The sequence below is a fragment of the Streptomyces sp. F001 genome (genome assembly GCF_004187715.1).
In the GTDB taxonomy this organism is placed as follows: domain Bacteria; phylum Actinomycetota; class Actinomycetes; order Streptomycetales; family Streptomycetaceae; genus Streptomyces; species Streptomyces flavusporus.
Map to the genome: position 1 here is coordinate 1 of NZ_QZWF01000014.1, position 111,077 is coordinate 111,077.

Annotated in this window: 105 protein-coding genes, 11 pseudogenes and 1 riboswitch (1 of these 117 running past the window's edge); of the genes and pseudogenes, 63 read left to right on the top strand and 53 right to left on the bottom strand. The window is 70.3% G+C overall.

All coding sequences use genetic code 11. The annotated features are described in order from the left end of the window. Positions 1-10: 10 nt before the first annotated feature. Both hemW and StrepF001_RS32805 read left to right on the top strand, forming a co-directional pair. Positions 11-1,242, top strand: a pseudogene (gene hemW / locus StrepF001_RS32800) (radical SAM family heme chaperone HemW). A gap of 100 nt (positions 1,243-1,342) precedes the next feature. Next, entirely contained in the window at positions 1,343-1,921 is a 579-nt protein-coding gene (locus StrepF001_RS32805) for a Uma2 family endonuclease (protein ID WP_240797787.1), read from the top strand. Here the strand turns inward: StrepF001_RS32805 and StrepF001_RS32810 are convergent. Further along, entirely contained in the window at positions 1,899-2,708 is an 810-nt protein-coding gene (locus StrepF001_RS32810) for a DUF3097 domain-containing protein (protein WP_129801824.1), read from the bottom strand. The two genes, StrepF001_RS32805 and StrepF001_RS32810, sit on opposite strands and share 23 nt — an antisense overlap. 34 nt (positions 2,709-2,742) lie before the next feature. Then, a complete protein-coding gene (locus StrepF001_RS32815) occupies positions 2,743-3,471 on the bottom strand; it encodes an MBL fold metallo-hydrolase (protein ID WP_129801825.1) in 729 nt (242 codons plus the stop codon). Between the two features lie 161 nt (positions 3,472-3,632). Here StrepF001_RS32815 and hrcA point away from each other — a divergent pair, with 161 nt between their 5' ends. The 10 genes from hrcA (at position 3,633) to StrepF001_RS32865 (ending at position 14,679) form a co-directional block, all read left to right on the top strand. Next, positions 3,633-4,649 (top strand): heat-inducible transcriptional repressor HrcA, encoded by a 1,017-nt coding sequence (hrcA, locus tag StrepF001_RS32820; protein WP_129801826.1) that lies wholly within the window; start codon positions 3,633-3,635, stop codon positions 4,647-4,649. Continuing rightward, complete coding sequence (dnaJ, locus tag StrepF001_RS32825; RefSeq protein ID WP_129801827.1) at positions 4,650-5,786, top strand: molecular chaperone DnaJ; 1,137 nt, start codon at positions 4,650-4,652, stop codon at positions 5,784-5,786. It abuts the gene before it with no gap. Positions 5,787-5,998: 212 nt separating this feature from the next. Further along, the gene (locus StrepF001_RS32830) at positions 5,999-7,120 is read left to right on the top strand and encodes a nitronate monooxygenase (RefSeq protein ID WP_129801828.1); all 1,122 of its coding nucleotides are present in this window, start codon (positions 5,999-6,001) and stop codon (positions 7,118-7,120) included. Beyond that, the gene (locus StrepF001_RS32835; protein ID WP_129801829.1) at positions 7,117-7,854 is read left to right on the top strand and encodes a 16S rRNA (uracil(1498)-N(3))-methyltransferase; all 738 of its coding nucleotides are present in this window, start codon (positions 7,117-7,119) and stop codon (positions 7,852-7,854) included. Before StrepF001_RS32830 ends, StrepF001_RS32835 begins: the two co-directional genes overlap by 4 nt. 20 nt (positions 7,855-7,874) lie before the next feature. Next, entirely contained in the window at positions 7,875-8,267 is a 393-nt protein-coding gene (locus tag StrepF001_RS32840; RefSeq protein WP_129801830.1) for a VOC family protein, read from the top strand. A gap of 68 nt (positions 8,268-8,335) precedes the next feature. After that, positions 8,336-8,869 carry a hypothetical protein gene (locus StrepF001_RS32845; RefSeq protein ID WP_165396436.1) on the top strand — a complete coding sequence of 178 codons (534 nt, stop codon included), beginning with the start codon at positions 8,336-8,338 and terminating at the stop codon, positions 8,867-8,869. A gap of 63 nt (positions 8,870-8,932) precedes the next feature. Further along, positions 8,933-12,139, top strand: a complete 3,207-nt coding sequence (locus StrepF001_RS32850; protein ID WP_129801831.1) for a S41 family peptidase — start codon at positions 8,933-8,935, stop codon at positions 12,137-12,139. 262 nt (positions 12,140-12,401) lie between these two features. After that, positions 12,402-12,755 carry a histidine triad nucleotide-binding protein gene (locus StrepF001_RS32855; protein ID WP_129801832.1) on the top strand — a complete coding sequence of 118 codons (354 nt, stop codon included), beginning with the start codon at positions 12,402-12,404 and terminating at the stop codon, positions 12,753-12,755. A 5-nt stretch (positions 12,756-12,760) separates the two neighbouring features. Next, complete coding sequence (locus StrepF001_RS32860; RefSeq protein ID WP_129801833.1) at positions 12,761-13,666, top strand: ribonuclease Z; 906 nt, start codon at positions 12,761-12,763, stop codon at positions 13,664-13,666. Between the two features lie 20 nt (positions 13,667-13,686). Continuing rightward, positions 13,687-14,679, top strand: coding sequence for an adenosine deaminase (locus StrepF001_RS32865; protein WP_165396429.1), 993 nt, complete (start codon positions 13,687-13,689; stop codon positions 14,677-14,679). A gap of 3 nt (positions 14,680-14,682) precedes the next feature. Here the strand turns inward: StrepF001_RS32865 and StrepF001_RS32870 are convergent. After that, positions 14,683-15,935, bottom strand: a pseudogene (locus tag StrepF001_RS32870) (MFS transporter). 288 nt (positions 15,936-16,223) lie between these two features. On the opposite strand from StrepF001_RS32870, the gene StrepF001_RS32875 reads away from it, so the two are divergent. The 9 genes and pseudogenes from StrepF001_RS32875 (at position 16,224) to era (ending at position 24,361) form a co-directional block, all read left to right on the top strand. Beyond that, entirely contained in the window at positions 16,224-17,513 is a 1,290-nt protein-coding gene (locus StrepF001_RS32875; protein WP_165396430.1) for a glucarate dehydratase family protein, read from the top strand. 101 nt (positions 17,514-17,614) lie between these two features. Next, complete coding sequence (locus StrepF001_RS32880; RefSeq protein ID WP_129801836.1) at positions 17,615-18,796, top strand: PfkB family carbohydrate kinase; 1,182 nt, start codon at positions 17,615-17,617, stop codon at positions 18,794-18,796. Between the two features lie 180 nt (positions 18,797-18,976). Continuing rightward, complete coding sequence (locus StrepF001_RS32885; protein ID WP_129801837.1) at positions 18,977-20,050, top strand: PhoH family protein; 1,074 nt, start codon at positions 18,977-18,979, stop codon at positions 20,048-20,050. Positions 20,051-20,062: 12 nt separating this feature from the next. Beyond that, the gene (ybeY, locus tag StrepF001_RS32890) at positions 20,063-20,560 is read left to right on the top strand and encodes an rRNA maturation RNase YbeY (RefSeq protein WP_129801838.1); all 498 of its coding nucleotides are present in this window, start codon (positions 20,063-20,065) and stop codon (positions 20,558-20,560) included. Further along, positions 20,557-21,861, top strand: a complete 1,305-nt coding sequence (locus StrepF001_RS32895) for a hemolysin family protein (protein WP_129801839.1) — start codon at positions 20,557-20,559, stop codon at positions 21,859-21,861. The genes ybeY and StrepF001_RS32895 overlap by 4 nt, the downstream gene beginning before the upstream one ends. Further along, on the top strand, positions 21,858-22,217 hold the full coding sequence (locus tag StrepF001_RS32900; protein ID WP_129801840.1) for an MmcQ/YjbR family DNA-binding protein: 360 nt from the start codon (positions 21,858-21,860) through the stop codon (positions 22,215-22,217). The genes StrepF001_RS32895 and StrepF001_RS32900 overlap by 4 nt, the downstream gene beginning before the upstream one ends. A gap of 35 nt (positions 22,218-22,252) precedes the next feature. Beyond that, positions 22,253-22,606 carry a cytidine deaminase gene (locus StrepF001_RS32905; RefSeq protein WP_129801841.1) on the top strand — a complete coding sequence of 118 codons (354 nt, stop codon included), beginning with the start codon at positions 22,253-22,255 and terminating at the stop codon, positions 22,604-22,606. 196 nt (positions 22,607-22,802) lie between these two features. Next, positions 22,803-23,251, top strand: a pseudogene (locus tag StrepF001_RS32910) (hypothetical protein). A gap of 156 nt (positions 23,252-23,407) precedes the next feature. Then, positions 23,408-24,361 carry a GTPase Era gene (era, locus tag StrepF001_RS32915; protein ID WP_165396431.1) on the top strand — a complete coding sequence of 318 codons (954 nt, stop codon included), beginning with the start codon at positions 23,408-23,410 and terminating at the stop codon, positions 24,359-24,361. Between the two features lie 3 nt (positions 24,362-24,364). Here era and StrepF001_RS32920 read toward each other — a convergent pair whose 3' ends face one another. Genes StrepF001_RS32920 through StrepF001_RS32930 form a run of 3 tightly spaced genes read right to left on the bottom strand, consistent with a single transcriptional unit; the run spans position 24,365 to position 27,122 of the window. Then, complete coding sequence (locus StrepF001_RS32920; protein WP_129801843.1) at positions 24,365-25,714, bottom strand: GH1 family beta-glucosidase; 1,350 nt, start codon at positions 25,712-25,714, stop codon at positions 24,365-24,367. Positions 25,715-25,760: 46 nt separating this feature from the next. Further along, positions 25,761-26,027 carry a protealysin inhibitor emfourin gene (locus StrepF001_RS32925; protein ID WP_129801844.1) on the bottom strand — a complete coding sequence of 89 codons (267 nt, stop codon included), beginning with the start codon at positions 26,025-26,027 and terminating at the stop codon, positions 25,761-25,763. 21 nt (positions 26,028-26,048) lie between these two features. Then, positions 26,049-27,122: a M4 family metallopeptidase gene (locus StrepF001_RS32930; RefSeq protein WP_129801845.1), complete on the bottom strand. Its 1,074-nt coding sequence runs from the start codon at positions 27,120-27,122 to the stop codon at positions 26,049-26,051. Between the two features lie 319 nt (positions 27,123-27,441). Here StrepF001_RS32930 and leuA point away from each other — a divergent pair, with 319 nt between their 5' ends. The 3 genes from leuA to StrepF001_RS32950 all read left to right on the top strand — a co-directional run bounded on the left by leuA (position 27,442) and on the right by StrepF001_RS32950 (position 31,485). After that, a complete protein-coding gene (gene leuA, locus StrepF001_RS32940; protein WP_129801846.1) occupies positions 27,442-29,163 on the top strand; it encodes a 2-isopropylmalate synthase in 1,722 nt (573 codons plus the stop codon). Positions 29,164-29,479: 316 nt separating this feature from the next. Next, a complete protein-coding gene (locus tag StrepF001_RS32945; RefSeq protein WP_129801847.1) occupies positions 29,480-30,175 on the top strand; it encodes a TerB family tellurite resistance protein in 696 nt (231 codons plus the stop codon). A 113-nt stretch (positions 30,176-30,288) separates the two neighbouring features. Beyond that, positions 30,289-31,485 carry a sialidase family protein gene (locus tag StrepF001_RS32950; protein ID WP_129801848.1) on the top strand — a complete coding sequence of 399 codons (1,197 nt, stop codon included), beginning with the start codon at positions 30,289-30,291 and terminating at the stop codon, positions 31,483-31,485. A 120-nt stretch (positions 31,486-31,605) separates the two neighbouring features. On the opposite strand, the gene StrepF001_RS32955 is transcribed toward StrepF001_RS32950, so the two are convergent. From StrepF001_RS32955 to StrepF001_RS32980, 6 genes and pseudogenes are all read right to left on the bottom strand, one after another. Beyond that, positions 31,606-33,009 (bottom strand): FG-GAP-like repeat-containing protein, encoded by a 1,404-nt coding sequence (locus StrepF001_RS32955; RefSeq protein WP_129801849.1) that lies wholly within the window; start codon positions 33,007-33,009, stop codon positions 31,606-31,608. Between the two features lie 115 nt (positions 33,010-33,124). Further along, a pseudogene (locus StrepF001_RS32960) lies at positions 33,125-34,059 on the bottom strand (dihydrodipicolinate synthase family protein). Beyond that, the gene (locus StrepF001_RS32965) at positions 34,056-35,078 is read right to left on the bottom strand and encodes an ABC transporter ATP-binding protein (RefSeq protein ID WP_129801850.1); all 1,023 of its coding nucleotides are present in this window, start codon (positions 35,076-35,078) and stop codon (positions 34,056-34,058) included. Before StrepF001_RS32965 ends, StrepF001_RS32960 begins: the two are co-directional and overlap by 4 nt. Further along, positions 35,075-37,057: a dipeptide/oligopeptide/nickel ABC transporter permease/ATP-binding protein gene (locus StrepF001_RS32970; RefSeq protein ID WP_129801851.1), complete on the bottom strand. Its 1,983-nt coding sequence runs from the start codon at positions 37,055-37,057 to the stop codon at positions 35,075-35,077. Before StrepF001_RS32970 ends, StrepF001_RS32965 begins: the two co-directional genes overlap by 4 nt. Continuing rightward, positions 37,057-38,016 (bottom strand): ABC transporter permease, encoded by a 960-nt coding sequence (locus StrepF001_RS32975; RefSeq protein ID WP_129801852.1) that lies wholly within the window; start codon positions 38,014-38,016, stop codon positions 37,057-37,059. The genes StrepF001_RS32970 and StrepF001_RS32975 overlap by 1 nt, the downstream gene beginning before the upstream one ends. Before the next feature lie 18 nt (positions 38,017-38,034). After that, positions 38,035-39,666 carry an ABC transporter substrate-binding protein gene (locus StrepF001_RS32980; RefSeq protein ID WP_129801853.1) on the bottom strand — a complete coding sequence of 544 codons (1,632 nt, stop codon included), beginning with the start codon at positions 39,664-39,666 and terminating at the stop codon, positions 38,035-38,037. Between the two features lie 258 nt (positions 39,667-39,924). On the opposite strand from StrepF001_RS32980, the gene StrepF001_RS32985 reads away from it, so the two are divergent. Next, positions 39,925-40,383 (top strand): protein phosphatase, encoded by a 459-nt coding sequence (locus StrepF001_RS32985; RefSeq protein WP_240797788.1) that lies wholly within the window; start codon positions 39,925-39,927, stop codon positions 40,381-40,383. Positions 40,384-40,553: 170 nt separating this feature from the next. Here the strand turns inward: StrepF001_RS32985 and StrepF001_RS32990 are convergent, their stop codons facing one another. Then, positions 40,554-41,522, bottom strand: coding sequence for a LysR family transcriptional regulator (locus tag StrepF001_RS32990; RefSeq protein WP_129801854.1), 969 nt, complete (start codon positions 41,520-41,522; stop codon positions 40,554-40,556). A gap of 170 nt (positions 41,523-41,692) precedes the next feature. On the opposite strand from StrepF001_RS32990, the gene StrepF001_RS32995 reads away from it, so the two are divergent. Together StrepF001_RS32995 and StrepF001_RS33000 are read left to right on the top strand one after the other, a co-directional pair. Then, the gene (locus StrepF001_RS32995; RefSeq protein ID WP_129801855.1) at positions 41,693-42,814 is read left to right on the top strand and encodes a PrpF domain-containing protein; all 1,122 of its coding nucleotides are present in this window, start codon (positions 41,693-41,695) and stop codon (positions 42,812-42,814) included. Positions 42,815-42,921: 107 nt separating this feature from the next. Continuing rightward, positions 42,922-44,175: an SLC13 family permease gene (locus StrepF001_RS33000; RefSeq protein WP_240797789.1), complete on the top strand. Its 1,254-nt coding sequence runs from the start codon at positions 42,922-42,924 to the stop codon at positions 44,173-44,175. A gap of 220 nt (positions 44,176-44,395) precedes the next feature. Here StrepF001_RS33000 and StrepF001_RS33005 read toward each other — a convergent pair whose 3' ends face one another. The 5 genes from StrepF001_RS33005 to StrepF001_RS33025 form a co-directional block, all read right to left on the bottom strand. Further along, positions 44,396-45,394, bottom strand: coding sequence for an ABC transporter substrate-binding protein (locus tag StrepF001_RS33005; RefSeq protein ID WP_129801856.1), 999 nt, complete (start codon positions 45,392-45,394; stop codon positions 44,396-44,398). Between the two features lie 25 nt (positions 45,395-45,419). After that, the gene (locus StrepF001_RS33010) at positions 45,420-46,175 is read right to left on the bottom strand and encodes an ABC transporter ATP-binding protein (protein ID WP_129801857.1); all 756 of its coding nucleotides are present in this window, start codon (positions 46,173-46,175) and stop codon (positions 45,420-45,422) included. Then, positions 46,175-47,224, bottom strand: coding sequence for an iron ABC transporter permease (locus StrepF001_RS33015; RefSeq protein WP_129801858.1), 1,050 nt, complete (start codon positions 47,222-47,224; stop codon positions 46,175-46,177). The genes StrepF001_RS33010 and StrepF001_RS33015 overlap by 1 nt, the downstream gene beginning before the upstream one ends. A 44-nt stretch (positions 47,225-47,268) precedes the next feature. Further along, positions 47,269-47,405: riboswitch (cobalamin riboswitch) on the bottom strand. Positions 47,406-48,411: 1,006 nt separating this feature from the next. Next, positions 48,412-48,645, bottom strand: coding sequence for a DUF397 domain-containing protein (locus tag StrepF001_RS33020; protein WP_129801859.1), 234 nt, complete (start codon positions 48,643-48,645; stop codon positions 48,412-48,414). Continuing rightward, the gene (locus StrepF001_RS33025; protein WP_129801860.1) at positions 48,627-49,460 is read right to left on the bottom strand and encodes a helix-turn-helix transcriptional regulator; all 834 of its coding nucleotides are present in this window, start codon (positions 49,458-49,460) and stop codon (positions 48,627-48,629) included. Before StrepF001_RS33025 ends, StrepF001_RS33020 begins: the two co-directional genes overlap by 19 nt. A gap of 115 nt (positions 49,461-49,575) precedes the next feature. Here StrepF001_RS33025 and StrepF001_RS33030 point away from each other — a divergent pair, with 115 nt between their 5' ends. The 5 genes from StrepF001_RS33030 to StrepF001_RS33050 are packed head-to-tail and all read left to right on the top strand — an operon-like array spanning position 49,576 to position 52,240. Next, complete coding sequence (locus tag StrepF001_RS33030) at positions 49,576-49,782, top strand: hypothetical protein (RefSeq protein WP_129801952.1); 207 nt, start codon at positions 49,576-49,578, stop codon at positions 49,780-49,782. Then, positions 49,779-49,994, top strand: a complete 216-nt coding sequence (locus tag StrepF001_RS33035) for a hypothetical protein (protein WP_129801861.1) — start codon at positions 49,779-49,781, stop codon at positions 49,992-49,994. The genes StrepF001_RS33030 and StrepF001_RS33035 overlap by 4 nt, the downstream gene beginning before the upstream one ends. A 43-nt stretch (positions 49,995-50,037) precedes the next feature. Then, positions 50,038-50,784, top strand: a complete 747-nt coding sequence (recO, locus tag StrepF001_RS33040; protein WP_129801862.1) for a DNA repair protein RecO — start codon at positions 50,038-50,040, stop codon at positions 50,782-50,784. A 55-nt stretch (positions 50,785-50,839) separates the two neighbouring features. Further along, on the top strand, positions 50,840-51,679 hold the full coding sequence (locus StrepF001_RS33045; protein ID WP_129801863.1) for an isoprenyl transferase: 840 nt from the start codon (positions 50,840-50,842) through the stop codon (positions 51,677-51,679). A gap of 30 nt (positions 51,680-51,709) precedes the next feature. After that, entirely contained in the window at positions 51,710-52,240 is a 531-nt protein-coding gene (locus tag StrepF001_RS33050) for a YcxB family protein (protein ID WP_129801864.1), read from the top strand. Between the two features lie 77 nt (positions 52,241-52,317). Here StrepF001_RS33050 and StrepF001_RS33055 read toward each other — a convergent pair whose 3' ends face one another. From StrepF001_RS33055 to StrepF001_RS33070, 4 genes are read right to left on the bottom strand one after another with little or no spacing between them, the layout of a single operon-like run. Beyond that, a complete protein-coding gene (locus tag StrepF001_RS33055) occupies positions 52,318-52,737 on the bottom strand; it encodes a transcriptional repressor (RefSeq protein WP_129801865.1) in 420 nt (139 codons plus the stop codon). 58 nt (positions 52,738-52,795) lie between these two features. After that, positions 52,796-53,698: a metal ABC transporter permease gene (locus StrepF001_RS33060; protein WP_129801866.1), complete on the bottom strand. Its 903-nt coding sequence runs from the start codon at positions 53,696-53,698 to the stop codon at positions 52,796-52,798. 12 nt (positions 53,699-53,710) lie between these two features. After that, the gene (locus StrepF001_RS33065; RefSeq protein WP_129801867.1) at positions 53,711-54,487 is read right to left on the bottom strand and encodes a metal ABC transporter ATP-binding protein; all 777 of its coding nucleotides are present in this window, start codon (positions 54,485-54,487) and stop codon (positions 53,711-53,713) included. Positions 54,488-54,504: 17 nt separating this feature from the next. Then, positions 54,505-55,476 (bottom strand): zinc ABC transporter substrate-binding protein, encoded by a 972-nt coding sequence (locus StrepF001_RS33070; RefSeq protein ID WP_129801868.1) that lies wholly within the window; start codon positions 55,474-55,476, stop codon positions 54,505-54,507. 194 nt (positions 55,477-55,670) lie between these two features. Between StrepF001_RS33070 and StrepF001_RS33075 the strand changes: the two genes are divergently transcribed. From StrepF001_RS33075 to StrepF001_RS33085, 4 genes are all read left to right on the top strand, one after another. After that, a complete protein-coding gene (locus tag StrepF001_RS33075; protein WP_129801869.1) occupies positions 55,671-57,053 on the top strand; it encodes a glycine--tRNA ligase in 1,383 nt (460 codons plus the stop codon). A gap of 159 nt (positions 57,054-57,212) precedes the next feature. Continuing rightward, the gene (locus StrepF001_RS33080; RefSeq protein ID WP_129801870.1) at positions 57,213-58,133 is read left to right on the top strand and encodes a DUF4394 domain-containing protein; all 921 of its coding nucleotides are present in this window, start codon (positions 57,213-57,215) and stop codon (positions 58,131-58,133) included. 67 nt (positions 58,134-58,200) lie between these two features. Next, on the top strand, positions 58,201-58,338 hold the full coding sequence (locus StrepF001_RS45845) for a hypothetical protein (RefSeq protein WP_165396432.1): 138 nt from the start codon (positions 58,201-58,203) through the stop codon (positions 58,336-58,338). A 32-nt stretch (positions 58,339-58,370) separates the two neighbouring features. After that, positions 58,371-59,021, top strand: coding sequence for a 1,4-alpha-glucan branching protein (locus tag StrepF001_RS33085; protein WP_129801871.1), 651 nt, complete (start codon positions 58,371-58,373; stop codon positions 59,019-59,021). A 13-nt stretch (positions 59,022-59,034) separates the two neighbouring features. On the opposite strand, the gene StrepF001_RS33090 is transcribed toward StrepF001_RS33085, so the two are convergent. Next, on the bottom strand, positions 59,035-60,081 hold the full coding sequence (locus StrepF001_RS33090; RefSeq protein ID WP_129801872.1) for a chitinase: 1,047 nt from the start codon (positions 60,079-60,081) through the stop codon (positions 59,035-59,037). Between the two features lie 164 nt (positions 60,082-60,245). Here StrepF001_RS33090 and StrepF001_RS33095 point away from each other — a divergent pair, with 164 nt between their 5' ends. Both StrepF001_RS33095 and StrepF001_RS33100 read left to right on the top strand, forming a co-directional pair. Then, positions 60,246-61,253 (top strand): aldo/keto reductase, encoded by a 1,008-nt coding sequence (locus StrepF001_RS33095; RefSeq protein ID WP_129801873.1) that lies wholly within the window; start codon positions 60,246-60,248, stop codon positions 61,251-61,253. A gap of 41 nt (positions 61,254-61,294) precedes the next feature. Next, the gene (locus tag StrepF001_RS33100; RefSeq protein ID WP_129801874.1) at positions 61,295-61,888 is read left to right on the top strand and encodes a TetR family transcriptional regulator; all 594 of its coding nucleotides are present in this window, start codon (positions 61,295-61,297) and stop codon (positions 61,886-61,888) included. Here StrepF001_RS33100 and StrepF001_RS48595 read toward each other — a convergent pair. Together StrepF001_RS48595 and StrepF001_RS33110 are read right to left on the bottom strand one after the other, a co-directional pair. After that, a complete protein-coding gene (locus StrepF001_RS48595; protein ID WP_129801953.1) occupies positions 61,877-62,083 on the bottom strand; it encodes a hypothetical protein in 207 nt (68 codons plus the stop codon). The two genes, StrepF001_RS33100 and StrepF001_RS48595, sit on opposite strands and share 12 nt — an antisense overlap. A 241-nt stretch (positions 62,084-62,324) precedes the next feature. Then, positions 62,325-63,761, bottom strand: a pseudogene (locus tag StrepF001_RS33110) (MFS transporter); the annotation flags it as partial. A 69-nt stretch (positions 63,762-63,830) separates the two neighbouring features. Here StrepF001_RS33110 and dusB point away from each other — a divergent pair. Beyond that, positions 63,831-64,961, top strand: coding sequence for a tRNA dihydrouridine synthase DusB (gene dusB, locus StrepF001_RS33115; protein ID WP_129801875.1), 1,131 nt, complete (start codon positions 63,831-63,833; stop codon positions 64,959-64,961). Here dusB and StrepF001_RS33120 read toward each other — a convergent pair whose 3' ends face one another. From StrepF001_RS33120 to StrepF001_RS33130, 3 genes are all read right to left on the bottom strand, one after another. Beyond that, a complete protein-coding gene (locus StrepF001_RS33120) occupies positions 64,962-66,704 on the bottom strand; it encodes a CDP-alcohol phosphatidyltransferase (protein WP_129801876.1) in 1,743 nt (580 codons plus the stop codon). Positions 66,705-66,861: 157 nt separating this feature from the next. Next, complete coding sequence (locus tag StrepF001_RS33125; protein WP_129801877.1) at positions 66,862-68,799, bottom strand: glycogen debranching N-terminal domain-containing protein; 1,938 nt, start codon at positions 68,797-68,799, stop codon at positions 66,862-66,864. After that, positions 68,796-70,247 (bottom strand): hypothetical protein, encoded by a 1,452-nt coding sequence (locus tag StrepF001_RS33130; RefSeq protein WP_129801878.1) that lies wholly within the window; start codon positions 70,245-70,247, stop codon positions 68,796-68,798. The genes StrepF001_RS33125 and StrepF001_RS33130 overlap by 4 nt, the downstream gene beginning before the upstream one ends. 124 nt (positions 70,248-70,371) lie before the next feature. On the opposite strand from StrepF001_RS33130, the gene StrepF001_RS33135 reads away from it, so the two are divergent. The 3 genes and pseudogenes from StrepF001_RS33135 (at position 70,372) to StrepF001_RS33145 (ending at position 75,765) form a co-directional block, all read left to right on the top strand. After that, complete coding sequence (locus StrepF001_RS33135) at positions 70,372-71,580, top strand: ROK family protein (RefSeq protein ID WP_129801879.1); 1,209 nt, start codon at positions 70,372-70,374, stop codon at positions 71,578-71,580. 414 nt (positions 71,581-71,994) lie between these two features. Then, positions 71,995-74,745 carry a pyruvate, phosphate dikinase gene (gene ppdK, locus StrepF001_RS33140; protein ID WP_129801880.1) on the top strand — a complete coding sequence of 917 codons (2,751 nt, stop codon included), beginning with the start codon at positions 71,995-71,997 and terminating at the stop codon, positions 74,743-74,745. Positions 74,746-75,109: 364 nt separating this feature from the next. Continuing rightward, positions 75,110-75,765, top strand: a pseudogene (locus StrepF001_RS33145) (HAD family hydrolase). Here StrepF001_RS33145 and StrepF001_RS33150 read toward each other — a convergent pair. Continuing rightward, positions 75,746-76,330: pseudogene (locus StrepF001_RS33150) on the bottom strand (transcriptional regulator); the annotation flags it as partial. The pseudogenes StrepF001_RS33145 and StrepF001_RS33150 sit on opposite strands and share 20 nt — an antisense overlap. On the opposite strand from StrepF001_RS33150, the gene StrepF001_RS45850 reads away from it, so the two are divergent. The 4 genes from StrepF001_RS45850 (at position 76,305) to StrepF001_RS33165 (ending at position 79,233) form a co-directional block, all read left to right on the top strand. Further along, positions 76,305-76,442 (top strand): hypothetical protein, encoded by a 138-nt coding sequence (locus StrepF001_RS45850; protein ID WP_165396433.1) that lies wholly within the window; start codon positions 76,305-76,307, stop codon positions 76,440-76,442. The pseudogene StrepF001_RS33150 and the gene StrepF001_RS45850 overlap by 26 nt on opposite strands. 585 nt (positions 76,443-77,027) lie before the next feature. After that, entirely contained in the window at positions 77,028-77,903 is an 876-nt protein-coding gene (locus StrepF001_RS33155; RefSeq protein WP_129801881.1) for a universal stress protein, read from the top strand. A 204-nt stretch (positions 77,904-78,107) separates the two neighbouring features. Further along, positions 78,108-78,269, top strand: a complete 162-nt coding sequence (locus StrepF001_RS45855; RefSeq protein ID WP_240797790.1) for a hypothetical protein — start codon at positions 78,108-78,110, stop codon at positions 78,267-78,269. 61 nt (positions 78,270-78,330) lie between these two features. After that, positions 78,331-79,233 (top strand): universal stress protein, encoded by a 903-nt coding sequence (locus tag StrepF001_RS33165; RefSeq protein ID WP_129801883.1) that lies wholly within the window; start codon positions 78,331-78,333, stop codon positions 79,231-79,233. Between the two features lie 269 nt (positions 79,234-79,502). Here the strand turns inward: StrepF001_RS33165 and StrepF001_RS33170 are convergent, their stop codons facing one another. From StrepF001_RS33170 to StrepF001_RS48600, 3 genes and pseudogenes are all read right to left on the bottom strand, one after another. After that, positions 79,503-80,381 carry a potassium channel family protein gene (locus StrepF001_RS33170; protein ID WP_129801884.1) on the bottom strand — a complete coding sequence of 293 codons (879 nt, stop codon included), beginning with the start codon at positions 80,379-80,381 and terminating at the stop codon, positions 79,503-79,505. Positions 80,382-80,799: 418 nt separating this feature from the next. Then, positions 80,800-81,018, bottom strand: a pseudogene (locus StrepF001_RS33175) (hypothetical protein); the annotation flags it as partial. A 64-nt stretch (positions 81,019-81,082) separates the two neighbouring features. Further along, positions 81,083-81,265: pseudogene (locus tag StrepF001_RS48600) on the bottom strand (universal stress protein); the annotation flags it as partial. Between the two features lie 398 nt (positions 81,266-81,663). On the opposite strand from StrepF001_RS48600, the gene StrepF001_RS33190 reads away from it, so the two are divergent. Next, complete coding sequence (locus tag StrepF001_RS33190) at positions 81,664-82,347, top strand: CBS domain-containing protein (protein WP_129801885.1); 684 nt, start codon at positions 81,664-81,666, stop codon at positions 82,345-82,347. Positions 82,348-82,446: 99 nt separating this feature from the next. Here StrepF001_RS33190 and StrepF001_RS33195 read toward each other — a convergent pair whose 3' ends face one another. Both StrepF001_RS33195 and StrepF001_RS33200 read right to left on the bottom strand, forming a co-directional pair. Continuing rightward, positions 82,447-83,409: a nitroreductase family protein gene (locus StrepF001_RS33195; protein WP_240797791.1), complete on the bottom strand. Its 963-nt coding sequence runs from the start codon at positions 83,407-83,409 to the stop codon at positions 82,447-82,449. 140 nt (positions 83,410-83,549) lie between these two features. Continuing rightward, on the bottom strand, positions 83,550-84,467 hold the full coding sequence (locus tag StrepF001_RS33200; RefSeq protein WP_129801955.1) for a pyridoxamine 5'-phosphate oxidase family protein: 918 nt from the start codon (positions 84,465-84,467) through the stop codon (positions 83,550-83,552). A 221-nt stretch (positions 84,468-84,688) separates the two neighbouring features. Between StrepF001_RS33200 and StrepF001_RS33205 the strand changes: the two genes are divergently transcribed. Beyond that, the gene (locus tag StrepF001_RS33205; RefSeq protein WP_129801886.1) at positions 84,689-85,339 is read left to right on the top strand and encodes a CBS domain-containing protein; all 651 of its coding nucleotides are present in this window, start codon (positions 84,689-84,691) and stop codon (positions 85,337-85,339) included. A gap of 125 nt (positions 85,340-85,464) precedes the next feature. Here the strand turns inward: StrepF001_RS33205 and StrepF001_RS50195 are convergent, their stop codons facing one another. The 5 genes from StrepF001_RS50195 to StrepF001_RS33220 form a co-directional block, all read right to left on the bottom strand. Next, positions 85,465-85,716, bottom strand: a complete 252-nt coding sequence (locus StrepF001_RS50195; protein ID WP_346656974.1) for an Hsp20/alpha crystallin family protein — start codon at positions 85,714-85,716, stop codon at positions 85,465-85,467. Next, positions 85,713-85,922 (bottom strand): hypothetical protein, encoded by a 210-nt coding sequence (locus tag StrepF001_RS50200; protein ID WP_346656975.1) that lies wholly within the window; start codon positions 85,920-85,922, stop codon positions 85,713-85,715. The genes StrepF001_RS50195 and StrepF001_RS50200 overlap by 4 nt, the downstream gene beginning before the upstream one ends. A gap of 105 nt (positions 85,923-86,027) precedes the next feature. Next, entirely contained in the window at positions 86,028-86,318 is a 291-nt protein-coding gene (locus tag StrepF001_RS33215) for a DUF1876 domain-containing protein (RefSeq protein ID WP_129801887.1), read from the bottom strand. 11 nt (positions 86,319-86,329) lie between these two features. Continuing rightward, on the bottom strand, positions 86,330-86,464 hold the full coding sequence (locus tag StrepF001_RS49700) for a hypothetical protein (protein ID WP_276322860.1): 135 nt from the start codon (positions 86,462-86,464) through the stop codon (positions 86,330-86,332). Positions 86,465-86,504: 40 nt separating this feature from the next. Next, entirely contained in the window at positions 86,505-87,119 is a 615-nt protein-coding gene (locus StrepF001_RS33220; protein WP_129801888.1) for a hypothetical protein, read from the bottom strand. A gap of 270 nt (positions 87,120-87,389) precedes the next feature. Between StrepF001_RS33220 and StrepF001_RS33225 the strand changes: the two genes are divergently transcribed. From StrepF001_RS33225 to StrepF001_RS45860, 3 genes are all read left to right on the top strand, one after another. Beyond that, a complete protein-coding gene (locus tag StrepF001_RS33225) occupies positions 87,390-88,265 on the top strand; it encodes a universal stress protein (RefSeq protein WP_129801889.1) in 876 nt (291 codons plus the stop codon). A gap of 256 nt (positions 88,266-88,521) precedes the next feature. Further along, positions 88,522-89,550 carry an alcohol dehydrogenase catalytic domain-containing protein gene (locus StrepF001_RS33230; protein ID WP_129801890.1) on the top strand — a complete coding sequence of 343 codons (1,029 nt, stop codon included), beginning with the start codon at positions 88,522-88,524 and terminating at the stop codon, positions 89,548-89,550. 184 nt (positions 89,551-89,734) lie between these two features. Next, positions 89,735-89,887, top strand: coding sequence for a hypothetical protein (locus StrepF001_RS45860; protein ID WP_165396434.1), 153 nt, complete (start codon positions 89,735-89,737; stop codon positions 89,885-89,887). Between the two features lies 1 nt (position 89,888). Here the strand turns inward: StrepF001_RS45860 and StrepF001_RS33235 are convergent, their stop codons facing one another. The 4 genes and pseudogenes from StrepF001_RS33235 to StrepF001_RS33250 all read right to left on the bottom strand — a co-directional run bounded on the left by StrepF001_RS33235 (position 89,889) and on the right by StrepF001_RS33250 (position 93,786). After that, entirely contained in the window at positions 89,889-90,305 is a 417-nt protein-coding gene (locus StrepF001_RS33235; protein ID WP_129801891.1) for a TIGR03668 family PPOX class F420-dependent oxidoreductase, read from the bottom strand. Positions 90,306-90,364: 59 nt separating this feature from the next. Further along, positions 90,365-91,309 (bottom strand): superoxide dismutase, encoded by a 945-nt coding sequence (locus tag StrepF001_RS33240; RefSeq protein ID WP_129801892.1) that lies wholly within the window; start codon positions 91,307-91,309, stop codon positions 90,365-90,367. Positions 91,310-91,502: 193 nt separating this feature from the next. After that, positions 91,503-93,010, bottom strand: a pseudogene (locus StrepF001_RS33245) (HAMP domain-containing sensor histidine kinase). Beyond that, positions 93,007-93,786, bottom strand: coding sequence for a response regulator transcription factor (locus tag StrepF001_RS33250; protein ID WP_129801893.1), 780 nt, complete (start codon positions 93,784-93,786; stop codon positions 93,007-93,009). The pseudogene StrepF001_RS33245 and the gene StrepF001_RS33250 overlap by 4 nt, the downstream one beginning before the upstream one ends. A gap of 222 nt (positions 93,787-94,008) precedes the next feature. Here StrepF001_RS33250 and StrepF001_RS33255 point away from each other — a divergent pair, with 222 nt between their 5' ends. The 3 genes from StrepF001_RS33255 to StrepF001_RS33265 are packed head-to-tail and all read left to right on the top strand — an operon-like array spanning position 94,009 to position 96,568. Continuing rightward, positions 94,009-94,626: a carbonic anhydrase gene (locus tag StrepF001_RS33255; RefSeq protein ID WP_129801894.1), complete on the top strand. Its 618-nt coding sequence runs from the start codon at positions 94,009-94,011 to the stop codon at positions 94,624-94,626. Beyond that, entirely contained in the window at positions 94,623-96,194 is a 1,572-nt protein-coding gene (locus StrepF001_RS33260) for a SulP family inorganic anion transporter (RefSeq protein ID WP_240797792.1), read from the top strand. Before StrepF001_RS33255 ends, StrepF001_RS33260 begins: the two co-directional genes overlap by 4 nt. Beyond that, positions 96,191-96,568: a hypothetical protein gene (locus StrepF001_RS33265; RefSeq protein ID WP_129801895.1), complete on the top strand. Its 378-nt coding sequence runs from the start codon at positions 96,191-96,193 to the stop codon at positions 96,566-96,568. Before StrepF001_RS33260 ends, StrepF001_RS33265 begins: the two co-directional genes overlap by 4 nt. 83 nt (positions 96,569-96,651) lie before the next feature. On the opposite strand, the gene nirD is transcribed toward StrepF001_RS33265, so the two are convergent. From nirD to StrepF001_RS33280, 3 genes are read right to left on the bottom strand one after another with little or no spacing between them, the layout of a single operon-like run. Next, entirely contained in the window at positions 96,652-97,002 is a 351-nt protein-coding gene (nirD, locus tag StrepF001_RS33270) for a nitrite reductase small subunit NirD (RefSeq protein ID WP_129801896.1), read from the bottom strand. Next, complete coding sequence (nirB, locus tag StrepF001_RS33275) at positions 96,999-99,605, bottom strand: nitrite reductase large subunit NirB (RefSeq protein ID WP_129801897.1); 2,607 nt, start codon at positions 99,603-99,605, stop codon at positions 96,999-97,001. Before nirB ends, nirD begins: the two co-directional genes overlap by 4 nt. Continuing rightward, positions 99,605-100,816, bottom strand: coding sequence for an FAD-dependent oxidoreductase (locus tag StrepF001_RS33280; RefSeq protein WP_129801898.1), 1,212 nt, complete (start codon positions 100,814-100,816; stop codon positions 99,605-99,607). Before StrepF001_RS33280 ends, nirB begins: the two co-directional genes overlap by 1 nt. Positions 100,817-101,120: 304 nt before the next feature. On the opposite strand from StrepF001_RS33280, the gene StrepF001_RS33285 reads away from it, so the two are divergent. Together StrepF001_RS33285 and StrepF001_RS33290 are read left to right on the top strand one after the other, a co-directional pair. Beyond that, positions 101,121-101,903 carry a TSUP family transporter gene (locus StrepF001_RS33285; RefSeq protein ID WP_129801899.1) on the top strand — a complete coding sequence of 261 codons (783 nt, stop codon included), beginning with the start codon at positions 101,121-101,123 and terminating at the stop codon, positions 101,901-101,903. An 11-nt stretch (positions 101,904-101,914) separates the two neighbouring features. Continuing rightward, on the top strand, positions 101,915-102,421 hold the full coding sequence (locus StrepF001_RS33290; RefSeq protein ID WP_129801900.1) for a DUF1579 family protein: 507 nt from the start codon (positions 101,915-101,917) through the stop codon (positions 102,419-102,421). Between the two features lie 14 nt (positions 102,422-102,435). Here StrepF001_RS33290 and StrepF001_RS33295 read toward each other — a convergent pair whose 3' ends face one another. Then, complete coding sequence (locus StrepF001_RS33295) at positions 102,436-103,320, bottom strand: NAD(P)-binding domain-containing protein (protein WP_129801901.1); 885 nt, start codon at positions 103,318-103,320, stop codon at positions 102,436-102,438. 107 nt (positions 103,321-103,427) lie between these two features. On the opposite strand from StrepF001_RS33295, the gene StrepF001_RS33300 reads away from it, so the two are divergent. Next, a complete protein-coding gene (locus StrepF001_RS33300; RefSeq protein WP_129801902.1) occupies positions 103,428-103,793 on the top strand; it encodes a helix-turn-helix domain-containing protein in 366 nt (121 codons plus the stop codon). A 6-nt stretch (positions 103,794-103,799) separates the two neighbouring features. On the opposite strand, the gene StrepF001_RS33305 is transcribed toward StrepF001_RS33300, so the two are convergent. After that, positions 103,800-104,429, bottom strand: a complete 630-nt coding sequence (locus StrepF001_RS33305; RefSeq protein ID WP_129801903.1) for a class F sortase — start codon at positions 104,427-104,429, stop codon at positions 103,800-103,802. A 105-nt stretch (positions 104,430-104,534) separates the two neighbouring features. Beyond that, complete coding sequence (locus StrepF001_RS33310) at positions 104,535-105,059, bottom strand: hypothetical protein (RefSeq protein ID WP_129801904.1); 525 nt, start codon at positions 105,057-105,059, stop codon at positions 104,535-104,537. A gap of 336 nt (positions 105,060-105,395) precedes the next feature. Here StrepF001_RS33310 and StrepF001_RS33315 point away from each other — a divergent pair, with 336 nt between their 5' ends. Together StrepF001_RS33315 and StrepF001_RS33320 are read left to right on the top strand one after the other, a co-directional pair. Next, positions 105,396-105,674 carry a type II toxin-antitoxin system VapB family antitoxin gene (locus StrepF001_RS33315; protein ID WP_240797794.1) on the top strand — a complete coding sequence of 93 codons (279 nt, stop codon included), beginning with the start codon at positions 105,396-105,398 and terminating at the stop codon, positions 105,672-105,674. Continuing rightward, positions 105,671-106,075 (top strand): PIN domain nuclease, encoded by a 405-nt coding sequence (locus StrepF001_RS33320; RefSeq protein ID WP_129801905.1) that lies wholly within the window; start codon positions 105,671-105,673, stop codon positions 106,073-106,075. Before StrepF001_RS33315 ends, StrepF001_RS33320 begins: the two co-directional genes overlap by 4 nt. Positions 106,076-106,147: 72 nt before the next feature. Here StrepF001_RS33320 and StrepF001_RS33325 read toward each other — a convergent pair whose 3' ends face one another. The 3 genes from StrepF001_RS33325 to StrepF001_RS33340 form a co-directional block, all read right to left on the bottom strand. Continuing rightward, a complete protein-coding gene (locus tag StrepF001_RS33325) occupies positions 106,148-106,654 on the bottom strand; it encodes a hypothetical protein (protein WP_129801906.1) in 507 nt (168 codons plus the stop codon). Between the two features lie 896 nt (positions 106,655-107,550). Further along, entirely contained in the window at positions 107,551-107,748 is a 198-nt protein-coding gene (locus StrepF001_RS33335; RefSeq protein ID WP_129801908.1) for a DUF397 domain-containing protein, read from the bottom strand. Positions 107,749-107,751: 3 nt separating this feature from the next. After that, positions 107,752-108,645, bottom strand: coding sequence for a helix-turn-helix transcriptional regulator (locus StrepF001_RS33340; protein WP_129801909.1), 894 nt, complete (start codon positions 108,643-108,645; stop codon positions 107,752-107,754). Positions 108,646-108,839: 194 nt separating this feature from the next. Here StrepF001_RS33340 and StrepF001_RS33345 point away from each other — a divergent pair, with 194 nt between their 5' ends. The 4 genes from StrepF001_RS33345 to StrepF001_RS33355 are packed head-to-tail and all read left to right on the top strand — an operon-like array spanning position 108,840 to position 109,807. After that, complete coding sequence (locus StrepF001_RS33345) at positions 108,840-109,154, top strand: hypothetical protein (RefSeq protein WP_346656976.1); 315 nt, start codon at positions 108,840-108,842, stop codon at positions 109,152-109,154. A gap of 34 nt (positions 109,155-109,188) precedes the next feature. Beyond that, the gene (locus StrepF001_RS50205) at positions 109,189-109,317 is read left to right on the top strand and encodes a hypothetical protein (protein ID WP_346656977.1); all 129 of its coding nucleotides are present in this window, start codon (positions 109,189-109,191) and stop codon (positions 109,315-109,317) included. A gap of 2 nt (positions 109,318-109,319) precedes the next feature. Then, complete coding sequence (locus StrepF001_RS33350; RefSeq protein WP_129801910.1) at positions 109,320-109,568, top strand: hypothetical protein; 249 nt, start codon at positions 109,320-109,322, stop codon at positions 109,566-109,568. Continuing rightward, complete coding sequence (locus StrepF001_RS33355) at positions 109,565-109,807, top strand: hypothetical protein (protein ID WP_129801911.1); 243 nt, start codon at positions 109,565-109,567, stop codon at positions 109,805-109,807. The genes StrepF001_RS33350 and StrepF001_RS33355 overlap by 4 nt, the downstream gene beginning before the upstream one ends. 72 nt (positions 109,808-109,879) lie before the next feature. On the opposite strand, the pseudogene StrepF001_RS33360 reads toward StrepF001_RS33355, so the two are convergent. Continuing rightward, positions 109,880-111,077 (bottom strand): annotated as a pseudogene (locus StrepF001_RS33360) (M4 family metallopeptidase) (it continues 447 nt past the right edge of the window).

Here is a 111,077-nt window from a genome sequence, read left to right on the forward strand (position 1 = left end):
AATGGAGGACATGCCTTCCGCACTTCCCGACGGCGAGCCCGTCCCCGACGACGGCGCGCTGCCCGCGCCCGCGCTCGCCGGGGCCGCGGACCGCCCCCTCGGGTTCTACCTGCACGTCCCGTACTGCGCGACCCGCTGCGGCTACTGCGACTTCAACACCTACACGGCGACCGAGCTACGCGGCACGGGCGGTGTCCTGGCCTCCCGCGACAACTACGCCGACACCCTGATCGACGAGATCCGTCTGGCCCGCAAGGTCCTCGGCGACGACCCGCGCGAGGTCCGCACGGTCTTCGTGGGCGGTGGTACGCCCACGCTGCTGGCCGCGGACGATCTCGTACGGATGCTGGGGGCGATCCGGGACGAGTTCGGGCTGGCGGCGGACGCGGAGGTCACGACGGAGGCGAACCCGGAGTCGGTGGACCCGGCCTATCTGGCCACGCTCCGGGACGGCGGCTTCAACCGCATTTCCTTCGGCATGCAGAGCGCGAAGCAGCATGTGCTGCGCGTGCTGGACCGTACGCACACGCCGGGCCGCCCGGAGGCGTGCGTCGCGGAGGCACGGGCGGCGGGCTTCGAGCACGTCAACCTCGACCTGATCTACGGCACGCCGGGCGAGTCGGACGACGACTGGCGGGCGTCCCTGGAGGCTGCGCTGGGCGCCGGGCCCGACCACATCTCGGCGTACGCGCTGATCGTCGAGGAGGGCACGCAGCTGGCCCGCCGTATCCGCCGGGGCGAGATCCCGATGACGGATGACGACGTCCACGCGGACCGGTACCTGATCGCCGAGGAGACACTCACGGCGGCCGGTTTCGACTGGTACGAGGTCTCGAACTGGGCGACGTCGGAGGCCGCCCGCTGCCTGCACAACGAGCTGTACTGGCGGGGCGCGGACTGGTGGGGAGCCGGTCCTGGCGCTCACAGTCACGTGGGCGGGGTGCGCTGGTGGAACGTCAAGCACCCGGGGGCGTACGCGGCGGCGCTGGCAGCGGGGCGGTCGCCGGGGCGGGGCGCGAGCTCCTGTCGGAGGAGGACAGGAGGGTCGAGCGGATCCTGCTGGAGCTGCGGCTTCGGGAGGGGGTGCCGCTGGAACTGCTGCGGGAGGAGGGGCTGGCGGCTGCGCGGCGGGCGCTGGGGGAAGGGTTGCTTCAGGAGGGGTCGTACGCGCAGGGGCGTGCCGTGCTGACGTTGCGGGGGCGGTTGCTGGCGGATGCGGTGGTGCGGGACCTGGTGGACTGATCACTCGGGCGAGTGAATCGGTACGGAACGCCGGTTCGGTCCCTAACCTGGTTCGTAGGCTGCCGCTAAAAGTACGCGGCGGATGTGGAGGGCCACGGAGATGACCGCTGTGGACGAGCGCGGGATGACCAAGTACTTCGAGGAGCTCGAGCCTCCCGAGGGCGTCAAGATGGAGCTTCTCCGGGGGGTAATCGTGATGATGGCCAGCCCTGACATCGTGCACAACATGATCGTCGCCGATGTGCAGGACCAGATCCCACGGCAGCACTGGGGTCGCCTCCAGACTCAGGATGTCGACATCGTCGACGAGGCCAGCGAGCCGGTACCGGACTTGGTGGTCCTGGAGCGTGACGTCATGCCCGCCTCGGGGCGCTTGTTGCCGTGTCAGCTGATCACGATGGTTGTCGAGGTCGTCTCCAAGTCCAGTGTCCATCAGGACTACGTGATCAAACGGTCGATTTACGCTGCAGGAAAGGTACCTGCCTACCTCATCGTCGACCCGATCATGGCGCACTGCGTCCTGCTGACGAAGCCCGCAGGGCAAGGCGAGGACGCCGACTACCGGACCCAGGAGATCACCAAGTTCAGTGATCCACTGCCGTTGGAGATCCTGGGGCTCGAACTGGACACAAGTGAGTTCGGCGTGTTCCCCAACGTCAGGCCCCACCGGTACCCGTGACGAAGTCGATCAGCTCCTCTACCCGCCCCAACAGCTCCGGCTCCAGGTCCCTGTAAGACCGCACCCGGCTCAAAATCCCCTGCCAAGCCGACCCGGTGTTTTCCGGCCATCCCAGCGCCCGGCACACTCCCGTCTTCCAGTCCTGCCCGTGCGGCACGCGCGGCCACGCCTCGATCCCCAGCGACGACGGCTTCACCGCCTGCCAGATGTCGATGTACGGGTGGCCGACGACGAGGGCGTGATCGCTGGTCACCGCCTCCGCGATGCGCCACTCCTTCGTGCCCGGCATCAGGTGGTCCACCAGGACGCCGAGCCGGGCGTCGGGGCCAGGGGCGAAGGCGTCGACGATCGACGGCAGGTCGTCGACGCCCTCCAGGTACTCCACGACGACGCCCTCGATGCGCAGGTCGTCGCCCCAGACCTTCTCGACCAGCTCGGCGTCGTGCCGGCCCTCGACGTAGATGCGGCCGGCGCGGGCCACGCGCGCGCGTGCGCCGGGGACGGCGACCGAACCGGATGCCGTACGGGTGGGACGTACCGGACCGGAAGCAGGTCTCACCAACGTCACCACCCGGCCCTCCAGCAGGAACCCGCGTGGCTCCAGCGGAAACACCCGGTGTTTGCCGAAGCGGTCCTCCAGGGTGACCGTGCCCGCCTCGCAGCGGATCACCGCGCCGCAGAAACCGGTGCCGGGCTCCTCGACCACCAGGCCGGGTTCGGCCGGGACCTCCGGGGCGAGCTGGGGCTTCTTCCACGGCGGGGTCAGGTCCGGAGAGTACTGGCGCATTCGGATGACGATAGGAGAAGCCGGCCGGTGGTGCCTATGACACGCCGAAACGCGTCGCCAGGACGTCGCGCTGCCGTCGTACGAACGCCGCGTCCACCACCGCTCCGTGTCCGGGCACGTACAGCGCGTCCGTGCCGCCGAGATCGAGCAGGTGGTCCAGGGCGGCGGGCCAGTGGGACGGTACGGCGTCGGGGCCCGCCTGCGGTTCGCCGGACTCCTCGACCAGGTCGCCGCAGAACACCACCTCGGGGTCGCCGGGGACCAGCACGGCGAGGTCGTGGGCGGTGTGGGCGGGGCCCACGTTGGCCAGCAGGACCTGGCGGTCGGGGCCCAGGTCGAGCGTCCACTCGCCGCTGACACGATGCCGCGGCGGCACCAGGGTGTCGGCCGCCTCCTGCGCCGTATCCGCGTCGAGGCCGCCCCGGACGGCGTCCGCGCGCAGTTCCTCGCGGCCGCGCCGCCCGCCGAGCACGGCGTCCACACCGACCGCGCCGAACACCTCCGCACCCGCGAACGCGGCCGCCCCGAAGACATGGTCGAAGTGGGGATGGGTGAGCGCGAGATGGGTCACACGGTGCCCGGCGAGCTCCTCCGCCTCCGCCCGCAGCCGGGCCCCCTCCGCAAGGCTCGACCCGGCGTCGATCAGCAGCGCCGCGCCCCGGCCGACCACCAGCCCCACCGTGCAGTCCCAGCCAGGCAGACGGCACCGGCCGACACTGGCCGCCAGCCGCTCCCATCCGAGCTCTTCCCAAGTCACCGTCATACGGCGACGCTAGCTGTAGGCGCCCACATGCCACGACCTCGCAGGACCGGCCTTGCCCGGGCCGTACCCGACGGCCGTACACTGGGCCGGGTAAGGCTGGCACTCGCATGCGCCGAGTGCCAGGGGGAGCGCCAAGGGACGACGTGACGGAGGTGTGCGCCATGCTCAGTGAGCGACGGCTGCAGGTGCTGCGCGCCATCGTCCAGGACTACGTCGGTACCGAGGAGCCGGTCGGCTCCAAGGCCCTCACCGAGCGGCACAGCCTCGGTGTCTCCCCGGCGACCGTCCGCAACGACATGGCGGCCCTGGAGGACGAGGGGTACATCGCCCAGCCGCACACCAGCGCCGGGCGCATCCCGACGGACAAGGGCTACCGGCTCTTCGTCGACAAGCTGGCCGAGGTCAAGCCGCTGACCGCGCCGGAGCGGCGCGCGATCCAGAACTTCCTCGACGGTGCCGTCGATCTCGACGATGTGGTGGCCCGGACCGTGCGGCTGCTCGCGCAGCTCACGCGGCAGGTCGCGGTGGTGCAGTATCCGTCGCTGACCCGGTCCACGGTGCGGCACGTGGAGCTGCTGTCGCTGGCTCCCGCGCGCGTGATGCTGGTCCTGATCACGGACACGGGCCGGGTGGAGCAGCGTATGGTCGACTGCCCGGCACCGTTCGGCGAGTCGTCCCTGGCGGATCTGCGGGCACGGCTCAACAGCAGGGTCGCGGGCCGGCGTTTCACGGATGTGCCGCAGTTGGTGCAGGATCTGCCGGAGGCCTTCGAAGCCGAGGACCGCGGCACGGTCCAGACGGTACTCTCCACCCTCCTGGAGACGCTCGTCGAACAGACCGAGGAGCGGCTGATGATCGGCGGCACCGCCAATCTGACCCGCTTCGGACATGACTTCCCCCTCACCATCCGGCCGGTGCTGGAGGCGCTGGAGGAGCAGGTCGTGCTCCTCAAGTTGCTTGGTGAGGCGAAGGATTCGGGCATGACCGTGCGCATCGGGCACGAGATCGCCCATGAGGGACTCAACTCCACGTCGGTGGTGTCGGTCGGCTACGGTTCGGGCGGCGAGGCAGTCGCCAAGCTCGGCGTGGTCGGACCGACCCGCATGGATTACCCGGGAACGATGGGAGCGGTACGCGCAGTGGCACGGTACGTCGGACAGATCCTGGCGGAGTCGTAAGTGGCCACGGATTACTACGCCGTTCTCGGCGTGCGCCGCGACGCGTCGCAGGAAGAGATCAAGAAGGCCTTCCGGCGGCTCGCTCGCGAGCTGCACCCGGACGTCAATCCGGATCCGAAGACCCAGGAGCGGTTCAAGGAGATCAACGCCGCTTACGAGGTGCTGTCGGACCCGCAGAAGAAGCAGGTCTACGACCTCGGCGGCGACCCGCTGTCCCAGGCGGGTGGCGCGGGCGCCGGCGGCTTCGGCGCGGGCGGCTTCGGGAACTTCTCGGACATCATGGACGCGTTCTTCGGTACGGCGTCGCAGCGCGGGCCGCGCTCGCGTACGCGCCGGGGCCAGGACGCGATGATCCGTATCGAGGTCGAGCTGGACGAGGCGGCCTTCGGTACGACGAAGGACATCCAGGTCGACACGGCCATCGTGTGCGCCACCTGCAGTGGTGAGGGCGCGGCGCCGGGGACCTCCGCCCAGACGTGTGACATGTGCCGCGGTCGCGGTGAGGTGTCGCAGGTCACGCGGTCGTTCCTGGGGCAGGTCATGACCTCCCGGCCGTGTCCGCAGTGCCAGGGCTTCGGCACCGTGGTGCCCAACCCGTGCCCGGAGTGCGCGGGCGACGGCCGGGTGCGGTCGCGTCGGACGCTGACGGTGAAGATCCCGGCCGGTGTCGACAACGGCACGCGGATCCAGCTCGCCGGCGAGGGCGAGGTCGGCCCCGGTGGCGGTCCGGCCGGTGACCTGTACGTCGAGATCCACGAGCTGCCGCACCCGACCTTCCAGCGCCGCGGCGACGACCTGCACTGCACGGTCACGATCCCGATGACGGCGGCGGCCCTCGGCACGAAGGTGCCGCTGGAGACCCTCGACGGCATGGAGGAGGTCGACATCCGCCCCGGCACCCAGTCCGGCCAGTCGATCCCTCTGCACGGGCGGGGCATCACGCACCTGCGCGGCGGCGGGCGCGGCGACCTGGTCGTCCACGTCGAGGTCCAGACCCCGACGAAGCTCGACCCCGAGCAGGAGCGCCTCCTGCGGGAGCTGGCCAAGCTACGCGGCGAGGAACGGCCTCAGGGGCAGTTCCAGCCGGGGCAGCAAGGGCTGTTCTCGCGGCTGAAGGATGCGTTCAACGGGCGCTGAGGGTGTTGACTCCCGGCGTTGGTGAGGCACCGCTTCCTGGTGCCGGCCTCGCTGGGGGCTGCCGCCCCAGACCCCCGTTTCGGCCTGAACGGCCTCGTCCTCAAACGCCGGACGGGCTGTTCTTGCCGACCGCCCTTCACCGGTTGCCCCTGGTCTATGCCAGACGGACGGCCGGATTCGGACTTGTTCGGAGGACGTGACAACATGCCGTCATGTCCTCCGCACTGACCGATCTCTTCCCGCTTCCGATCGTGCAGGCCCCCATGGCGGGCGGCGTCTCCGTGCCGCAGCTTGCGGCTGCCGTGTCCGAGGCGGGCGGGCTCGGGTTTCTGGCCGCCGGGTACAAGACGGCCGACGGCATGTACCAGGAGATCAAGCAGCTGCGGGGACTCACCGGCCGTCCCTTCGGCGTGAACCTGTTCATGCCGCAGCCCGAGTACCCCGGTGCAAGCACCGGCTCCACTGGAGCGGCTGGCGCCGCGCCCCCTTCCGCCGCCGCCGTGGACGTCTACGCCCACCAGCTGGCCGGCGAGGCCGCCTGGTACGAGGCCGAGCTGGGCGATCCGGACTGCGGGCGGGACGACGGTTACGACGTCAAGCTCGCGGTGCTGCTCGACAGCCCGGTGCCGGTGGTCTCCTTCCACTTCGGCTGCCCCCGCCGCGAGGTCCTGGACGCCCTGCGCCGCGCCGGAACCCTCACCCTGGTCACCGCCACGACGCCCGACGAGGCCCGCGCCGTCGAGCGGGCCGGCGCCGACGCCGTGATCGTCCAGGGCGTCGAGGCCGGCGGCCACCAGGGCACCCACCGGGACATCCCCGAGAACGACGGCTCCGCCCTCGGGCTGCTCTCCCTGATCGCCCAGGTCCGCGAGGCCGTCGGACTTCCCCTCGTCGCCGCCGGCGGCATCATGCGCGGCAGCCAGATCGCCGCCGCCCTCGCCGCGGGCGCGAGCGCCGCCCAGCTGGGCACCGCCTTCCTCGCCACACCCGAGTCCGGCGCCAACGCCGTGCACAAGCAGGCGCTGACCAACCCCCTCTTCGTCCGTACGGCACTCACCCGCGCCTTCTCCGGGCGGCCCGCCCGCGGGCTCGTCAACCGCTTCATGCGGGAACACGGGCCGTACGCCCCCGCCGCCTACCCGGAGATCCACCACCTCACCTCCCCCTTGCGCAAGGCGGCCGCCAAGGCGGGCGACGCGCAGGGCATGGCGCTGTGGGCGGGGCAGGGCCACCGGATGGCACGCGAGCTGCCGGCCGGGCAGCTGGTCGAGGTGCTGGCCGCCGAGCTCGAGGCCGCCAGGACAGCGTTGTCCTCCAGGGGCGGTGCCGGATGACCGCGCCCGTCTTCGTGGTGGAGCGCCTCGACGACAACGGGCCGGAGTTCGTGCTCGACGGCCCCGAGGGGCGGCACGCCGTCTCCGTCAAGAGACTGCGGCCCGGTGAGGACGTCGTCCTCACCGACGGACGCGGCCGCTGGGCGGAAGGGGTCGTCAAGGCCGCCGAGGGCAAGGACCGGCTGGTCGTGCAGCTGCACGGGGTGCGCGAGGAACCGGAGGAGTCCCCCCGTATCACTGTCGTCCAGGCCCTCCCCAAGGGCGACCGCGGCGAGCTGGCCGTGGAGACGATGACCGAGGTCGGCGTCGACGCGATCGTGCCGTGGACGGCCGCCCGCTGCATCACCCAGTGGAAGGGCGAGCGCGGAGCCAAGGCGCTGTCGAAGTGGCGGGCCACGGCTCGCGAGGCCGGCAAGCAGTCCCGCAGGGTGCGCTTTCCGGAGGTCGGGGAGGCGGCGACGAGCAAGCAGGTCGCCGCGCTGCTGGCCGGCGCCGACTTCGCCGCCGTACTGCACGAGAGCGGCGACGAACCGCTCGCCGCCGCCGAACTGCCCGCCGACGGCGCGATCGTGCTGGTCGTCGGACCCGAAGGCGGCGTCTCCGACGAGGAGTTGGCGCTCTTCGAGGAGGCGGGCGCGAAGGCCTACCGCCTCGGGCCGACCGTGCTGCGCACCTCGACCGCCGGTACGGCCGCGGCCGCGCTGCTCCTCGGCCGCACCGGACGCTGGTCCTGACCCAGCTGAGGGAGGACGTCATGGAACTCGCCCAAGTAAGGCTGCTGGTCGGCGACTTCGCCGCCTGCTACCGCTTCTACGCCGACGTCCTCGGCCTCAAACCGCAGTCGGGCGCGACCGAGGGGCCGTACGAGAAGTTCAGTCCCGCCACCGGATCGGCGGGCATCGCTCTCCAGGACCGGGCGATGATGGCCGGCGTCCTGGGGGAGCTGGGCGACACGGCGACCGGGCACCGCTCGCTGGTCGTGCTGCGCGTCGACGACCTGGACGGCTACTGCGAGCGCATCACCGCACGCGGCGCGACCCTCCTGCACGGCCCGGCGTCCATGACGGACCGCATGCGGGCCGCCCACCTCAAGGACCCGGAGGGGAACCTGGTGGAACTGCAGGAGTGGCTGCTGCTGCGCGGCTGACCACCGAGAGCACCGAGTGGCCGTATGTGCCCTACCGCGACGGCCGGGGCAGTGGCAGGCTGCCGTCCATGGGGGCACTGCGGTGGATTCGGGGTCGGCCGCGCGGGACGCGGGTGATGGCTGTGGCGGGAGCCGTGGTGGTCGGCGTGGGCGGGATCGTGGCCTGTGAACCGGGTGCCATGAGCTCGGCGACGGTGGCCTACACGACCGACGAACTGGTGACGCGGGAACTGCAGCGGCAGAAGGCCGACGTCCAATGGCTCAGCTGCACCGCCGACTTCGGCAACCGGACCGGGTCGACCCCGTCCGCGAGCGTCGACACCGTCGCGGACGTCGACTGCCAGGGCCGGACCACCGACGGCAAGGACATCACCGTCACCGGCAAGGTGACCCGCGCGGTCGACGGCGCCTGTGTACGCGGTGACCTCACCGCCGAGGTGGACGGCAAGGAGTGGTTCCACGTCACCGGACTCGGCGACTGCAACGCCACCAGCGCCCCGCCGGCCGGCAACCGGCCCGGCGGCGGGCCCACCACCACCGTGACCGTCACCAAGACCGTCTGGTGCCACGGCGATCCGAACTGCTGGCCGGAGGGCAAGTGAGGGGAGCACGGCAAGTGATCCAAACCCCTGTGCGCGGGGCCCGCCCCTGCATAGGGTGATCGGGTGACAGAGTCCGCAGCGCCCGCCCCGTCGGCGTATCTCCGGTTTCCGCACCTGCACCGCGATGTGGTCGCCTTCACCGCCGAGGACGACGTCTGGATCGCCCCCCTCGACGGCGGCCGGGCCTGGCGGGTGAGCGCCGACAACGTCCCGGTGACCATGCCGCGCCTCTCGCCCGACGGCACCACCGTCGCCTGGACCTCGACCCGCGACGGCGCCCCCGAGGTGCACATCGCCCCCGTCGACGGCGGCCCGGCGAGGCGGCTCACCCACTGGGGCAGCGTGAAGACCGAGGTCCGCGGCTGGACCCCGGACGGCCAGGTCCTCGCCCTCACCACGCACGGCCAGGCCAGCCTGCGCCGCACCTGGGCGCACGCCGTCCCGCTGGACGGCGGACCGGCGACCCGGCTGCCGTACGGGCCGGTCGGCGAGGTCGCGTACGGGCCGCACACCGCGCTGCTGTCCGCGCCGATGGGACGCGAGGCCGCCAAGTGGAAGCGGTACCGGGGCGGTACGGCGGGCAAGTTGTGGATCGACCGGGAGGGGGAAGGGGAGTTCGTACGGCTGCATGAGGAGCTGGACGGGAACATCGAGTACCCGGTGTGGGTGGGGGACCGGATCGCCTTCCTGTCCGACCACGAGGGCACCGGCGCGCTCTACTCCTCCCTCGCCGACGGCTCCGACCTGCGCCGGCACACCCCACTCGACGGCTTCTACGCCCGGCATGCCGCGAGCGACGGCACCCGTGTCGTCTACTCCTGCGCCGGTGAACTCTGGCTGCTCGACGACCTCGACGCCGCCGAGCCCCGCCGGCTCGAGCTGCGGCTCGGCGGGCAGCACACCGACCGGCAGCCGTACCCGGTGAACGCCTCCCGCTGGTTCGGGTCCGCCTCCCCCGACCACACCGCGCGCGGCAGCGCGGTCTCCGTGCGCGGCGGGGTGCACTGGGTGACGCATCGCTCCGGCCCCGCCCGTGCGCTGGCCGCCGAACCCGGCGTACGGGCCCGGCTGCCGCGCACCTTCCGCGCGGAGGGCGAGGAGTGGGTGGTGTGGGTGACGGACGCCGAGGGCGAGGACGCCCTGGAGTTCGCGCCCGCCACCGGACTGACCCCGGGCTCCGTTCCGCGCCGGCTCGCCGCCGGGCAGCTCGGCCGGGTCCTGGAGCTCGCCATGGCACCCGACGGCAGCCGGGCCGCCGTCGCCGCGCACGACGGGCGGCTGCTGCTCGTCGAACGGGAGACCGGCGAGGTGCGGGAGGTCGATCGCAGCGACAACGGAGACGTCTGCGGGCTGGTCTTCTCGCCGGACTCGGCGTGGCTCGCCTGGTCCCACCCCGGCCCCCGCCCGCTCTGCCAGCTGAGGCTCGCCAACACCACCGATCTGTCGGTCACCGAGGCGACCCCGCTGCGTTTCCAGGACTACGCGCCCGCCTTCACCGCCGACGGCAAGCACCTCGCCTTCCTCTCCAACCGCTCCTTCGACCCCGTCTACGACGAGCACGTCTTCGACCTGGCGTTCGTCGTCGGCGACCGCCCCCACCTGATCACTCTCGCCGCGACCACGCCCTCGCCGTTCGGCCCGCAGCGGCACGGCCGCCCCTTCGAGACGCCGGACAAGGACGAGACGCCCGACAGCGAGGGCACCCCGACGACCCGGATCGACCTCGAGGGGCTCGCCGACCGGATCGTGCCGTTCCCGGTCGAGGCCGGCCGCTACTCCAACCTGCGCGCCGCGAAGGACGGGGTGCTGTGGCTGCGGCACCCCGTGCAGGGCGTCCTCGGTTCCTCCCGGGCCACCCCGGACGACCCCGACCCCAAGACCGAGCTGGAGCGCTACGACCTCGCCCAGCACCGTCTGGAGCACCTCGCCGTCGATGCCGACCACTTCGAGGTCAGCGGCGACGGGAAACGCGTGCTGCTGTGGACCGACGGCCGGCTGAAGGTCGTCCCCAGCGACCGGCGCGCCTCGAACGACGACGACAGCGACACCAACGTCACCGTCGACCTCGGCCGGGTACGGCAGATCATCGACCCGGCGGCCGAGTGGCGGCAGATGTACGAGGAGACCGGCCGCATCATGCGGGACCACTTCTGGCGGCCCGACATGAACGGCGTCGACTGGGACGGTGTCCTCGACCGCTACCGGCCGGTCCTCGATCGGATCGCCACCCACGACGACCTCGTGGACCTGCTGTGGGAGGTACAGGGCGAGCTCGGCACCTCCCACGCCTACGTCATGCCGAACGGCGGCTACGGCCACGGGCCCCGCCAGGGACTGCTCGGCGCGGACATCTCCCGGCACGCCGACGGCAGTTGGCGTATCGACCGGATCCTCCCCTCGGAGACCTCCGACCCCGACGCCCGCTCCCCGCTCGCCGCGCCCGGCGTCGCGGTGCGCGCCGGGGACGCCATCGTGGCCGTGGCCGGGCGGGCGGTGGATCCGGTGACCGGGCCGGCGCCGCTGCTCGTCGGTACGGCCGGGAAGCCCGTCGAACTGACCGTCTCGCCGTCCGGCGGCGGCGAGGTGCGGCACGCGGTGGTCGTGCCGGTCGCGGACGAGGAACCGCTGCGCTACCACGACTGGGTCGCCGACCGGCGGGCCTACGTCCACGAGCGCTCCGGCGGCCGGCTCGGCTACCTCCACGTCCCCGACATGCAGGCGCCGGGCTGGGCGCAGATCCACCGGGACCTGCGGGTGGAGGTGGCCCGGGAAGGGCTCGTGGTGGACGTACGGGAGAACCGGGGCGGCCACACCTCCCAACTCGTCGTCGAGAAGCTGGCCCGGCGGATCGTCGGCTGGGCCGTGCCGCGTGGGATGCGGCCGTACAGCTATCCGCAGGACGCGCCGCGCGGCCCGGTGGTCGCCGTCGCCAACGAGTTCTCCGGTTCCGACGGCGACATCGTGAACGCGGCGATCAAGGCGCTCGGGCTGGGGCCGGTGGTCGGCACCCGCACCTGGGGCGGTGTCATCGGCATCGACAGCCGCTACCGGCTCGTCGACGACACGCTGATCACACAGCCGAAGTACGCGTTCTGGCTGGAGGGTTACGAGTGGGGCGTGGAGAACCACGGCGTGGACCCGGACGTGGAGGTCGTGCAGCGACCGCAGGACTATGCGGCGGGGCGCGACGCGCAGCTGGACGAGGCGGTGCGGACAGCGCTGGCGGCGTTGGAGGAGACGCCCGCGAAGGTACCGCCGAGCCTGCCGTGACCGTGCGCTGAGGCTGGGCCGGGGGGTAGCGCAGCCCGGCGCGAGCGGGGTGCCTCCCCCACTCTCGGCTTCGCTCGAGCGGGGGGACCCCCATCGCCCACCCGTGCCGCCCTGCGGCACGACTGCCCGCAGCGGTGGCAGATACGATCGCGGCCTGCTGCAACGCCCTAGGGGCGCGGGGAACTGCGCGATCAACCACGACTCACCCGCAGCCGACGACGATACGATGCCCCCCGTAAACCGCCCAACCCCCGGAGGGAACATGGCAGGGGAAGCGCAGGACGACTGTCTGTTCTGCAAGATCGTCGAGGGGCACATCCCGGCGACGATCGTCCGTGAGACGGAGACCACCGTTGCGTTCCGGGACATCAACCCCCAGGCGCCCACGCACGTCCTGGTGATCCCCAAGGCGCACTACCGGGACGCCGCCACGCTCGCCGCCGCCGCGCCGGAGCTCGCCGCGGACGTTCTGCGCGAGACGCAGGCGGTCGCGGACGAGGACAAGCTGGAGGCCTACCGCGTCGTGTTCAACACCGGCTCCGGCGCCGGCCAGACCGTCTGGCACGCCCACGCCCACGTCCTGGGCGGCCGCGGCCTCGAGTGGCCCCCGGGGTAAGCACGTTGTCCGTACGAGAACTGGTGGTCCTCGGCACCGCCAGTCAGGTCCCGACCAGGCATCGCAACCACAACGGCTACCTGTTGCGCTGGGACGGCGAGGGCATCCTGTTCGACCCCGGCGAGGGCACCCAGCGCCAGATGCTCCGCGCCGGGGTTGCGGCACACGACATCGACCGGATCTGCGTCACGCACTTCCACGGCGACCACTCCCTCGGCCTCGCCGGAGTGATCCAGCGCATCAACCTCGACCAGGTGCCGCACCCCGTCACCGCGCACTACCCCCGCTCCGGACAGCGCTTCTTCACCCGGCTCCGGTACGCCACCGCCTACCGGGAGACGGTCGACCTCATCGAGGCGCCGGTGCACCAGGACGGCGATCTCGCGGTGACGTCGTCGTACACACTCCAGGCCCGCAAACTCTCCCACCCCGTCGAGTCCTACGGCTACCGGCTGATCGAGCCCGACGGCCGCCGCATGCTGCCCGACCGGCTCGCCGCGTACGGCATCAAGGGGCCCGACGTGGGACGGCTCCAGCGGGAGGGAGTGCTCGCGGACGTCCGTCTGGAAGACGTGAGCGAGGTGCGCCGCGGACAGCGGTTCGCGTTCGTCATGGACACCCGGCTGTGCGACGGGGTGTACGCGCTCGCCGAGGGCTGCGACATGCTCGTCATCGAGGCGACGTTCCTCGACGAGGACATCGAACTCGCCGCGGAACACGGGCACCTGGCGGTAGGTCAGGCAGCGCGGGTGGCCAAGGAGTGCGGCGTACGGCACCTCGTCCTCACCCACTTCAGCCAGCGCTACTCGGAACCTGACGAGTTCGAGCGGCAGGCGCGGGCGGCCGGGTTCGAGGGGGAGCTGAGCGTGGCGCACGACCTACAGAGAGTGCCGGTTCTGAAGCGTCGGTGAAACGCCCGTACGATGCTTTGATGCCCCTCCCGAAAGCCGAACTGCACCTCCATATCGAAGGCACCCTGGAGCCCGAGCTCGCTTTCGAGCTCGCCGCACGCAACGGTGTGACCCTGCCGTACGCGGACACCGAAGAGCTCCGCGAGGCGTACCGGTTCGCGGACCTCCAGTCCTTTCTGAACCTGTACTACGAGCTCATGGCCGTTCTGCGCACCGAGCGGGACTTCGAGGACCTCGCGAACGCCTATCTCGCCCGCGCCGCCGCGCAGGGTGTGCGGCACGCGGAGATCTTCTTCGACCCGCAGGCGCACATCGGGCGCGGGGTGGCGATGGGGACCGTGGTCGAGGGGCTCTGGCGGGCACTCGGCCGCAGCCAGGAGACGCACGGGATCTCCACCCAGCTGATCATGTGCTTCCTGCGGGACGAGTCCGCCGAGTCGGCGATGGAGACGCTGGACGCTGCCAAGCCCTACCTGGACCGGATCACCGGTGTGGGGCTGGACTCCGCCGAGGTCGGGCATCCGCCGGTGAAGTTCCGCGAGGTGTACGAGGCGGCCGCCGCCCTCGGGCTGCGGCGGGTGGCGCACGCCGGTGAGGAGGGGCCGCCGGAGTACATCACCGAGGCCCTGGACGTGCTCGGCGTCGAGCGGATCGACCACGGCCTGCGCTGCCTGGAGGACCCGGCCCTGGTCGAACGGCTCGTGCGCGACCGCGTCCCGCTGACGCTGTGCCCGCTGTCCAACGTGCGGCTGCGTGCCGTGGACGTCCTGGAACAGCACCCGCTGCCCGCCATGCTCGACGCCGGCCTGCTGTGCACGGTCAACTCCGACGACCCCGCCTACTTCGGCGGCTACGCCGGCGACAACTTCGACGCGGTGCGCCAGGCCCTCGGGCTGGACGAGGAACAGCTGCGCGAGCTGGCCCGCAACTCCTTCACCGCCTCCTTCCTGGAGCACGACGAGGAGCGGCGGGCGCGGTATCTCGCGGAGGTCGAGGCCTACAAGTTCGGCTGATCCCTAATCGGTCGCGGACCCCGGTGCGGCGAATGCCTGCCGGGGGCCTGCCGTGCCGTAGGCCGAGCGGTCGGCGGGGAGGGACGCGGCGTCCACCGGGATCTCCAGGACGTCCATGACCGGTGCGGGGCGCGTCGCGCGCAGCGCCACGGCCGTCATCGGGACGGCGATCACCAGCAGCCCGGCGGCCAGGACCAGGCCCATCGCCGGGAACCCCGCCTGTGCCGAGAGGACGCTGCCGGTCAGCGGGCCCGCCGCCGTGCCGAGTGATGACGCCGAGCCGACGAGTACCGCCCAGCGGCCGCGCGGGTCGAGCGAGGCGGCGAGGCCGATGACGTAGGAGAGGACGATCGGGTAGAGGGCGTTCCAGGCGATCTCGCCCGCCGCGAACGTCGTCAGGCCGGTCGCCGAGGCGCTGACGGCGATGCAGCCCGCGATGAGGCCGGTCCCCGCGCCGATGGGCAGCGCGTGTCCGAGCCGCGGCCCCAGCGCCCCGGCGCCGGTCACGCCCAGCAGCCCGGCGCCCAGCCCGACCGCGAAGACGACGCCGACGGTTGCCTCCGTCAGATGCGCCTGGGTCAGACCGATCCGCCCGCTGACACCCCAGAGGGAGTTCTGGGCCATCGACCAGCAGGGCATCGCGGCGGCCAGCACGAGACCCGAGCGAAGGTGGGGGAGGCGGGGCCGGTCGTGGCCGCTGCCGTGCTGCGGGGCGGCGTCCCACGGACTGCGAGGCGGCCGGTGAGTGGCCACACCGCCAGCGCCGTCAGGGCGATCGCGGCCAGGGGCAGGCCGTGCCCGGGGCCGAGGTGGGGGACCGTCAGATAGACCGCGCCCGCCAGCGCGGAGACGCTGAGCAGTCCGAGCGTGGTGGTGCGGTGCGGTTCGCGTCGGCCGGCGATGCCGGTGGCGGCGACCGCGGTGGCCGTACCCGAGCCGAATCCGCCGATCACCGCGCCAGTGACGACGGCCCAGACGGTGGTGGTGAGGGCGGCGCCGCCGTAGCCGAGGACGGCGAGAGCGAGGCCGGCGCGGGCGAGGGTGCGGGGGCCGAGCCGGTCGACCCGGGATGCCAGCAGGAAGCCCGCCGACGCCGAACTCAGCAGCAGGGCACTGCCGATCGCGCCCGCCTGGGTGGCGGATACGGACAGACCGGAGTCCAGTCGGCCGACGACCGTCGGCAGCAGATACGGGGCGAGGTACCCGGCCGTGAAAAGGGCGACGAGGGGCAGGGCGTGGTGGTGCGGGGCGAGCACGGGCGTTCCCAGGGCATGCGAAAGGGGCGGCACAAAAAGGGAGGAGGGGCGACGACCGTCGACGGACAGGAACGCGCGGGCAATTTGTATCAAGCGGGGGGTGGGACGAGGGAGGGCGGGGGTGTGATCTGGGGCACGTTCTGTTTGGGGTGGAGTAAGGCGGGTAGACGTGCGTGCTCCCACCGGCTCATGCCGGTTCACGACCCGCTGCCGCCATTGACGCCTGCTGTTCGCCTACCTAATCTCCATTCCCATACGTGTATTACGTCTGCATGGGGGAGCCATCCTGTGAACCTCGCCGTTACGGACGTACGGCTGACCCCGATCCTGGTCGCCGACCCGCCCCTGCTCAACACCCAGGGCGTCCACCAGCCGTACACGCCCCGGCTGATCGTGGAGGTCGTGACGGCCGAAGGGGCCACCGGACTCGGCGAGACGTACGGCGACACCAAGTACCTTGGACTCGCCCGGCTCTTCGCCGACAAACTGCTCGGCCACCAAGTCACGGATGTGAACGCACTGTTCACCATCGCGGACGAGGTGGCCGTCGATCAGTCCGTGGTCTCCGGCCAGGTCGACGTCGGCGGGCTGCGCGGTGTCCAGACCGCCGACAAGCTGCGGCTGTCCGTCGTCTCGGCGTTCGAGGTGGCGTGTCTGGACGCGCTGGGCAAGGCGCTCGGCCTGCCCGTGCACGCGCTGCTGGGCGGCAAGGTACGGGACGCCGTCGAGTACAGCGCGTACCTCTTCTACAAGTGGGCCGACCATCCCGAGGGCGTCCCCGCCGAGAAGGACGACTGGGGTGCCGCCCTCGATCCGGCCGGAGTCGTCGAGCAGGCGCGGAAGTTCAAGGAGCGGTACGGCTTCACGTCGTTCAAGCTCAAGGGGGGTGTCTTCCCGCCGGACGAGGAGATCGCCGCCGTACGCGCGCTCGCCGAGGCCTTCCCCGGGCATCCGCTGCGGCTGGATCCCAACGGTGCCTGGTCCGTTGCGACCTCGCTGAAGGTGGCGAAGGAGCTGGCGGATGTCCTCGAATACCTGGAGGACCCTGCGCTGGGCACGCCCGCGATGGCCGAGGTCGCCGCCGGGACCACCGTGCCGCTCGCCACCAACATGTGCGTGACGACGTTCGCCGAGATCAAGGAGGCGTTCGCGAAGGACGCCGTCCAGGTCGTCCTCTCCGACCACCACTACTGGGGCGGCCTGCGCAACACGCAGCAACTCGCCGCTGTCTGCCGCACCTTCGGGGTGGGGGTGTCGATGCACTCCAACACCCACCTCGGGATCAGCCTCGCCGCGATGACCCAGGTGGCGTCCACCGTCCCCGGCCTCCACCACGCCTGCGACTCCCACTACCCCTGGCAGTCGGAGGACGTGCTCACCGAGCGGCTGGTCTTCGACGGCGGCAGGGTCACCGTCTCCGACGCCCCCGGCCTCGGCGTCGAACTCGACCGCGAGCGACTGGCCCTCCTGCACCGGCGGTGGCTCGACGACGACGGCACGCTGCGGGACCGCGACGACGCGGCGGCGATGCGGGTCGCCGACCCGCAGTGGCGTACGCCGTCCGTCCCTCGCTGGTAGACGCCCGTGACGACCTGACGCGCCCCTCCACCGGACCATGGGCCCCTTGTCAGTGGTGTGGTGCACACTGGCCAGATCAGCACCACGTCAGGGAGCGCACCGTGACCGCGTCCACCGGAGAGGGGCCGACGCCCGTCGCACTCGGATCGAACTGCCACGCCCATGTCGACCCCCTGGCCGCCGTGCGCACGCCGGACGACCCGCCCTGGGACGTCTATCTCACGGGCACGGTCTTCCTCGACATCGTCTTCACCGGGCTCGACTCCGCCCCGGTGCGCGGGACCGAGACCTGGGCGCGGGGGATGGGGTCGAGTCCCGGCGGCGTCGCCAACATGGCGACCGCGCTGGCCCGGCTCGGCCTGCGGACGTCCCTCGCGGCGGCCTTCGGCGACGACCACTACGGCGACTACTGCTGGGATGCCCTGGCCCAGGGCGAGGGCATCGACCTCACTCCGTCACGCACGGTGCGCGGCTGGCACTCCCCGGTCACCGTATCGATGGCGTACGAGGGCGAACGCACGATGGTCTCCCACGGCCACGAACCGCCCCCCGAGGAGCCGTCCCACCCATCGCCCGCCACTGCCCTCAAACGACGCCCTCCGGGCGCAGACCTGCCTCCGTGCCCCCCACGCGCGCGTGCCGCCGTCGCCTCGCTCACCCCCGGCAAGCGCGCCCCCTGGATCGCGCAGGCCGCGAGCAGGGGCAGCCGCATCTTCGCCGACGTCGGCTGGGACGACACCGGCGCCTGGGACCTGGCCGGCCTCGCCGACCTCGAACACTGCGAGGCGTTCCTGCCGAACGCCGAGGAGGCGATGCGCTACACCCGCACCGCCTGCCCGCGCGCCGCCGCGCAGGCCCTCACCGAGCACGTACCGGTCGCCGTGGTCACCCTCGGCGCCGAGGGGGCGTACGCGGTGGACCGGCGCACCGGGGAAAGCGCCGAGGTTCCGGCGATCGACGTGGAGGCGCTGGACCCCACCGGCGCGGGTGACGTCTTCGTGGCCGGTTTCGTCACCGGCACCCTCGCCGGCTGGCCGCTGGCCGAGCGCCTCGCCTTCGCCGGCCTCACGGCAGCCCTCTCCGTGCAGGAGTTCGGAGGCTCCCTGTCCGCCCCGGGCTGGTCCGAGATCGGCGCCTGGTGGCGCCGGGTGCAGTCGTTCGACGACCAGGACCCGGCGGCGCTGCGCCGGTACGCGTTCCTGGAGACCCTGATCCCCGCCACCGCCCGACCGTGGCCGCTGCGTCGCGCGGTCCCGACGATCGGCTTCGGCCGGTCGGTCTGACGCCGGCCGGTCTCGAAGCCGGTCGGTCCGGCACCGGCGTCCCGGCCCCGGTGTGCCGTACAGCGCAGCGAAAAGGCCTACGGCGATGTCAGTCCCTCGGCGTACCCTGGAAATCGCCAGGCCGCCCTTGTGGCAGGCGAGTCGTATCGAGGAGGACGTGCAGGCCTTAAGCGCCGGCCCATGACTCAGACACCCACAGCTCACACCCCCGCGCAGGGGCAGGCGAGAGCACAGTTCACCGTCCCCGCCCAGCACCCCATGGTGACGGTGCTGGGGTCCGGCGACTCCCTACTGCGCGTGATCGAGAAGGCCTTCCCGGCGGCCGACATCCACGTCCGGGGCAATGAGATCAGCGCGGTCGGACCCGCGGCGGAAGTCGCCCTCATCCAGCGCCTGTTCGACGAGATGATGCTGGTGCTCCGCACCGGGCAGCCGATGACGGAGGACGCAGTGGAACGCTCGATCGCCATGCTCAGGGCCAGTGAGAACGGGGAGGGCCCGGAGGAGACCCCGGCCCAGGTGCTCACCCAGAACATCCTGTCCTCGCGCGGCCGCACGATCCGCCCCAAGACCCTCAACCAGAAGCGGTACGTCGACGCGATCGACAAGCACACGATCGTCTTCGGCATCGGCCCCGCCGGCACCGGCAAGACCTACCTCGCGATGGCCAAGGCGGTGCAGGCCCTGCAGTCCAAGCAGGTCAACCGCATCATCCTGACCCGCCCGGCGGTCGAGGCGGGCGAGCGCCTCGGCTTCCTGCCCGGCACCCTGTACGAGAAGATCGACCCCTATCTGCGCCCGCTCTACGACGCGCTGCACGACATGATCGACCCGGACTCCATCCCCCGCCTGATGGCCGCCGGGACGATCGAGGTCGCGCCGCTCGCCTACATGCGCGGCCGTACGCTCAACGACGCCTTCATCATCCTGGACGAGGCCCAGAACACGAGCCCCGAGCAGATGAAGATGTTCCTCACCCGCCTCGGCTTCGACTCGAAGATCGTGATCACGGGTGATGTGACGCAGGTCGACCTGCCGAACGGCACGAAGTCGGGTCTGCGGCAGGTGCGGGAGATCCTGGAGGGCGTCGAGGACGTCCACTTCTCGATCCTGTCGTCCCACGATGTCGTCCGGCACAAGCTGGTGGGCCGTATCGTCGACGCGTACGAGAAGTACGACGACAAGTACGGCACGGAGAACGGCACGCACAAGGGCCGTGGCAAGACCGGCGCCAAGGGCTCCAAGGGGAAGTAGACCAGCACGACCATGTCGATCGACGTCAACAACGAATCCGGAACCGAGGTCGACGAGCAGGCGATCCTCGACATCGCCCGCTACGCGCTCGCACGGATGCGCATCCACCCGCTCTCCGAGCTCTCGGTGATCGTCGTGGACGCCGACGCCATGGAGCAGCTGCACATCCAGTGGATGGACCTGCCGGGGCCCACCGACGTCATGTCCTTCCCGATGGACGAGCTGCGCCCGCCGTCCAAGGACGACGAAGAGCCCCCGCAGGGCCTCCTCGGCGACATCGTGCTCTGCCCCGAGGTCGCCGCGAAGCAGGGCGCCGAGGCACCGACGCAGCACACCATGGACGAGGAGCTCCAGCTGCTCACCGTCCACGGTGTGCTGCACCTGCTCGGCTACGACCATGAGGAACCCGACGAGAAGGCCGAGATGTTCGGCCTCCAGGCGGCCATTGTGGACGGCTGGCGCGGGGAGAAGGGCCTGACCGGCCCGTCCCCGGCCCCGACCGTGTCATGAGCCTCCCGCTCGTCACCGGCGCCGTCGCCCTGGTCGTCGTCGCCTGGCTCGCCGCCTGCGCGGAGGCAGGCCTCGCGCGTGTCTCCAGCTTCCGCGCCGAGGAGGCCGTACGGTCCGGGCGGCGCGGCAGTGCCAAGCTCGCCCAGGTCGCCGCCGACCCGACCCGCTACCTCAACGTGGCGCTGCTGGTCCGCGTCGCCTGCGAGATGGCCGCCGGTGCGCTGGTCACGTACGCCTGTCTGACGGAGTTCGACGCGACGTGGGAGGCCCTGGTCGTCGCGATCGGGGTCATGGTCCTGGTGTCGTACGTCGCCGTCGGTGTCTCCCCGCGCACCATCGGCCGCCAGCACCCGCAGAACACGGCGACCGCGGCGGCGTACGTCCTGGTGCCGCTGGCCAGGATCATGGGCCCGATCCCGTCCCTGCTCATCCTCATCGGCAACGCGCTCACCCCCGGCAAGGGCTTCCGGCGCGGGCCCTTCGCCTCCGAGGCGGAGCTGCGCGCCCTGGTCGACCTCGCCGAGGCGGAGTCCCTGATCGAGGACGAGGAGCGCCGTATGGTGCACTCGGTCTTCGAACTGGGCGACACCCTGGTCCGCGAGGTCATGGTGCCGCGCACCGACCTGATCGTCATCGAGCGCTACAAGACCATCCGCCAGGCCCTCACCCTGGCGCTCAGGTCCGGCTTCTCGCGCATCCCGGTCACCGGCGAGAGCGAGGACGACATCGTCGGGATCGTGTATCTGAAGGACCTGGTCCGCAAGACGCACATCAGCCGGGACGCCGAGTCCGAGCTGGTCTCGACGGCCATGCGGCCCGCCGCCTTCGTGCCGGACACCAAGAACGCCGGCGACCTGCTGCGCGAGATGCAGAAGGAGCGCAACCACGTCGCCGTCGTCATCGACGAGTACGGCGGCACGGCCGGCATCGTCACCATCGAGGACATCCTCGAGGAGATCGTCGGCGAGATCACCGACGAGTACGACCGTGAACTCCCGCCCGTGGAACCCCTCGGCGAGGACCGCTACCGGGTCACCGCCCGCCTCGACATCGGCGACCTCGGCGAGCTGTACGGGCTGGAGGCGTACGACGACGAGGACGTGGAGACCGTCGGCGGGCTGCTCGCCAAGGCCCTCGGCCGGGTGCCCATCGCCGGGGCCTCCTCCGTCGTCGAACTGCCCGACAGCCGGGAGCTGCGGCTGACCGCGGAGGCCGCGGCCGGGCGCCGGAACAAGATCGTGACCGTGCTGGTGGAGCCGGTGATCCCGGCGGATGCGCCGGAGGAGACGAGGCCGGAGTGACGCCCCAGGAGCTGCGCGCGTTCTGTCTGTCCTTCAACGCCTCCGTCGAGGACTTCCCGTTCAGCCCGGAGATCTCGGTCTTCAAGGTGCTGGGCAAGATGTTCGCCCTGAGCTGGATGGACAACCGCCCCCTGACGGTCAACCTCAAGTGCGACCCCGAGGACGCGGTCCGGCTGCGTAGCGATCACCCGGGGCTGATCATCCCCGGCTACCACATGAACAAGCGCCACTGGAACACCGTCACCGTCGACGGCGAACTCCCGGACCGTCTGGTCCGGGAGCTCATCGAGGACTCCTACGACCTGGTCGTGGCCGGTCTGCCGCGCGCCGAGCGGCTCCGCCTCGACCGCCCCTGAGCCGGGCGGTCCGTACGGCTTCGTATGCTCAGGGCATGACCGACACCAACGCGCTTGACCCCGAGGACCGCAAGATCGTCACCCTGGCCCGCTCGGCCCGGGCCCGCAACGGCGTCCCCGAGGGGGCTGCCGTACGGGACGAGACGGGGCGTACGTATGTCGCCGGGACCGTCGCCCTGGACTCGCTGAAGCTCAGTGCCCTGCAGACGGCGGTGGCGATGGCGGTGGCGTCGGGGGCGAAGTCGCTGGAGGCGGCGGCGGTCGTCACCGAGGCGGAGTCCGCGTCCGCGGAGGACCGGGCGGCCGTACGGGACCTCGGGGGCTCGGAGACGCCCGTGCTGGTGGCCGGGCCTGATGGGGTTGTGCGGCTGACCGTTTCCGCAGGCTGAGGTCTCCGGAAGGTAGGCCGGAATTCAACCTTGCCGTCCCACGCCTCTCGCGTATCAATGGACTCGTAAGTTCCGACGGACCGTCAGATTCATGCTCGCGCAGCGTGCCCGCACCCCGCTGCCGGGTGGTCCGTCGGCGTATCTCCCGTCCATCCCCACATGGCATTCCCAGACACGGGAAGGGAGCCGGATCCCCATGAGAGGCAAGCGCACAGCAACAGGTGCGGCACTGGCGGTCGGGGCCCTCGCGGTCACCGGCGTCGTCCTCGCGCCCGCCGCCGTGGCCGTCGCCCCGGAGTCGGCGACGATCACCGCCGACTGCGGCACCTTCGGCGGCGGCGAGGCCACGCTCACGGCCACCCAGAACGGCACCGCCGCCACGATGACCCTCACGTCCTCCGCGATCACCGCGCCGATCGCGCTCGGCGAGGACTCGATCGCGTCCACGCTCACCCTGGTGAAGGGCAGCGGCGGCACGACCGCCTTCACCGGCACCGAGAACCGCGGCTGCCGCACCAGCGTCACCTCGCCGTGCGCACCTCCCGACACCTGGAGCCTCGGCGGTCGCTCGATGACGTCTTCGGCATCACCATCACCTGCACGGCGACCGGACCGCAGTCCCCGGGCCCGTTCGTGTTCGACTGAGAACGATCGACTGAGAAAGATCGGCTGGGAACGATCGGCTGAGACCGGAACAGTGCGCTGCGCGGCCCCCTCGCCCGGCAGGCGTCGGGGCCGCGCCCGTGAGGTCGTACGGGCAGGTGTGCGGCGGGGCGTCGACGATCAGGGAGAATGGGCGGCATGAGCGTTCGCACCCCGTCATCCGAGCAGCCGGCCGACACTGTCCATCGGGCCGGCTTCGCCTGCTTCGTGGGCCGCCCCAACGCGGGCAAGTCCACCCTCACGAACGCTCTGGTCGGGCAGAAGGTGGCGATCACGGCGAACCAGCCGCAGACCACCCGGCACACCGTGCGCGGCATCGTGCACCGGCCCGACGCCCAGCTGGTCCTGGTGGACACCCCGGGTCTGCACAAGCCGCGCACGCTGCTCGGCGAGCGGCTCAACGACGTCGTCCGCACGACGTGGGCCGAGGTGGACGTGATCGGCTTCTGTCTGCCCGCGAACGAGAAGATCGGTCCCGGTGACCGGTACATCGCGAAGGAGCTGGCGTCGATCAGGAAGACGCCGAAGATCGCGGTCGTCACGAAGACCGACCTGGTCGACAGCAAGACGCTCGCCGAGCAGCTCATCGCGATCGACCAGCTCGGAAAGGAGCTCGGGTTCGAGTGGGCGGAGATCGTGCCGGTGTCGGCGGTCGGGGACAAGCAGGTGAGCCTGCTCGCCGACCTGATTGTTCCGCTGCTGCCCGAGGGCCCGGCCCTCTACCCCGAGGGTGATCTGACCGACGAGCCCGAGCAGGTCATGATCGCGGAGCTGATCCGCGAGGCCGCGCTGGAGGGCGTCCGCGACGAGCTGCCGCACTCCATCGCGGTCGTGGTCGAGGAGATGCTCCCCCGGGAGGACCGTCCCGCCGACAAGCCCCTGCTGGACATCCACGCCAATGTCTACATCGAACGCCCCAGCCAGAAGGGCATCATCATCGGCCCCAAGGGCAAGCGTCTGAAGGAGGTCGGCATCAAGTCCCGCAAGCAGATCGAGGCCCTGCTGGGGACGCCGGTGTTCCTGGACCTCCACGTCAAGGTCGCCAAGGACTGGCAGCGGGACCCGAAGCAGCTGCGCAAACTGGGCTTCTGACCGTCACCTCTGCGCCCGCAGCAGGTCCCGGAACCAGGCGTACGACGCCTTCGGAGTCCGCTCCAGCGTCTCCCGGTCGACATGGACCAGGCCGAAGCGGCGGGCGTAACCCTCCGCCCACTCGAAGTTGTCCAGCAGCGACCACACGAAGTAGCCGCGCACGTCCACGCCCGCCGCCAGCGCCCGGTGCAGTGCCCGCACATGCCCGTCCAGGTAGGCGATCCGGTCCTGGTCGTCGATCCCCTCGTACGAGCAGCCGTTCTCGGTGATCACGAGGGGCGGGAGCCGGTCGCCGTAGCGCTCACGAAAGCCGGTGAGCAGCTCGGTCAGGGCCTCCGGGACGACCGGCCAGCCGAAGTCCGTCACCGGGACGCCCTCGATCTGCCGTACGGAGAAGGGGAGGTCGGCCGGCATCGTCAGTCCGCCGAACTCGATCTCCGCGCCCTGGGGTGCGCCCACCCTGGTCGGCGCGTAGTAGTTGATGCCGTACCAGTCGACCGGCTCGGCGATCACCTTCAGGTCGGCCTCGACGTCCCCGGGCATCAACTCGCCGATGCCCGCCGGGTATTCACCGAGCAGGACCGGGTCCGCGAACAGCCGGTTGAGGAGTACGTCGTAGAAGTCCGCCGCCGCCACGTCGGCGCTGTCCTGCGAGGCCGGCCAGGTCGGTCCGTGCGAGTTGGCGATCCCGATGTCCGAGGCGCCGGCCGCGCGCAGGGCGCGCACTGCCAGACCGTGCGCCAGGAGCTGGTGGTGGGCGACCGGGAGGGCGTCGAAGAGGAGTTGCCTGCCGGGGGCGTGGGCGCCCAGGGCGTGGCCCAACAGGGTGTGCTCGGCAGGTTCGTTGAGGGTGATCCACTTCGTCACCCGGTCACCGAGCCGCTCCGCGACCACCGACACGTACTCCGCGAACCGTGTCGCCGTGTCCCGGTCCAGCCAGTCGAGCGTGACCGGCAGGTCCCAGTGGAAGAGGGTCGGAACCGGACGTACGCCCGCCGCGCACAGCTCGTCCACCAGACGGTCGTAGAAGTCGAGGCCCCGCCCGCCCGCGAAGACCGTCCTCGGCCAGGAGACCGAGAAGCGGTACGCGTCCACGCCCAGGCCGGCCAGGAGGGCGACGTCCTCGCGGTAGCGGTGGTAGTGGTCGCAGGCCACCGCCGCGGTGGAGCCGTCCTTCACCCGTCCCGGCTCGGCCGTGAAGACGTCCCACACGGACGGCTCGCGCTCGTCCGCCGCCCCCTCGATCTGGTGCGCCGAGGTGGACACGCCCCACAGGAAGGTGTCGGGGAACGCCGGGAACTCAGGTATCGGGTTCGTCGCACCGCGCTCATCGATCGCCATGCGCCGGATCATCCGTACCGCCGGTAACGGAAGTCAACGGGCAGGGGGGAACAACGAGTTACGCACCTTCCTTCAGCACCCGGCTGATCAGCCTGCGCTGCTCCTCCGTCAGCCGTGGATCCGCGCAGTACACGGTGTTCCCGTCCACGGTGATCTGGTAACTGAAGCCGTCGGGCACCCCGACGGGGGGCGCGCCCCGGCCGGAAGCGACCGCGCGCTCGGCCAGGGCGTGCCACTCCTGGGCGTCGGGCCGCCCCGAGGTGTCCACCTCGGCGTGCCGCTCGATGCCCGCGAATCCGCCCGTGCGCCTCACCTGAATACGCATGGGGACCTGTCTAGTACGGAACTACAGGGTGCGCACCCCCACCTGTTCCCAGGCCTTGAGCACCGCCTGGAACTCCTCGCCGCCGTCGCCGTACCGTGCCTTCGCGGCAGCGACGGTCAGCGTGGCGAACTCCGTGAAGTTCGCCTTCTCTTTCAGCTCGCCCCCGGTCAGCACGTCGTACCAGATCTGTCCCGCCCGCTCCCAGGCGTGCCCGCCGAGTGCGGTGGCGGCGAGGTAGAAGGCGTGGTTGGGGATGCCGGAGTTGATGTGGACGCCGCCGTTGTCGCGGCCGGTGCTGACGTAGTCGTCCATCGTGCCGGGCTGCGGGTCCTTGCCGAGGACATCGTCGTCGTACGCCGTGCCCGGCGCCTTCATCGAGCGCAGGGCCACGCCCGACACGCGCGGGGCGAGCAGTCCGGCGCCGATCAGCCAGTCGGCCTCGGCGGCGGTCTGGCCGAGCGTGTACTGCTTGATGAGGGAGCCGAAGACGTCCGACACGGACTCGTTGAGGGCGCCGGGCTGGCCGAAGTAGGTGAGGTTGGCCGTGTACTGGGTGACGCCGTGGGCGAGTTCGTGGCCGATGACGTCGATGGGGATGGTGAAGTCCAGGAAGATCTCGCCGTCCCCGTCGCCGAAGACCATCTGCTCGCCGTTCCAGAAGGCGTTGTTGTACTGCTCGTCGTAGTGGACGGTTGCGTCGAGCGGCAGGCCGTTGCCGTCGATCGAGTTGCGTTCGAAGGCCTTCAGGAACAGCTCGAAGGTGGCGCCGAGGCCGGCGTAGGCACGGTTGACCGTGGCGTCCTTGCCGGGCTCGTCGCCCTCGCCGCGGACCTTCTTTCCAGGCAGGTCCGTCTTGTGCCGGGCGTCGTAGATGGTGCGGTGCGGCTTGTCGGCCGCGGCCTCGGCGGGCGGGGCGGCGGCGGGCGCGCCGAGGACCGTGGTCAGCCGGCGGCGGGTGCGCTCGTAGGCGTCGCGCTGCAGGGTCTGGCGGGCGGGGCCGGAGAGCGCGGGGTCCTCGGCCTGGGCGAGCTGGTCGAGGACGTGCGGTGGAACGATGGTGCAGAAGACGGGCGTGAAGCCCCCGTTGGTCGTCATGCCCGGCACCCTTGCACTGAGTTATGCAACTGTCACTACGTGCAACCATGATTGGTGAAATGTGCCGACAAGGTGCCCCGCCGACCGGCCCCAAGTGGTATAGCGCACTTTTTGTCCCGTTTGTTCTTCTGGTCCCGCATACTGATACGGACCCCCGCATCCGGAAGAGCTCGGCTAGCATGCTGCGCATCATGCGTTTCGGGCTGCTTCTTCTTAGCTGCCGCGGCGAGGGCCTGTAGTCGAGGCCGACTCCCTCCCCGCGGAGCTTGGCGTTGCGTCGTCGGCCGTCCTTCCGGACACCTTGAGGAGCCCACGCATCATGGCGAACCGCCAGCAGCCCAGTTCCATGCCGATCCACAAGTACGGCCGCTACGAACAGGTCGACATCCCCGACCGAACCTGGCCCGAGAACCGGATCACCGCCGCCCCCCGCTGGCTCTCCACCGACCTGCGCGACGGCAACCAGGCCCTGATCGACCCCATGTCGCCGGTGCGCAAGCGCGCGATGTTCGACCTGCTGGTCAAGATGGGCTACAAGGAGATCGAGGTCGGCTTCCCGGCCTCGGGCCAGACCGACTTCGATTTCGTACGGTCGATCATCGAGGATCCCGGCGCCATCCCCGAGGACGTCACGATCTCCGTACTCACCCAGGCCCGCGAGGACCTGATCGAGCGGACCGTCGAGTCCCTGAAGGGCGCACGCCGCGCCACCGTCCACCTGTACAACGCCACCGCCCCGGTGTTCCGCCGGGTCGTCTTCCGTGGCTCCAGGGACGACATCAAGCAGATCGCCGTCGACGGCACCCGGCTGGTCATGGAGTACGCCGAGAAGCTGCTGGGCCCCGAGACCGAGTTCGGCTACCAGTACTCGCCGGAGATCTTCACCGACACCGAGCTGGACTTCGCGCTGGAGGTCTGCGAGGCGGTCATGGACGTCTACCAGCCCGGCCCGGGCCGCGAGATCATCCTCAACCTGCCCGCCACCGTCGAGCGCTCCACGCCCTCCACGCACGCGGACCGCTTCGAGTGGATGGGCCGCAACCTCTCCCGCCGCGAGTACGTCTGCCTGTCGATCCACCCGCACAACGACCGCGGTACCGCCGTCGCGGCGGCCGAGCTGGCGCTGATGGCCGGCGCCGACCGTGTCGAGGGCTGCCTGTTCGGGCAGGGCGAGCGCACCGGCAACGTCGACCTGGTCACCCTGGGCATGAACCTGTTCTCGCAGGGCGTCGACCCGCAGATCGACTTCTCCGACATCGACGAGATCCGTCGTACGTGGGAGTACTGCAACCAGATGGAGGTCCACCCGCGCCACCCGTACGTGGGCGACCTGGTCTACACGTCCTTCTCCGGCTCCCACCAGGACGCCATCAAGAAGGGCTTCGACGCCATGGAGGCCGACGCGAAGGCCAAGGGCGTCACGGTCGACGACATCGAGTGGGCGGTGCCGTACCTGCCCATCGACCCCAAGGACGTCGGCCGCTCCTACGAGGCCGTCATCCGCGTCAACTCGCAGTCCGGCAAGGGCGGCATCGCGTACGTCCTGAAGAACGACCACAAGCTGGACCTGCCGCGCCGGATGCAGATCGAGTTCTCGAAGATCATCCAGGCGAAGACGGACGCCGAGGGCGGCGAGGTCACGCCGAAGGACATCTGGGCGACCTTCCAGGACGAGTACCTGCCGAACGCGGAGAACCCCTGGGGTCGTATCCAGGTCAAGAACGGCCAGTCCACGACCGACCGGGGCGGCGTGGACACGCTGACCGTGGAGGCCGAGGTCGACGGCGTCGAGACGACGCTGGTCGGCACCGGCAACGGCCCGATCTCCGCGTTCTTCCACGCACTGCAGGGCATCGGCGTCGACGTCCGGCTGCTGGACTACCAGGAGCACACGATGAGCGAGGGCGCCTCCGCGCAGGCCGCCTCCTACATCGAATGCGCCATCGACGGCAAGGTTCTGTGGGGCGTCGGCATCGATGCGAACACGACGCGCGCCTCGCTGAAGGCGGTCGTCTCGGCCGTCAACCGGACGGCTCGCTGAGGGGTCGCTCCGCTGGGTTGGGCCGCGATGGGGGTGCCGCGATCGGTTGTCGGTCTTCTGCGGCGCTCCTGTGGCTGGTCGCGCCCACGCCGCGGAGCCGCATACAGACACAGCCCCGCGCCCCTTTCAGGGCGCTGCCCCAACCGGGGTTCAGAGGCTCCGCCCGCCGGTACCGGTGGGCGGAGCCCGTCGGTTTTCGGCCATTGACCTGTGCAGGTCACGGAAAGGTCTCGTCCGGGGTACTGACTCCGCGTCCGTGGTGTGGCTAACATCACGCAAGCGCGGCGACGTTGCCGTGGGGTTACGGAGGTGCGACGTGCTGCCAGGACGGGGACGAAACGGCCGTGCCACCAGGCGTTCGCGCATGCTGGGCACCCGTACCGCATGGACGGCCGTCGGCGACGGCGAGTTCTTCTGCCCCGGCTGCGGAGGCGACCGCAACTACCAGCGGCTGACCGGCCGCCGCCGCTTCATCCTGCTCGGCCTGCCGGTGCTGCCGCGCGGCAACACCGGGCCGGTCGTGGAGTGCGCGGCCTGCCGGCGCCACTTCGGTGCCGACGTCCTCGACCATCCGACCACCAGCCGTTTCTCGGCAATGCTCCGCGACGCCGTGCACACCGTCGCCCTCGCGGTGCTCGCCGCAGGCGGCACCCGCACCCGTACGTCGCTCACCACGGCCGCCGGCACGGTGCGTGCGGCCGGTTTCGAGGACTGCACCGAGGAACAGCTGGGCGCCCTCGTCGACGCGCTGGCCGCGGACACCGGACGGGTCTTCGGGGCGCCCTGCGGACCGGGGCTGGCCATAGAGCTGCACGAGGCCCTCGACCCGCTCGCCCCGCACCTCGCCCCGGCCGGCCGCGAGTCGATCCTTCTCCAGGGCGCCCGCATCGCCCTGGCCGACGGCCCCTACACCCCCGCCGAACGCGAGGTCCTCACCACCGTGGGCGCCGCCCTCACCATCACGTCGGACGAGGTGAGCCGTCTGCTGGCGGCAGCGCGGACGCCGTCCTGAGTGCGAACGCGAGGCGCAGGGCCCAACTGGGCATCGTGGCCTACGAGTCGGGGCAGGTGACTCCTGGGACGATGTGACCGACAACCGGTCACCGTCCTTGGGGGGTCCCTGAGATGCCACGTCCGAGACGCGCCTTCCTGACCGCCGCAGCACTCCTCACCCCCGTCGCCTTCAGCTCGCTCACCGCGCCCACGCCGGCCTCCGCCGCCGGCCGGTGCACGTCCTCCGTCCCGTACGTCTCCGGGGAGGGCGGCTACGACACGTACCGCATCCCCGCCGCCGTCAGCACCCCGCGCGGCACCGTCCTCGCCTTCGCGGAGGGCCGGCGCGGCGGTGCCGGTGACTCCGGCGACATCGACGTGGTCGTCCGCCGCTCCACCGACGGCGGCTGCACCTGGGGCCCGCTGACGGTCGTCGCCGCCGGGGACGGCGACACGCGGGGCAACCCGGCGCCGGTCGTCGACCCGGGCACCGGCGCGGTCGTGCTGCTGACGTCCTACAACAGCGGTGCTGTGACGGAGGCGCAGATCATGCGCGGCGAGGTGACGCCCGCTCAGAGCCGACGCGTGTTCGTGCAGCGCAGCCTGGACGACGGGCGCCACTTCACCCGCCCGCAGGAGATCACGGCGGCGGTGAAACGGCCGGACTGGCGCTGGTACGCCACCGGCCCCGGCCATGCGATCGCCCTCACCCGGGGCCCGCACAAGGGCCGGCTGGTGGTCCCCGCCAACCACTCCGCCGCCCCGCCCGCCGGCTCCCCCGACACCGGCGAGGAACCCCGGTACTACGGCGCCCACGCCCTTTACAGCGACAACGGCGGCCGCACCTGGCGGCTGGGCTTCGTCGACGACTCCTACGACGGCCACAACAACGCCAACGAGTCCGCGGCCGCCCAACTCCCCGACGGCAGGATCTACTTCTCCGCCCGCGACCAGCACGGCACCAGCGCCGGCAACCGTCTCGACAGTCACTCCGGAGACGGGGCGGTCTCCCTGGAACGGCCGTACACCGTCCAGCCCACCCTCGACGACGTGCCGATCGTGCAGGGCAGCGTCCTGCACCACCCGGGCGCCGGGCTGCTGTTCTCCGGTCCGTCCGTGCCCACCGCCCGTCAGGCGATGGCCATCTGGCGCAGCACGGACGGCGGCACGACCTTCACCAAGGCGCTCACCCTGTCCCAGCAGCGGGCCGCCTACTCCGACCTCGTACGCCTCGGCCGGAACACGGTCGGCATCCTGTACGAGACGGGGGTGACGGGCACCTACGAGACGATCGAGTTCCGCCGGCTGCCGGTCGGCTCGCTGACCTGACCGACCGGCAGCCGGTTCCCCGCCCGGGTGCCCGTCAGCCGTTGAAACGCCTGCCGAGCTGGGCCTCCCCCGCGGCGGTGCCCAGCGACCCGGCGCCGAATGAGACCGAGCCGGTGCCGGTCACCTGCGTGGCTCCACCAGGGAGCACCCAGACCCCGCCCGCGCCCGCGTTCTCCCCGGAGCCCCCACGTACAGATCCGCGCGGCCGTCGCCGTTGGTGTCGGCCAGCCGTACGGCGGTGCCGAAGACGTCCCCCGCCTCGGCGCTGCCCGGCACCGACGGCGTGTTCTGGGTGAAGGTCTTCGCTGCCTGCCCGGTGAGCCCCGTCGCGGTACCCCGCAGGACGGTCACCGAACCCGCCTCGTCCCGGGTGCCCACGCCCTCGCGGCTGACGCCGACCGCGAGGTCGAGGCGGCCGTCGCCGTTCACATCCCCGAGGGACAGGCTCGCGCCGAAGTGGTCCTCGTCCTCCGCGGTGCCCGGGATTCCGGGGCTGTCCTGATGGAGCAGCGTGCGCGGGCTCGCGGTGTCCGGACCAGCGGTGCCGCCACGGACGATCTCGACCGCGCCGCCCAGCGCGTTGACGTCCTCGGTGCCGTCCATGTCGTACTCGCTGGTGCGGCCGAGGACGATGTCGACGTACCCGTCACTGTCGAGGTCACCCACCGCGACGGCCCTGCCGCCGTCCAGGGTCTTGCCGGTGTTCGCGTCCTTCAGTGTCCGGGCGGGCGTCAGTCCGGCCCGGCTGCCCGCGAAATACTGCACGAGCCGGGGGCCGTGGTACGGCAGTTCCCCGGAGCCGTGCGAGACGACGGCCACCACGTCGTCGATGCCGTCACCGTTCACATCGCCCGCGGCGAGGGCGGGGCGGCCCCACAACTCCTCCGCCGGGCCGCCGACCTCGACGTTCATCGCCTCGGTGCGGGCCGGCCCGGCCGCCCGGTCCACCGGGCCGTACGCGACCGTGGTCCCGGTGGCCAGGTCCACGTGGCCGTCCCCGTCGAAGTCGCCCGCGGTGAGCGCTTCGCCGAGATTCTGGTCGGCCCGCGTGCCCTTGATGACGGTGCCGCCGGACAGGCCGCTCGCGCCGCCCCACAGCACTGTCAGACGGCCGGCCCCCGACAGGGACCCGTTGTCCTCGTACGACGAGCCGACGACGAGGTCGGTGTAGCCGTCGCCGTCGAGGTCCCCGGTCGTCAGGGCCGTGCCGAACAGGTCGCCCTGATCGACGCCGCCCGGTACCCCGGGTGAGTTCTGGTGGTAGACCTTCCGGTGCGCCGCCTTCACCCCCGTCGACCGGACGCCGTACGTCACGGCCACGTAGCCGGCCGCCTCCTTGCCGGCCACCGTCGCGGTGTACGCGGTCACGGCCGTGTCGGTGACACCGTCGCCGTTGAAATCGACCTTCGCCGGGCCGATGGCGGTTCCGGCGGCCGGGGCGGCCTGTGCCCCGGGTGCCATCGCGGCGGTCGCCGCCATGGCGACGGCGGTGGCCACCGTCATACGAAGAGTGCGTTTGCGCACAAGGCCTCCTGCTCAGGGTGTGCTTCGAAGTGACGAGCCGTCAGGTCGGCTCGTGCACACCCGCAAGACCCGCGGCGCAAACGAATGGTTGTACGCAGTCCACCCGACGTTCACTTCACAGGAGTCCCGCAGCCGCCAGGAACTTCCCCACCCGCTCCACCTCGTCCGCCGACAACGGGATCTGCGGCTCCGCCGTCGCGGGACAGGCGATGACCCCCCGCAGATGCAGGGCCGCCTTGAACGCCCCCAGCGCCGACGAACTCCCGCCCATCCGCGCCGGGTCTCCGACACCGGCCAGGCCGAACAGGGCGCACAGCCGCTCCTGTTCGGCCCGGGCGCGCTCCCAGTCGCCGGCCCGGCACAGCCGGTAGAGGCGGACGTAGCCGTGCGGGTCGACGTTGGCGAGGCCGGGCACCGCCCCGTCGGCACCCAGCGCGAGCGCGGCGTCGACGACGACCTCGGAGCCGGTCAGCGCGGTGAACCCGGTGAGGCCGGGGTGCGTGCGGGCGGCGGTGACGACCCTGCGGAAGCCGCCGAGGTCGCCGCTGGAGTCCTTCAGCCCGGCCAGCACACCGTCCGCGGCCAGCTCCAGCACCAGCTCGGGGGCGAGCTTGGTGTGCACGGCGGACGGGATGTCGTAGGCGAGGACGGGGACCGGGGAGGCGGTGGCGAGCATCCGGTAGTGGCGGGCGATCTCCGCGGGGTGGGTGCGGTGTAGAAGGGGGCGGTCGCGACGACCGCGTCCGCGCCCGCCGCCGTGACCCGGCCCACGTGGTCCAGTACGCGCGGCGTGGTCATGTCGATCGCGCCCGCCAGGACCGGCAGCTGCCCGCCCACATGGTCCACCACCGCCCGCACGACCCGCTCGCGCTGCCCGTCCGTCAGATACGCCGCCTCCGAGGTCGAACCCAGCACGAACAGCCCGTGCACCCCGCCGGCCATCAGATGGTCGACCAGCCTGAGCAGCGAGGGCACATCCACCTCGCGGTCCGGTGTCAGGGGCGTGCAGACGGGCGGTACGACACCGATGAGCGGGGTGGGAAGGGTCATCTGGGCTCCTTCGACAGGTGCGCCTGGCCGACGAGTTCACGGGTCGGCTGGTCCTCCGCCACCGGATGGTGGCAGCGGAAGCGATGCCCGACGGTGGACGAGACGGAAATCCCGGGCATCGACTCGGCGCACTCCTCGTCCGCCTTCCAGCATCGGGTACGGAACGGGCATCCGCTCGGCGGGCGGGTCGCCGACGGCACCGGTCCGACGAGCGGGATCGGGTCGATGGGGTCGAGGAGGCCGGGGGTCGCGGAGAACAGGGCGCGGGTGTACGGGTGCCTGGACCGGTCCGTCACCCGGTCGGCCGGGGCCTCCTCCACGATCCGGCCGAGGTACATGGTGATCACCCGGTCGCTCATCCGCCGTACCGTCTGGATGTCGTGCGAGACGAACACCAGCGCCAGGCCCAGCCGCTCCTTGAGGTCCAGCAGCAGGTTGAGGATCTGCGCGCGCACCGACACGTCCAGGGCGCTGGTCGGCTCGTCCGCCACCACCAGGTCGGGGTCGAGGGCCAGGGCGCGGGCGATGGCGACGCGTTGCCGCTGACCGCCGGAGAGCTGGCCGGGCAGCCCGTCGGCGAGCGCCCGCGGCAGTCCCACCAGCGCCATCAGCTCCCGTACCCGCTCCTCCCGTTGGGCTGCCGTACCGCGCTTGTGCACGTCCAGCGGGTCGCGCAGGATCTGCCGGACGGTCAGCCGGCGGTTCAGGGCGGTCGACGGGTCCTGGAAGATCATGCCGGTGTGGCTGCCGATCGCCGCCCGGCGCTCGTCGGCCGACATGGTCCACAGGTCACGGCCGCGGAAGGACACCGTCCCGGACGTCGGCCGCTGCACGCCCACCAGCACCTTCGCCAGCGTCGACTTGCCGCAGCCGGACTCGCCGACCACGCCGACCGTCTCGCCGGGCGCGATGGCGAGGTCGGCGCCGGTGAGGGCGTACACCTTGTCCCGCTGGAAGACACCCCCCGTGCGGGCCTTGTGCACGACATGCACGTCGGCGAGTTCCAGCACTGCGCTCATGTGACGACCTCGCTCTCCGCCTCGCCCTCGGTCACCAGCAGGATCGCCGGATGGTGGCAGGCCGCCGTGTGGGTGCGGGTGCCCAGCAGGTCCGGGGCCGTCGTCCGGCAGGTCTCGCTCGCCATCGGGCAGCGGTCCGCGAACCGGCAGCCCGCCGGGAAGTCCGCGGGGGAGGGGACGACGCCCTTGATCTGTGTCATCCGCTCCTGGGACGACTCCAGCGACAGCACGCTGCCGAGCAGTCCGCGCGTGTAGTGGTGGGCCGGCGCCTCCACCAGGTCCGCGGTCACACCCGTCTCCACGATCTGCCCGCCGTACATCACCACCACCCGGTCGGTGATGTCCGCGACCAGGGCGAGGTCGTGCGAGACCAGGATCAGCGCGAAGCCCAGCTCCTCGCGCAGCCTGAGCAGCAGTTCCATGATCTGCGCCTGCACGGTCACGTCCAGCGCGGTCGTCGGCTCGTCGGCGACGATCAGCTTCGGGTCGCGGGACAGGGCCATGGCGATCAGGACACGCTGGCGCTGGCCGCCGGAGAGTTCGTGCGGGTAGCTGCGCAGGGTGCGGTCGGGGTCGAGGCCGACCATGGTGAGCAGGTCGGCGGGGGTGCGGTGCCCGCCGCGTCGTACGACCTGCTTGAGCTGGGCGCGGATGGTCATCGCGGGGTTCAGGGAGGACAGGGCGTCCTGGTAGATCATCGCCATCTCGTGGCCGAGGAGCCTGCGGCGTACCCGCATCGGCTCGGCGAGCAGGTCGCGCTGGTTGAAGCGGACCTGGCCGCGCACCCGGGCGCCCCCCGGCTGCAGGCCCATCACGGTCAGCGCCGTCAGCGACTTGCCGCAGCCCGACTCGCCGACCAGACCGAGCACTTCACCGGCGTGCACCTCGAAACTGATGCCGTCGACGATGTCCACCCCGTGGTGCCGGCGGTCGAAGCCGATCGCGAGGTTCTCGACCGCGAGCACCGGCTGCCCGTCGGGGAGCGGGCGGGCGCGGGAGCGGAGCCGGCGGGCGGCCTCGGCCAGACCGGGGAGCTGGACGACCTTGCCGCTGCCGGGCTCGGGGGCCTCCACGTGGTCGGTCTCCTTGCGTACCTCCACATCCCGCGCCGCCGGAGCCGCCCACGCGTCCGACACGCCCTCCGAGAGGATGTTCAGCGACAGCACGGTGACCAGCATCAGCAGCCCGGGGAAGACGGTCGCCCACCAGCCGCCGGTCAGCACCATGTTCTTGCCGTCCGCGATGACGCTGCCCCACGACGGGTCCGGCGGCCTCACGCCCGCCCCGATGAAGGACAGCGACGCCTCGAAGACGATCGCCTCGGCGACCTGCACGGTGCAGAACACCAGCACCGGCGCCGCGCAGTTGACGGCGACGTGCTTGAGGACGATGTGCGGGGTGCGGGCGCCGATGACCCGTTCGGCCGTCACATAGTCCTCGCCGTACTGATCCAGCACGTTCGCCCGTACGACCCGGGCGACCGGCGGCGTGAACAGGAACGCGATCGCGCAGATCAGCACCGTGATCCCACCGCCGAACACGGCGACCAGGACGGCGGCGAGCGCAATCCCCGGGAACGCCATCACGACGTCCAGACAGCGCATCAGCGTCTCGTCCACCGCCTTGCGGGAGGTGGCCGCCACCGCACCGATCAGCGAACCAGCGACCAGGGCCAGCGCGGTGGCGCCGAGCCCGATCGCCAGCGACCAGCGGGCGCCGTACATCAGCCGGCTGAGGATGTCCCGGCCGAGGCTGTCCTGGCCCATCCAGTGCTCGGCGGACGGATGCCCGGTGCCGTCGACCGGCGGCAGCTGCTCCAGCGGGTCGTACGGCGCGAGCAGCGGCGCGAACACCGCGACCAGCACCACCAGCGCCAGGAAGCAGACGGCGACCTTCGACAGCAGCGGCAGCCGGCGCCAGCCGCGCAGCCGGACGCCGGGGCGGGTCAGCGCCTGGGTGAGGCTCTTGCGCGTGAACATCAGGCCGCTTCCCTCAGTCGCGGGTTGACCAGCAGATAGAGGATGTCGATGACGAGGTTGACGACCACGAAGCCGGTCGCCGTCGTCAGCACGACGCCCTGCACGACGGCCGGGTCGCCGTTCTTCACGGCGTCGATCATCAGCTTGCCCATGCCGGGCAGCGAGAAGATCGTCTCGATGACGACCGCGCCGCCGAGCAGATAGCCGACCCGCAGCCCGAGCACGGTCAGCGGATTGATCAGCGCGTTTCTGAGCACGTTCCGCCCGACCACGACCCGCGGCGGCAGTCCGCTGCCGATCGCGGTGCGTACGTAGTCCTTGTCCAGCTCCTCCACGACGGCCGTCCGCACGATCCGGGTCAGCTGCGCGGCGACGGGCAGCGACAGGGCGAGGGCGGGCAATGTCATGGTCTTCAGCCAGCCGGTGAAGGAGTCCGCCGGATTGATGTAGCCGCCGGTCGGGAACCAGCCCAGGTCGACCGCCAGGTACTGGATCATCAGCAGCGCCAGCCAGAAGCCGGGCGCGGCCACGCCGGTCAGGGACACGACCCGGATGATCTGGTCGGGCAGCCGGTCCCGGTAGATCGCCGCGGTCACCCCGCCGATCAGCGACAGCACCACCGCGATGCCCAGGCCGAGGAAGGTCAGCTGCATGGTCAGCGGCAGCGCGGTCATGACCTGGTCGATCACCTCGCCGCGGGTCAGCGCGCTGGTGCCCATGTCACCGTGCAGCAGGTCGCCGACGAAGGCGACATAGCGCACGGGGAGCGGGTCGAGCAGGCCGTGCTCCTCGCGGAAGTCGTGCAGCTGCTCGGGCGTCGGGTTGGCGCCCTGGAAGAACGCGGACGCCGGGTCGACGTCCGAGAACCGCATCACCAGGAACACGAACAGCACGATGCCGAGCATCAGCGGCACGAGCAGGGCGATACGGCGGGCCAGAATCCTGACGATGGCGACCACGGACCAACTCCCGGATATTTAAGCCCACTTGGCCTGGAGGACGTTGATTCCGGGGTACGGCTGGGCCCTTATGCCCGCGAGTTGGCTCGGGTTCCAGGCCGTCATGAGTTCGTTGTGGACGACCGGGTAGAGCACGGCCTGTTCGGCGACGACGTCGATGTAGTCCTGGATCATCGCCTTCTTGCGGTCCGGGTCCGCCTCCCGGGTCGCCTGGTCCATGTCCCTGAACAGCTGCTTGGCGACCGGGTCGTCGGACCAGCGGGCGTAACCCATCCACAGGTTCTCGGGCCCGTAGTTGTAGTGCATGATCAGGTCGGCGTCGAGGCCGAACTGGTTGGGGTTCGAGGCGGCGGCGACGACCTGGTAGTCCTGCTTCTGGTCCATCTTGGTGAAGACGGCCGTGGTCTCCTGCGGCGACAGCGTGGTCCGCACGCCGATCGCGTCCCAGGACGACTTGATGGTCGGCAGACAGTCGACGATCCAACTGACGTTCACCGCAAGGATCTCGACCTTCAGCCCGCTGACCCCGGCCTGCTTCAGCAGGGCCCTGGCCTTGTCGGGGTCGTGGTCGTAGACGGTCTTCGCGCGCCGGTAGGCCGGGTTGCTCTCGTCGAGGAACGACGACGACGGCTTCCCGTGCCCCTTGAGGGCCACCTCCACCATCTTCTCGGTGTCGATGGCGTAGTGCAGCGCCTGCCGCACCCGTACGTCGTCGAACGGCTTGCGCCGCGTGTTGAACATCAGGAACAGGTTGTTCATCCCGGCCCCGCCGGCCACCGTCAGTCCGCCGTTCTCCAGTCGGCCGATGTTGGCGTACGGGATGTTGTCCGCGATCTGCGCGCCCGCGCTCGCGCCGGAGATCCTCGCGACGCGCGGGGCGGCGTCGACGATCGTCAGCCAGTTCATCTTCTTGAAGGCGGGCGGGCGCGGACCGTTGTAGCCGTCGAACGCCTCGAAGGTGGTGTTGGACTTCGGGTGGTGCGCGGTCTGCCGGTACGGCCCCGAACCCACCGCCAGCCCCTTGATCGCCTCGTCCCAGGCGCCGGGCCGGGAGAAGACGTGCTTCGGCATGATCTTCGCGAGGGTGAGCCGGGACACGCCCTCCGGGAAGGGGAACTTCAGGACCAGCTCCACGTTCTGCGCGTCGATCTTCCGCACGTCCTTCAGCCAGGGCTCGAAGAACCCCTTGGCCAGGGTCTGGGTGTCCGGGTCGAGGATCCGGTCGAAGACGAAGACCACGTCGTCGGCGGTGACCGGCTTGCCGTCGTGGAACTTCGCGCCCGCCCGCAGGGTGAACTTCCAGGACGTGCCGGTGAGGTCCGCGGGCGCCTGGATCGCCAGGGCCGGATACGGCTCACGCGAGATCGGGTCGGTGTCGAGCAACCCCTCGTAGATGTGGTTGTTGCCGGCCATGCAGAACGCGGACGCGGTCTGCGTCGGATCCCAGCTGCCGTCGTTCCCGTAGCCGATGACCGCCGTGAGCGTCCGGTTCGCGCCCTCGCCCCCGTCGCCGGTGTCGTTGGTGGACTCCGGGCCGGCCGAACAGGCGGACAGCGACGCGGAGACCGCGGCGGCGGCGCCGAGGGCGCCGGTGTACTTCAGGAAAGAGCGGCGGTGCAGCGTCGGAACGTCGTTGGTCACGTCGCGCACGGGTCCTCCGGAGTGGTGGGGAGGCGGTGGGATGATTCAGGCGATTCAGATGATTCAGTCAATCAGGAGATACGACGTTCTACGTCCGGTCAGCGCGACCATAGGAGCGGCCGTGGGGGCGGTCAAGGGATCACACACGAATGGCGTATCTGCCAGAGGTCACGCCAATGGCGGTATGAAATGGCGGGAGTTGACGCAGGTGAGTGCACGGGCGGCCAGACTGATCCCCTGGGGACCGACCCTGTGAACAGTGATCCCTTGGAGACTGATCCGGTGGAGACGCAGAAGCTGTGGGACGAGCAGACGCCGGGCGTGCTCCGGCTGCCGTCGGGGCGACTGGTGCGGGGACGCGGTCTGCGGCGTCCCCTCGCACCAGGGGCGCCCAGCCCGTCGTACGGCCTCTACCTGCTCGGCAAGCGGCCCCCCGCCGTCCCCTGGGACTTCCGCTGGGTCCGCTGGCCCGACTTCCGCCTCCCGGCGGACCGAGCCGACGCCCGTGCGGCCCTCACCGAGGCCTGGGGACGTGCCGCCCGCGAGCGGGTCGAGATCGCCTGCGGCGGCGGACGCGGACGCACCGGCACGGCCCTGGCCTGCCTGGCCGTCCTGGACGGCGTACCGGCCGAGGAGGCGGTGGCGTATGTCCGCGCGCACTACGACCGGCGGGCGGTGGAGACGTGGTGGCAGCGGCGGTATGTGCCGGGCTTCGCCACCGGGTGAGGCGGACGTCAGGAACAGTTGGGCTGGTCACCTGCCGCACCGTTGGCGGCGGAGGCGGCGCCTGCGGTGGGGCAGCACGCAGGGTGGCGATGTCGGACGGCGTGGGCACGCACGCTGCCTCCAGCGCACAGGGCAAGCGGCGTCCCTTCGCCTCTGTTCCGCAGTGGTTCTCAGACGCGTCCGGGTCCGCCTCTTCGCACAGCGCCGAGCTGAGTGCGGTCGAGGCCGGCGTCGGTGAACTTCTGCGCCACCGCGCGCAGTACGCGGGCCATGGTCTGGGCGGGTGGGGTCGCGGCGCGGGTCGCGGCGCGGGCGAGCAGGATGCGACGGGTGGGAGCGGGCACGTCGGAGCCGAAGGGCAGCAGGCGGACGTCGCTGCGGCGGCTGGTGAGGGCGAGTCGGGGAGCGAGGGCGATGCCGAGACCGGCCGCGACCATGGCCTGTGCCTCCTGGTAGTCGTGCGAGGCATAGGCGATACGCGGCTCGAACCCGGCCCGGCGGCAGCTGCGGCGCAGAACGTCGGCGACGGGATGGTTGTCGGCGCGGATGATCCACTCCTGATCGGCGAGGTCGCCGAGGCGCAGCGCCGGCCGGGTGCGCAGCGGGGAGTCGGCGGGCACGACCAGCACGGTCGGGTCGTCGAGGAGGTGCGTGACGGCGAGGGCGTCGTCGTCGACGCGGTTCCACTCGTAGTCCCACAGCAGCGCCTGCTCGACCTCGCCCGTGTGCAGCATCTCGCGCAGCTGATCGAGGACTCCGGCACGTACCACGATCCGCACGCCGGGGTGACGGTGGCTGAACCGGGTGAGGGCGAGCGGCAGCAGTGAGGCGCTGGCCGTGGGGAAGGAGCCGAGCCTGAGAGTGCCCTGGTCGAGGTCGGCGAAGGACTCCAGATCGGCCTCGGCTGCGCCCAGTTCGCGGCGGATGACCCGGCCCCGCTCGGCCAGGGCGGCGCCCGCGGGGGTGGTGCGGATGCCGCGCGGCAGCCGTTCGATCAAGGGCTGTCCGGCCTCCCGTTCCAGCAGGGACATCTGCTGGGAGGCGGCGGAGGTGGTCATTCCCATCGCCTCCGCGGCGGCGGTGAGCGAGCCGCGCTCGGCGGCCTCGGTGAGCAGCAGCAGACGGCGCACGTTCAGCATGCGAAGAGTTTAGCTTAGCTAAACCGTACTGAAGGAATCTGCCATTGTGCCCAAGTCACGCGTCTGCGAAGGTCGTCGCATTCGCCGAGCGGTTCACCGGATCGCAACACGCCCGTAACCGTCCGCCCGGCGCTCTCCCTCCCCATGAGACACAGGAAGAGCCCGAAGCCGTGCACACTCCCGCGACCCTGGTACGTGGCGGCACCAGCAAGTGCTGGTTGTTCAGCCAGGTCCATGTCCCCACCGACCGCAGCGAGTTGGAGAAGCTGCTGGTCGCCGCCTATGGCTCCACCGACCCGGTGGAGCTGGACGGGGTGGGCGGAGCGACACCGACCACCTCCAAGGCCGCCGTCGTCGGCGTCTCACCCGAGCCCGCCGTGGATGTCGACTACCTCTTCGCGCAGGTCGGCATCGGCACCGGCACGGTGGAGTGGACCAGCAACTGCGGCAACTGCGCCACCGGCATCGCCCTGTACGCAGTAGCGAAGGGGCTGGTGCCCGTCACCGGTGACCGCACCCGCGTGGTGATGCGGAACAGCAACACCGGCGCGCTGCTGGAAGGCGTGGTGGACACCACGGGCGGCGTGGTGCACGACTTCGGCGACCAGACCGTGCCGGGCACCCGGGCCGGCGGCGTGGCGGTCGGCCTCACCTTCCTCCGCCCGGCCGGCGGCACGACGGGCTCGCTGCTGCCCACCGGGCGGGCGGCCGACGAACTGCGGCTCGGCACCGCGGCGCCGCAGCGGGTGAGCATGGTGGACGCGGGCGCTCCCGTGGTTCTCGTGGACGCGCTCGGCGCCGGTCGCACCGGCGCCGAGACCCCGGACCAGATGCGCGCCGACGTGCCGTGGCTGCGCGCGGTCCGGCACGCGGCCGCACCGCTGATGGGACTCCTCGAGCCGGGGCAGGAGCCCGGCGACGCGGTACCCAAGGTGGGCCTGATCGGCCCCCCGGTGCCGTACACCACCACCCTGGGCGAACCCGTCGCCGCCGAGGACTACGACGTCTCGGTACGCATGCTCACCATGAACGCCCCCCACCCGGCGATCGGTCTCACCTCCGCCGTCGCCGTCGCGGCCGCGGCCCTGCTGGAGGACTCCGTGGTCTCCCGGGCCGCCGCCGAAGAGCGCGGCGAATGGCTGCGCCTGGGCACCCCCGCCGGTGTCGTGGCGGTCCGCTGCTCGGACGTCCGCGACGGCGTCCCGGAGCGGGTCACCGTGCAGCGGGCCGCCCGGCTGCTCGCCGACGCACGCATCTACGTACCGGACCGGGGAGCACGCAAGGCTTCCTGACCGGGATGCATCTCACCTCGGGCGGCCGGTCCCCAGCCGTCCACACCGGGGTAGCCTCGCGCCCTCGGGGCGCGCACTCCCGTCCCCTCATGCACCAAGGAACAAAGATGTCTCCTGAAGTGATCTCCATAGGCGCGCTGCTGGTGATGTTCGTGATCGGCACCGTACTGCCGATCAACCTGGGCATTCTTGCCTTCGTCGCGACCTTCGCGGTCGGCACTGCCTCGCTCGGCCTCACCGAGGACGAGATCTTCGAAGGCTTTCCGGTGAAGCTGTTCGTGACGATCGTGGGGGTCACGTATCTGTTCTCCGTCGCCCGCCGCAACGGCACCATCGACCTGCTCGTCGCGGTCGGCGTGCGGCTGGTGCGCGGGAAGGTCGCGCTCATCCCCTGGGTGCTGTTCCTGGTTGCCGCCCTGCTGACGGCGTTCGGCACGTTCACCCCGGCCGCCGTCGCGATCCTCGTGCCGATCGGTATGAACTTCGCCCACCGCTACAAGCTGAACCCGCTGGTGGTCGGCATGATGGTGATCAGCGGCGGCCACGCGGGCGCGTTCTCCCCGCTCGCCGTCTCCGGTGCGCTGGTCCTCGGCCTGGTCGACAAGACTGAACTGCACGTGTCTCCCGTCGCGCTGTTCACCGCCAGCTTCGTGATCAACCTGGTGCTGTCACTGCTCACCTACGCGCTGCTGGCCAAGCGTCCTGTTCCACTGGCCGAAAGCGACGACGCGACCGGAGACGACGAGGATCTCGCCGTCTCCGGCAGGCCCGACTGGCGGCAGTGGCTGACTCTGGGCTGCCTGCTCGCCCTCGTCGTCGGGGCGCTCGGCTTCCAGCTGGAGATCGGCTTCCTGGCCCTGGTCGCGGGAGCCCTACTGGCCCTGGTGGACATGAAGCGACAGGAGAAGGCGGTCGACGGCATCAGCTGGTCCACGCTGCTGCTGGTCGCCGGCATGATGACGTACATCGCGATGCTCGAGAAGGCCGGCATCATCGAGGAGATCTCCGAGCACGCCGCGGGCCTGGGCGCCCCGATCGTCGTAGCCCTGCTGCTGTGCTTCACCGTGGCCATCACCTCGGCGTTCGCCTCGTCCACCGCGATCCTCACGGCGATCATCCCCATCGCCGTGCCACTGCTGCTCTCCAGCCACCTCAACGCAGCCGGGCTGATCGCCGCCCTGGCGGTGTCCACCACGATCGTCGACACCTCCCCCTTCTCCACGAATGGTGCCCTGGTCCTGGCCAACGCCCGTGGCGTCGACGCCCGCCGCTTCTACCGCCAGGTCATCAGCTACACCGGCGGCATCGTCGCCCTCGGTCCCGTCGTCGCCTGGGGTGCCCTGGTCCTGCCCTGGTCATAGAGCACAGGACGGCGACGAAACGTCGGCCGGCCGCTCGGCGCGATGATCGCGCCGAGCGGGTCTGTACGGTCAAAGAAGTGATCCACCCCAACTCCCTCTGAGACAACAAGAGGTCAGGGAACCCAACGGTCTCCTCGCTCTCCCGGTGTCGCCTCAGTCGGCACATGAGACAGCCAGAGTTCCTTGTCCTAACGGGCAACTTCCCAGTTCTTGCCGGGGTTCACCTCCGGCCATCCCTCAGGTACGTCCCCAGGCGTTCGATCGCCGACGGGTTCCGCGGGCTCTCCACCAGGTCGACGTAGTCCAGCGTGAAGATCCGCTGGTGCTTGACGGCCGACACGTTCCGCAACGGGGCGTACGACAGCAGGAACCGCTTCTTCTGCTCGGCGCTGACGTCCCCGTAGTCGCAGATCACGATCACGTCGGGGTTGCGTTCGACGACCGTTTCCCAGCCGACCGTCGTCCACGAGTCCTCCAGGTCGTGCATGACGTTGACGCCGCCCGCCTTGCCGATGATCTGGTCGGGCGCAGCGTATCGGCCGGAGGTGAAGGGCTGGTCCTCGCCGCTGTCGTAGAGGAACACCTTGGGACGGTCGGCGCCCTTGGGGGCCTTCGCCTCGACGTCGGCCACCTGCTTCTGGAAGCCGGCGATCAGCTCGGCGGCCCGCTTCTCCACGCCGAACAGCTTGCCCAGGTTGGTGAGGTCCTCGTACAGCGCCTGCAGCGGCGGCATGATGCCGCGGGAGGTGTCCGTGCGACCGTTGCGGCAGGACTCGGTCAGGACGTAGGAGGAGACGCCGAGCTTGCGCAACGTGTCCGGGGTGAAGCCCGCGTCCTCACGGAACCCGTAGTTCCACCCGGCGAAGACCATGTCCGCGCGGGCGTCCAGGACGTCCTCCTTCGTCACCTGGTCCTTCGACAGCCACGGCACCTTGTCGTAGCCGTCCTTCCACGGCACCCCGCCCAGGTCGCCCTTGTCGTCGGGCATCACGAACCCGGCCATCCGGTCCTCCAGGCCGAGCGCGAACATCAGCTCGGTGATCCCGACGTCGTTGGTGACCACGCGGCTCGGGACCTTGTCGTAGGTGACCTTCTGGCCGCAGTTGGTGAGGGTGACGGACGTCGTGGCCTTCGCGTCGGACGACGTGTCGACCTGCGCGCCGCAGCCGGCGGTGACGAGAGCGGCGAGGGAAAGAAAGGCAGCAACTGGCTTGCACATACAAGGGTTTCCTTAGCGAGTCGGCTCAAAGCAGGTCGAACAGCAGCTGCACGGCACCGGTCTCCGGATGCCGTACGGGATGGGCCCGCACCCCGAACACCTCGGCGAGCAGCTCCGGTCGGAGCACGTCGTGCGGCGGCCCGGAGGCCACGACCCGGCCCCCCTCCACGACATACAGCAGATCGCAGTGCGCGGCGGCGAGGTTGAGGTCGTGCAGCGCGGCCAGCACGGTCAGCCCGCTGGCGCGGACGAGCGAAAGGACGTCCAACTGGTGGGCGATGTCGAGGTGGTTGGTGGGTTCGTCGAGCACCAGCACCCGGGGTTGCTGCGCCAGCGCCCGCGCGATCAGCACCCGCTGCTTCTCACCCCCGGACAGGGCGAGGAACCCACGCTCGGCGAGATGCCCGACGCCCGTCCGCTCCATGGCCTCGGCGCAGATCGCGGCGTCCTCGACGGCGGTGCGTCCCCGGTGCGGCAGCCGCCCCATCCGCACCACCTCGGCCACTGTGAAGTCGAACTCGGCCGACGACTCCTGCGGCAACGCGGCCAGCCGTCGGGCGGCGGCCCGCGGATCCATCGTGTACACGTCGTCCCCGTCCAGCCGCACCACGCCGCCCGAGGGCCGCAACGCCCGGTACACGCACCGCAGCAAGGTCGACTTCCCGCTCCCGTTGGGCCCGACGAGCCCCACGAAGGCCCCGCTGTCGGCCGCGAGCCGGACGTCGTCCACCAGCCGCACCCCGGCGGCCTCGACCGACACGCCCTCCACATCGAGCCGCATCAACGCCCCCCGAACGCATAGCCACCGCGCCGCATCAGCAGCAGAAAGGCGGGCACCCCGACCACCGCCGTGATCACCCCGACCGGCAGCTCGACCGGCGCGAACAGCAGCCGCGACAGCACGTCCGCCCACACCAGCAGCACCGCCCCGGCGAGCGGAGCAACGGCCAGCACCCGCCGGTGATCGGCGCCGACCAGCATCCGTACGACATGCGGCACCATCAGCCCGACGAAGCCGACCGCCCCGCTCACCGCGACGACGGTCCCCGTCACGGCCGCCGTCACCAGGAACAACTCCCGCCGCAGCCGCGCGGCCGGGACTCCCAGGGCCGCAGACGTCTCGTCCCCCATCGCCAGCGCGTTCAGCGCCTCGGCGCGCAGCCGCAGCCACGCCCACCCGGCCGCCACGGTCACCGCGACGATCGGCACCCGCGCCCAGGTGGCCCCGCCCAGGCTGCCCAGCAGCCACATCATCGCCGACCGGGCGGCCTCGCCCCGGGCAGCGCCGAACACCATCACCGTGGTGAGCGCCTCGAACCCGTACGCCATCGCCGTCCCCGTCAGAATCAGCCGCAGCGGCGTCAGCCCGTGCGCCGACCGGGCGACGGCGTACACGATCGCCATGGCAGCGAGCGCGGACCCGAACGCGGACACGGACAGCGCCCACACCCCGAGTCCGGCGAACGCCCCGAGCAGGATCACGGCGTTGGCACCGACAGCCGCCCCGGACGAGATCCCCAACACGAACGGATCGGCGAGCGCGTTCCGCACCATCGCCTGCACGGCGACCCCGACGGTGGCGAGCCCCGCCCCGACGACAGCCGCGAGCACGACGCGCGACAGCCGGATCTCCCAGACGATGGTGTACGCCGCCACGTCCCCGGCACCGATGGTCCCGCCGGTGAAACCGGCCCCGAGGAACCGGAAGACGTCTTCCCAGCCGACCCCGGCGGCGCCCAGCCCCACCCCGCACACGAGCGACCCGAGCAGGAGTAACCCCAGCACGACAACCAACAGGGGAACGGGTATCCGGCCTGGATGTCGGCGCACGGCGGCGGTCCTTCGCCTCGGCTCGCAGTCCACGGCGAGCGATCAACGGATGGCACACCGCCCACGGGTAATCGGGCTCGCACGTGGACTGTTGGGTCCTCGTACACACCGTTGCGGGTCAGCGCCGGACTCTCACCGGACTTCCCCCGCGGGAGGCGCCGTGAGCGTAGCAGCCGACGGAGGTGAACGGGCTCTGGAGGTGACCTGACCGTCCAGGGGTCGGCCGCGCGGACGGCGTTCATCGGCACCGTCGGGGCCGCCCGCTTCTTTGTCAGTGTCGTGCTTCCGCGAGGCGAGTAAAGGGCGCTCCACTCCGCTGCGCTGCGTTCCGCGTCGCCTTCGGCGATGGCCCTGCGGGCCACCCTTGACTCGCCTCGCTCCAGCACGGGTGAGAAGCGAGCGAGCGGCCCGGAAAGGCGGGTGGCCGAGGCAGGCGGTCGCCTCCGTCGGCTGCGGAGCGGGCCGGGGTTGGCGGGCGCGGCAGCGGGGTGGGGGCACGCCGGCTCGGTTAAGCGGCCCTGCGGGCGGTGGGTGGCTGGGGCGCGCCAGGCGGATGGGGTAAGACGGGTCGGCATAGCGGCTTTCCCCCGGCGGGAGGCAGAGGTGGCGGAGGGGGCGAGCACGGACTTGCCGGGCCCCGGCAAGTCACGGATGTCACACCAGCCTCACGGACCGCACCCCGGCAGGTAATTGGCCGATTTGGGCCACGGGCAGGCAGTCCCACCTGGGCTTTCTCTCCCCCTGGGTGGCCCAAATCGGCCAATTCCTGGTCCAGCGTCAGCGCCAGCGTCTGGCATCGGAACCCGAGGGACGCCTTGCCAGTCACAGACCCCGGACGCTGCCACCCGCCCGCCTCCCACCGGCCGGGTGCCGCTGAGCCCACCCAGCGTGCCCCCACCGCGACGCGGCCGTCACCACCCACACCGACGCCGCTGAGCCGACCGCGGCGTGCCTTCCCTGCTGGCGCGCCCCAGCCCCCACCATCCGTCAGCCGCTGAGCCCACCCGGCGTGCGTGCGAGGCGCTGACGCGCCCCAACCCCGGCCAACGCCCCAGCCGACCCGCATGGTCGGCCGACCTGGGGCACCCGCCTTTCCGGGCCGCTCGCTCGCTTCTCACCCGTGCTGGAGCGAGCCGAGTCAAGGGTCGGCCGCAGGCCGATCGCCGTCAGGCGACGCGCAGCGCCCTTTACTCGGCTCGTGGAAGCACGACACTGGCAGAGAAGCGGGCGGCCCCGACGGTGCCGACGAACTCCGTCCAGGCTGCCGACCCGATCACGACCACTGGACCGTGCGGCACCTTGCTGTCCCGGACGGGGACAACGCCGGGGACTCCGTCGGCGACCTCGACGCAGCTGCCGCCGTTGCCGTCGCTGTAGGTGCTCTTGCGCCAGCTCGCGTTGCTCAGGCCGTACTCGCCCATCGTCTGAAGTCCTCCGCCGCCAACTCGATCAGGGCCAGGGACGCCTCCGGCGACAGCGCGGCGGCCCTGATCAGATCGTATGCCGCGTACGCTCGCTTCACCACAGCCGGATCGTCCAGCAGATTCCCCGAATACACGGCTTCTGTATAGGCGGTTGGTGGAGCGTCGTCGAACTCCATCAACTCCAGCATGCCGTTCATGAGGGCGTACGCCCCCGCCGCATACGGCAGCACCTGCACCAGCACCGTTCGCTCCCGCGCCAGCGCCGCCACGCGTTCCAGCTGCTCCGCCATGACGGCGGGGCTGCCGACCGGGATGCGCAGCATGTTCTCGTGCAGAACGACCCAATACACGGGCCTTGTAGCGTCCTTGAGGATGTGCTGGCGCTCCAGTCGGCCGGACACCTTGTCCTCGATGTACTCGTCCGTCGCGAACCGGTTCATCGCCAGCGTCACCGCACGCGCGTACTCCGCGGTCTGCAAGAGGCCCGGCACCAGCGCGGGCGCGAACTCGCAGATCTTCGTCGCCAGCCGCTCCAGCTCCGCCGCCTTCGCGAAGTAATCCGCGTACCGATGGTCCTTGATGAGCTTTCGCCAAAGCCGTTCGAAAATACCGTCGGTTTGCAGGGCCTCATCAATCCGCTGCGCCACATCAAGCTGAGGCTTCCGAATCGCCTGTTCGAACTGCCCGATATATCCGCCGGAGACAAATACCCGGGTTCCTAACTCCACCTGAGTGATCCCGGCGTCCTCTCTCCGCCGCTTCAACTCCGCCCCGAAGAACTCCCACGCCGCCTGACGTGAACCGTTGGCCATGGCCAACCCCCTTGCCCTGCCCCCGCTTTGTAGCGCACAAGCTCCTGCCGAGTGTAGGGCGACCAGGTCATTCTGGAGTCGGAAAGCGTGAAACTCGATGGCGAAGGGGAACCAGGTGGAAGCACGACACTCGGCGCTGTGCGTCGAAGAGGCGGAGGACACCTTGAATGAATTGCGGACGGCACTCGAAAAGGCCGGAATTACCCTGCCGTCACTGCGACTCGATCCGGCGAGCCTTGCCCGGGAGGCGCCCTGTCCGCTGGTGGAACTGGGCCGGTGTTCGATGGAGACCGCGCGTCGGCTCGCGGCGGTGATCCGGTGAAGCCCCCGGTCGGGTCGTATGTCGTGGACACCCGGACCGGGCGCCTGGGCGTCGTCATGGGGCATGAGGGGCCGTACGTGCAGGTGAGACCGTACGGCGGCGGGCGGGAGTGGGACGCCGATCCCGGCGTCCTGCGCCACGCCACCGCGGCCGAGCGGCTCAGCGCGGCCACCGCGTACGCGAACGCCCGCAGCCGGGGTGAGGTTCCTTGAAGGAGGCGAAGGAGGGGCCACCCGCGTAGGGAAGAATGGGCGCATGAGCCTGTTCCGCGACGACGGCATCGTGCTGCGCACCCAGAAGCTGGGTGAGGCGGACCGGATCATCACGCTGCTCACCCGCAGTCACGGGCGGGTACGCGCCGTAGCGCGGGGGGTGCGGCGGACCAAGTCCAAGTTCGGGGCGCGGCTCGAGCCCTTCTCGCACGTGGACGTGCAGTTCTTCGCGCGGGGCAGCGAGCTGATCGGGCGCGGGCTGCCGCTGTGCACGCAGAGCGAGACCATCGCTCCGTACGGCGGCGGCATCGTCACCGACTACGCCCGGTACACCGCCGGGACGGCGATGCTGGAGACCGCCGAGCGGTTCACCGATCACGAGGGCGAGCCGGCCGTCCAGCAGTACCTGCTGCTCGTCGGCGCCCTGCGCACGCTGGCCCGGGGGGAGCACGCACCGCACCTCGTCCTCGACGCCTTCCTGCTGCGCTCCCTCGCCGTGAACGGCTACGCGCCGAGCTTCACCGACTGCGCGCGCTGCGGTCTGCCGGGGCCGAACCGGTTCTTCTCGGTGGCGTCCGGCGGATCCGTCTGCGTCGACTGCCGGGTGCCCGGCAGCGTCGTACCCTCGCCGCAGACCCTGGAACTGCTCGGCGCGCTGCTTACGGGAGACTGGGAGACCGCGGACGCCTGCGAACCGCGGTACGTGCGCGAGGGGAGCGGGCTGGTGTCCGCGTACCTGCACTGGCATCTGGAGCGAGGGCTGCGGTCCCTGCGGTATGTAGAGAAGTAAGCACGTAGAGAAGTAAGCGACAACACGCATGTCGGGCAAGAGGAGACGAGACCACATGGCCGTACGCGGGTTTCTGGGCCGCCAGCGCCGCGAGTACAAGACGCCGGAGCCGCATCCGTCCGGCGCCCGCGCGCCGAAGCTCCCCGGTGAGCTGATCCCCGGCCATGTGGCGATCGTCATGGACGGGAACGGGCGTTGGGCGAAGCAGCGCGGGCTGCCGCGCACCGAGGGCCACAAGGTGGGCGCCGAGCGCGTGCTGGACGTGCTGCAGGGCGCGATCGAGATGGGCGTCGGGGCGATCTCGCTGTACGCCTTCTCCACCGAGAACTGGAAGCGGTCGCCGGACGAGGTGCGCTTCCTGATGAACTTCAACCGGGACTTCATCCGCAAGACCCGTGACCAGCTCGACGAACTCGGGGTTCGGGTGCGGTGGGTGGGGCGGATGCCCAAGCTGTGGAAGTCGGTCGCCAAGGAGCTGCAGATCGCTCAGGAGCAGACCAAGGGGAACGACCGGCTGACGTTGTACTTCTGCATGAACTACGGCGGGCGGGCCGAGATCGCGGATGCCGCTCAGGCCCTGGCCGAGGACGTACGGGCCGGGCGGCTCGACCCGTCCAAGGTCACCGAGAAGACCTTCGCGAGGTACCTCTACTACCCCGACATGCCGGACGTCGACCTGTTCCTGCGCCCCAGCGGCGAGCAGCGCACCTCCAACTACCTGCTCTGGCAGAGCGCCTACGCCGAGATGGTCTTCCAGGACGTCCTGTGGCCGGACTTCGACCGCCGCGACCTGTGGCGGGCGTGTGTGGAGTACGCCTCCCGCGACCGCCGCTTCGGTGGGGCGATTCCTAACGAGGAGCTGCTGGCGATGGAGGGCAAGCAGCCGCGCGGCTGAGTCCGGCCGCTGGTAGATAGAGTTCCGCCCATGGTTCACCAGGGGCGGGACATCATTCAGGACAGTGGCACTGACACCGTCGAGCTGGCCTTCCGGCCGACACGGGCCGACATTCTCCGAGGCATACAGGTCCGTGACCGCATTCGGCGGCTGGCGCCGGTGCGGTGGGCGGTCGCGGTGCTGTTCGCTGCATTCGGCGTGTTTCTCGCCTTCGGTGGGGCGGATGCGGCGCCGGGGGTCGCGCTTTCGCTGCTGACCGCGGTCCTGATCTGGGGCACGCCCCGCATTCAGGCCAACCATGTGTTCCGGACCGTCTCGTGGCAGGGCGAGTATCGGGCCACGGTGTCCGATGCCGGGATCACGGTCGAGACCGAGCACACCACGCTGACGCAGCGCTGGTCGCTGTTCCGTGGTTACCGCGAGACTCGTGATCATCTGGTGCTGCTCAGCCGCGACCCGAACATCCTGATCCTGGAGGTCGCGCCCAAACGCGGTCTGCGCACCGAGGAGGACGTGCAGCGCCTGCGGGCCCTGCTCGACCGTCACCTCTCCCGCGTATGACGGCCGGAACGACGACGGCTCCTACTCCTGCGTGAACCGCGGCGACATGCTGCCCTGAACCTGCCGTCGCCGCGGCCTCAGCCGCCGCAGGCCGCCGCGCACTCCGCGCACGTGCCGAAAATCTCCACCGTGTGCGCCACGTTGACGTAGCCGTGTTCCGCGGCGATGGCCTCGGCCCATGTCTCGACCGCCGGGCCCTCGACCTCGACGGCCTTGCCGCAGGTGCGGCAGACGAGGTGGTGGTGGTGGTCGCCGGTGGAGCAGCGGCGGTAGACGGACTCGCCGTCGGAGGTGCGCAGGACGTCGACCTCGCCGGCCTCGGCGAGGGACTGCAGGGTGCGGTAGACCGTGGTCAGGCCGACGGCGTCGCCCTTGTGCTTGAGCATGTCGTGCAGTTCCTGCGCGCTGCGGAACTCCTCGACCTCTTCCAAGGCTGCCGCCACGGCGGCGCGCTGCCGAGTGGCGCGGCCCTTCACGGGCGGTCCAGCGGTCGTCACTGGTTGCCTCCTTGCGTTGCTTCTGCCGGGCCATTGTGCCAGCCCGGACTGGGCGCGGTCAGACGCCGATCTCGTCCTGCGCACCCCTGCTGGCCGGAATTGCACACTCCGCCGGGGCCCCGGAGGGGTGCGCGGCGGCCAGCACCCGCGCGCGGCGCCGGGCGAGCGGCGTGGCCAGGGCGGTCAGCACGATGAACGCGCCGATCGTCAGCAGCACGATGGTCGCGCCGGGCGGAACGTCCTGGTAGTACGAGGTGATCGTGCCGCCGGTGGTCACGCCGACCCCGATGGCGACCGCGATCGCGAACGTGGCCGCGAAGCTGCGGCTGAGCTGCTGGGCGGCGGCCACCGGGACCACCATCAGCGCCGAGACGAGCAGCAGACCGACCACCCGCATCGCCACGGTGACCGTCACCGCCGCGGTGACGGCCGTGAGCAGGTTCAGCGCCCGCACCGGCAGGCCCGTCACCCGGGCGAACTCCTCGTCCTGGCTGACCGCGAAGAGCTGTCGGCGCAGCCCCAGGGTGACCAGCACGACGAACGCGGCGAGGATGCAGATCGCCGTGACGTCCGACTCGCTCACCGTCGACAGGGACCCGAAGAGGTACGACGTGAGGTTGGCGTTGGAGCCGGTCGGCGCGAGGTTGATGAACATCACGCCGCCGGCCATACCGCCGTAGAAGAGCATCGCGAGGGCGATGTCGCCGCGGGTCTTGCCGTACCAGCGGATCAGCTCCATCAGGACGGCGCCGAGGATGGACACCAGGGTCGCCATCCACACCGGCGACCAGGAGAGCAGGAAGCCGAGGCCGACGCCGGTCATCGCGACGTGGCCGATGCCGTCGCCCATCAGGGCCTGGCGGCGCTGGACGAGGTAGATGCCGATCGCGGGGGCGGTGATGCCGACGAGGACGGCGGCGAGCAGGGCCCGCTGCATGAAGGCGTAGTTCAGGAATTCCATGGTGGGGCCTTCTCAGCTCAGCAGTCCTGTGCGCATCGGTTCGGCGTCGTGCGCCGCGTGCGGGTGGACGTGGTCGTGGCCGGGCAGCGCGTGCTGGCCGACCGCCTTCGGGGGTGGTCCGTCGTGCAGGACGCAGCCGTCGCGCAGGACGACCGCCCGTTGGATCAGGGGCTCCAGGGGACCGAGTTCATGCATGACCACCAGGACCGTCGTACCGCCCGCGACCTGCTCCCGCAGCGTCCGCGCGAGCACCTCCTGGCTGTCCAGGTCGACGCCGGCCATCGGCTCGTCCATGATCAGCAGCTCGGGTTCGGAGGCGAGGGCGCGGGCGATCAGGACGCGCTGGTGCTGGCCGCCGGAGAGGGCGCCCACGGAGTCCTTCGCCCGGTCCGCCATGCCGACCAGCTCCAGGGCGCGGTGTACGGCCGCGTGGTCCGCCTTGCGCAGCACACCGAAGCGGGCCCGGGACAGCCGCCCGGAGGACACCACCTCCGTCACCGTGGCGGGCACGCCGCCCGCGGCCGTGGTGCGCTGCGGGACGTAGCCCACCCGCGCCCAGTCGCGGAACCGGCGCCGCGGGGTGCCGAACAGCTCGATCTCGCCCGCGCTGACCGGGACCTGTCCGATGAGGCTGCGTACCGCCGTCGACTTGCCGGAGCCGTTCGCGCCGAGCAGCGCGACGACCTCACCGTGGCGCACGGTGAGGTCGATGCCGCGCAGGACGGGGCGCGAACCGAGGTCGGCGCGTATGCCGCGCATCGATATGACGGGCTCTCCCGTGGCGCCCATGGCGTCCTCCGTAACGATCACTTGGTGCCCAGGGCCTTCTGCAGCGACTGGAGGTTGGCTTCCATGACCTGGAAGTAGTCGTCGCCCTTGGACTTGTCGGTGATGCCCTCGAGCGGGTCGAGGACGTCCGTCCTGAGGCCCGCGTCCTGGGCGAGGGTCTTCGCGGTCTTGTCGCTGACCAGTGTCTCGTAGAAGACCGTGGTCACGCCGTCGGCCTTGGCCTCCTCCTGGAGCTCCTTGATCCGGGCCGGGCTGGGCTCGCTCTCCGGGTCGAGGCCGGAGATGGCCTCCTGGGTCAGGCCGTAGCGCTCGGCGAGGTAGCCGAAGGCCGCGTGGTTGGTGAAGAAGACCTTCGTCTGGCTGTTCTTCAGGCCGTCCGCGAACTCGGTGTCGAGGGCGTCCAGCTTCTTGACCAGGTCCTCGGTGTTCTTCCGGTAGTCCGCGGCGTTGTCCGGGTCGGCCTTCTCGAAGGCCGTGCCGACGCCTTCGGCGATCTCGGCGTACTTCACCGGGTCCAGCCAGACGTGCGGGTCGAGGGCGTGCTCCTCCTCTTCGGAGTGCTCCTCCTCGGCGTGGCCTTCCTCACCCTCGTGGCTGTGCTCGACGTCGCCGTGGTCCTCGAGCTCGGTCAGCGTGGCCGCGTCGATCTTGGTCTTGACGCCGGACTGGTCGACGGCCTCGTCGACGGCCGGCTGCAGGGTCTTGAGATAGAGCACCGCGTCCGTCTCGCCGAGCTCGGCGGTCTGCTTGGTGCTGAGCTCCAGGTCGTGGGGCTCCTGGCCGGGCTCGGTGAGGGTGGTGACGTTCACATGGTCCCCGCCGATCTGCTCGGCGAGGAACTGCATCGGGTAGAACGAGGCGACGACGTCGAACTTGTCCGAGTTGCCCGCCGCGGAGCTGTCGTCGGAGCATGCGGAGAGGGTTCCGAGGCCGAGCGCGGTGGCCGCCGCTATCGCGATCCCGGATATGTGAGGTCGTCGTACGTTCATGACAGTCATTTTCACCGAATATGGAAACGATTGTCAACAAGCGCCTGGTGAGGCCCGGGTAAGCCCCTGGTAAGGGGTGAGGTGCGCCCGGAGGCCGGACCGATTTGATTGAGGGGGAGCCCCCGCCGGTAACCTGAAGCATTCGCTCTGAAGCATCTCGCTTCGTCGCCCGTCGTCGTAATGAAGAGAGCACCGTGGCCGCCGACAAGATCGACACCATCGTCAGCCTGAGCAAGCGCCGTGGCTTCGTTTTCCCGTGCAGTGAGATCTACGGCGGTCAGCGCGCCGCCTGGGACTACGGGCCGCTGGGTGTCGAGCTCAAGGAGAACCTCAAGCGTCAGTGGTGGCGCTACATGGTGACGTCGCGCGAGGACGTCGTCGGTATCGACTCGTCCGTGATCCTCGCCCCCGAGGTCTGGGTCGCCTCCGGTCACGTCGCCACCTTCACCGATCCACTGACCGAGTGCACCTCCTGCCACAAGCGGTTCCGCGCGGACCACCTGGAGGAGGCCTACGAGGCCAAGAAGGGTCACGCCCCGGAGAACGGCCTCGCCGACATCAACTGCCCCAACTGTGGCAACAAGGGACAGTTCACCGAGCCCAAGCAGTTCTCGGGTCTGCTGTCCACCCACCTCGGCCCGACGCAGGACAGCGGCTCCATCGCGTACCTGCGCCCCGAGACCGCGCAGGGCATCTTCACCAACTTCGCCCAGGTGCAGACCACCTCGCGCCGCAAGCCGCCGTTCGGCATCGCCCAGATGGGCAAGTCGTTCCGCAACGAGATCACGCCGGGCAACTTCATCTTCCGCACCCGCGAGTTCGAGCAGATGGAGATGGAGTTCTTCGTCAAGCCCGGCGAGGACGAGAAGTGGCACGAGTACTGGATGGAGCAGCGCTGGAACTGGTACACCGGCCTGGGTCTCCGTGAGGAGAACATGCGCTGGTACGAGCACCCCAAGGAGAAGCTCTCCCACTACTCCAAGCGCACCGCCGACATCGAGTACCGCTTCCAGTTCGGCGGCAGCGAGTGGGGCGAGCTGGAGGGCGTCGCCAACCGCACCGACTACGACCTCTCCTCCCACTCCAAGGCCTCCGGCCAGGACCTCTCCTACTTCGACCAGGAGGCCGGCGAGCGCTGGACGCCGTTCGTCATCGAGCCGGCGGCCGGTGTCGGCCGCGCGATGCTGGCCTTCCTGCTCGACGCCTACGTCGAGGACGAGGCGCCCAACGCCAAGGGCAAGATGGAGAAGCGCACGGTGCTGCGCCTCGACCACCGGCTCGCCCCGGTGAAGGTCGCGGTGCTCCCGCTGTCCCGCAACCCGGAGCTGTCCCCGAAGGCCAAGGGCCTCGCCCAGGCGCTGCGCCAGAACTGGAACATCGAGTTCGATGACGCCGGCGCCATCGGCCGCCGCTACCGCCGCCAGGACGAGATCGGCACGCCGTACTGCGTGACGGTCGACTTCGACACCCTGGAGGACAACGCGGTGACCGTGCGTGAGCGCGACACGATGAAGCAGGAGCGTGTGTCGCTGGACCAGATCGAGGGCTACCTGGCCGGCCGGCTCGTCGGCTGCTGAGGCCCGAGGGCGCTGACTGATACCCCGATTCCGTTACGGACGTAACAGACGTAACGGAATCGGGGTTTTTGCCGTCCGTGAGGCGGTCTGCTCCGAAGGAGAGGGCATGTGCGGCCCGCATCGGGCGGGCCGCGGCGACGAACCTCTCACGGGGGCATCATGCGCAAGCAAACAGTGATCGGGGCGGCCGTACTGGCGCTGGCGGTCGGGTCGGTCGGCTATGTGGCGGCGAGCGACGGGGGACAGGGCGGCGACTCCGTCGCCGGTATCGAGGCGAAGGGCGGCGTCGGTGCCGGGCTGCCGCAGGCGTCCGGGGACCGGCTCGTCGCCGTCGGGCTGACCGGTGACCAGCGGCTCGTCCGCTTCCGTGTCGACCGGCCCGGCGTCGTCCTCCCGCTCGGCAAGGTGAGCGGCCTCAAGGGCGACACCAGGCTCGTCGGCATCGACTACCGGGTGCAGAACAACAAGCTGTACGGCGTCGGCGACCAGGGCGGCGTCTACACGATCCGTGAGATCGGCGCCAGGGCCACCAAGGTCTCGCAGCTGAGCGTCGCCCTCCAGGGCCGTTCCTACGGCGTCGACTTCAACCCGGCCGCCAACCGGCTGCGCGTCATCAGCGACACCGGCCAGAACCTCCGCCACAACATCGACGACCCGGCGGGCGCCCCGGCCGCGGGCACGACAGCCGTCGACGGCACCCTCACCAACCCGCCGGTGCCGCCCGCGACGACGGGCGCGACGGCGACGGGCGTGACCGGGGCGGCGTACACGAACAACGACCTCGACGCGACGACGGCCACGACCCTCTTCGACCTCGACACGGCCCAGGACCAGGTCTCCGTCCAGTCCCCGGCCAACGCCGGCAACCTGGCCCCGACCGGAAAGACGGGCACGGACCTGCCTCCCGACTCGGGCTTCGACATCTACAGCTCGCCGAACAGCGGCACCACCACCGGCTACGTGGTGACCGGTTCACGCACCCTCCGGGTCAACCTGCTGACCGGAAAGGCGACGGTGACCGGCGGCTTCCCGAAGGGGCGGCAGGTGGTGGACCTGGCGATACCGCTGCGGCAGGGCTGAGGGGTCCGGCAACAGGGCCCGCGATCGGCCCTGTAGGGGTATACGGCGGCCACGGCAGGGTGGCGGCATGAGTGTCGTCTCTCTCCTGACCACCCTCGTCGTGGTCGCCACCGCCGGTACCGGCGGCCCGCTGGAACGTCTGTGGCGGCGGTGGCGTTGCGGGTGGACCAGGAGCGGGCCCAGGCTCATGATCGAAGAGGTGTAGTTGCGCTTCAGTTGTCCGTGAGAGCCTGCAGCATGGCCATCATCCACCACACCACCCTCAAGCCGACCAAGCTGGAACTGCTCACCTCCTGGCTGCCCTCCCGCCCGTGGTACGGCGGTGCCGGTGAACCCCGCCTCGCCAAGGCCGGCGGCTTCCGGCTGGACGACCCGGAGGGCGAGGTCGGAATCGAGTTCATGGTGACCACCGATGCCGCGGGTCCCGAGCCGGTCAGCTATCTGGTGCCGCTGACCTATCGAGGCGCCCCTCTCGACGGCGCGGAGCACGCCCTCGTCGGGACCATGGAGCACGGGGTGCTCGGCCGTCGCTGGGCCTACGACGGCTGCCACGACCCGGTGCTGGTCGCCCAGTTGTGGGCCCTGATCGAGGGGAGGGCCGAGGCCCAGGCGCAGAACGTCACCGCAACCGTCGACCAGGAGGTCACCCGCTCCTACGCCGGGCCGGGCCGCACGACGAAGGAGGTCACGGCTCCTGTCGCCGACGACTCGGACGGCACCCGGCTGACCGCGCCGGACGGCACGACCCTCCGGCTGCACCGGGTCCTGCGGCCCGGCCCGGAGGGTGCGTCGCTCCTCCCCGAGGGGGCCGCCGGTCATGTCGGCGGTGCCTGGCAACTGCCGGACGGCACCCGCGTCCACGGGTTGTTCGCCGACGCTCGTCGCTAGGCTCCGTCGGGGATCAACGGCCCTGCAACGCCTTCACGTTGTCGCCGAAGGTCCAGTTCCTCGAGCCGTCCCAGTTGATCGACCAGGTCATCAGGCCCTTGAGCGAGGTGCCGTAATGCCGCCACGCCTGGGCGACGAGGGACGGTGACATGTAGCCGCCGCCCGCGCCCGACTGCGCGGGCAGGCCCGGCACCTGCTTGTCGTACGGCACCTTGATCGTCGTACCCTGCACGACCAGGCCCTTGTTGAGGCAGTCGGTCTGGGCGACGAAGCCCTCTACGGTGCCGGCGGAGTAGGAGTCACCGGAGCAGCCGTACATGCTGCCGTTGTAGTACTGCATGTTCAGCCACCACAGACGGCCGTTGTCGGCGTACTTCTTGATGATCGGCAGGTAGGCGCCCCAGATCGAGCCGTAGACGACGCTGCCGCCGGTGACGTAGGCCGTCTCCGGGGCCATCGTCAGGCCGAAGCTGGGCGGCATCTGGGCGAGGATCCCGTCGATGATGCGGATCAGGTTGGCCTGGGACGTGGACAGTTGGCCGATGTTGCCGCTGCCGGTCAGGCCCGTCTCGATGTCTATGTCGATGCCGTCGAAGTTGTACTTCTTCAGGATCGGGACGATCGTCGCGATGAATTTGTCCGCCACGGCGGTGGAGTTGAGGTCGATGCCGGCCGTCGCACCGCCGATCGAGAGCAGGATCGTCTGGCCGGACGCCTTCGCCGCGCACATCTCGGCGGGGGTGGCCACCTTCACGCCCGTGTCCATGCCGTCCTCCCACAGGGCCGTCCCATCGGAGCGGATGACGGGGAACGCCGCGTTGATGACGTTGTAGCCGTGGGCGGGGATACGGGAGTCGGTGATCGGGGTCCAGCCGAAGGGCGGGTGGACCCCGCCCGCGGCGCCGTCCCAGTTCTCCCAGTAGCCCTGGAGGACCTTGCCGGACGGCTTCGGCTTGACCGCGCAGGTGTCGGCCGCCGAGGCGGTGGTGGCGACGGGGAGCTGGGTGAGGCAGGCGGTCGCCAGCGCGGTGGCGAGCAGGCGCAGGGCTCGGCGGAGCATACGGGCCTCCCGGTGGGGGTGCGGTGAGGTGTCGTAGACATGACAGCGTGCTCGTGGTCCAGACCTCTCGTCAATAGGTCTGGACCATATGGGTCAAGCATGGAATGACAGATGACGGATGACAGATATTGAAATCTGTCACCTGTTAGGGCAAGGTGGAGGGCATGACGATGCAAACCCGCCCCCTCGGAACCACCGGCCCCCAGGTCTCCGCCCTCGGCCTCGGCTGCATGGGCATGTCCGCGCTGTACGGCGACGCGGACCGGGCCGAATCGATCGCCACCGTTCACGCCGCCCTGGAGGCCGGCGTGACCCTGCTCGACACCGGCGACTTCTACGGCATGGGCCACAACGAGATGCTGATCGGCGAGGCCCTGCGCGCGGCGCCCGCCGGCCTGCGTGAACAGGCCCAGGTCAGCGTGAAGTTCGGCGCGCTGCGCGGCCCGGACGGCGGCTGGGCCGGATACGACGGCCGCCCGGCCGCGGTGAAGAACTTCGCCGCCTACTCCCTCCAGCGCCTCGGCGTCGACCACATCGACGTCTACCGGATCGCGCGGCTCGACCCCGGCGTACCGATCGAGGAGACGGTCGGCGCGATCTCGGAACTGATCGAGAAGGGGTACGTCCGGCATGTGGGCCTCAGTGAGGTCGGCGCCGAGACGATCCGCCGGGCCGCCGCCACCGCGCCGGTCGCCGACCTGCAGATCGAGTACTCCCTGATCTCCCGCGGCATCGAGGAGGAGGTCCTGCCGACCACCCGTGAGCTGGGCATCTCCATCACGGCGTACGGCGTCCTGTCCCGTGGCCTGATCTCCGGCCACTTCACCCGTGACCGGCAGCTCGCCGCGAACGACTTCCGGGCGATGTCGCCCCGCTTCCAGGGCGAGAACCTCCAGCACAACCTGAACCTGGTCGAGGCGCTGCGGAAGATCGCCGAACGCAAGGGTGTCTCCGTCGCCCAGATCGCCATCGCCTGGGTGCTCTCCCGTGGCGAGGACATCGTGCCGCTCGTCGGCGCCCGCACCCGGGAGCGGCTCACCGAGTCGCTGGGCGCGCTGGACGTCACGCTGGACGAGGCCGACCTGACGGCGATCGAGGAGGCGGTGCCGGCGGACGCGGTGGCGGGTGACCGCTACCCGGCCCCGCAGATGGCCCATCTGGGGAGCAAGTAGTGATTCCGGCGGCGGATCCCGTGCCGGGTACGGTCTAGGGCATGTCACCGACGTCCCAGACCCTGACCGCCGAGCGCATCCTCGAAGCCACCGAGGAGGTGCTGCGCCGCCACGGCCCGGCCAAGGCCACCGTGGTCGACGTGGCCCGCGCGCTCGGCGTCAGCCACGGCAGCGTCTACCGGCACTTCCGCACGAAGGCGGCGCTGCGGGAGGCGGTGACGAAGAGGTGGCTGGACCGGACGACTCAGGTGCTGGCGGCGATCGTCGCCGCCCCCGGCCTGGACCCGGAGACCCGGGTGCGCGAATGGCTCGCGGCACTCTTCGCCGCCAAGCGCCGCAAGGCGTTCGACGACCCGGAGCTCTTCGCCACGTACTCGGTGCTGACCACCGAGACCGCCGAAACGGTCGTCAGCGAGCACATCGCCGACCTCACCGGCCAGCTGACCGAGATCGTCCGCGTGGGTGTCGACACAGGCGCCTTCACCACCGACGATCCGGCCACCACGGCCGTCGCCCTCTTCCGCGCCACGGACCGCTTCCACGACCCGCACTACGCCAGGGAGTGGGAACTGCCAGGCGTGGAGGGGGAGTTCGAGGCGGTCGTGGAGCTGCTGATCCGGGGGCTACGCCGCTGACGGGTCCACCGTCGCCTGGTGGGCCTCGGCGAGGTGCTCCTCCGCCTTCAGCCAGGGCAGAAACTGCGCGCCCCGCCGCCAGCCGCAGGTCTCGCACCTGATCGTGCGCTGCACGCCGGTGCGCTGGACCCGTACGACATGCTCGCGTCCGTGCTGATCCCAGCGGCTGACCTTGCTCGTGTCGATCTGCGGCATGACGCCTCCAGCGTCCCCGTCCGGCTGTCTCTTCGGGCAGCAAGGAGTGTGCAGCAGGATCAACATCAACAGGGGTCACTTCACGGCGAGTTGTCCAACCTGTGGCCGAGAGCCGCATGCCATGGCGCCGGCGAGGTGGCCGGCCTGGGGGCGCGGGGCCGTGACATGGTGCGGCTCCGCCGCGTGGGCGCGACCAGGCCACAGCCACCCCGCAGCTAGGAACGATCCCCGCCCCCACCACCTGCCGCACCTCCTCCGACTCCAGCCGCTCGGCAGTCCGCTCAGCCGTCCCCGAGCCCACCGCCCTGGACACCGCACCGAACACCAGGACGGCCAGCCCGCACCCCACGAGAATCCACCACCCCGGCCCGGCGGCCGACACGAACGCATCCCGATACGACGACGCCCCGATCCCCGAGACCAACACCGCCCCGACCACAGCGACCCCCAGGGTCTGCCCGAGCTGCCGACTGGTCGAGGCAACGGCCGCTGCAACACCCGCCTGCGCCCGCGGCATCCCGGACACCGCCGTGTTGGTGATCGGCGCGTTCACGAACCCGAATCCGATGCCGAACAGCAGGTACCCGAGGAAGAGGGTGACGTTCGACGTCTCGCCCTCGAACGCCGCGAACAGCAGCGGACTCGCGGTCATCGCGACGCCCGCGATCAGCAACGGCAGCCGCGGCCCCACGCTCGCCAGCAGCCGCCCGGCCAACGGGGCGCACACCAGCGTCGGCGCGGCCATCGGCAGCATCCACAGTCCGGCGTGCAGGGCGTCCAGGCCGCGCACATGCTGCAGATACAGCGTCGACAGGAACAGGAACCCGCCCAGCGACGCGAACGCACTGATGGCGATCACTGTGGCCCCGCTGAAGGGCGCCGACCGGAAGAAGCGCAGGTCGACCAGCGGCTCCGCGCGGCGTGGCTCGTACGAGAGCAGGCCGATCAGTGCGATGACCGCGACCGCCGCGAACGGCAGTACGGTCGCGAGCCCCGCGTTCGGCGCCTCGATGATCGCGTACGTCAGGGAGCCGAACAGCGCGATCACCAGCACCTGGCCGACCGGATCGGGCCGCCGGGCCTTCGGGGCGCGGGATTCGGGGACGTACCGCAACGTCAGCAGCAGCGCAGCGAGACCCACCGGCAGGTTGATCCAGAAGATCGCCCGCCAGTCCACCGCCTCCACCAGCAGTCCGCCCACCAGCGGTCCCGCCGCCATCGAGATTCCGACGACCCCACCCCACGCCCCGATCGCGCGGGCGCGCTCGCGCGGGTCGGTGAAGGTGTTGGTGATGATCGACATGGCGACCGGGTTGAGCATGGAGCCGCCCACCGCCTGGACCATGCGGAAGATCACCAGTATGTCCAGGTTGGGCGCGACGGAGCACAGTGCCGAGCCGATCGTGAAGACGATCAGGCCCGCGATGAAGACCCGCTTGCGGCCGATCCGGTCGGCGGTGGAGCCCGCGAGCATCAGCAGCGAGGCGAGGACGAGCGTGTACGCGTCTATCGTCCACTGCAGGCCCGAGGTGCTGGCGTGCAGGTCGTCCTGCATGGAGGGCAGGGCGACATTGAGCACCGTGTTGTCGAGGCTCACGATCAGCAGGCTCATACAGCAGATCGCGAGGACCAGCAGGCGGTGGCGTTGGCTGAGCTCGGGCTCGGGCATACGCCCCATCGTACGCCGATTTCGATAGTGCGACTAACTAATGAGTTTTACACACTCATTGCACGGCACAATGGAGGGATGTCCACGCCCCTGCAGATCGGCCCGCACACCGTCCAGCCGCCCGTCGTCCTGGCCCCCATGGCCGGGATCACCAACGCGCCCTTCCGCACCCTGTGCCGGGAGTTCAGCGGCGGCAAAGGCCTGTTCGTGAGTGAGATGATCACCACCCGGGCGCTGGTCGAACGCAACGAGAAGACCATGCAGCTGATCCACTTCGACGCGACCGAGCGGCCGCGTTCGATCCAGCTGTACGGCGTGGACCCGGCGACCGTCGGCAAGGCCGTCCGCATGATCGTGGAGGAGGACCGCGCCGACCACATCGATCTGAACTTCGGCTGCCCGGTCCCCAAGGTGACGCGCAAGGGCGGCGGTTCCGCGCTGCCCTACAAGCGCAACCTGCTCCGCGCCATCCTGCGCGAGGCCGTCAGCGGGGCCGGTGACCTGCCCGTGACGGTGAAGCTGCGCAAAGGCATCGACGACGACCACATCACCTACCTCGACGCCGGCCGTATCGCCGTCGAGGAGGGCGTCACCGCCATCGCCCTGCACGGCCGCACCACCGCCCAGCACTACGGCGGCACCGCCGACTGGGACGCCATCGCCCGGCTGAAGGAGCATGTGCCGGAGATCCCCGTGCTCGGCAACGGCGACATCTGGTCGGCCGAGGACGCGCTGCGGATGGTGCGGGAGACCGGCTGCGACGGGGTCGTGGTGGGGCGCGGGTGCCTCGGGCGGCCGTGGCTCTTCGCCGACCTGGTCGCCGCCTTCGAGGGACGGGCCGACTTCCGTGAGCCCACCCTGCGCGAGGTCGCCGACGTCATGATCCGGCACGCCACTCTCCTGGGTGAGTGGATCGGCGACGAGTCACGTGGCGTCATCGACTTCCGTAAGCACGTCGCCTGGTACCTCAAGGGCTTCGCGGTCGGCTCGGAGATGCGCAAACGGCTCGCGATCACCTCTTCCCTGGAGGAACTCCGCTCCGGGCTGGACGAGCTGGACCTCGACCAGCCCTGGCCCACCGGCGCCGATGGCCCGCGCGGCCGTACGTCCGGCAACAACCGGGTGGTGCTCCCGGACGGCTGGCTGAAGGACCCGTACGACTGCGCGGGGATCAGCGAGGACGCGGAGCTGGACACCTCCGGCGGCTGATCACCCGCTGGGCTTGGAGCCGTACGCCGTCAGGAACCGGTCCCGGAAGTCGCTCATCTTCCACACCGGCGCGTCCTGGTCCGGCTTGAGGCCGTCCGTCCAGCCCCAGCCGGAGATCTTGTCGAGCACCTTCGGGTCCTTGGCGACGATCGTGACCGGTACGTCCCGGCTGGCGCGCTGGCCGCTGACCCGGGCGATGGGCTGGTGGTCGCCGAGGAAGACCAGGACGGTGTCCTCGGTGCCGTAGCGCTCCAGCCACTGGGTCAGGCTGGTGAGCGAGTACGCGATGGACTTGCCGTACTCCTCCTTGGACCGGTTCGAGTCGGCGATCACCTCGGAGGGGTCGGTGCCCGCCTTCTCGATGCCGTCGAAGACCGAGCCGTCGCCCAGCTCGTCCCAGTCGACCATCTTCGGGATCGGCGCCCACGGCTGGTGACTGGACGTCAGGATGATCTCCGCCATCAGCGGCTGGTCGCGCTTCTTGCCGTGCTCCAGTCGCTGGAACGCCTCCAGCGCGTACTGGTCCGGCATCGTCGACCAGCTGAACTTCGGCCCCTTGTAGCCGAGATGGAAAGCGTCGTAGACGTTGTCCAGCCCGTAGAACTTCGCCTCCGGCCAGCCCTTCTGCACACCCGGCACCACACCGACGGTCCGCCAGTCGCCGGTCTTCTGGAAGGCCTTGGTGAGGGTGAGGTGGTCGCCGGAGGTGACGGTGCGGAAGCGCTGCTGGCTGCTGATCCACAGGCCCGACAGGAACGTGGAGTGCCCCAGCCAGCTGCTGCCCCCGTAGGTCGCCGAGGTCAGCCAGCCGCTCTTCGCGGCGTACCCCGCCTCGGTCAGCGCCTTGTCGCCGCTGTCCAGGGACTTCAGCACACCGGGCGAGATCAGCGGGTCCTCGAGCGCGCTGCGGCCGTAGCTCTCGATGAACGTGAACAGGACGTCCTTGCCGCGCAGGTCCGGCACCAGCTGGTCGCCGGGCGTGCTGCCGAAGACGTCCTCCTTCGCCTCCCGCTCGAACGCGGCCTCGTCGCGCAGCGTGGTCTGCACCCGCCGCGTCTGGATCTCCAGCAGCGCCGCCGCATGGTCGGAGGCGATCGGCAGCCCGGCGAACTGCACGCCGAGCGCGTACGCCAGCGTCCATACGACAGCGGCGGCGAGCGTCGAGCGGACGGCGACGGTGCGATGCCGGACGAGCAGGTTGCTCAGCCGGACCGTCGCCAGCGTCATGACCGCGAACAGCAGCACGGCGAGCGCGATCGCCCCGATGGCCAGCCCGGTCGCGCCCGCCCCGCCCATGGTGTCCTTCATGTAGGACTGGGCGTCGTCGAGCAGCCCCCAGTCGAGGACCAGGTTGAAGCCGCGGCCGAGGTATTCGTTGAAGCCCATGTCGAGCAGGTTGAGCACGGTCAGCGCGGCGAGTCCGACCCCGGCGACGATCGCCGCCACCAGCCGCGGACGGCGGGGCAGCACGAGCAGCACCGCGGCACCGATGATCGCCTCCACCGGGATCCGCACGAACTTGCCCCACGCGAGGGCGGCGAGGGTGTTCGGCACGAGCAGCGCGAACAGGACCAGGGCGACGGAGAGGGCGGTCGCGGTCCAGCGCAGGGCGCGGGCGGCGGTGGGGTGGCCGGTGCGCCAGCGGGCCAGGCGGCCTTCGGGGGCGGCGGGTTCCGCGGTCTGATCCGAGGGCTGCGGGGCGTCATCGGTCGTGTGCTGCGGTTGACGCGTGAAGACAGCCACCCGAGGGTCCCTCCGTACGAAAGCACTGTGAAGCGGCGGACCCGGCGTGGGGGAACGGGCCCGCCGCAGTGTCGTACGGCTGGACGCCGGACTCCGTTCACCCGTTCCGTCAGGAACCTGCTTCCGCCACGAACCTGCTTCCGCCACGAACCTGCGGTTACACGCCCCCGACCGCCGTCAGCAGTGCCAGCGGTGCCGCCGCCGAGCGGGACTCCCGTTCGCACGCGTGCGGGTACGGCACCGGCTCGGCATGCGTGTCCCGGCCGTACCCGGCGAGCACCTCCGGCAGCCGGTGCCCGGCCGCGGTCGCCGCGTCGACCAGGGCGTGGGCGACGGTGCGGGCCTCGTCGTGCAGGCCGTAGCGGGCCAGCCCCAGCGTGATCAGCGCGTTGTCGTGCGGCCAGACCGAACCGCGGTGGTACGACAGCGGGTGGTACGCCGGCTGCCCGGCCGCCAGCGTGCGCACCCCCCAGCCGGAGAAGAAGTCGGGTTCGAGGAGCCGCCGGCCGACGAGCTCGCCGTACTCCTTGTCCAGCAGCCCCGACCAGAGCAGATGCCCGGCGTCCGACGCCAGCGCGTCCACCTGACGCCCCTCACCGTCGAGCGCGAGCGCCGGGAAGGAGCGGTCCGGCATCCAGAAGTCCCGCTGGAAACGGTCCCGCAGATCACCGGCCGCCTGCTCCAGCAGCGCCGCGTACGTCTCGTCGCGCCACACCGCGCGGGCCAGCCACGCCGTGCGGCGCAGCGCGTCGTACGCGTAGCCCTGCGCGCCCGCCGCCATCACCGGCCCGGTCGGCCGGGTGCCGTCGGCGCAGCAGATCGCGCCGGGGGAGTCCTTCCAGTTCTGGTTGGCCAGGCCGCCCTGGTCGGCGCGGTAGACGAGATAGCCGCGCGAGGTCAGCCCGCCGTGGTCCAGCATCCAGCCGACCGCCGCGCGGGCGTGCTGCTGAAGCCGGCGGGCCGGCCCGGTGTCCCCGGTCTGCTCGACGTACGCCCCGAGCAGGACGAGGAACAGCGGGGTCGCGTCCACCGAGCCGTAGTACCGCCCGTACGGTACCTGCCCGAAGTGGGCCAGCTCGCCGTCCCGCACCTCGTGCACGATCTTGCCGGGCTGGGCGACCGACTCGGCGTTCGTCCCGGTCGCCTGGGTCGCGGCCAGCGCCGGGAGCGTGGCGGCGGCGAGCTGGGGCCGGTACGGGAGGGCGAACAGGGAGGTGAGCAGGGCGTCGCGGCCGAGCAGGGTCAGGAACCAGGGCGCTCCTGCGGCGGGGACGCGCAGCTCCTCGCCGTCCGGTCCGGTGGCCGGTACCTGCAACGCGGCCAGGTCGGCCAGGCCGCGCGCACAGGCCGCCGCCAGTTCCGGCCAGCCGGTGGGGAAGGCGATGCCCTCGACGAACCTGCCCTCCTTGTCGAGGAGTTGCTCGGTGACGGCGGCGGGGGAGCGCGGTACGCGCAGCGCCCGCTTCTCGCCGTGCGGGCGCGCCATGACCCGCAGGGTCAGCTCCGCCGTGCCGTGCGGTTCCAGGTCGAGGGTCCAGACGAGGCGGCGCGCGCCGGTGCCGGTCTCCTCGACGGCGTCCGGCGGGGGCTCGGCCGTCACCGTCGTACAGGAACGCCACGCGCCGCGCTGGTAGGTGAACTCCACGCCGTCGTCGAGAACCTGGCGGGAGCGCAGGGCGCCGGGCTTGGTGTAGGTGCGGTGGTCCGAGCGCAGTTCGAACTGGTCGGTGAAGTCGGCGTCGGCGGTGACGGCGAGGCGGATCGTGGTCGGCACCGGGCGGTTGCTGGTGACGCGCAGCGACTCGACGAACGAGCTGTCCCCGACGGCCTGTTCACGGAAGAGCGCGTACGCGGCCGGCTCCTGGCGGCCGCCCCGCGGGACCAGCACACAGCGCGTGGTGTCCCCGCCGGTCACGGGGCTCAGGGCCTCCGGCACGGCGCCGTCGACCGTGAGCTGCCAGCGGCTGAGGTGCCGGCCGTCGCGCACGAACAGCCCGTCCGGGGAGCTGCCGCTCCGCACCCCGCTGATGTCCCCGCTGTCGCCCACGACGGCGAACGTCCCGCCGTGCACGAGCAGATGATGCCGGTTCGTCATCCCCGGTCCCCTCCCTTGGCTCCGTTGGCTGCGTCGGCCGCCTTGGCTTCCAGCAGGTCGAGCGTGAGTGCGGCGGTCCAGCCGAAGCCGGTCGCCCCGCAGGCCGCGCCGGTGTACGGGTCCACGTACTCCGCGAACCCGGACGCGTCGGCGGTGTCGAGCATCGCCTCGCGCAGCGCGCCGGCCCGCTCCGTCTCGCCGTGCACCCTCAGGCCCCGCTCCAGCAGCCAGCTCGTGTTGAACCAGGCCGGGCCGCGCCAGTACCGGTGCGGATCGAAGGCCTCGCCGAGCAGGTCGTAGCTCGGCACGAGCCGGGTACCGGCGCCGAAGTGCGGACCGGCGAGCGTGCGCACGAGGGCGGCGACGACGGCGCGGGGGAGGGTGGGCAGGAGGAGGGGGACGAGGCCGGAGACGCTGCGTTCGGGGATCAGGTCGCCGCTGCGGGCGTCCTGGCTGCTTCGGGTGCCCTGGCTGTTTCGGACGTCCTGGCCGCTTCGGATGTCCTTGCAGAAGAACATCCCCTCGGCCGGATCCCACAGCCGGTCGATGAGGACGCCCGTCAGGCGCTCCGCGCGGGCCTGCCGGGCCGTGCCCGTCGCGCCCAGCTCGCGGGCGATGCGGGCCAGCGCGTGCTCGGAGGCGATCAGCAGTGCGTTGAACGCCGGGTCCTCCACGGCGAACGCGCTGTCCCCGTCGGCGTAACCCCGGTCCCGGTAGTCCGTCGCCAGCCGCACATACCGCCCGTAGTCGAGGTCCGTCGGCCGGTCCTCGGGTGCGCCGTGGGCGAGGTCGGCGCGACGGAAGGAGCGGGCCGGGGCGGGGGTGACACGGGCGAGCGGGGCGTCCCAGCAGGGGCTGTTGTCCATCCCCTGCTCCCACGGGTGCACGACCGACACGAGCCCGCCCCCGCCCAGGTCACGCCGGTGCAGCAGATAGCGGTGCCAGGCCGCCAGCCGCGGATACACCCCGGCGAGGAAGCCGCGCGCCCGCGACAGGCCCGGGTCGGCGCAGTGCACCAGCCAGGCCGCCAGCGCGTGCACCGGTGGCTGCACGATGCCGGAGGTCTGTACGGTGCGCGGGGCACCCGCAGCGCGTCCCGCGGTCGAGGAGCGCCAGAAGTCGGGGCTCGGGAAGTACGCGTCCAGCGGCACGGAGGGGTTGAAGACGATGTGCGGGATCCGCCCGTCGCCCCACTGCGCGGCCAGCAGCGTCTCCAGCTCCGTCTGGGCCCGTAACGGCGACAGGTGCCGGAGCCCGATCGCGATGAACCCCGAGTCCCAGGACCACTGGTGGGGGTACAGGCCGCGCGAGGGCACCGTCGACGTTCCGGTCCAGTTGCCCTCCAGGACGCGCGCGGCCCTGAGATGCGGCGAATCCGGCATCAGGCCCGGATCGTATACAACCTCCCGCGCGGCGGGACGGAATGTGAGCTGGGCAGTGCGATCCACTCGGGGCTCCCCGAAAGACGTCCAGGCGACCGGTTTGACCATCGCTACCGTAGGGTTACGTCTATTTAACACGCAAAACCCAATATGTAATGCAGGGTTGAGAAACACAAGGGGGTGCGCAGGTATGGCTGGACGGAGCGCGAGCCAGGCGAGCGCCGGGGAACTGCTCGAGCTGGTGCGCAGCGGTCGCGCCACCACCCGTGGTGCGCTCCAACAGGTCACCGGTCTCTCCCGCGCCACGGTCGGCCAGCGCCTGGACCGCCTCTTCCGCGCGGGCTGGCTGCGTGAGGGCGCCGGCGGCCCGGTCGATTCCCCGCTCGGCGGCCGGCCCTCCATCACCCTGGAGTTCGACGACGCCCACGCGGTCGTCCTCACCGCCGACCTCGACACCCGGCACGCGCGTGCCGCCGTCCTGACGCTGAGCGGTGAGATCCTCGCCGAGCACGGCGGCACCCTGGTCATCGAGGACGGCCCGGAGCCGGTCCTCGGTGAGCTGGGCCGCTGGTTCGCGGAGCTGCTGGAGAAGGCCGGGCGCGGTGCGCGGGAGGTCTGCGGCATCGGTCTCGCCGTGCCGGGCCCGGTCGACTGCGAGACCGGCCGGGTGATCCAGCCCCCGATCATGCCGGGCTGGGACGGCTACGACATACGCGGCCGCCTGGCCAGGGCGTTCACCGAGCACACCGGTGCCGGTGAGGTGCCGGTCCTGGTCGACAACGACGCCAACCTCATGGCGTACGGCGAACAGCGCACCGGCTACCCGCACTGCTCGGCGTTCGTGCTGGTCAAGGTGTCGACGGGGATCGGCGCGGGAGTCGTGGTGGACGGCTCGCTGTACCGGGGCATCGACGGCGGCGCCGGGGACATCGGCCACATCAGGGTGCCGGAGGGCGCGGATGTGCTCTGCCGCTGCGGCTCCTACGGCTGTCTGGCCGCCGTCGCCAGCGGGGGCGCCGTGGCCCGGCGGCTGGCCGAGGCCGGAGTGCCGGCCGCCTCCGGCGCGGATGTGCGGGATCTGCTCGAGGCCGGGCATCCGGAGGCCACGGGGCTGGCCCGGGAGGCCGGGCGCCGGGTCGGGGACGTACTGGCGACGGTCGTGACGCTGCTGAACCCCGGGGTGCTGATGATCGCGGGCGACCTGGCCGGAACTCCCTTCGTCACCGGCGTACGGGAGCTGCTGTACCAGCGGGCGCTGCCCCGCTCCACGGCCCGGCTGGACGTGGTGACCTCGCGGCTGGGGGAGCGGGCGGGGCTGGTGGGGGCGGGGGCACTGGTGGTGGAGCACCTGTACGCGCCGGAACGGGTGGAGGAGAGGCTGCGGGCGCTCGGGGTGTGACCGTGTGACGCTCCGGTTGCGGTCTCTCGCGGGCGTCCGCATGGTGAAATCTCGCCCCCTGTGGCAGCGTGATTCTCGCCACCCTTGATAAGGGTCGCGCTCAGATGAGCGGATCATGCGCGACTGCACTTCTCCAAGGGGTGGCACTCAGTGCCACCCCTTGATCGTTCATCGATCGAAATCAGACGTGCTGAATGCCGCTCGTATGAGCGAGAATCCCGGCCTCTGGGGAAGCGTGCGTTCAAGAAGTGAAAACATCCGCCCGCCACCGCTTACCAAGCTTTGACTTTCGATCCGGTGGCGGACGCCTGGTTACAGGCGCATGACGGGCAAGTGGACGTACCCAGGCGCCTTCGATCTGGGTATGTTCCTCGCCGTCAGGGCAGCCACCGCGTCCTCAAGGAGTTGGGACCCGTGTCGGAAAACAAAGATCCCCACGTAGCAGCTCAGGCTGGTTCGAGCGTTGAGGGCGTGAAGTTCGTTTATGACTTCACCGAGGGCAACAAGGACCTCAAGGACCTCCTCGGCGGCAAGGGCGCGAACCTCGCCGAGATGACCAACCTGGGCCTCCCCGTCCCGCCCGGCTTCACCATCACCACCGAGGCCTGCAAGGTCTACCTCGACAGCGGCGAGGAGCCGGCGGCACTGCGTGACGAGGTGAGTGCGCACCTCGACGCGCTGGAGCAGCGCATGGGCAAGAAGCTGGGCCAGGCGGACGACCCTCTGCTCGTCTCCGTCCGCTCCGGCGCGAAGTTCTCCATGCCCGGCATGATGGACACGGTCCTCAACATCGGCCTGTCCGACAAGTCGGTGCAGGGCCTTGCCAAGCAGGCCGGCGACGAACGCTTCGCCTGGGACTCCTACCGCCGCCTCATCCAGATGTTCGGCAAGACCGTTCTCGGCGTCGACGGCGACCTCTTCGAGGAGGCGCTGGAGAAGGCCAAGGAGGCCAAGAAGGTCACGGTCGACACCGAGCTGGAGGCCGCGGACCTGAAGAAGCTGGTCACCCGCTTCAAGAAGATCGTCAAGACCGAGGCCGGCCGGGACTTCCCGCAGGACCCGCGCGAGCAGATGGACCTCGCCATCAAGGCGGTCTTCGACTCCTGGAACGGCGACCGCGCCAAGCTCTACCGCCGCCAGGAGCGCATCCCGCACGACCTGGGCACCGCGGTCAACGTGTGCTCCATGGTCTTCGGCAACCTGGGCCCGGACTCCGGCACGGGCGTCGCCTTCACCCGCGACCCCGCCTCCGGCCACCAGGGCGTCTACGGCGACTACCTCCAGAACGCCCAGGGCGAGGACGTGGTGGCCGGCATCCGCAACACGGTCCCGCTCGCGGAGCTGGAACAGATCGACAAGCAGTCGTACGACCAGCTGATGCAGATCATGGAGACGCTGGAGAACCACTACAAGGACCTCTGCGACATCGAGTTCACCATCGAGCGCGGCCGGCTGTGGATGCTCCAGACCCGCGTCGGCAAGCGCACCGCGGGCGCCGCCTTCCGGATCGCGACGCAGCTGGTGGACCAGGGCCTGATCGACGAGGCGGAGGCGCTCCAGCGCGTCAACGGCGCCCAGCTCGCGCAGCTGATGTTCCCGCGCTTCGACGAGCACGCCAAGGTCGAGCAGGTCGGCCGGGGCATCGCGGCGTCGCCGGGTGCGGCGGTCGGCAAGGCGGTCTTCGACTCGTACACCGCGGTGAAGTGGTCGCGTTCCGGCGAGAAGGTCATCCTGATCCGCCGTGAGACCAACCCCGACGACCTGGACGGCATGATCGCGGCCGAAGGCATCCTGACGTCCCGCGGCGGCAAGACCTCCCACGCCGCCGTCGTGGCCCGCGGCATGGGCAAGACCTGTGTCTGCGGCGCGGAGGAGCTGGAGGTCGACACCAAGCGGCGCCGGATGACGGTGCCGGGTGGGCATGTGGTGGAGGAGGGTGACCTCATCTCCATCGACGGCTCCAGCGGCAAGGTGTACCTCGGTGAGGTGCCGGTGGTTCCGTCTCCGGTCGTGGAGTACTTCGAGGGCCGGATGCACGCGGGTGCCCAGGACGCCGACGAACTGGTCGAGGCCGTGCACCGGATCATGGCGTTCGCCGACCGCAAGCGGCGCCTGCGGGTGCGCGCCAACGCGGACAACGCCGAGGACGCGCTGCGCGCCCGTCGCTTCGGCGCCCAGGGCATCGGTCTGTGCCGTACGGAGCACATGTTCCTCGGCGACCGCCGCGAGCTGGTCGAGCGCCTCATCCTGGCCGACACGGAGACCGAGCGTGAGGAGTCCCTGAAGGAGCTGCTCCCGCTCCAGAAGCAGGACTTCGTGGAGCTGTTCTCGGCGATGGACGGCCTCCCGGTGACGATCCGTCTCCTCGACCCCCCGCTGCACGAGTTCCTCCCCGACATCACGGAACTCTCCGTCCGCGTCGCCCTGGCGGAGTCCCGTCAGGAGCCGCACGAGAACGAACTGCGCCTGCTCCAGGCGGTGCACCGTCTGCACGAGCAGAACCCGATGCTGGGTCTGCGCGGTGTGCGTCTGGGCTTGGTGATCCCCGGCCTGTTCACGATGCAGGTGCGGGCGATCGCCGAGGCCGCGGCCGAGCGCAAGAACGCCAAGGGCGACCCGCGCGCCGAGATCATGATCCCGCTCGTCGGCACGGTCCAGGAACTGGAGATCGTCCGCGAGGAGGCCGACCGGGTCATCGCGGAGGTCCAGGCCGCGAGCGGTACGGAACTGAAGCTGGCGATCGGCACGATGATCGAACTGCCGCGCGCAGCGCTGACGGCCGCTCAGATCGCCGAGGCGGCAGAGTTCTTCAGCTTCGGCACGAACGACCTGACGCAGACGGTCTGGGGCTTCAGCCGCGACGACGTGGAGGCCAGCTTCTTCACCGCATACCTGGAGAAGGGCATCTTCGGCGTCAGCCCCTTCGAAACGATCGACAAGGACGGCGTGGGTTCGCTGGTCGCCGCCGCTGCGAAGGCCGGCCGTGAAACCCGCCCCGACCTCAAGCTCGGCGTCTGCGGCGAACACGGCGGCGACCCCGAGTCGGTCCACTTCTTCCACGAGGTGGGACTGGACTACGTCTCCTGCTCACCGTTCCGGATTCCGGTGGCGCGCCTGGAGGCGGGCCGGGCGGCATCCCAGTCGACGGGCAGCGACCACCGCTGACCCACCGACCCCGGAGCCGCCGCTGATCCCCGACCCTCACCGATCCGGCGGCGGCTCCGGCAGGCAGGAAGAGGGGGCGGCACCCTGTGCGGAGGGTGCCGCCCCCTTTGCCGTGCCCAGGGACCGGTCAGCGGGTGTCGCGGCGCCTGCGTGCTCTTGCCACCGGCGGACTGGCCGCCGAACCCACCTTGTGTGCCCCACCCTGCTGACGCGCTCCTGAATCACCCACCGGCCGTGAACCGCCAAGCCGACCCGGCGTGCCTGCGACGGCGACGCTCGCCCGGGCGCGAGCGTAGCGAGCATCAGCTCACCCAGGCGTGTGGAACCGATCGGGCGACGCAGCAGGCCCGTTACCCTGACCCCCATGATTCGCGCAGTGGTCTTCGACGTCGGTGAATGCCTCGTGGACGAGACGAGGGAGTACGGCACGTGGGCTGACTGGCTGGGCGTACCTCGCCACACCTTCCATGCCATGTTCGGCGCCGTCATTGCCCAGGGCCGCGACTATCGCGAGACGTTTTCCAACCCGGCTTCGACCTGTATGACGAGCGGGAGAAGCGTGCAGCCGCCGGGCAACCGGAGACGTTCGGCGAAGAGGACCTTTATGACGACGTCCGGCCGACGCATACGCAGCTGCGCGCCGACGGACTGTGGCTCGGTATCGCAGGCAACCAGACGGTCCGTGCCGGGAAGATCCTCCGTGAACTCTTCTCCGAAGATGTAGACCTCATCGGCACGAGCGACGACTGGGGCGCCAGCAAACCGGACCCGGAGTTCTTCCGGCGCGTCGCAGAAGTCACCCCCTTCGCCAACGACGAGATCCTCTACGTCGGTGATCGCGTTGACAACGACCTGCGCCCGGCCGTCACTGCGGGCATGCGCACCGCGCTGGTGCGCCGGGGCCCGTGGGCGACGATCCAGTGGCAGACGGAGGAAGCGAAGGAGCTCCCGACCTTCAGAGTGGAAAGCCTCCGCGAACTCCCTCGCCTCATTCGCGATTTCAACGGGCAAGGGCGCTGACAGTCGTTGACCAGCCGTAGAGGCGGTCGTCCAGTTCCCTTACGCATTGCTCATGCTGGTGCGGCGCGAGAGCGCGCCGCACCTCGCGGATCCGCTCCATGCCCATCGCATACCAGGTTCGCGCCAGCTGATCGAGCGCCCGCAGAGCGTACTCACATGCTTTCCCCGGTCGGCCGGCCGCGGCCTCCACGGCTGCCAGGTCACCCAACACGACGGTGGACTGTTTCTCCTCGCTGGAGCCGAGCAAGTCGAGCACGCCCAGCAGTGTCTCCCGCGCCTGCAGAAGATGCCCGGCCTTCATTTGTGTGTTGCCCTTGAACGCCGCCAGCCGGACCGGCGAGAACCAGTCCAGCCATTCAGGAGAACGGTGTTCACCGCCCCTGGCCAGGACGTCCTCTGCGCGCCCGATCAGGTGCAGTGCAGTCCGCGTGTTACCGCACCGCGTCTCGCACTCGGCCTCCACCGCGTCGAGCCACGCCATCAGCTCTGCGGAAGCGGGCCCGCGGCGGGCGTAAGCGCGGGCCGCGACCATCCGCTCCATGGCCGCTTCGCGCTCGCCTGACCACTTCACCCGTACCCCACTCGCCCCCGGCGCGATCGACCCCGTCCTCAAGGTGCATGTCGATGCCCGCGCCGATCTCCAGGACCTGGAGCACTACCAACCGGCCCCCATGTGAACCCCACTGGAACGCCACGCAGGCCGCCCCGGATGCGCTGTCGCAATCGCCTCGTACCGAAACGAGCCAGTCGGCTACGCCCACGGCTGTCCCCTGGAAGCCGACAACACGCGGTGGCCCCCGCGTCTACCCGCAACCCCCGGTGGACCTGCCCCGCGAGGACGGCACACGTACCTTTCGGAGCGACGAGATCGGCGTCCTCACTGTCTGGCGCGGCACCGGCGCCGCCCATGCCGTGCACGACCATCTCCTCGATGGTTGGACCGGACGGTCGACTCTCATGGTCACCCCCCTCGCCAGGGACGGCCTACACCAGGCGCGCTTGCAGACACACCTTCGCCCTGAGCGGCGACTGCGCACCGCCGCGGTGCCCCACTTTTGCACCTGGTTGCGAAGAAGGGCCCGCTTCCGACGCCGTGAAGCATGGGCATTTCAGGATGAATGGCACTAATCCGGCGAGCTGTCTAGGGTCGATGGCGATGGCGCGACCCGAAGGCGCTCCAGACCACAGGCCCCTCCGCCGTGGCCGCTGCTCCAGCGAGCCGGGCACGGTGCCACGCACACGATCCGAAGGAGGTCCGCCCGATGCCTCACCATGTGACCGTCGGTGTGGATGGGTCTCTCGAGAGCGCCGCCGCCGCCGAGTGGGCGGCGCAGGAGGCGATGCTGCGCGAGGTGCCGCTGCGCATCGTGTACGCGGACGAATGGCCGGTCTCGGCGGCCATTCCTGTCGCCGGCCCCGATGTGCCGCGGTGGTCCGACGAGCTCCTGGCCGCTGCCGCGGAGGAGCTTCGGCAGTCCTGTCCCTCCCTGGACGTCAGTACACGGCGGCTGTCCGGGCGGCCTGCGGCCGCTCTGTCGATCGAGGCGGCCGAGGCCGATCTGATGGTGCTCGGTTCCCGCGGCCTGGGCGGCGTCACGGGCTACCTCCTCGGATCCGTCGGCATGGCGACGATCGGTGCCACCGAGCGGCCGGTCGTGCTCGTACGGGTGCCGGGACAGCCGGGCGGGCGGACCACGGCCGCTCCGGGCGACTCCTCCGGCGATGTGGTCGTCGGCGTGGACATCCACCACTCCTGCGAACCGCTCCTGGACTTCGCATTCGACGAAGCCGCGCGGCGCGGCAGCCGCCTGCGGGCGGTGTACGGCTGGTCGCTTCCGCCGGTCGTACGCGACGCCTCCGCGCTGGCAGCAGCCGAGCGGGAGGTCAGCCAGGACGTCGCACGGTGCCTCACGGGCATCCTGGCGCCCTGGCGGCAGAAGTTCCCCTCGGTGGAAGTCGTCGAGCGGTCCCCCACCGGCGCGCCCGCTCAGCAGCTCGTTCGGGCGGCCGCCGACGCGGAACTGGTGGCGGTCGGCCGACGCATCCGCAGGTCGCCGCTGGGGGCGCACATCGGGGCCGTCGCCCACGCCGTGATACACCACTGCGCGGCGCCGGTCGCCGTCGTCGCCCATGACTGACCGTCCCGGCCAGGCGAACGTGGTGCTCCTGTCGGCCTTCGATGTGCCCGCCGCGCTCCGGTTCCGTTTGGGGCCGTCGCCGAGACAAGAGCCCGTGAGATGGGCCTGATGGCCCTCGATCGGGCCTGGTGGCCCCTCCTCCCGCATCCGCGACGGCACGACACTGGTATCGGAAGCCGACCGAGCTTGACGGAGGTGCGCGTCATGGTGCAGCCCGTTGTTGCCGAAGCCGACGTATCCGCCGGAAGTCTGATCGTCGTCGGTCACCGGACGGCCGACCAGTCGGTGGACCTGCGCACCGGACCCGTCACGCACACCGCCATCCATCACGTCGGCTGCCCCGTGGCCGTCGTGCCCCATGCATGAGACACGCGGGGGCCGCACCAGCCGTCCCCGCACGCACCACATGACCAGGGAGGTGACGGTCATGATCAGGCCAGTCGTGGCCGGTGTTGACGGTTCGCGTGAGGGCATTGCCGCGGCCGACTGGGCGGCCAGAGAAGCCCTGCGCCGAGGACTGCCGCTCCGGCTCGTGCATGCCTGGGAGGCGGGCTTGCCGGAGGGCGCCCCCGAGGCGGCACTGCCGGAGCTGAGGGCACCTCAGTACCACGCCCGCCGGGTGCTGCACAGTGCGCTCGACCAGCTGAGCGAGCGATACCCGCAGCTGTCCATCACCGCGGAGCAGGTGTGCGGGCCGCCCGTACCCGCCTTGCTCGCAGAGGCGGAGAACGCCGAACTCCTGGTCGTCGGCAGCCAAGGGCCCAGCGGCCTGGGCGGGTTCGTATCGGGGGCAGTCGCCATGGACACGGTTGCCCGCGTTGAACGGCCGATCGTCCTCGTACGGGACTGTGACACCGCCGAGGACGAGCATCTGCCGGACGGCGACGGAAAGCCGTCGGTCCGCACGCCCTGCCGTGACGTCGCGGTCGCCGTCGACGTCGACGAACCGTGCGACGACGTTCTGGACTTCGCATACCACGCCGCCGAGCGGCGCCGGGCGCCGCTGCGCGCGATACACGCCTGGCATGTGCCGTTCTCCCGCGGCCTCCCGGACGCCGAGGAACGCGCACGGACCAGGACAGAGGCGGAACGCGAGCTGGCAGGGCTGCTCTCACCCGGGCGAGAGAAGTACCCCACCGTCGTCGTCAAGGAGAACCTCCACGAGGGACGCCCGGCACACGTCCTCGTTCCTGCCGTGGGCGGCGCCGGCCTGCTCGTCGTCGGCAGCCGCAGGCGCCGCGCAGCGGTCGGACTGCACCATCCCGGACCGGTCGCCCATGCACTGATCCATCACGTGCATTGCCCGGTCGTGCTGGTGCCGCACGACTGACGGTTCGGTCTCCGATGCGCGTCCGAGGCGCGGGCTCGTATACGAGGGAGTGATCACCGAGGGGCACTTAGCCGCGCAGACGACCTCGACGAAGTGGCCCACGCCTCGAAGGACGGGGCCCGTTCTCAGGGTGCCCCTCCAAGGCCGACCACCGGTGATCGACGGGCCTACGCGCACTGCGGAGCGGAGGAGGGAGATGACGTCGGGCGCGGTAGGGCCGTGCGTCCATGGGAGCGAACCGTGCTCAGGCGTCCCTCTGGGCACGGTGGTCAGGACTGCGTGAGGCTGCGCCCGTGGTCGGCGGCGTAGGCGGTGAAGACTTCCATCGGTGTACCACCCGTGTGAAGGAAACGCTGGTCGAGGATGGTGGCGAGGTCTTCCAGCGCGCCCGCGAGGACATAGCCGGTCAGACGCACATCCGGCCGCCGGGCGGCTTGCCCGCGTTGGGCGAGGGCAACGGCATAGCCGATCGTGGCTGCCAGGGACGAATGATCCTCCCCGTCATGGAAGTAGTAGGCCTCGGCGTACTGGGTGAAGTCGATCCGGACACGTGCCACCTCGGTGGCCAGACTCTCCAGCAGTGTGGCGCCCACAGTGCCGTCCAGCTGGTGGACGGACGGGTCCGAGCGTTGGAGAAGAGCCAACCGGATCGCAAGGACCCTTCTGCGGGTCAGCGCCGGGTAGATCTCCAGCACCCAGGAGACCGTGGCCGTCAGGAGGGCGAAACCGACCAGGGCTTCCAGCGGCGAGACCAGGCGAAGCCATCCTTCGGCGGGCGCGATGTCCCCCAGCCCGAGTGTGGCGACGGTGACGAGCGACAGGTAGACGGCGTCGAGCAGCGGCGGTTGCTGTGCCGCCTGGGAACCAGGCGTGAAGCTGAACGCTCCTGGCATGTGAGGCCAGTAGATGATGGCCCAGCCCACGATGATGGTGATGGCCCAGATGCCGACCACAGTCACCATGGCCAGCGGCCCGACAAGCCCGACCACACGCCTGCGCGCACGAAAATGCCGGGCCAGTCTCCACAGCGCCGTCATGACGAGGCGGCTCAGGCCTCCGTGACGGGTGGGGTGCCAGAGCGTATGGAACAGGTCCCGCAGGGCGACCATGACCAGCCCGGCTCCTGCCAGCGAGACCAACCACTTCATGCACGTCTCCCACGGCCCTGTTCCGCAGAGCAGCCTGGGCAGCGAAGGCCGCCACTCCTGCCGCCCGAGTCGATCCTCGACTCGGAGCCTAAGCCGAAGACAACGCTGCAGATCGCTGAATCGCCGCGTCCCCGGGCTGCTGCATCCCCTCCTCGAGGACGGTCATCGGCCAGTTCGCGGGGGCGTCAGCGCAGCGAACTCGTCGGCACTTCGGGCCCAGCAGCGACTGGCCGCACGGAATCACTGCACACCTGCATCCCTGAGTGGTCGTCATGTCCGCTCCGTCCGCCGGACGGGTCACCGTATCGGCAGCTCGAGCGTGCAGGTCTCTCCCGGTGCGATGGTGACGGCCCGGTCGGTCAGTACCACCCGGATCGGTGATTCCTCCGAGTCGGGCACACCGATCCGAAGCTGTCGCCAGGTCCTCGTTCACCACCTGCCGTCCCACCACGGTGGTGGACTCCACGCGGTTGTAACACCCGGCCGCGTAAGTCCCGGGGCAGTGCACCAGGCCGGCCCTGCTCTCGGGCACTGCCCCAGGGTTGGCGAAGTAGCCGTTGCCGAGCGTGCAGAGCGATTCCCGCAGCCGCTCGGCTGCGGGGGTGTTGCCCTCGTACTCCCAGGTCCATTCCGAGATCCGCCGCCCTCGCCCGTTCTCCCCTCACAACAGGGGTGCAGCGCACGCACTGGAGCTCAGGTTCGCTCTCCAGGGCACAGCCGCGCGCCTCGGCCTCGCGGAAGGCGAACCGTATGGCGCCCGAGCCCTCGGTCGAGTCGCCGATCCCGACCACCACCCGCGCGAGGGCTCCCTGCCGGTTCTGCTCGCCGCCACGGACCACCATGACCGGGCACACGGCGCGGGCCGCCACCGCGAGACTGACCGACCTCGCTCCCCACTGCCTTCCTTTCCGGCCGCTGCGAGCACCCCTGTGAATACCGTCGCACCGCCCAAGATCCACCGCGACAGGCGGATCGATCCTGAAGGGGGACCTCCGGCCCGGGTGCCGCCGCCCCGGTTGGCGGCGATGGTTGGGTTGTAGGGCCGGTCAGCCCACCTCCGTGCCCCTTAAGACCCTGAGGCCGGGCGCCTTCTCGCGGGAGGCTGGTGCTGAGAATGGGACAAGTGGCGTGAGCGGGCCCCATCCGCGAGAGGGAGTCAGCAGATTGTCGCCGGAGTTATCGCGGACCGGCTCAGAGCTGCCCGGGTGGGACTGCTCGACCTGTACGCGCCCTACGGCGCCGGGCCCGATCCCTGAAACGCCGACGCGAGAGGAGGCCTGAAGTGCCTGAGACCCCGCACATCGTGAGCGATGTGATGACCCTGACGGTGGTGGCCGTCGGGCGCGACGCGCCCTTCAAGGAGATCGTCCGGACCATGGAGCAGTGGAAGGTCAGTGCCCTGCCTGTCCTGGAGGGCGAGGGGCGTGTCATCGGTGTCGTCTCCGAGGCCGACCTGCTGCCCAAGGAGGAGTTCCGTGACAGGGACATGAGCCTCTACGAGCAGCGGCAGCGCCTGTCCGACGTCGCCAAGGCGGGAGCAGTGACCGCGGAGCAGCTGATGAGCACTCCTGCCGTCACGGTGCACCCCGACGTCACCCTGGCCCAAGCCGCGCGGATCATGGCCGTGAAGCACGTCAAGCGGCTCCCCGTGGTCGATGACGAGGACATGCTTCAGGGCATCGTCAGCCGTGCCGATCTGCTGAAGGTGTTCTTGCGGTCGGACGAGGAGATCGAGGAGGAGGTCCGCCGCACGGTGATCGCCTACCTCTTCCCAGCGTTCAGCCACGCCATCCACGTGAACGTGCACGAGGGAGTCGTCACTCTCCGCGGACAGATCGGCGACACCTCGCTCGTTTCCGTTGCCGCGCGCCTCGCCCGCGCGGTGGAGGGCGTGGTGGACGTCGAGTCCCATCTCACCGGCGGGACCGGCGGGACCGGCGCTCCGGGCGGTTCGGAAGGCGCGTAGTGACAGGACACCACGCGGAACCGGCCGATGGCGGGTGCCGTCGGCCATCAGGGAAGCGCAGGCGAGGCGTAAGCACTGACAGGCGGTACCTCGGGTGGGTCAGGGCTGGATGTCGAGTACTTCCGGCACCGGGCGGCGCGGTGTGCTGGGGCTCTCGGGGCCGTATCCGAGGCGCAGCACCATCTGCGTGAAGCCCCGTCCCGATACCGGGTCGCGCAGCGGCCAGCGCAGGTCTGTCCACTCGAGGGCTTGGGTGGCGAAGGAGCTGGACAGGCCCTCAACGGTGGCCAGCAGCAGGACGCGTTCCATGGCCTGGCCGGCGCGCAGCCAGTCCTCCGGACGGTCGTTGCTCGTGCTGAGGAGGGCCAGCTGAGGGGACCCCTCGAAGTCGGCGGCGGCACGGCCCGCCACCGGCCTGGTCCCGGCGAAGTCCCGCATGGGAGCTTTGCCCCCGCGTTTGCGCGGCCCGAAGGCATAGGCCGGGACGCCGTCCGAGGCCGTGCCCACCGACGGGGCGTCGATGTGTGTCCATTGCTCCAGGTCCTGGTCGCTGCCGCGGTCGGTGATGTTGCGCGCCTCGGCTTCCTGAACCAGTTCCAGCACCTCCTGCAAGTGCCAATCGGTGGGAAAGGTCAGCATGGCTCCCTCACGGCGGGCAGCGTCGCCGAGGGCCGTCCGCACGGCCTGGGGGATCTCCGTCTCCTCGAACGGGAAGCGGCTGCTGTGCCGCTGGTGAATCGCCGAATACAGCGCGGCGAGGTCGCTCTCGCCGATCGCGGCGCCGGTCAACTGCACGGTCGCCAGCAGCGCCGGGTCGGCGGGGTCGGGCAGCAGCCGGACTGCCGGGTACCAGCCCCCGTCAACCACCGCGACCCGTAGATTCAGCAGCGCGGCGCCACAGCCGAGGTGAAGGCCACGGGTGTCGGGGTCGGAGTGCGGCATTACGCGGTCGAGATCGGCGCGCACGTGGAAAGTGCGGCTGCCCTGGAAGTAGCGAAAGCGCCACGGCTGCGCGTTGTGCATCGACGGGGCGGCAGCAGCGTCGTGGACCAGTGCCGTCACACGCTCATCAGACGGTGCTTGTTGGATCACCGGAGCCTCCCTTCGCGAGTCGGCGGCCCCCAGGCGGGACCGCTCTGCTCCTGTCGCGGGATCCCTGCTCAGGAAAATGTGCGCCGGTGGCAGCGGCAGTCCGTGACCGCTTACCGATCGGCCGGACTGATACGACGGCCGGTGAGGCGCTGGGGCTGGATCGACACCCACATCTCGCGTTCGCCGCCCGCCCATGGCTCGGTGTGGGCACGGTCGGTCAGCCGCCGCACCGCGTCGGGCTCCGTAACAACCCGAGCGGGACCGACGACGAGCACGCTCCAGCCCTGGCTCATGGCCTCGTCCAGATGATCGACCTCAAAGGCGACGTCCGATCCCACGGCCGCCGCAGGAACCGACTCGGGCGCGGTCCGGAAGGCGATCGCGTTGTCGATGACCTCGTAGTTCACCGGGACGACCGCCGGACCATCGGGCGTCGACACCGCGACGCGGCCCACGCCGTGCGTGGAAAGCCGGGCGCGGCATTCATCGGGGCCGAGGTCCCGCAGCTGTGGGTGGAGGAGCGCCAGGCCTTGGCCGGGCGGCAGATCGAGGCCGCCTCCTCTCAGGGCCGCGACGCTGGTGCCCAGAGCATCGGCCAGACGGATGAGAGTCGCGAGACTCGGGTCGGCCGGCTGTTCTTCGAGGTACGCCAGGTAGTCCGGCGCCATCCTGGCGCGGCGGGCTGTTTCTGTCCGGGTGAGTCTCTGTCGTTCGCGTTCGGTGGCCACGCGTCGGCCGATGTCGCCAGGGTTGGGTGTCCCGTAGGGCGGGGTTCTGTCTGACACGACGCCCGGTTCATCCATGTCCGTCCGGGAGGGCTCGTGGGCTGTCTCGGGCCCGTGCTCCAGGTGACGGATATGCGCGTCGGGCCCGGGGAACACCAGCGTCACCTCGTGCGTGTCCGACCAGCGCACGTCGTAGGGAGGTGTTCCATCCGCATGGTGGAGTCCGACAATCTCGCCGTCGCGCCTGGTAGCGCCGGTCGTCGGGCTTTCGATGACGAGTTGATCGCCGAGGTGAGCTCGCATGATCGCCGCCACTTCCTCAAAGTGTCGCTGTACCCAACGTGCCACGCGCGACGCGCCGCCGCACGGGACGAGAAACCCTGATCCGGGGGCCGAGCAGACCCGGTCTCGGGACCCCTGGCCCAACAACGCGGGCCGAGCGGCTCACCCGTGGGCGACTGGTTCCTGACACGCTTGACACGTGACCACGACTGGCTGTCACGTGCCCGGAAGGGAGAGACGACATGCACCACCGAACGGTCGCAGAGCTCATGACCCGAGACGTCGTCCGGGCGCGGCGTGAACTGCCGTTCAAAGACATCGTCAAGCTGTTGGCGGAGAACGATGTCACCGCCGTACCGGTGGTGGATGAGCTGGACCGCCCGATGGGTGTGGTGTCCGAGGCCGATCTGCTGCGCAAGTCCGCGGATCAGGCCGACCCGTCCGGCCTTACACCGATTCCGCATCTGGAGGCGTGGGAGCGGGCGAAGGCCGAAGGGGCCAGGGCCGAGGAACTGATGTCGGCTCCCGCCGTCTGCGCACGTCCGGAGTGGACCGTGGTCGAGGCCGCCCGCCTGATGGAGGTCCACGGCGTCAAACGACTGCCCGTGGTGGACGAGACGGACAGACTGCAGGGCATCGTCAGCCGCAGCGACCTCCTGCGGATCTTCCTGCGCCGTGACGACGCCATCCGCGACGAGATCACCCGGGACGTACTCCACCGGACAATGGGCCTTGCTCCGTCAGAGGTGACGGTCGAAGTACACGAGGGGCAGGTCATCCTCGGCGGATCCGTCGAGTTCAAGAGCCTGATCCCCATCATCGAGAGGCTGTGCCGGAGCGTTGACGGTGTGGTCTCGGTCGCTCAGCACGTCACGTACCGGACCGACGCGTGATCGCGGACCGAGGTTGGGAGCATGGGCTGACGGCGGGACCGCCGGCCCTGCGCGGACGAGACCGGAACACCAGCCCGCTCCAGCCCGCACAGACCTTGGCCGGCTGATCTCGCCTCTGACTCGACTCAGCCGGTGATCTCGATGCGGTGCGGCTTGGCCTTCTCGGTTTTCGGGACGCGCACGGTGAGGACTCCGTTGGTCAGCTCCGCGCTGATGTGCTCGGTGTCGGAGTTCGGCGGCAGATTCGTGCGGTAGTCGAACTGCCCGATGTGGTGAGTGTGACGCCGGACCACGCCACTGCGTTCCTTCTCCTTGATCTCGCCATGGACATCGAGCTCGACGTCGGTGACCTCCACGGTGATCTGGTCCTTGCTCACGCCGGGAAGCTCAAGCTCCACCAGGTACGCGTCCTCGTGTCCTCGACATCGGCCCGCGGCGACCACGCCTCGGCCGTGCCGAGCTCACCGGCACCGGGGAAGGCGGACCGGATGAGCTGGTCCATCCGGCTGTGCAGATCCTCAAGCTCGCGGAACGGGTCCCATGCCGGGAGAGCGTCCCGACCGCGACGGACAGGTAGCGTCATCGGTCATCCTCCTTGCCCTCCGAGGCGGCAGCGCATCCGCCCTTGAGCGCGGACATGCTGCTCGTTGGGTTCCCGAGCCGAAGCCGGACACCCGCGAGGTTTTGGTCACATGGGCCACCCAGTGACCTGGTAAGGGTCCGGCCCGGTCGCGGCCGCGCCCATGCCTTCGATGTCACGTTCGGCGGCGCCCAGCAGTTGCTCGGCGAGGTCGCGCATGGCCCTGCCCGCTGCCAGTTCGTCACCGATCTCCGGCACATCTGTGTCCGCCGGATTACGGTGTGCGACTCCGTGGCCTGTGAGCGTCGCATCTCCGGTTTCCAGCACCACACGTGCCTTGGTGGTTCCCTCGTCCTCGAAGAGGTAGAGGTGAACCCTCCACTCCTCGCTGTGCGGCATCGCTTTCCTCCTCACGTCGGTACGGACCGATGCGATCCAGATGTGCTTCGCTGCGGGCTCCGGGGCGCGGGGGCGGTCATCCCCTCCCGCAGATACGACATCGCCATGGTCACCTCGTACAGATCGGTGGTCGTCGCATCGGACATCGCCGCACCTCCTCGGAACCGAGCAGCCCTAGGTGTTCTGTCACTGGCGGAAGCGCCCGGACCAAGACGGCTCCACCACGTCCCACTCGGCGTCCCACTGCGCGTACCTTCTGCCGTCCAGCACCCGGCGCATGCCCGCCCTTGCCGCGAGGACCCCCGCGGCCACCGTGACTGCTGTCATGCCGCCCGCCAGCCAGGCGGTGGCCGTCGCGTTGACCGCGGTCATCGGCGGACTGGTGATGGTTCCGTCCCGGTCCAGCCAGACCCGTACAGTCACGCCTTTGGGCGTACCCGCCTTCACCGTGGCCGTTCCGGTCCTCTCCTTGCCGTCCTTACCCGTCCAGCGGACCTGCGACCGCTGCATGACGTCCTCCGCACCATCCCGCGCTCCTTCGGCATCCGAAACCACCCGGGCGGTGATCGCCTGCCGCTGCGCCGACTGGGCCTGCACGACGCGCATCGAAGCCTCGTAGGCCGTCAACCCCGCACCCACCGAGGCCGCCGGTAGTCCGAGGGCGAGTACGAGCATCAGGAATCGGAAGAACCAGGATTCGATCCTGTCGGACGTACGCCTCAGCGGGTTTGCGCCCTTGGACGGGTGCTTCTGATGCGGCGGGTGGGGGCTGGATGCGTACGGCGAACCCGGTGTGCTCATGACATGACCTCCAGCTATTGCTGGCCACCTCCCCCACGATCGAACGGCGGCAGGCCCCGGTCAAAGGGGCGAAGGTCCCGGCGGGCGGCCACCCGGGACCCACGGGCCGGCCGCCCGCCGGGCCCGCCGCACCGGCGTCCGCATGCGCAGAAAGGTGCTTTGGGGTACTCCTCGAATGAGAAGAAGCCGTGCTCGGCGTGTCGGCGCAGTCTGGACAAAGAGGACTCACTCACCCTCCTACCAGCTTCTTACGAGACGGAGGCAGCCGCCATGGAGCCAGTCATCACCGTGGGGCTCGACGGCTCACCCGAGAGCCTCGCCGCCGCCCATTGGGCCGCTGATGAAGCCGGGCGGCGCAAGGCCACGCTGCGCCTGCTGCACGCGTGGCCCCTGCTGGCGCCAGAACCGACCAACGCCCCCTCGGAGACCGATCAGAACTACTGGGCGAAGCGGATCGTCCGCAACGCGCGGGCGGAGCTCCAAGCACGCCACCCCGGTCTTTCTGTCGTCGGCGATCTGGTCGCCGAGGACGCTCAGGACGCACTGCTGCAGGCGGCGTCGGAGTCCGAGATGATCGTGCTCGGTTCGCGGGGGCTGACGCCCGTCGAGAGCTACTTCCTGGGCGACATCAGCATGCCCGTCGTAGCACGCGCTGAGCGGCCGGTGGTGCTGGTGCGTGCCGAGAAGCGCGAAGGAGGGCCGCCGCCCATTCCAGGTACGCCAGGCGCCGTAGTGGTGGCACTGAAACTCCACGGCCCGTGCGACAACTTGCTCGAATTCGCCTTCGGCACCGCCGCAATGCGCGGCACGCCTCTTCGCGTCATCCATGGCCAAGCCCTGCCGGTCCATGCGTACACTCCCTGGGGCGTAGATCACGACGTCACCGACGAGATCGCGCAGGACGCGCACAAGCAGCTGAGCCAGGCCCTGCGCCCCTGGCGCGAGAAGTTCTCCGGAGTGGAGGTGGTCGACGTTGTCCGGCTCGACAGCCCCGCCAAGGCCGTCGTACGAGACGCCGAGGGCGCCGGGCTGCTGATCGTCGGCCGACGCAAGCACCGTCGACCCTTGGCACCACGCCTGGGTTCCGTAGCCGAAGCCGCCATCCACCACGCACGCTGCCCCGTCGCCGTCGTCCCGCATGACTGAGCCGAACCACGGCGGGGAGCCGACGATGCCGGTCTTCCGCCACCCCCACATGGAGCCGGACTGACGAAAGACGCGCCGATACAACTGGTGGCCTCCTCGCGGGAATGGACGGCCTCCACAGACAGGGCCCCGGTGGGCTTGAGCAGCTGCGGCACGTGACTGTGGACCGTCGTCCCTTGAAGAGCCCGACGGTCCGGTTGCCCTCACGTTCCGCGAGGGCGACGGTGGAGGGGGGGTAGCGAGGGAGTGAGCGACCATGCGAGCACTCGTCTACCACGGCCCCGGACAGGCCTCCTGGGACACAGTCACCGATCCTGCGATCGAGGAGGCGACCGACGCGATCGTGCGCGTCGACGCGACCAGCATCTGTGGCAGCGATCTGCACATCCTGCGCGGAGAACTCCCCGACGTGAAGCCAGGGACGGTCCTCGGTCACGAGGCCGTCGGCGAGGTGATGGAGATCGGCCGCGAGGTCCACTCCGTCCGCCCTGGGGACCAGGTGATCGTGTCGTCCGTCTCGGCCTGCGGCCGCTGTCCGTTCTGCCGGGACAGCATGTACGGACAGTGCCGCTTCGGTGGCGGGTGGATCCTCGGGAATCTGATCAACGGCACGCAGGCCGAGTTCGCACGCGTGCCCTTCGCCGACCACTCCACGCACCGGCTGAGTGCAGGCCTGGCCCTCGACGACGCGGTCCTGCTCGCCGAAGTCCTCCCCACCGCCTACGAGGTCGGGGTCCGCAACGGACACGTGGGCCCAGGAGACACCGTCGCCGTGGTGGGCGCAGGTCCTGTAGGACTTGCCGCGGTCATCACCGCGCGCATCTACTCGCCTCGCAGGGTCATCGCGGTGGACCTGTCTCCCTCCCGGCTGGAAACCGCCGCCCGCCTGGGCGCCGACTCCGCCGAACTGCCGGGGCGGCTGATCGCCGATCTGTCCGAGGGCCCCGGAGCCGACGTGGCCATCGAGGCCGCAGGCGATCCGGACAGCTTCATCCTGTGCACACGCATCGTGCGGCCAGGAGGGCACATCGCCAACATCGGCATGCACGGCAAACCGGCCACACTGCATCTCGAAGCTCTGTGGCGCAAGAACGTGACGATCAGCACCGGCCAGGTCGACACCTCCTCCATACCCTGGCTGCTCGACCTGGTGACATCCGGACGCCTGCACATCTCGCAGCTCGTGACACAAACCTTCACCCTCGACCGGATGAAGAACGCTTACGAGGTCTTCGCCCACGGCACCGACACCGGCGCCCTCAAGGTCGTGCTGCACCGCGAGTGATGCGCCCAGCCAAGAGCAGCCCGCGGCACACACCATGCCTCCGCAGTTGGACGCACTCAGCGCAGCCGACCTAGGTGCGGATCGTGGGCGCGCCGTGGCAGCAGCCGGACACGGACGTCCACGGCGATGACGCCGCCGGGACGGGCCCCATTACTCGTTCGCCCTCATCGGACTGACGATCGGGATGTTCTCGACGCGCAAGCTGTTCAGGGTGTGGAGCGGCGAGAGCAACGAGGGCGTGAGGCGGGACAGGTACGACTACCCGCGCTCACACCTCGTGTTCTGCGTCGTCTCCGTGATCGTCATGTCGTTCGCCGCGTTCGTACTGACGGGATGATTCACCGAGCCGCCCAGCCGCTCCACCGCTCCACCCGGACGGCGACCACAGGGCCCCGCGGAGGGGAGTCCTGGTACTGCCCGTACTTGCCGCACAGCAACTCCACCGCCGAAAGCCGTTCCCGCCCGTCCTCCAGTACCTCCCCGCGCCCGTCCGCACGGGCCCACCACAGGCTCGACCAGTCCTCGTCGTAGTGGTCGACCAGCACCGTCACCGAAGGGTTCTCCCGGATGTTGCGCAGGCGGCGCAGGTCCCAGGTGCTCTTGGGCTTGTCGTCCACCGCGAAGTACACGACGTCGTGCTCGACCACGAAGGTCACGGGGACTGCATGGGGCACGCCTCGGGGGTCGGCTGTCGCCAGCCGGGCGACCGGCGACGCGACGAAGCGTTGCCGGGCATCGAGTGGCGAGAGCTTCATGCGTCCACCGTAGGGCGGCACCTGTCCGGAGGTGCCGCCTCGGTGTGGTGTGCGTGTCGTCAGAGAGGGACCGCCACCCCGTTGAACGTCGTCTCCGGTGTCTGCGGGCTCGTGAAGCGGGCGTTGACCAGGTACAGGCGGTTGCCGTAGCGGGCGGCTGTGGTGGGGACGTCGAAGCGGGGGTCCGTGATCGTGGTGCGGAGGGTGGCCGTGCGGAGGTCGCGGGCCAGGTCCCAGACGCTGATCAGGTTGAGGCGGTTCTGGACCACGTACAGCGTGTGGCCGATGCGGACCAGGCCGTCGCCGTTCACCACCGAGTCCGTGCCGGAGAGGGTGATTTCGCGCGCCTCGCCGGTCTTCAGCGAGACGTGGTAGAGCGTGCCCGGGGTGCTTTTCACGACGATCAGGCCGCGGCCGTCCGGCGTCGCCACGATTCCGTTCGCATTGTTGACGTCGGGGAGTTGGTCCCAGTCACCCGTCAACGGGAGTTCCCTTACCGCTCCCTTGGCGTCGCGCGGGACGCCGTGGAGCACCGGGTTGCGGGAGTCGGTGAACCAGGCCCGGTCGCCGGTCAGGATGACGTCGTTGATGAACGTGGGGGTGGAGGTGGTGAGTTGGTAGGCCCTGACCAGGTCGCCGGTGTGGGCGTCCACCACCTTCGCCGTGCCGCCTGCGCCTCCCGCCAGGTACAGCAGGCCGTCGCGGTCCAGCTTCAGGCCGATCGATGCCGTGCCCGTCGCGCCCGGGTAGAGGACCTTGCCTTCGCCGGTGCGCAGGTCGGTGCGGTAGACGGCGCCGTTGGCGCGCGAGCCCATGTAGGCATACGGCCTGCTGCCGATGGTGATGCCCTCGGGGAGCCAGCCGTCGGGGAGCGGGAACTCCGTCGGCCAGGTGGTCTTCGTGCCGGCCGCAGCCGTGCCGGTTCCGGCCGCCACCGAGAAGGCGGCCAGCGCGGCACCGCCGAGTACGGTGCGCCGGGAGGGGCGGGGGTCGTTCCGCGTCATGGTTCGAGCCTCCGTGAAGCGTGGGGTGAGAAGGGTCGGTGGGACTCGTTCAAACTCGTTGAAACTCGATGTAACTCGATGAGTTCGGGGAGCACGACCGCCGTGGCGAACTCGACAGGAATTCGACAGTCGGTGGCCGGGAGTTGCCATGTGTCCCACCGGTCCCACCGGCCCCTGCACACCACCCAGGGTGCTACGAGCGGAACGGCCTCGTCACCTCGGGGCGCGGGATGGACAGGTCGTGGCCGTGGCGTGCCGCGTCGGCGTATACGGGGATGGGGCGGCGTGGGCGTACCTGCGGGGGCTCCGCGGACGGGAGGCGGACCACCGCGTCGAGGCCGCCGGTGGCCGCCGGGTGCAGGTTCACCTCGCCGCCGCTGGCGTGGGCGAGGCGCTGTACCAGGGACAGGCCCAGGCCGCTGCCGCCCTTCGGGGCGCCCGGCGCGCGCCAGAAGCGGTCGAAGGCGCGTGCGCGCTGTTCCGCCGTCATGCCGGGGCCCTCGTCGGTGACGTGCAGGTCGACCCAGCAGGGGGCTGTCGCGCAGGGGGCGGCGGGCCGGGTGTGCAGCCGCAGCTCCACGGTGACCGTGCTGTCGGCGGGGAGGCCCGCAGGGCGTTGGAGAGGAGGTTGTCCAGGATCTGTTCCACGGCGCCGGGGACGGCGAGTACCGGGCCCACGCTGCCGGCGAACAGGACGAGGGAGACGCCCTCGCGTTCGAACAGCGGCAGCCAGGCGCGGTGCCGTTCTGCGCACACCTCGCCCACGTCGACCGGGTCGGGTGTGGCCGCATCCTCCTCCAGGCGGGCCATCGCCAGCAGGCCCTCGACCATCCGGGCCAGCCGGTCGGTCTCGGTGATGGCGGCGGCGAGGCGGGGCCGGGCGCGCCGGGCGACGGCCGGTTCCAGGTTCTCCAGGCGCAATCGGAGGGCGGCCAGGGGGGTCTTCAGCTGGTGGGAGGCCTCACCGGCGAAAGCGCGCTGGGAGGCGAGGAGGTGTTCGAGGCGGGCCGCGGTGCGGTTGAACGCGGCCGCCAGGCTGCGTACCTCCGGTGGGCCCGACGTGACCGGCACCGGGGCGGCCGGGCCGCCGTCGGCGAGTCGGTGCGCGGCCTCCTCCAGCCGCCGGAGGGGGCGGCCCGCCCAGCGTGCGAACGCGAACGCCACCGCTCCGACGCCGGTGAGGACGGCGAGGCCCACCAGGACCAGCAGCAGCCACACCCGGTGTACTCGGGAGTGCACCGCATCCGTCGGGAGCGTGATCCGTACGGCGCCTTGTACCGTGGGACGTCCGACCGGCGCCGCGACCGACAGGTAGTGCACGCCGCCGATCGTGGAGGCGTGGACGTCCGTGGAGGGCCTGCCCTGCAGCGCCGCCGTGACCTCGGGGCGGGTGGCGAGGTCGCGTTCCTCCGCGCCGGACAGCCGGGGTGCCGCGGCCAGCAGGGTGCCGTCCGCGGCGAGGACGACCACCTGTCCGCCGATGCGCTCGGCGCAGTGCTCGGCCCGTTCGGCGAGTTGGTCGCGGCGCCGGGCGGTGAGCGACAACTCGGCGTACGCGGCGACCGAATCCGCCTCGCTGTTCGCGGAGTTGACGATCTGTTCGCGCTCGGCCCGCGTGTAGACGAACCCCAGGGGAATCTCCAGGCCGAGCAGGACGAGCGCGGCCAGGCTGAGGTGGCTCAGCAGCAGCCGGCGGGTCATGAGGCGGTGGGACCGTGCGGAGGGTCCGGTGCGGGGCTGCGCACGGCGAGCCGGAAGCCGACGCCCCGCAGGGTCTGGATCCACGCCGGGTGGCCCAGCTTGCGGCGCAGGGTGGCGACATGCACGTCCAGGGTCTTGGTGGGGCCCTCGTAGTGGTCGTCCCAGACCCGGTTGAGGATCTCCTGCCGCGAGTAGACCGCTCCGGCGTCCTCGGACAGCAGCGCCAGCAGTTCGAACTCCTTCGGCGTCAGCGTGACGGGCACGTCCCCGACCCACACCTGCCGGGTCCGCCGGTCCACCACGAGAGGGCCGGCTGATGCGGGTGGGGTGTCGTCCGCCGGATCGGTGTACGGCGTTTCGTGGCCGGCCGACTCGCCCTCGTACGACGACTGCTGCGCGTACGGGTCGGTGGCGGGCGGCAGCCGGTGGCGGCGGTGTGTGGCGCGGATCCGGGCCACCAGCTCCCGTACGCTGAACGGCTTCGCCAGATAGTCGTCGGCGCCCAGCTCCAGACCCAGCACGCGGTCGGCCTCCTCGCCCCGCGCGCTGAGGATGATGACGGGGACGTCGGAGGACCGGCGGATGCCGCGGCAGACGTCGATGCCGTCCATGTCCGGCAGGCCGAGGTCGAGCAGCACGACATCGCCGTACGGTCCCGCCAGCCCCTCCGCGCCGGTGGCGACGTGGTGGACCGTCAGGCCGAAGTGCCGCAGTCCGTCGGCGAGCGGTTCGGCGATCGACTCGTCGTCCTCGATGAGCAGCACTTGTACGCCCATGGCGTCCTGTCTCTCCATGAATCCGGACAGCACGAATCCCGTGCTGTGGGAGTAGACACGCTACAAGGAAATGCACAGGCGCGGACATCGATTCCGGACCTTTGTGAAATGGCCCTCAGAAACCGCTTGTATTTCTTTGCCTTGGGGTTCGCTTAACCTTCCTCTGGGGTGCGGGCCCCTACGTTCGTGGCTCCTGGTCGGAACCAGTGTCAGGGAGGCACGATGAAGGCGTTGCTGGACCGCGCCCGCTCGTTCAGGCGACGAGTCGACTTCGAGGGCGACGAATACCGGAAACTGGCCGTCGGGCAATTTCCCGAGGCCTTGTTCATTACCTGCTCGGACTCTCGGGTGATTCCCGCGTTGATCACCGGAGCGCGGCCCGGGGAGATATTCGAGCTGCGCAATGCGGGCAATATCGTGCCGTCGTACGACGAGCAGGGCGCGGCCTCCGGTGAGGCCGCCACCATCGAGTACGCGCTCGAAGTGCTGGGCGTTCAGGACGTCGTGGTGTGTGGCCATTCCCACTGCGGGGCCATGAGCGCGCTCACACACGGCACCGATCTGTCCGGGCTGCCGCGCGTCGACGCGTGGCTCGAGCTTGCGCGGCCGGGGCTGGAACCCGTACTCGGCGAGGAGGGAAGGCGGTCGGGGGATCCGGCGCTGCGCGAGGTCGTGCAGCTCAACGTCCGCAACCAACTCGCCGTCCTGCGCGGGTATCCGGTCGCCCGGCGGATGATCGACGCCGGCCGGCTGCGGCTGCACGGCTGGTACTACGAGATCGACACCGGCACGGTCCATGAGCTGGACGAGGACGGCCGGTTCCGGGTGCACGGGTCATGAGCGGGGCGCACCGGCGGGCGGCCGGGCCCCGGAAGGGCGGTTCCGGCAAGGGTCCCGGTACGTCCGCGAAGGCCGACCTCGGCACCGAGATCACCGCCTCGCTCGTGGTGTTCCTGGTGGCGCTGCCGCTGTGCATCGGTGTCGCGGTCGCCTCCGGGGTGCCGGCCGAGCTGGGGATCATCTCCGGGGTCATCGGCGGGCTGGTGGTCGGGGCGATCCGGGGAAGCACCCTCCAGGTCAGCGGTCCGGCGGCCGGTCTCGCCGCCCTCGTCGCGGAGACCGTGCTCGAGCACGGCGTCGTCATGCTCGGAGTGATCGTCCTGTTCACCGGCATCCTCCAGATCGTGCTGGGGCTGGTGAAGCTCGGCCGGATGTTCCAGGCGATCTCCCTGGCCGTCGTCCAGGGCATGCTCGCGGGCATCGGGCTGCCGCTGATGTTCAGTCAGCTGTATCCGATGTCCGACGCGAAGGCCCCGGGCACGCCGTTCGAGAACATCGCCGGCGTCCCCGGGCTGGTCGCCGACGTCGCGGCCGATCCGCAGGCGATGATCGCGGCCGGGCTCGGCGTCGTCACCATCGTGCTCAGCTTCGTCTGGAAGAAGGTGCCGGGCCCGGTGAAGAAGATCCCGGCCGCGCTCGTCGCCGTGGGTATCGGCATCGCGATCGCCGCACTGCCGGGCGTGAACGTGAAGACGCTCCAGGTCGGCAACCTGGCGGACGCGGTCGACATGCCGGGGCCGGAGCAGTTCGCGGGGCTCGCCGACGCCGGGATCATCACCGCGATCCTCACCTTCACGGTGATCGCGTCGGCGGAGAGCCTGTTCACCGCGGCGGCCGTGGACCGTATGCACACCGGACCGCGCACCAAGTACAACACCGAGCTGATCGCCCAGGGCGCCGGGAATACCGTCGCCGGCATCCTCGGCGCGCTGCCGATCACGGCGGTCGTCGCCCGCAGCTCGGCGAACGTCCAGGCCGGGGCGAAGACCCGGATCTCCCGCACCCTGCACGGGCTGTGGCTGCTCGCCTTCGCCCTGCTGCTGCCGCAGGTCCTCGCGCTGATCCCGATCTCGGTGCTCGCAGGGGTGCTGGTGCACAGCGGCTGGAAGCTGTTCGCGCCGGACGAGTTCCCCAAGATGTGGCGCCAGGACCGGGGGGAGTTCGCCGTCATGACGCTGACCACCCTCGTCATCACGGCCACCGCGCTGCTGGAGGGCGTCCTCGTCGGCCTCGCGGCCGGGGTGGTGCTGGCCGCGCTGCGGATGTCCCAGGCGGTCGTACGGCAGCACATCGAGGAGGACACCGCCAAGGTCGTCATGGCCGGCAACGCGACCTTCCTGCGGCTGCCGCGCCTGATCGAGGCCCTGGAACAGGCCGCGACCTCGGGCAAGCCGCGCATCCGGCTCGACCTGCTCGGTGTGACCCACCTGGACCATGCCTGCCGCACGCAGATCGACGAGTTCGTGAGCCAGCAGCGGGGGGCGGGGCTTCGGGTGGAGCTGCTGATGCCGGAGCTGACGGACACGGGGGTGCGGGTGCCGGAGGCGAAGACGCGGGGGAGAGGGTGACGGGCTCGGCGGGCGCGGAGGCCGAGGCGGTGGAGTATCCCGGTGCGGCGGGCGTGCCGACGGGGCATCCCGACGCGGCAGGCGTCCCCACAGGGCATCCCGGTGCGGCAGGTGTGCCGACGGGGTATCCGGAGGCGGCAGGCGTCCCCACGGGGTATCCCGGCGCGGCAGGTGTGCCCACGGGGTATCCGGACGTGATAACCGAACCGGTCGGGTATCCCGATACGGCAACCGGGCCGGTGGGCTATCCCGACGTGGTAAGCCTGCCCGCTGCCTATCCCGGCGCGGAGTCCTCACCCGCCCCGAGCGCCACGGCCGAGTGGTTCTACCTGGACACGCGCCCCCTCCCGGAAGCGAGCGACCGCGTGGGCTGAACCTGGGCTGAACGTGGGCCGAACCAACCGAGGGCTCCGCGGCGGCCGGTGACAAACCGGCCGCCGCGGAGCCCTCGTCGCAGTCAGGCCGCCCGCACCTCGTACGTCCCCACCCGCACCGACTCGTCGTCCAGACACTGCCCGGAGACCAGGTCGAAGCGCTGCTTCAGCAGTGGGGAGGCGACGAACGGGCGGCCCTGGTGCGTGCCGATGAGGCCGCGGGAGAGAACCGCCGCGCCGCTGAACGGGTCACGGTTGTCGATGGCGTAGAGCTCGCCCCTGCGGTCGCGGAACAGGGCCACCTGGCGGCCGTCCGGCAGCAGGGCCGCCACTCCGCGGCCGGGGAGCAGCCGGTTCAGGTCGCAGACCGTGAACCAGCCGTCGGCCAGCTGAAGCTGGACCTTGAGGTCGGTCGTCTCGGGTGCCAGGGTCATCGCTGGGCGCTTCCTTCCAGGGCGGCTTCCTTGGATTCCGTGGGCCGCATGCCGATCGACAGCAGCGGCAGGTCCGGCTTCATCTGGTCGCGTTCGGGGACGAAGCCGACGACCGGGTCGGGGGCGTCGGGCGCGTTCACGAAGGAGACGAACCGGGCCAGCTTCTCGGGGTCGTTGATGGTCTCGGACCACTCGTCGCGGTAGTGCGAGACATGCGCCGCCATCAGCTTCTCCAGCTCGTCGCAGATGCCGAGGGAGTCGTGGACGACCACATCCCGTACGTGCTCCAGGCCGCCCGGGATCCGCTCCAGCCAGGTCGACGTGCGCTCCAGGCGGTCGGCGGTGCGGATGTAGAACATCAGGAACCGGTCGATCAGGCGGATCAGCTCGGCGTCGGACAGGTCCTGGGCGAGGAGGTCCGCGTGGCGCGGGGTGGCGCCGCCGTTGCCCCCGACGTACAGGTTCCAGCCATTGGAGGTGGCGATCACGCCGAAGTCCTTCGACTGGGCCTCGGCGCACTCACGGGCGCAGCCCGACACCGCCGACTTCAGCTTGTGCGGGGAGCGCAGGCCCCGGTAGCGCAGCTCCAGGTCGATCGCCATACGGACGGAGTCCTGGACGCCGTAGCGGCACCAGGTCTGGCCCACGCAGGACTTCACCGTGCGCAGCGACTTGCCGTACGCGTGCCCGGACTCGAAGCCGGCGTCCACCAACCGCGCCCAGATCAGCGGGAGTTGTTCGACCCGCGCGCCGAACATGTCGATGCGCTGACCGCCGGTGATCTTCGTGTAGAGGCCGAAGTCGCGGGCGATCTCGCCGATCACGATCAGTTTCTCCGGGGCGATCTCACCGCCGGGGATACGAGGGACGACGGAGTACGAGCCGTTCTTCTGGAGGTTGGCCAGAAAGTGGTCGTTGGTGTCCTGGAGCGCCGCCTGCTCGCCCTCCAGGACATAGCCGTTCGCGCCGATCGTCGGTGCGAGGGAGGCGATGATCGAGGCGATGGCAGGCTTGCAGATCTCGCAGCCGTCGCCGCCCCGGGCGCCCTCACGGCCGTGACGGTCGAGGAGGTCCTGGTACGAGGTGATGCGCAGGGCCAGGACGATCTCGTACAGCTCCTCGCGGGTCTGCGAGAAGCAGCCGCACAGGCCCTTGTCGACCTCGACGCCGCCGGCCTCCAGCTCGGCGTTGACGAGCTGGCCGAGGACCTTGACGCAACTGCCGCAGGTCGTACCGGCCTTGGTGCACTTCTTCACCTCGGGCACGGTCGTGCACTGGTGGTCGGTGACCGCGCCGCGGATCGTGCCCTTGGCGACGTTGTTGCAGGAGCAGATGATCGCCTCGTCCGGCAGCGCGGACGGGCCGAGCTGCGCCGGGGCCCCGGCACCGGCGGGCAGCACCAGCGACTCGGGCGAGACCGGCGGGACCGAGCCGGTGAAGGCCTTCAGCGTGCCGTACGCCTCCGCGTCGCCGACCAGGATGCCGCCGAGCAGCGTGCCGTCGCGGCCGATGACCAGCTTCTTGTACAGGCCCGAGCGGGAGTCGGAGTAGACGACGTCCAGGCAGTCGTCGGCCGTGCCGTGCGCGTCGCCGAAGGACGCCACGTCGACGCCGAGCAGCTTCAGCTTGGTGGACAGGTCGGCGCCGGTGAAGGAGGCCTCGTCCGCGGCGATCGTGGCGGCCACGGTCTCGGCCTGCTCGTAACCGGGGGCGACCAGGCCGTACACCCGGCCGTCCGCCGCCTGCGCGCACTCGCCGATCGCGAACACATGCGGGTCGTTGACCGTGCGGCACTGCTCGTCGACGGTGATGCCGCCGCGCTCGCCGACCGTGAGGCCGCAGTCGCGGGCCAGCTGGTCGCGGGGGCGGACGCCGGCGCTGAACACCACCATGTCGACGGCGAGTTCGGAGCCGTCGGACAGCTTCATGCCAGCCACGGCGCCCGAGGCGTCGGCGACGATCTCCTGGGTGCCCGTGCCGGTGTGGACGGTCAGGCCCATGTCCTCGATGGTGCGCAGCAGGGCCGCGCCACCGCCGTCGTCCACCTGCACCGGCATCAGGCGCGGCGCGAACTCCACGATGTGGGTGGACAGCCCGAGCCCCTTGAGCGCGCCCGCGGCCTCCAGGCCGAGCAGCCCGCCGCCGACCACCGCACCGGTCGTCGCCCGGGACTTGGCGTACTCCTCGATGGCGAGGAGGTCCTCGATCGTGCGGTACACGAAGCAGCCCTCGGCGTCCTTGCCGGGGACCGGCGGGACGAACGGGTACGAGCCGGTGGCCAGGACCAGGGTGTCGTACTCGAAGACGTTCCCCGACCGGGCGGTGACCTTGCGGGCCTCGCGGTCGATGGTCTCGGCGGCGTCGCCGACGTACAGCTCGATCGAGTGCTTCTCGATGAACTCCATGTCCGTCATGGACAGGTCGTCCGGGCTCTTGCCCGAGAAGTACGAGGTCAGCTGGACGCGGTCATAGGCGGGACGCGGCTCCTCGCACAGCACGACCACGCGGTGCGTGGCGGTCAGGCCGCGCTCGGCGAGCGCTTCGAGGAAGCGCTGGCCGACCATGCCATGGCCGACGAGCACGATCGTGGGGGTCGTGGACATCAGGAGCCTCCATCGTTGGTGAGCAGGTGGAGCAGGGGGCCGTCGTCGGGGAGCGGCTCTGCTCCCTCCCAGGCGCGGGCGAGCGCGCCGACGGTGCCGAGTTCGCCGACGAGGACCCCGCCGACCAGGCGGTCGTCGCGGACGACGACCTTGCGGTAGGTGCCGCGGGTGGCGTCGGCGAGCTGCACGACGTCGTCGCCGGGGAGGGGTTCCGTCTCGCCGAACGCGGCGAGGTCGAAGGGGGCTTGACCGGCGAGGGTGAGGCGGGTGAGGGAACGGGTGCCGGTGTAGCGGGCGGCCGCGTCGCCGGCCAGCGACAGGGCGAGCGCGTCGGCCTGTTCGAGGGCGGGAGTGGCCAGTCCGTACACGGTGCCGTCGTGCTGGGCGCAGTCGCCGATGGCCCGGATGTGCGGATCGGACGTACGCAGTTCGTCGTCGACGAGGACGCCCTTGTGCACGGCGAGCCCGGCGGCCTTGGCGAGGCCCGCGCGGGGGCGGACGCCGCAGGCCAGCACCACGAGGTCGGCGTCGAGGGCGTACCCGTCGGCCATCTCCACGGAGCGGACGGCGCCGCCGACGACGCGTACGTCCCGCACCCGGCACTCGGTGTGTACCTCGACGCCCAGGTCGGTCAGGTGCCGCTTGACGAGCTTGGACGCGGCCGGGTCGAGCTGGCGTTCCATGAGCCGCTCGGACTGCTGGGCGAGCATGACCTGCGCCCCGCGTACGGCGAGCGCGCGGGCCGCGGAGACCCCGAGGAGACCGCCACCGATGACGACCGCCCGCACACCCGGCCGTACCGCCTTGGACAGGCCCAGGCAGTCGTCCATGGTGCGGAAGGCGTGGACGCCCTCGGGCAGGACGTGGTCCGGGGTGAACAGGCCGCGCAGGGGCGGCAGGACCGGGTTGGAGCCGGTGGCCAGGACCAGCGTGTCGTATGCGATCTCCGAGCCGTCCGCACAGCGCACGGTTCGCTCGTCACGGTCGATGTCGGTCACCCGGGCACGGGTCAGCTCCGCGGGCGCCGGGAGGGAGATCACCTCCGGGCTGTACCGTCCGGCCAGCACCTCGGCGAGCAGGACCCGGTTGTACGGCCGGTGCTCCTCCTCGCCGACGAGCAGCGCGGGCGTGCCGAGCTCACCGAGCCGCCGGGCGAGCCGTACGCCCGCGAGGCCGGCGCCGATCACCACCACACGCGTATTCGAGGTCATGCTCATGAGCGTGCGGGGCGGGTGTTACCCGGCCGCATCACGTCTGTTTCACGCGGGGAACTCTGCCCTCAGCGGGGGGGGGTGGATGTGAGGGTTGCCGGGGAGGGCCCGGGGTGGCTGTGAGGCCGGGAGGGCGGGCAGGCCGAACCCGGGTTTCCGTGCAGGCCCCATCGTGTACGGGGGATGCGGCGCCAGCCGGAAGATGTCGGTGCCCGCGGCCCGAACCTCAGAAGACCCTCAGAAGATCGCCGGTACCCGCGAAATCCGTGGACGCTACAACCGCCCCGTCCATAGGGTCCCGATCATGCCCGACATATCTCTGACCATGGTTGTCCTCCTGTGCCTCGCCGCCCTCGCGGCCGGCTGGATCGATGCCGTGGTCGGCGGGGGCGGCCTGCTACTGCTCCCCGTGCTGCTGCTCGGGCTCCCGGCCGGCACGCCCGCGGTGTCCGCCCTCGGCACCAACAAGGCGGTCGCCATCGTCGGCACGACGGGCGCGGCCGTGACGTACGCCCGCAAGACACCCGTCGATGTGCGCACGGCCGTACGCATCGGGCTCGCGGCGCTGGCGGGATCATCGGGCGGGGCGTTCCTCGCGGCCGGGATGAGCACGGACGTGCTCAAGCCGGTGATCATGGTGGTGCTGCTCGGCGTCGCCGCCTTCGTGATCCTCAAGCCCGCGTTCGGCACGGCCCCGGCGCCGGGCCCGGTCAGCCGCCGCCGCGTCCTCGCGGCGATCGGCCTCGCAGGCCTCGGCATCGGTTTCTACGACGGGCTCATCGGCCCCGGCACCGGTACGTTCCTGGTGCTGGCCCTCACCGCCGTCCTGCACCTCGACCTGGTCACCGCCTCGGCCACCGCCAAGATCGTCAACTGCTGCACCAATGCGGGTGCGCTGGCGATGTTCGCCTGGCAGGGTGCGGTGCTGTGGCAGCTGGCGGGGCTGATGGCCGTGTTCAACCTCGCCGGCGGAACGCTCGGCGCGCACACCGCACTGAAGAAGGGCAGCGGTTTCGTCCGGATCGTGCTGCTGACGGTGGTGTTCGCGCTGGTGGCGAACCTGGCGTACGAGCAGTGGGTGGCGTGAGAGGAGCAGACATGACGGACGAGGCGACGCAACGAGTAGTCGCAGTCAACCGAGGCACAGAGCACGCCGACGGTCAGGGATCCGGACGAGGGCCCCAGCACGATGCCCTCGACGTCTGGGTGGGCAGATGGATCAACGAAGGCCACATGATCAACGATGACGGCAGCCCCGGGTCGAAGATCACCACCTCCGATGTGTACGAGTGGGCTCCTGGTGGGTTCTTCATCGTCCATTCGGCATACGGGCGCATCGGCGAGTTCGACGTCGGCGGCACAGAGATCATCGGCTACGACGAGACGAGCGGCGCCTACCGGTCACACTTCTTCGACAGCCAGGGCAACGTGACCGTCAGCAGCCTGGTGGCGCGTGGCGACACATGGACCTACCAGGGCGACACCACTCGTTCCACCGTGGAGCTCAGCGACGACCACCGGGTCCAGACCGTCCTGCACGAGCGCACCGATGACGGAACGACCTACCGGCCGTCCATGAAGGTCACTCTCATCAAAGTCGATTGATCAAAGCCGTTTGATCAAAGTCGACGGAGGAGATCGACCACCCCCGTGGTGTCCTCGTCGCCGTGGCCGTCCGCGAGGCGGCGCGCCATCAGGTCGAGGTACGGCCTCAGCAGCTCCTGGCTCACGCCCTGCTCCTCGGCCGTGCGCAGGAACGTCGCGCTGCCCGCGACCTGCATGGCGAGGTTGGAGACGACGTTCTTGGTGTAGTCGCCGCTCTCCAGCTTGTCGGCGGTCTCCAGCGCGGCGGGCGCCATCGCGGTGAGCCACGACACGAGCAGCGGGGCGAAGTCCCTGGGCGCGATGTCCTCTTGGCGGATCAGCGCGAAGGCGTGCGCCACCCCGGCGAACATCCCGTACATGGCGCTGAGCAGGGCCACGTCGTGCAGCGCGGCGAACCCGGCGTCCGTGCCGACGTAGCGGGGGTCGGCAGGGACCGCGAGGACGTCCCGGTGCTCCTCGAAGAGGGCCGTGGAGCCGCTGTAGAAGACGAACGCCCCGCTGTCCGGGCTGCCGATCATCGGCGGTACGGCCATGATCCCGGCGTCCAGGAAACGGGCGCCACGCGCCTTTGCCCAGACTACGCGGGCACGGCCCTGGGCGGGCGTTCCGGTGGTCAGGTTGACCAGGTCGCGCCCGGACAGGTCGGCGTCGGACAGGGCCTCGCCGACCGACACGTCGTCCAGGAGGCAGGCGATCACCAGCCGGTTGGCGGACACCGCCTCCGCCGCGCTCCCGGCGACGGTCGCACCCTCGGCGGCGAGTGCCTCGGCGCGGGCGGGGGTCCGGTTCCAGACGGTCACGGGATGCCCGGCGACGAGCCAGGCGCGGGCCAGGGCGGTGCCCATGGCGCCGGTGCCGAGGAGGGTGAGGGGGGTGCGGGAAGAGAGGTGGTCGGTCATGGCGTTCAGACTCGTCGAAGGGGATCGGCCTGCTCAAGTACGTACTTCCGAGTGGGTGGTTACCCCGGGGGAAGCGTGCAGGCAGCGGGAGGACGGGGTGTCGGGAGATGGCGATCGGACGACGGCCGGGCTCGTACGAGTGCGGGGTCGACGCGGCGATGGATGTGATCGGCGGGAAGTGGAAGGTGCTCATCCTGTGGGCGCTGTCCGTGCGGTCGCACCGCTTCGGTGAGCTGCGCCGCGAGCTGTCCGGGGTGACGGAGAAGGTGCTGGCCGCGCAGCTGCGGGAGCTGGAGGCGGACGGCATTGTGCACCGGGAGGAGTACGAGGAGGTGCCGCCCCGGGTGGAGTATTCGCTGACGCCCCGCGGTGTCTCCCTCAACACGGCGCTGGAACCGCTCGGCGCGTGGGGCAAGGCGAACGTCCTGGGCGGAGTGACGCCGAAGACCGTGACGCCGGAGCCCATACCCTGAGCCGGCTCAGCTGCTCCCCGTCAGATGCGCGAAGACGACGACGTTCCCCTGGTAGCCGGTGCTGCGCGAGTAGGTTCCGCCGCAGGTGATCACCCGCAGCTCGGGCCGGGGCGCCGCCCCGTACACCTTCTTGTCGGGGAAGTCCTTCGCGTCGTACACCTCGACCGCGTCCACGCTGAACCGCGCCACACTGCCGTCCCGCCGGTCCACCTCGATGGTGCTGCCCCGTTTCAGGGCGCCGAGCCGGTAGAAGACGGCGGGGCCGTCGGCGTTGTCGACATGGCCGGCGACGATGGCGGTGCCCCGCTCGCCGGGCGTGGTGCCGGCCTCGTACCAGCCGGCGAGGTTCCTGGGCGCGGTGGGCGGCGCCTCGAGGTTGCCGGTCCTGTTCAGCCCCAGACCCGTCAGGGGCGCGTCCACCCGGATCGCGGGAATGCGGATACGGTCCGGCGGCGACGGCGGCAGCGCGGGCGCCGTGGACTGCCGTACGGTCTGGCCGGTGTGTGCCTGGGCGGCCGACGGCTGGGGCGGGGCGTTCGTCCGGGCGCCGCTGCTCAGCAGCCACACACCGGTGAAGAGGGCGACGGTGGTGACGGCCGCTATCGCGGCGTTCCCCGGGTTGTCGACTATGCGCACACGAGCCTCCTGGCCTGACCCGCCTCCCTCCGGGCCGCGAGGGGCATCGGACCCGGAGGGGGCGGGGACTTGCGGTACCGGCGGACGGACGGCGGAGGGTGTCCGTCAGATCCCGTCGCCTCTCGCCCGGCGATGCAGGAGCCAGGTACCGCCCGCAGCGGCGACAGCGAGAGCCGCAACGCCGGCCGCGGTCTGTACGGGGTCGGGGCCCAGGGCGCCGCCGACCCCCGTCTTCACACTTCCCCGGGGGTACGCCTGACCGGCGGCGGAGAGGATGACCACCAGATCGGCGCGGACCTCCGAGGCGCCCTGGGTGCACTTCACGACGATCTCGTACGTCCCCGGCTGCGCGCTCGGCGGCACCCGGAAGCGTCCGATGTCGTCGCCCTCGTCCTCGTCGGTTCCGGGGGCAAGCGCGAAGGTCCCGGCGCCCACCGCGGTGGCGTCCCCCTCCGCCATACCGTCGTCGCCGCAGGCCGAGGTGTTCACGGTGACGTCATGGCCCGGCACCACGGTGGAGGGATACACCTCGAGCCGGCCGCCTTCCGCGCCGTACGCCGGGGCGGACAGCGCGCCCGCGGTGGCGACGGCGAGCGCGGTACCGGTCAGCAGACGGGCGGTACGTCGCATCGGCATGCTCCTTCGAGCTCATCGGGCCCCTGCACTTCCGAGGAAATCCGCACCGGGGCGAGTCCGCTTCCTGAGCGCCTGTCAGAAAATACGATGAATGGGTGTCGCCGGAGGCGTCCGCGAGGGGTGATGGGCGCCGTTTCAGCAGGTCACGGGCGTGCGACGGGCCCGCGGCGGAAAGAACCCGAAGGGCGTCCGGTGAAGGTGTGAATGGGTGACGAGCCCCTGAAGGCCACGACGCCCGGGCGCGAGGAGGTCCACAACCGTGGCGTCTACGATCCCCACCCCCGTGATATCTTTTTTTGAGATCGTATATACGCCCCGAAGGGTGCCGCCATGTCCCGCACTGTGATCGACCTCGATGACGAGGCGCTGGCCGAAGCGGCTCGTCACCTGGGCACAACGACGAAGAAGGACACCGTCAACGCGGCGCTGAGGGAGATCGCGGATAGGAGGCGGCGCGCGGCGGCCGTGGAGCGGATGCGCCGGATGGTCGCCGAGGGGGAGATCGACTTCTCGGTCATCGAGAAGTCCGCGGACACCTCCGCCTCCGGATCCGAGACAGCCACCGCCGGATCCGAGCCGGCCTCCGACGCGGAGCATCACGCGGCGTGAGTGAGGCCTTTCTCATCGACACCAGCGCGTTGATCCGCTTCTACCGCGGTCAGACCGGGCCGCAGTGGGATCAACTCGTCTGTTCCGGTCTCGTCGGACTGTGTGAGCCCGTGCGGCAGGAGTTTCTCCGCGCGGTCGGGGGCCGACCGGCGTACTACGAGGCGGACGGGCTGCTTCGGGAGACGTTCCCCTATTACCCGATGCGTGACAGCGTCTGGGAGGACACCGCGGCGCTCCAGCAGGACCTGGCCGACCGCGGTTGGCACCAGTGCGCGAGCCCCGTCGACCTGCTGGTGGCCGTGACCGCTCAGCACCACAAGTTGACTGTGCTGCACCAGGATTCCGACTTCGACACCATCGCTCGTGCCACGGGACAGCCCGTGCGCCGGATTGTCGACTGAGCCGTTCGACCGAGCCGTTCTGCCGTGGTGGGGGCGGGAGGCACGGAGGGGCGGCCGTATGCGGCCTGATGCTCAGCGCTTGACGCGCTGGGCCACGGCTCGCATGAGGTCGGTCTTCGCGACATGCAGTGCGAAGTGCTCGTCGGCGGTGGGGGAGGGCTTTGCGTACCAGGGCAGGCCGCGGCGGCGCCACTTGGCGGGGGTCATGTCCTCGGCCGGCGCGGGGAGAGGCAGTACCCATCGACCGAGACGGAGCTCGCCACGCCACAGACCGGCAGGGAGAGCGGTGACCGGAATCCGTACCGTGAAGGTCCCGTCACCGGAGACGTGACGGACGGGGAACGCAGGCCCGGTGCCGCCCTGTCCGTCGTAGAGGGCGATGGTCAGGGCGGAGTCCGGATACGCGGAGAGCGTGCACCGTCCGGTGAATTCCAGCTCGGCCGGTACGTCCTCGGCCCAACGGACGTCGTCCAGGCTCAGATGCGGCAGCACCTCGTGCTTGTTCTCACCGAGGTCGAGGGTGAAGTTGCCGTGCGGCTTGGTCGTGTAGAGCGTGAGCGCCCGGAGACTTCCGGCCACGGCGGCGACGTGTGTGCTCGGCTTTCCGGAGACGGCGGCGGCCCGCTTGCTGCCGATGCGGACCTCGCGGGACAGGCCCTGCCCGGCGTGAGAAGGACGGCGGGAGTCAACGTGAGGAATCGGAACTACAACAAGTACATGGATGCTGCTGGGCAATTCTTCGCCAAGTGGTATCCAGGGCAAGGCGGTTAGGTGTGACTCGAAAGTTGCCGTATTCTCCAGGGGATATCTTCGCGGTACCTCTTCGTGATCACGGATACGCGTTGGACGTGGTCGCCAGGGCAGATGGCAATGGCATTGTGCTCGGCTATTTCTTCGGTCCGCGTGTGGAGTCCCTCGAAGTCCTGCCGCAAGCATGCGCACTTGAAGCGAATTCGGCAATTAAGGTCTGCCGGTTCGGTGACCTTGGGCTTATTCGAGGGAAGTGGCCGGTCGTGGGGAGGGTGGAATCATGGGATCCTACTCAATGGCGCGTTCCCGAATTCTGTAGAGATGGGAATATTCGTGTCGTCTACGACGGTGATTCGCTCGCAGTTTCCCACGAAGAACCGCTCGACTCGCGTGAATGTCGGCTGCTTCCGCAAGATGGACTCGAAGGGGCAGGCTTTGTAGAGATCAAGCTCACTCGCCTACTCGGGGCGTAACGTGTCACAGATAGGCTCTGCCGGATGCAATCTGGCAGAGCCTGTTTGGTGCCTTGCGTTTGCGAAAAGCCCGGCCGGAATGAACTTGGGTTCTAATGAACGTCGCAACACCCGACATCCGGGCAGGCGATGAAAGACAGGGCGGCCGGGGGCGCCCCAACGGCAAGAGGGTGCCCCTGAAGTGTGGCAGAGGTTTCTCCAGCTCTGCCGAAGTTCCGTCTCTTGCGGGGACGCCGTGTTCCAGTGATCAGGTCAGAGGTCATCTGGTGGCTCTTCCTTCAGGAGGGAGGCCTGAAATGCCATCCATGCGGCAGGGGCGACGCGCAGGTGGGGGCCGGTGGGGGTCTTGGAGTCGCGTATCGCGATGGTCGAGGGGATGTTGGTGGCGACTTCGACGCATTCGGCCTGTTTGTCGCTGTATGTGGACTTGCGGTACTGGAAAACGGGCATGGGTCACAGTTCCTTACGGAGGGTGTGGAGGAAGGACAGGGTGTCCTGCTCGCTCAGTGAGCGTCCGGCGATCGTCTCGAACAGCTCATCGTAGGAGGCGGCTCCTTCCCCTCCTTCAACCCAGGTCTGCGTGAACGGGGACTCCGAGTAGACGACGTCCATGGCTCCGGGCTCGGCGAAGGAGATGATGTTGAACGAGCCGTTCAGGCCCTGGTGCGGTCCGCCGCCGAAGGGAAAGACCTGGAGGGTGATGTTCGGGAGTTGGGCCATCGTCACCAAGTGGTCGAGTTGTCCACGGGCTGTTTTCGGACCGCCGGGGAAGTTCCGTAGTACGGCTTCGTAGATCACGGTGCGCAGGCTCAGCGGTGGAGTCTCGGTGAGCCGCTGCTGCCGTGCGAGTCGCGCGGTGATGAACTCCCCGTCGGGGTCCTTGCGTCGGGCGAGCCCGGTCGTACCTGCCGGGAATTCCCTCAATGCTCCTACATATTCCGGAGTTTGCAGCAGCCCGGGTACAAAACCGGGTTGCCATGCCTTGATCGCCGTTGCCGCGTTCTCCAGGTTGACGTACTCCTGCATGACACCAAGCGTCGTGTAGTCGTCCCACCAGCCTTTTGCCTTGCGACGCTCCCGGTCGATCCTGGCCAGTTCCAGGAGCTTGCCGACAGTGGCGGGGTCGTGTACCTCGTACAACTCGCACAGGGCGCGGATGTCCGGGTCGCGCACGGGCACCCAGCCGCCTTCCATCTTGGCGATCTTCGCGATGGAAGACGAGAGCACCTTCGCGGCTTGCGGCTGGGTGAAGCCGGCCGCGGTGCGCAACTTGAGGAGCTCAGCCCCCAGTCGGCGTCCCAGAACACTGGACGTGCTGTTCCCCTGTCGTGCCTGACCTGGTGTCACGTAACTGCTCCTTCGGGGCTGTGCGAGGTCAGTTTGCTGGGCGCGGGCGAGGCTTGCAAACACGATCGGTGGATATTTACCAGGAAGAGATTGAGCAGATCGAGGTCACGACTCTACCGTCGGTGACGAACCACTCACGATGCGGCGCCAGTTGAGCTCACGGCGCTGCCCACCCCTGTCCGGAGGTGCGCACCATGACCACCCCCAAAGACCCCGACGAACCCCAGGTCCTCCACCAGGACCGCCTCGACTACACCCCGCTCCCCAAGAGCGTCACCCTCGCCCGCCGCCGGGCTCACCGCCTGCTCACGAAATGGGGCCACCCCGAACTCGCCCTGGACGCCGCCTTGTTGGTCTACGAGCTCGGCGGGAACGCCGTCCTGCACGGCTGTCTGCGCGGCCGGCTCTTCCAGGGTGGAACTCACGCTGACCGAGCGGGCCGTACGTATCGCCGTCTCCGACCCGAAGGGCGAGTTACTGCCCAGCCCCCGCCAGGCGGGGACTGGTGAGTCGTTCGGGCGCGGACTGCTCATCGTGCGGGAGGTGGCCGACCGATGGGGCGTCGAGAAACTGACCGTCGGCAAGTCCGTGTGGTGCGAGCTGGACGTCGTACGGCGGACGGCCTTCGCCGACTACCGTGGCGCCTGCGAACCCCCGCCCCAGGGAGGATGATCATGGCCGAACCGCTCAAGACCTTCGTCAACGGCGTCGAGGTCGAGGTCCCCAACAGCATCCCCGACATCCGTGCGGCCCTTCCGGAGGAGCGGCGCGAGGAGTTCGACCAGGCCGTCAACGAAGCCGGCGTGCACGACATTCACGCCGTTATGCGGCACTGGATGTTCGAGGCCGTGCCCGACCCGGAGGCAGAGGCCCTGCTGGAGCGGCTCGCGGCGGACGAGGCCGAGAGGCGGGGCGCGGCTTGAGCTACCGCATCACCTACGCACCGCCCGCCGACGGCACGTTGGCCAAGATGCGGAACGCCGAGGACTTCAAGGCCGCGATGGCGCGGACCATCGGCCGGGACCCGTACGGGCACGGCTCGACAGCCGTCCGCGGCGACCGCGACCGGCGTGAGGCCACTGTGCTCGGTGCCGTCGTCCTCTACTACGTCTCGGAGTCCGTACTGACCGTGACCGTGGTCAGACTGATTGCCTTGATGTGAACCCCATGCCCCGGATGAAGCGGCCGCCCCGGCCCGAAGACCAGGGCGGCCGCTCACGCACACAGTGCAGGATCAGCCCACGTTCACCGCACTCCAGGCTGCCGCCACCGCGTCGTACTCCGTACTCCCCGCCCCATAAAGATCCCGCGCCGCGTTCAACGTCGCCGTCCGCGCCCCCGCATAGTCCGTCGACGACGTCATGTAGACCGTCAGCGCCCGGTACCAGATCGCCCCCAGCGCGCCGCGCCCGATCCCGGTGACCGTCGAGCCGTCGCAGGTGGGGGAGTTGTGGGCGACGCCGTTGATGGTCTTGGGGCCGCTGCCCTCCGCCAGGAGGTACGCGAAGTGGTTGCCGATGCCGGAGTTGTAGTGGACGTCCAGGTCGGCAGCCGAGCTGCTCCAGCAGTCCACGGAGACACCGTCCTTGGACGGCTTGTCCATGTACCGCAGTGCCGACCGGCCGAAGCCGGACCGGACGATCTTCTCGCCGATCAGCCAGTCGCCCGCGTCCTTCGCGTTGTCGGCGTGGAACTCCACCAGCGTGCCGAAGACGTCGGACGTCGCCTCGTTCAGCCCGCCCGACTCGCCCGAGTACGTCAGCGCCGCCGTCTTCGACGTCACGCCGTGGGACATCTCGTGGCCGGCGACGTCCAGGGAGACCAGCGGCCCCATCTGCGTCCCGTCACCGTCGCCGTACGTCATGCAGAAGCAGGTGTCGTCCCAGAAGGCGTTGTTGTAACGGGTGCCGTAGTGCACGCGGTTGTACGAGCCCTTGCCGTCGCCCGCGATGCCGTTGCGGCCGTGTACGTTCTTGAAGTAGTCCCAGGTCACGTCCGTGCCGTACTGCGCGTCCACGGCGGCCGAGGCGCGGTCGGTCGTCGTGCCGTCGCCCCAGTGGTTGTCCGCGTCCGTGAAGACCGTGGCGGGGGCGCGGGTCAGACAGAGGGTGCCGAGCAGGCACAGGTCCACCTGGCCGGCCGCATCACCGGTGTACGTGTTGCCGCGCGTCGGGTCCTTCAGTTCGTACGCCGATCCCGTCGACGTCGTCGACAGCGGCACCGTCCCGCCGTACAGCGAACGCCCGTCGCCGGTGGCCGACTCCAGCGTGTCCCAGGCGTCGATCTGCGCACCGGTGCGGGCGTCCGTCAGGACCGTGCGGGCGACCGGGTTGCCCTGCGCGTCCAACGCCGCCGCCTGAGTGCGCCACGCCAGCTTCGGTGAGCCGTGCAGGGCGTCGACGACCAGCTCCGGTTTGGCCGTCAGCCGCTTC

Excerpts from the sequence above, each read along its gene's own strand:
- StrepF001_RS33205 (WP_129801886.1), top strand. The coding sequence starts at position 84,689 with ATGCACCACCGAACGGTCGCAGAGCTCATGACCCGAGACGTCGTCCGG.
- StrepF001_RS33285 (WP_129801899.1), top strand. The coding sequence starts at position 101,121 with ATGCCCGACATATCTCTGACCATGGTTGTCCTCCTGTGCCTCGCCGCC.
- StrepF001_RS33125 (WP_129801877.1), bottom strand. The coding sequence starts at position 68,799 with ATGACGAACCGGCATCATCTGCTCGTGCACGGCGGGACGTTCGCCGTC.
- StrepF001_RS33235 (WP_129801891.1), bottom strand. The coding sequence starts at position 90,305 with ATGAAGCTCTCGCCACTCGATGCCCGGCAACGCTTCGTCGCGTCGCCG.
- StrepF001_RS33170 (WP_129801884.1), bottom strand. The coding sequence starts at position 80,381 with ATGAAGTGGTTGGTCTCGCTGGCAGGAGCCGGGCTGGTCATGGTCGCC.
- StrepF001_RS32835 (WP_129801829.1), top strand. The coding sequence starts at position 7,117 with ATGACCGCGCCCGTCTTCGTGGTGGAGCGCCTCGACGACAACGGGCCG.
- StrepF001_RS33255 (WP_129801894.1), top strand. The coding sequence starts at position 94,009 with ATGAAGGCGTTGCTGGACCGCGCCCGCTCGTTCAGGCGACGAGTCGAC.
- StrepF001_RS33300 (WP_129801902.1), top strand. The coding sequence starts at position 103,428 with ATGGCGATCGGACGACGGCCGGGCTCGTACGAGTGCGGGGTCGACGCG.
- StrepF001_RS33060 (WP_129801866.1), bottom strand. The coding sequence starts at position 53,698 with ATGGAATTCCTGAACTACGCCTTCATGCAGCGGGCCCTGCTCGCCGCC.
- StrepF001_RS32925 (WP_129801844.1), bottom strand. The coding sequence starts at position 26,027 with ATGCGTATTCAGGTGAGGCGCACGGGCGGATTCGCGGGCATCGAGCGG.
- StrepF001_RS45845 (WP_165396432.1), top strand. The coding sequence starts at position 58,201 with ATGAGTGTCGTCTCTCTCCTGACCACCCTCGTCGTGGTCGCCACCGCC.
- StrepF001_RS33050 (WP_129801864.1), top strand. The coding sequence starts at position 51,710 with ATGGTTCACCAGGGGCGGGACATCATTCAGGACAGTGGCACTGACACC.
- StrepF001_RS32970 (WP_129801851.1), bottom strand. The coding sequence starts at position 37,057 with ATGTTCACGCGCAAGAGCCTCACCCAGGCGCTGACCCGCCCCGGCGTC.
- StrepF001_RS32905 (WP_129801841.1), top strand. The coding sequence starts at position 22,253 with ATGACCGACACCAACGCGCTTGACCCCGAGGACCGCAAGATCGTCACC.
- StrepF001_RS33240 (WP_129801892.1), bottom strand. The coding sequence starts at position 91,309 with ATGACGCGGAACGACCCCCGCCCCTCCCGGCGCACCGTACTCGGCGGT.
- StrepF001_RS48595 (WP_129801953.1), bottom strand. The coding sequence starts at position 62,083 with ATGCCGCAGATCGACACGAGCAAGGTCAGCCGCTGGGATCAGCACGGA.
- StrepF001_RS33090 (WP_129801872.1), bottom strand. The coding sequence starts at position 60,081 with ATGCTCCGCCGAGCCCTGCGCCTGCTCGCCACCGCGCTGGCGACCGCC.
- hrcA (WP_129801826.1), top strand. The coding sequence starts at position 3,633 with ATGCTCAGTGAGCGACGGCTGCAGGTGCTGCGCGCCATCGTCCAGGAC.
- StrepF001_RS33085 (WP_129801871.1), top strand. The coding sequence starts at position 58,371 with ATGGCCATCATCCACCACACCACCCTCAAGCCGACCAAGCTGGAACTG.
- StrepF001_RS33165 (WP_129801883.1), top strand. The coding sequence starts at position 78,331 with ATGATCAGGCCAGTCGTGGCCGGTGTTGACGGTTCGCGTGAGGGCATT.
- StrepF001_RS32855 (WP_129801832.1), top strand. The coding sequence starts at position 12,402 with ATGGCAGGGGAAGCGCAGGACGACTGTCTGTTCTGCAAGATCGTCGAG.
- StrepF001_RS33025 (WP_129801860.1), bottom strand. The coding sequence starts at position 49,460 with ATGGCCAACGGTTCACGTCAGGCGGCGTGGGAGTTCTTCGGGGCGGAG.
- StrepF001_RS33310 (WP_129801904.1), bottom strand. The coding sequence starts at position 105,059 with ATGCGACGTACCGCCCGTCTGCTGACCGGTACCGCGCTCGCCGTCGCC.
- StrepF001_RS32965 (WP_129801850.1), bottom strand. The coding sequence starts at position 35,078 with ATGAGCGCAGTGCTGGAACTCGCCGACGTGCATGTCGTGCACAAGGCC.
- nirD (WP_129801896.1), bottom strand. The coding sequence starts at position 97,002 with ATGACCCTGGCACCCGAGACGACCGACCTCAAGGTCCAGCTTCAGCTG.
- StrepF001_RS33345 (WP_346656976.1), top strand. The coding sequence starts at position 108,840 with ATGACCACCCCCAAAGACCCCGACGAACCCCAGGTCCTCCACCAGGAC.
- StrepF001_RS45850 (WP_165396433.1), top strand. The coding sequence starts at position 76,305 with ATGGCCGCTTCGCGCTCGCCTGACCACTTCACCCGTACCCCACTCGCC.
- StrepF001_RS33070 (WP_129801868.1), bottom strand. The coding sequence starts at position 55,476 with ATGAACGTACGACGACCTCACATATCCGGGATCGCGATAGCGGCGGCC.
- StrepF001_RS33000 (WP_240797789.1), top strand. The coding sequence starts at position 42,922 with ATGTCTCCTGAAGTGATCTCCATAGGCGCGCTGCTGGTGATGTTCGTG.
- StrepF001_RS33220 (WP_129801888.1), bottom strand. The coding sequence starts at position 87,119 with ATGAGCACACCGGGTTCGCCGTACGCATCCAGCCCCCACCCGCCGCAT.
- nirB (WP_129801897.1), bottom strand. The coding sequence starts at position 99,605 with ATGTCCACGACCCCCACGATCGTGCTCGTCGGCCATGGCATGGTCGGC.
- StrepF001_RS32840 (WP_129801830.1), top strand. The coding sequence starts at position 7,875 with ATGGAACTCGCCCAAGTAAGGCTGCTGGTCGGCGACTTCGCCGCCTGC.
- StrepF001_RS45860 (WP_165396434.1), top strand. The coding sequence starts at position 89,735 with ATGTTCTCGACGCGCAAGCTGTTCAGGGTGTGGAGCGGCGAGAGCAAC.
- era (WP_165396431.1), top strand. The coding sequence starts at position 23,408 with ATGAGCGTTCGCACCCCGTCATCCGAGCAGCCGGCCGACACTGTCCAT.
- StrepF001_RS33200 (WP_129801955.1), bottom strand. The coding sequence starts at position 84,467 with ATGCGAGCTCACCTCGGCGATCAACTCGTCATCGAAAGCCCGACGACC.
- StrepF001_RS33230 (WP_129801890.1), top strand. The coding sequence starts at position 88,522 with ATGCGAGCACTCGTCTACCACGGCCCCGGACAGGCCTCCTGGGACACA.
- recO (WP_129801862.1), top strand. The coding sequence starts at position 50,038 with ATGAGCCTGTTCCGCGACGACGGCATCGTGCTGCGCACCCAGAAGCTG.
- StrepF001_RS33250 (WP_129801893.1), bottom strand. The coding sequence starts at position 93,786 with ATGGGCGTACAAGTGCTGCTCATCGAGGACGACGAGTCGATCGCCGAA.
- StrepF001_RS32920 (WP_129801843.1), bottom strand. The coding sequence starts at position 25,714 with ATGATCCGGCGCATGGCGATCGATGAGCGCGGTGCGACGAACCCGATA.
- StrepF001_RS32950 (WP_129801848.1), top strand. The coding sequence starts at position 30,289 with ATGCCACGTCCGAGACGCGCCTTCCTGACCGCCGCAGCACTCCTCACC.
- StrepF001_RS32990 (WP_129801854.1), bottom strand. The coding sequence starts at position 41,522 with ATGCTGAACGTGCGCCGTCTGCTGCTGCTCACCGAGGCCGCCGAGCGC.
- StrepF001_RS50200 (WP_346656975.1), bottom strand. The coding sequence starts at position 85,922 with ATGACGCTACCTGTCCGTCGCGGTCGGGACGCTCTCCCGGCATGGGAC.
- StrepF001_RS33065 (WP_129801867.1), bottom strand. The coding sequence starts at position 54,487 with ATGGGCGCCACGGGAGAGCCCGTCATATCGATGCGCGGCATACGCGCC.
- StrepF001_RS33295 (WP_129801901.1), bottom strand. The coding sequence starts at position 103,320 with ATGACCGACCACCTCTCTTCCCGCACCCCCCTCACCCTCCTCGGCACC.
- StrepF001_RS32815 (WP_129801825.1), bottom strand. The coding sequence starts at position 3,471 with ATGACGGTGACTTGGGAAGAGCTCGGATGGGAGCGGCTGGCGGCCAGT.
- StrepF001_RS33290 (WP_129801900.1), top strand. The coding sequence starts at position 101,915 with ATGACGGACGAGGCGACGCAACGAGTAGTCGCAGTCAACCGAGGCACA.
- StrepF001_RS32865 (WP_165396429.1), top strand. The coding sequence starts at position 13,687 with ATGCCCCTCCCGAAAGCCGAACTGCACCTCCATATCGAAGGCACCCTG.
- StrepF001_RS32805 (WP_240797787.1), top strand. The coding sequence starts at position 1,343 with ATGACCGCTGTGGACGAGCGCGGGATGACCAAGTACTTCGAGGAGCTC.
- StrepF001_RS33095 (WP_129801873.1), top strand. The coding sequence starts at position 60,246 with ATGACGATGCAAACCCGCCCCCTCGGAACCACCGGCCCCCAGGTCTCC.
- StrepF001_RS33215 (WP_129801887.1), bottom strand. The coding sequence starts at position 86,318 with ATGCCGCACAGCGAGGAGTGGAGGGTTCACCTCTACCTCTTCGAGGAC.
- StrepF001_RS49700 (WP_276322860.1), bottom strand. The coding sequence starts at position 86,464 with ATGTCCGATGCGACGACCACCGATCTGTACGAGGTGACCATGGCGATG.
- ybeY (WP_129801838.1), top strand. The coding sequence starts at position 20,063 with ATGTCGATCGACGTCAACAACGAATCCGGAACCGAGGTCGACGAGCAG.
- StrepF001_RS33315 (WP_240797794.1), top strand. The coding sequence starts at position 105,396 with ATGTCCCGCACTGTGATCGACCTCGATGACGAGGCGCTGGCCGAAGCG.
- StrepF001_RS32845 (WP_165396436.1), top strand. The coding sequence starts at position 8,336 with ATGGGGGCACTGCGGTGGATTCGGGGTCGGCCGCGCGGGACGCGGGTG.
- StrepF001_RS32885 (WP_129801837.1), top strand. The coding sequence starts at position 18,977 with ATGACTCAGACACCCACAGCTCACACCCCCGCGCAGGGGCAGGCGAGA.
- StrepF001_RS33350 (WP_129801910.1), top strand. The coding sequence starts at position 109,320 with ATGGCCGAACCGCTCAAGACCTTCGTCAACGGCGTCGAGGTCGAGGTC.
- StrepF001_RS33100 (WP_129801874.1), top strand. The coding sequence starts at position 61,295 with ATGTCACCGACGTCCCAGACCCTGACCGCCGAGCGCATCCTCGAAGCC.
- StrepF001_RS33010 (WP_129801857.1), bottom strand. The coding sequence starts at position 46,175 with ATGCGGCTCGATGTGGAGGGCGTGTCGGTCGAGGCCGCCGGGGTGCGG.
- StrepF001_RS33045 (WP_129801863.1), top strand. The coding sequence starts at position 50,840 with ATGGCCGTACGCGGGTTTCTGGGCCGCCAGCGCCGCGAGTACAAGACG.
- StrepF001_RS33260 (WP_240797792.1), top strand. The coding sequence starts at position 94,623 with ATGAGCGGGGCGCACCGGCGGGCGGCCGGGCCCCGGAAGGGCGGTTCC.
- StrepF001_RS32895 (WP_129801839.1), top strand. The coding sequence starts at position 20,557 with ATGAGCCTCCCGCTCGTCACCGGCGCCGTCGCCCTGGTCGTCGTCGCC.
- StrepF001_RS33280 (WP_129801898.1), bottom strand. The coding sequence starts at position 100,816 with ATGACCTCGAATACGCGTGTGGTGGTGATCGGCGCCGGCCTCGCGGGC.
- StrepF001_RS32830 (WP_129801828.1), top strand. The coding sequence starts at position 5,999 with ATGTCCTCCGCACTGACCGATCTCTTCCCGCTTCCGATCGTGCAGGCC.
- StrepF001_RS33020 (WP_129801859.1), bottom strand. The coding sequence starts at position 48,645 with ATGGGCGAGTACGGCCTGAGCAACGCGAGCTGGCGCAAGAGCACCTAC.
- leuA (WP_129801846.1), top strand. The coding sequence starts at position 27,442 with ATGGCGAACCGCCAGCAGCCCAGTTCCATGCCGATCCACAAGTACGGC.
- StrepF001_RS32930 (WP_129801845.1), bottom strand. The coding sequence starts at position 27,122 with ATGACGACCAACGGGGGCTTCACGCCCGTCTTCTGCACCATCGTTCCA.
- StrepF001_RS33225 (WP_129801889.1), top strand. The coding sequence starts at position 87,390 with ATGGAGCCAGTCATCACCGTGGGGCTCGACGGCTCACCCGAGAGCCTC.
- StrepF001_RS32810 (WP_129801824.1), bottom strand. The coding sequence starts at position 2,708 with ATGCGCCAGTACTCTCCGGACCTGACCCCGCCGTGGAAGAAGCCCCAG.
- StrepF001_RS33005 (WP_129801856.1), bottom strand. The coding sequence starts at position 45,394 with ATGTGCAAGCCAGTTGCTGCCTTTCTTTCCCTCGCCGCTCTCGTCACC.
- dusB (WP_129801875.1), top strand. The coding sequence starts at position 63,831 with ATGTCCACGCCCCTGCAGATCGGCCCGCACACCGTCCAGCCGCCCGTC.
- StrepF001_RS45855 (WP_240797790.1), top strand. The coding sequence starts at position 78,108 with ATGGTGCAGCCCGTTGTTGCCGAAGCCGACGTATCCGCCGGAAGTCTG.
- StrepF001_RS33135 (WP_129801879.1), top strand. The coding sequence starts at position 70,372 with ATGGCTGGACGGAGCGCGAGCCAGGCGAGCGCCGGGGAACTGCTCGAG.
- StrepF001_RS33155 (WP_129801881.1), top strand. The coding sequence starts at position 77,028 with ATGCCTCACCATGTGACCGTCGGTGTGGATGGGTCTCTCGAGAGCGCC.
- StrepF001_RS33080 (WP_129801870.1), top strand. The coding sequence starts at position 57,213 with ATGCGCAAGCAAACAGTGATCGGGGCGGCCGTACTGGCGCTGGCGGTC.
- StrepF001_RS33335 (WP_129801908.1), bottom strand. The coding sequence starts at position 107,748 with ATGCCCGTTTTCCAGTACCGCAAGTCCACATACAGCGACAAACAGGCC.